The sequence below is a fragment of the Bacteroidota bacterium genome (assembly GCA_016722565.1).
Lineage (GTDB): Bacteria > Bacteroidota > Bacteroidia > 2-12-FULL-35-15 > 2-12-FULL-35-15 > 2-12-FULL-35-15.
Genome location: JADKIU010000001.1, coordinates 461372 through 576714, shown reverse-complemented (window position 1 = coordinate 576714; position 115343 = coordinate 461372). Strand labels below are relative to the sequence as shown.

General features: G+C 37.9%; 81 protein-coding genes, 5 pseudogenes and 1 riboswitch (2 of these 87 running past the window's edge). Of the genes and pseudogenes, 35 read left to right on the top strand and 51 right to left on the bottom strand.

The window, feature by feature from the left end; all coding sequences use genetic code 11:
• On the top strand, positions 1-1154 hold the 3' portion of the coding sequence (locus IPP64_02245; protein MBL0328252.1) for a hypothetical protein. It extends 529 nt beyond the left edge of the window; 1154 of the gene's 1683 nt are visible here — the last part of the coding sequence; the start codon falls outside the window, past its left edge; it ends in the stop codon at positions 1152-1154.
• Between the two features lie 225 nt (positions 1155-1379).
• Positions 1380-3584 (top strand): S8 family peptidase, encoded by a 2205-nt coding sequence (locus IPP64_02240; GenBank protein ID MBL0328251.1) that lies wholly within the window; start codon positions 1380-1382, stop codon positions 3582-3584.
• 375 nt (positions 3585-3959) lie between these two features.
• On the opposite strand, the gene IPP64_02235 is transcribed toward IPP64_02240, so the two are convergent.
• Positions 3960-4199 (bottom strand): helix-turn-helix transcriptional regulator, encoded by a 240-nt coding sequence (locus tag IPP64_02235; protein ID MBL0328250.1) that lies wholly within the window; start codon positions 4197-4199, stop codon positions 3960-3962.
• 124 nt (positions 4200-4323) lie between these two features.
• Between IPP64_02235 and IPP64_02230 the strand changes: the two genes are divergently transcribed.
• The 9 genes from IPP64_02230 to IPP64_02190 all read left to right on the top strand — a co-directional run bounded on the left by IPP64_02230 (position 4324) and on the right by IPP64_02190 (position 18141).
• Positions 4324-4596, top strand: coding sequence for a hypothetical protein (locus IPP64_02230; GenBank protein ID MBL0328249.1), 273 nt, complete (start codon positions 4324-4326; stop codon positions 4594-4596).
• A gap of 108 nt (positions 4597-4704) precedes the next feature.
• Complete coding sequence (locus IPP64_02225; protein MBL0328248.1) at positions 4705-5205, top strand: hypothetical protein; 501 nt, start codon at positions 4705-4707, stop codon at positions 5203-5205.
• Complete coding sequence (locus IPP64_02220; GenBank protein ID MBL0328247.1) at positions 5202-7526, top strand: T9SS type A sorting domain-containing protein; 2325 nt, start codon at positions 5202-5204, stop codon at positions 7524-7526. Before IPP64_02225 ends, IPP64_02220 begins: the two co-directional genes overlap by 4 nt.
• Positions 7527-7760: 234 nt before the next feature.
• Positions 7761-8513, top strand: a complete 753-nt coding sequence (locus IPP64_02215; protein MBL0328246.1) for a hypothetical protein — start codon at positions 7761-7763, stop codon at positions 8511-8513.
• Between the two features lie 134 nt (positions 8514-8647).
• Positions 8648-8980 carry a DUF3291 domain-containing protein gene (locus tag IPP64_02210; protein ID MBL0328245.1) on the top strand — a complete coding sequence of 111 codons (333 nt, stop codon included), beginning with the start codon at positions 8648-8650 and terminating at the stop codon, positions 8978-8980.
• A gap of 126 nt (positions 8981-9106) precedes the next feature.
• Positions 9107-12520, top strand: coding sequence for a T9SS type A sorting domain-containing protein (locus tag IPP64_02205; GenBank protein ID MBL0328244.1), 3414 nt, complete (start codon positions 9107-9109; stop codon positions 12518-12520).
• Between the two features lie 263 nt (positions 12521-12783).
• A complete protein-coding gene (locus tag IPP64_02200) occupies positions 12784-16206 on the top strand; it encodes a T9SS type A sorting domain-containing protein (protein MBL0328243.1) in 3423 nt (1140 codons plus the stop codon).
• A 669-nt stretch (positions 16207-16875) separates the two neighbouring features.
• Positions 16876-17361 carry a hypothetical protein gene (locus IPP64_02195; GenBank protein ID MBL0328242.1) on the top strand — a complete coding sequence of 162 codons (486 nt, stop codon included), beginning with the start codon at positions 16876-16878 and terminating at the stop codon, positions 17359-17361.
• A 297-nt stretch (positions 17362-17658) separates the two neighbouring features.
• On the top strand, positions 17659-18141 hold the full coding sequence (locus tag IPP64_02190) for a DUF1905 domain-containing protein (protein MBL0328241.1): 483 nt from the start codon (positions 17659-17661) through the stop codon (positions 18139-18141).
• Position 18142: 1 nt separating this feature from the next.
• Here the strand turns inward: IPP64_02190 and IPP64_02185 are convergent, their stop codons facing one another.
• Positions 18143-18523, bottom strand: a complete 381-nt coding sequence (locus tag IPP64_02185; GenBank protein ID MBL0328240.1) for a helix-turn-helix transcriptional regulator — start codon at positions 18521-18523, stop codon at positions 18143-18145.
• 148 nt (positions 18524-18671) lie between these two features.
• Between IPP64_02185 and IPP64_02180 the strand changes: the two genes are divergently transcribed.
• On the top strand, positions 18672-19025 hold the full coding sequence (locus IPP64_02180; GenBank protein MBL0328239.1) for a DoxX family protein: 354 nt from the start codon (positions 18672-18674) through the stop codon (positions 19023-19025).
• Positions 19026-19286: 261 nt separating this feature from the next.
• Here the strand turns inward: IPP64_02180 and IPP64_02175 are convergent, their stop codons facing one another.
• From IPP64_02175 to IPP64_02135, 9 genes and pseudogenes are all read right to left on the bottom strand, one after another.
• Positions 19287-19922: a hypothetical protein gene (locus IPP64_02175; protein ID MBL0328238.1), complete on the bottom strand. Its 636-nt coding sequence runs from the start codon at positions 19920-19922 to the stop codon at positions 19287-19289.
• Position 19923: 1 nt separating this feature from the next.
• A complete protein-coding gene (locus IPP64_02170; GenBank protein MBL0328237.1) occupies positions 19924-21060 on the bottom strand; it encodes an efflux RND transporter periplasmic adaptor subunit in 1137 nt (378 codons plus the stop codon).
• Between the two features lie 8 nt (positions 21061-21068).
• Positions 21069-25418: a CusA/CzcA family heavy metal efflux RND transporter gene (locus tag IPP64_02165; protein ID MBL0328236.1), complete on the bottom strand. Its 4350-nt coding sequence runs from the start codon at positions 25416-25418 to the stop codon at positions 21069-21071.
• Between the two features lie 92 nt (positions 25419-25510).
• On the bottom strand, positions 25511-25897 hold the full coding sequence (locus IPP64_02160) for a hypothetical protein (GenBank protein MBL0328235.1): 387 nt from the start codon (positions 25895-25897) through the stop codon (positions 25511-25513).
• Between the two features lie 106 nt (positions 25898-26003).
• Positions 26004-27401, bottom strand: a complete 1398-nt coding sequence (locus IPP64_02155; GenBank protein ID MBL0328234.1) for a tetratricopeptide repeat protein — start codon at positions 27399-27401, stop codon at positions 26004-26006.
• Complete coding sequence (locus tag IPP64_02150; protein MBL0328233.1) at positions 27398-27586, bottom strand: hypothetical protein; 189 nt, start codon at positions 27584-27586, stop codon at positions 27398-27400. The genes IPP64_02155 and IPP64_02150 overlap by 4 nt, the downstream gene beginning before the upstream one ends.
• A 22-nt stretch (positions 27587-27608) precedes the next feature.
• Positions 27609-29959, bottom strand: a pseudogene (locus IPP64_02145) (MMPL family transporter).
• Between the two features lie 13 nt (positions 29960-29972).
• Positions 29973-30943 (bottom strand): annotated as a pseudogene (locus tag IPP64_02140) (YitT family protein).
• Positions 30944-31179: 236 nt separating this feature from the next.
• Positions 31180-31560: a hypothetical protein gene (locus IPP64_02135; protein MBL0328232.1), complete on the bottom strand. Its 381-nt coding sequence runs from the start codon at positions 31558-31560 to the stop codon at positions 31180-31182.
• 107 nt (positions 31561-31667) lie between these two features.
• On the opposite strand from IPP64_02135, the pseudogene IPP64_02130 reads away from it, so the two are divergent.
• The 6 genes and pseudogenes from IPP64_02130 to IPP64_02105 all read left to right on the top strand — a co-directional run bounded on the left by IPP64_02130 (position 31668) and on the right by IPP64_02105 (position 40589).
• A pseudogene (locus IPP64_02130) lies at positions 31668-33010 on the top strand (sigma-54-dependent Fis family transcriptional regulator).
• 210 nt (positions 33011-33220) lie between these two features.
• The gene (locus IPP64_02125) at positions 33221-34582 is read left to right on the top strand and encodes a porin (GenBank protein MBL0328231.1); all 1362 of its coding nucleotides are present in this window, start codon (positions 33221-33223) and stop codon (positions 34580-34582) included.
• Between the two features lie 11 nt (positions 34583-34593).
• On the top strand, positions 34594-35820 hold the full coding sequence (locus IPP64_02120) for a hypothetical protein (GenBank protein MBL0328230.1): 1227 nt from the start codon (positions 34594-34596) through the stop codon (positions 35818-35820).
• A gap of 3 nt (positions 35821-35823) precedes the next feature.
• Positions 35824-37761, top strand: coding sequence for a KUP/HAK/KT family potassium transporter (locus IPP64_02115; GenBank protein MBL0328229.1), 1938 nt, complete (start codon positions 35824-35826; stop codon positions 37759-37761).
• 137 nt (positions 37762-37898) lie between these two features.
• Positions 37899-38876: a two-component sensor histidine kinase gene (locus IPP64_02110; protein MBL0328228.1), complete on the top strand. Its 978-nt coding sequence runs from the start codon at positions 37899-37901 to the stop codon at positions 38874-38876.
• A 198-nt stretch (positions 38877-39074) separates the two neighbouring features.
• The gene (locus IPP64_02105) at positions 39075-40589 is read left to right on the top strand and encodes a 2,3-bisphosphoglycerate-independent phosphoglycerate mutase (protein ID MBL0328227.1); all 1515 of its coding nucleotides are present in this window, start codon (positions 39075-39077) and stop codon (positions 40587-40589) included.
• A 35-nt stretch (positions 40590-40624) separates the two neighbouring features.
• On the opposite strand, the gene IPP64_02100 is transcribed toward IPP64_02105, so the two are convergent.
• The 5 genes from IPP64_02100 to IPP64_02080 form a co-directional block, all read right to left on the bottom strand.
• Positions 40625-41917, bottom strand: a complete 1293-nt coding sequence (locus tag IPP64_02100) for a PKD domain-containing protein (GenBank protein MBL0328226.1) — start codon at positions 41915-41917, stop codon at positions 40625-40627.
• A 41-nt stretch (positions 41918-41958) separates the two neighbouring features.
• Positions 41959-42792: a hypothetical protein gene (locus tag IPP64_02095; protein ID MBL0328225.1), complete on the bottom strand. Its 834-nt coding sequence runs from the start codon at positions 42790-42792 to the stop codon at positions 41959-41961.
• A gap of 88 nt (positions 42793-42880) precedes the next feature.
• Positions 42881-45007, bottom strand: a complete 2127-nt coding sequence (locus IPP64_02090; GenBank protein MBL0328224.1) for a PKD domain-containing protein — start codon at positions 45005-45007, stop codon at positions 42881-42883.
• 75 nt (positions 45008-45082) lie between these two features.
• Positions 45083-47089, bottom strand: a complete 2007-nt coding sequence (locus IPP64_02085) for a choice-of-anchor L domain-containing protein (protein ID MBL0328223.1) — start codon at positions 47087-47089, stop codon at positions 45083-45085.
• An 18-nt stretch (positions 47090-47107) separates the two neighbouring features.
• Entirely contained in the window at positions 47108-49276 is a 2169-nt protein-coding gene (locus tag IPP64_02080; GenBank protein MBL0328222.1) for a choice-of-anchor L domain-containing protein, read from the bottom strand.
• 503 nt (positions 49277-49779) lie between these two features.
• Here IPP64_02080 and IPP64_02075 point away from each other — a divergent pair.
• Together IPP64_02075 and IPP64_02070 are read left to right on the top strand one after the other, a co-directional pair.
• On the top strand, positions 49780-51159 hold the full coding sequence (locus tag IPP64_02075) for a dipeptidase (protein ID MBL0328221.1): 1380 nt from the start codon (positions 49780-49782) through the stop codon (positions 51157-51159).
• 121 nt (positions 51160-51280) lie between these two features.
• Positions 51281-51748, top strand: coding sequence for an LEA type 2 family protein (locus IPP64_02070; GenBank protein MBL0328220.1), 468 nt, complete (start codon positions 51281-51283; stop codon positions 51746-51748).
• On the opposite strand, the gene IPP64_02065 is transcribed toward IPP64_02070, so the two are convergent.
• Complete coding sequence (locus IPP64_02065) at positions 51741-53039, bottom strand: zinc-dependent peptidase (protein MBL0328219.1); 1299 nt, start codon at positions 53037-53039, stop codon at positions 51741-51743. The genes IPP64_02070 and IPP64_02065 overlap by 8 nt on opposite strands.
• 66 nt (positions 53040-53105) lie before the next feature.
• Between IPP64_02065 and IPP64_02060 the strand changes: the two genes are divergently transcribed.
• Complete coding sequence (locus tag IPP64_02060; GenBank protein ID MBL0328218.1) at positions 53106-55124, top strand: thioredoxin domain-containing protein; 2019 nt, start codon at positions 53106-53108, stop codon at positions 55122-55124.
• The gene (locus IPP64_02055; GenBank protein MBL0328217.1) at positions 55121-56101 is read left to right on the top strand and encodes a hypothetical protein; all 981 of its coding nucleotides are present in this window, start codon (positions 55121-55123) and stop codon (positions 56099-56101) included. Before IPP64_02060 ends, IPP64_02055 begins: the two co-directional genes overlap by 4 nt.
• 74 nt (positions 56102-56175) lie before the next feature.
• Here IPP64_02055 and IPP64_02050 read toward each other — a convergent pair whose 3' ends face one another.
• From IPP64_02050 to IPP64_02025, 6 genes and pseudogenes are all read right to left on the bottom strand, one after another.
• Positions 56176-57642 carry a T9SS type A sorting domain-containing protein gene (locus tag IPP64_02050; protein MBL0328216.1) on the bottom strand — a complete coding sequence of 489 codons (1467 nt, stop codon included), beginning with the start codon at positions 57640-57642 and terminating at the stop codon, positions 56176-56178.
• A gap of 117 nt (positions 57643-57759) precedes the next feature.
• On the bottom strand, positions 57760-58452 hold the full coding sequence (gene tsaB, locus IPP64_02045; GenBank protein MBL0328215.1) for a tRNA (adenosine(37)-N6)-threonylcarbamoyltransferase complex dimerization subunit type 1 TsaB: 693 nt from the start codon (positions 58450-58452) through the stop codon (positions 57760-57762).
• A gap of 2 nt (positions 58453-58454) precedes the next feature.
• Positions 58455-59825, bottom strand: a complete 1371-nt coding sequence (locus tag IPP64_02040) for an efflux RND transporter periplasmic adaptor subunit (protein MBL0328214.1) — start codon at positions 59823-59825, stop codon at positions 58455-58457.
• 56 nt (positions 59826-59881) lie between these two features.
• Positions 59882-61330, bottom strand: a complete 1449-nt coding sequence (locus tag IPP64_02035) for a TolC family protein (protein MBL0328213.1) — start codon at positions 61328-61330, stop codon at positions 59882-59884.
• 101 nt (positions 61331-61431) lie between these two features.
• Positions 61432-63389: pseudogene (locus IPP64_02030) on the bottom strand (AAA family ATPase).
• Positions 63390-63392: 3 nt separating this feature from the next.
• Positions 63393-63830 (bottom strand): WG repeat-containing protein, encoded by a 438-nt coding sequence (locus tag IPP64_02025; GenBank protein MBL0328212.1) that lies wholly within the window; start codon positions 63828-63830, stop codon positions 63393-63395.
• A gap of 298 nt (positions 63831-64128) precedes the next feature.
• Between IPP64_02025 and IPP64_02020 the strand changes: the two genes are divergently transcribed.
• Complete coding sequence (locus IPP64_02020; protein ID MBL0328211.1) at positions 64129-64467, top strand: PadR family transcriptional regulator; 339 nt, start codon at positions 64129-64131, stop codon at positions 64465-64467.
• Positions 64467-65642: a hypothetical protein gene (locus IPP64_02015; protein ID MBL0328210.1), complete on the top strand. Its 1176-nt coding sequence runs from the start codon at positions 64467-64469 to the stop codon at positions 65640-65642. The genes IPP64_02020 and IPP64_02015 overlap by 1 nt, the downstream gene beginning before the upstream one ends.
• A gap of 98 nt (positions 65643-65740) precedes the next feature.
• On the opposite strand, the gene metH is transcribed toward IPP64_02015, so the two are convergent.
• Together metH and IPP64_02005 are read right to left on the bottom strand one after the other, a co-directional pair.
• Complete coding sequence (gene metH / locus IPP64_02010) at positions 65741-69907, bottom strand: methionine synthase (GenBank protein ID MBL0328209.1); 4167 nt, start codon at positions 69905-69907, stop codon at positions 65741-65743.
• Between the two features lie 98 nt (positions 69908-70005).
• On the bottom strand, positions 70006-70785 hold the full coding sequence (locus tag IPP64_02005) for a methyltransferase domain-containing protein (protein ID MBL0328208.1): 780 nt from the start codon (positions 70783-70785) through the stop codon (positions 70006-70008).
• Between the two features lie 173 nt (positions 70786-70958).
• Positions 70959-71064: riboswitch (SAM riboswitch) on the bottom strand.
• A 558-nt stretch (positions 71065-71622) separates the two neighbouring features.
• Here IPP64_02005 and IPP64_02000 point away from each other — a divergent pair.
• From IPP64_02000 to IPP64_01990, 3 genes are all read left to right on the top strand, one after another.
• Complete coding sequence (locus IPP64_02000; GenBank protein MBL0328207.1) at positions 71623-72012, top strand: hypothetical protein; 390 nt, start codon at positions 71623-71625, stop codon at positions 72010-72012.
• A gap of 61 nt (positions 72013-72073) precedes the next feature.
• On the top strand, positions 72074-72709 hold the full coding sequence (locus IPP64_01995) for a hypothetical protein (protein MBL0328206.1): 636 nt from the start codon (positions 72074-72076) through the stop codon (positions 72707-72709).
• A 5-nt stretch (positions 72710-72714) separates the two neighbouring features.
• Positions 72715-73617 carry a DUF3078 domain-containing protein gene (locus IPP64_01990; protein MBL0328205.1) on the top strand — a complete coding sequence of 301 codons (903 nt, stop codon included), beginning with the start codon at positions 72715-72717 and terminating at the stop codon, positions 73615-73617.
• Positions 73618-73783: 166 nt separating this feature from the next.
• On the opposite strand, the gene IPP64_01985 is transcribed toward IPP64_01990, so the two are convergent.
• The gene (locus IPP64_01985) at positions 73784-74203 is read right to left on the bottom strand and encodes a hypothetical protein (GenBank protein ID MBL0328204.1); all 420 of its coding nucleotides are present in this window, start codon (positions 74201-74203) and stop codon (positions 73784-73786) included.
• 45 nt (positions 74204-74248) lie between these two features.
• Complete coding sequence (locus IPP64_01980; GenBank protein ID MBL0328203.1) at positions 74249-75154, bottom strand: hypothetical protein; 906 nt, start codon at positions 75152-75154, stop codon at positions 74249-74251.
• 127 nt (positions 75155-75281) lie between these two features.
• Here IPP64_01980 and IPP64_01975 point away from each other — a divergent pair, with 127 nt between their 5' ends.
• From IPP64_01975 to IPP64_01960, 4 genes are all read left to right on the top strand, one after another.
• Positions 75282-76601: a tetratricopeptide repeat protein gene (locus tag IPP64_01975; GenBank protein MBL0328202.1), complete on the top strand. Its 1320-nt coding sequence runs from the start codon at positions 75282-75284 to the stop codon at positions 76599-76601.
• Between the two features lie 31 nt (positions 76602-76632).
• Positions 76633-77301 (top strand): tetratricopeptide repeat protein, encoded by a 669-nt coding sequence (locus IPP64_01970; GenBank protein ID MBL0328201.1) that lies wholly within the window; start codon positions 76633-76635, stop codon positions 77299-77301.
• A gap of 7 nt (positions 77302-77308) precedes the next feature.
• The gene (locus IPP64_01965; GenBank protein MBL0328200.1) at positions 77309-78733 is read left to right on the top strand and encodes a tetratricopeptide repeat protein; all 1425 of its coding nucleotides are present in this window, start codon (positions 77309-77311) and stop codon (positions 78731-78733) included.
• Between the two features lie 135 nt (positions 78734-78868).
• Positions 78869-80245, top strand: a complete 1377-nt coding sequence (locus IPP64_01960) for a T9SS type A sorting domain-containing protein (protein MBL0328199.1) — start codon at positions 78869-78871, stop codon at positions 80243-80245.
• A 4-nt stretch (positions 80246-80249) separates the two neighbouring features.
• On the opposite strand, the gene IPP64_01955 is transcribed toward IPP64_01960, so the two are convergent.
• The 16 genes from IPP64_01955 to deoC form a co-directional block, all read right to left on the bottom strand.
• Positions 80250-80531: a hypothetical protein gene (locus IPP64_01955; protein ID MBL0328198.1), complete on the bottom strand. Its 282-nt coding sequence runs from the start codon at positions 80529-80531 to the stop codon at positions 80250-80252.
• 18 nt (positions 80532-80549) lie between these two features.
• Positions 80550-81101 (bottom strand): DUF420 domain-containing protein, encoded by a 552-nt coding sequence (locus tag IPP64_01950; protein ID MBL0328197.1) that lies wholly within the window; start codon positions 81099-81101, stop codon positions 80550-80552.
• The gene (locus IPP64_01945; protein ID MBL0328196.1) at positions 81094-81831 is read right to left on the bottom strand and encodes an SCO family protein; all 738 of its coding nucleotides are present in this window, start codon (positions 81829-81831) and stop codon (positions 81094-81096) included. The genes IPP64_01950 and IPP64_01945 overlap by 8 nt, the downstream gene beginning before the upstream one ends.
• A 75-nt stretch (positions 81832-81906) precedes the next feature.
• Complete coding sequence (locus IPP64_01940; GenBank protein MBL0328195.1) at positions 81907-82083, bottom strand: hypothetical protein; 177 nt, start codon at positions 82081-82083, stop codon at positions 81907-81909.
• Complete coding sequence (locus IPP64_01935) at positions 82080-82448, bottom strand: cytochrome C oxidase subunit IV family protein (GenBank protein ID MBL0328194.1); 369 nt, start codon at positions 82446-82448, stop codon at positions 82080-82082. The genes IPP64_01940 and IPP64_01935 overlap by 4 nt, the downstream gene beginning before the upstream one ends.
• 83 nt (positions 82449-82531) lie before the next feature.
• The gene (locus IPP64_01930) at positions 82532-83260 is read right to left on the bottom strand and encodes a cytochrome c oxidase subunit 3 (GenBank protein MBL0328193.1); all 729 of its coding nucleotides are present in this window, start codon (positions 83258-83260) and stop codon (positions 82532-82534) included.
• A gap of 85 nt (positions 83261-83345) precedes the next feature.
• Complete coding sequence (locus IPP64_01925; GenBank protein ID MBL0328192.1) at positions 83346-83951, bottom strand: cytochrome c oxidase subunit 3; 606 nt, start codon at positions 83949-83951, stop codon at positions 83346-83348.
• On the bottom strand, positions 83944-84774 hold the full coding sequence (gene cyoE, locus IPP64_01920) for a protoheme IX farnesyltransferase (protein ID MBL0328191.1): 831 nt from the start codon (positions 84772-84774) through the stop codon (positions 83944-83946). The genes IPP64_01925 and cyoE overlap by 8 nt, the downstream gene beginning before the upstream one ends.
• Before the next feature lie 231 nt (positions 84775-85005).
• Positions 85006-86031, bottom strand: a complete 1026-nt coding sequence (locus IPP64_01915) for a T9SS type A sorting domain-containing protein (GenBank protein ID MBL0328190.1) — start codon at positions 86029-86031, stop codon at positions 85006-85008.
• Positions 86032-86074: 43 nt separating this feature from the next.
• Positions 86075-87694 (bottom strand): hypothetical protein, encoded by a 1620-nt coding sequence (locus IPP64_01910; GenBank protein MBL0328189.1) that lies wholly within the window; start codon positions 87692-87694, stop codon positions 86075-86077.
• Complete coding sequence (locus IPP64_01905; GenBank protein MBL0328188.1) at positions 87687-88787, bottom strand: undecaprenyl/decaprenyl-phosphate alpha-N-acetylglucosaminyl 1-phosphate transferase; 1101 nt, start codon at positions 88785-88787, stop codon at positions 87687-87689. The genes IPP64_01910 and IPP64_01905 overlap by 8 nt, the downstream gene beginning before the upstream one ends.
• A 3-nt stretch (positions 88788-88790) precedes the next feature.
• Positions 88791-90515: a hypothetical protein gene (locus tag IPP64_01900; GenBank protein ID MBL0328187.1), complete on the bottom strand. Its 1725-nt coding sequence runs from the start codon at positions 90513-90515 to the stop codon at positions 88791-88793.
• 48 nt (positions 90516-90563) lie between these two features.
• A complete protein-coding gene (locus IPP64_01895; GenBank protein ID MBL0328186.1) occupies positions 90564-91490 on the bottom strand; it encodes a GDP-L-fucose synthase in 927 nt (308 codons plus the stop codon).
• A 93-nt stretch (positions 91491-91583) separates the two neighbouring features.
• On the bottom strand, positions 91584-92672 hold the full coding sequence (gmd, locus tag IPP64_01890; protein ID MBL0328185.1) for a GDP-mannose 4,6-dehydratase: 1089 nt from the start codon (positions 92670-92672) through the stop codon (positions 91584-91586).
• A gap of 89 nt (positions 92673-92761) precedes the next feature.
• Positions 92762-93562, bottom strand: coding sequence for a 3'(2'),5'-bisphosphate nucleotidase CysQ (gene cysQ, locus IPP64_01885; GenBank protein MBL0328184.1), 801 nt, complete (start codon positions 93560-93562; stop codon positions 92762-92764).
• On the bottom strand, positions 93552-94403 hold the full coding sequence (gene deoC / locus IPP64_01880) for a deoxyribose-phosphate aldolase (protein ID MBL0328183.1): 852 nt from the start codon (positions 94401-94403) through the stop codon (positions 93552-93554). Before deoC ends, cysQ begins: the two co-directional genes overlap by 11 nt.
• Before the next feature lie 251 nt (positions 94404-94654).
• Here deoC and cysC point away from each other — a divergent pair, with 251 nt between their 5' ends.
• The 3 genes from cysC (at position 94655) to cysN (ending at position 97495) form a co-directional block, all read left to right on the top strand.
• Positions 94655-95230, top strand: a complete 576-nt coding sequence (cysC, locus tag IPP64_01875; GenBank protein ID MBL0328182.1) for an adenylyl-sulfate kinase — start codon at positions 94655-94657, stop codon at positions 95228-95230.
• Positions 95227-96132 carry a sulfate adenylyltransferase subunit CysD gene (gene cysD / locus IPP64_01870; GenBank protein ID MBL0328181.1) on the top strand — a complete coding sequence of 302 codons (906 nt, stop codon included), beginning with the start codon at positions 95227-95229 and terminating at the stop codon, positions 96130-96132. The genes cysC and cysD overlap by 4 nt, the downstream gene beginning before the upstream one ends.
• Positions 96133-96220: 88 nt before the next feature.
• Positions 96221-97495: a sulfate adenylyltransferase subunit CysN gene (cysN, locus tag IPP64_01865; protein ID MBL0328180.1), complete on the top strand. Its 1275-nt coding sequence runs from the start codon at positions 96221-96223 to the stop codon at positions 97493-97495.
• A 51-nt stretch (positions 97496-97546) separates the two neighbouring features.
• Here the strand turns inward: cysN and IPP64_01860 are convergent, their stop codons facing one another.
• The 7 genes and pseudogenes from IPP64_01860 to IPP64_01830 all read right to left on the bottom strand — a co-directional run bounded on the left by IPP64_01860 (position 97547) and on the right by IPP64_01830 (position 113953).
• On the bottom strand, positions 97547-102196 hold the full coding sequence (locus IPP64_01860; GenBank protein ID MBL0328179.1) for a T9SS type A sorting domain-containing protein: 4650 nt from the start codon (positions 102194-102196) through the stop codon (positions 97547-97549).
• A gap of 98 nt (positions 102197-102294) precedes the next feature.
• Positions 102295-102753, bottom strand: a complete 459-nt coding sequence (locus IPP64_01855) for a GNAT family N-acetyltransferase (protein MBL0328178.1) — start codon at positions 102751-102753, stop codon at positions 102295-102297.
• On the bottom strand, positions 102750-103145 hold the full coding sequence (gene vanZ, locus IPP64_01850) for a VanZ family protein (protein ID MBL0328177.1): 396 nt from the start codon (positions 103143-103145) through the stop codon (positions 102750-102752). Before vanZ ends, IPP64_01855 begins: the two co-directional genes overlap by 4 nt.
• Positions 103146-103178: 33 nt before the next feature.
• Entirely contained in the window at positions 103179-103559 is a 381-nt protein-coding gene (gcvH, locus tag IPP64_01845) for a glycine cleavage system protein GcvH (protein MBL0328176.1), read from the bottom strand.
• 117 nt (positions 103560-103676) lie between these two features.
• Entirely contained in the window at positions 103677-111020 is a 7344-nt protein-coding gene (sprA, locus tag IPP64_01840) for a cell surface protein SprA (protein MBL0328175.1), read from the bottom strand.
• 15 nt (positions 111021-111035) lie between these two features.
• Positions 111036-111623: a Holliday junction branch migration protein RuvA gene (gene ruvA, locus IPP64_01835; protein ID MBL0328174.1), complete on the bottom strand. Its 588-nt coding sequence runs from the start codon at positions 111621-111623 to the stop codon at positions 111036-111038.
• 60 nt (positions 111624-111683) lie between these two features.
• Positions 111684-113953 (bottom strand): annotated as a pseudogene (locus IPP64_01830) (NADP-dependent malic enzyme).
• A 222-nt stretch (positions 113954-114175) separates the two neighbouring features.
• On the opposite strand from IPP64_01830, the gene IPP64_01825 reads away from it, so the two are divergent.
• A complete protein-coding gene (locus IPP64_01825; GenBank protein MBL0328173.1) occupies positions 114176-114862 on the top strand; it encodes an NAD-dependent deacylase in 687 nt (228 codons plus the stop codon).
• A gap of 5 nt (positions 114863-114867) precedes the next feature.
• Here IPP64_01825 and IPP64_01820 read toward each other — a convergent pair whose 3' ends face one another.
• Positions 114868-115343: the 3' portion of a T9SS type A sorting domain-containing protein gene (locus IPP64_01820; protein MBL0328172.1), read on the bottom strand. Its footprint extends 265 nt past the window's final position; 476 of the gene's 741 nt are visible here — the last part of the coding sequence; its start codon lies off the right edge, out of view — the gene reads right to left on this strand; the stop codon is at positions 114868-114870.

Below are 115343 nucleotides of genomic sequence, written 5' to 3'. Positions count from 1 at the left end.
GTATTTCACCGGACCTGTATTTTACAGCAGAACCATTACCTGCAACTGACGTAACTATAAAAGAAAAGTCATTAGAAAATTTAGAACTCGATTTAGACTTTTATAAAAACAAAATAAATAAGTTTTTAATTGAAAATGAATTAAATCTTATAATTATAATAGATCGCTTAGACGAATTTGTAAGCAAATCTGCCGCTGATGTTCAGTTAGAAACACTTGAAGCGCTCGTAGTTGTGGAAAGAGAATTTAGCAGATACAGCAATATTGAACTGAAAATATTTTTACGCGATGACCTATTTAAACAGCTTTCATTCGAGGGTATTGGTTATGACAAAGTCATCTCAAAAAAGGTTGAACTAATTTGGACCCCTGAAAAAATTCGTGAATTTATTGCCAAAAGGATTTATTCAAACTATAAAAGGGTTATGAATATCACTTCTATAATAGCTAATATAGATAAAGAAACTTTGGAAATTGACACATCAATAGATACAGACAATTATATCAGACCAAACTTTTTGACACGGTCTTACAGATGGATAGTCAAAAAATTAAATCCGGAACATTATGCTCAGAAATTTCCAAGGAAAGTAAATCTTAGTGATGATTTAAATAAACAAATCATTTTGAGTATTTTTCCAAGGTATGTTGATTTCAAAAACGAAGATGGAAAAATTATTGAAATGGACATATTCGACTACTTTTCAAATAATTTTAATTTAGGTACGGGAAATTCAATTCCTCGACTCATTTTAATTTTTCTGGAAAAATGTTTGACAATATCTGTGAATTATTACAATGACAATCCGGATCAACTTCCTATTATGCAAAATAAACATAAATGCTATGAATTAATTAAAAAAGGTTTTTTTGAAAAAGCATATGAGGAATTTAAAAAAGAAATTTATTTAAACTTTGCTAAATTAAATCCCGAATTTGAATCTAAAATAATGTTGTTAAGAGAGAAAATTGGCAATCGATTCACTTTTAGAGCGAGAGAACTGAAAGGATTATTAGAGATTAAAGAAGACGAAGAATTAAATTATTTCTGTGGATATTTGTTACACATTGGTTTTTTAAGATTGACAAATGCAACTAGCAACATTGAAGATATGAAATTTGAATTACCTGTTATGTTTAGGAACACAAAATGAGTAGAAAAAAGCTAATGCAAAACGACCACGTAACAGAATCTTTTAAAATGCGGAGTTCCTGTTAGTTGCAAGCACATTTTCAAAGGTGCGCTCCGCGAAATATTTTAGCATTTGCCTTTAAGTTCAGTTCTTTAAATAAAGTTTTTCGGTTAAGACAATTTTGTGCAAGTAAATTCCGCACTTCTTTTAGCCACAAATCGTTATTTGTAATACAAAAATATAATTATGGACGACAATAAATTTCACTTCAAAATACCCTCAAAAAATGTTCGTATTGAGAAATACGACAAGTCTGGATTCTCACAAACCGTCCCAAGAATAAGCCATAAAGAACATGGTGAAAAACTTAAATTGGAAGTTTTGAAATTGAAAGAAATTGAATTCAAAAAAAGAGACTCAAAATTTACAGAGGATTTTTTTCTTCAAATAGAAACACCTGAAAAAATATCAATTAAAAGCCAAAAACTCAAAATCGAACAACTAGGTTTTGATTTTATTTCATATTCTCCAAACAATATATCACTTGCAACAGCAAAAATTGAAAAGAGTAAGTATATAGAACTTGAAAGTAAATTGGATGTTTACATTAATTCAGCAGATGCAACTGGCAAAACGTATTTTGCTCCAATTGAAAGTCTTTCTAGCATATCACCAGAAAGCAAAGTAGATGAAAATATAAATTTCGAAAACGATGAAGAAGTGGATATACTTATTAATTTATTCAATGCTCTTTCACCTAAAGAAACACTTGCGGTTAGTGGAGTAATAATTGATGAATTAAAAAAACATAGCAACTTTATACGACAAAAATATTTTCAAAATGGAGTAAATACAATTCATTGCAAAATTCGTTCAAAATTAATTCCATTAATTGTTTCTGAGTTTTCAACAATCAAAGAAATTAAACTTTCGCAATTCTTTTTTGTACCACAGTCAACGCCAGTGCAAGCATTACCTAGCGATATCAAAATCAACCCTCCAGTTTCTAAATCAGTAATATGCGTGATCGATTCAGGAGTTAATAATACAAATGGAATAATGAATGCTGTTGTTAGTGCTGTGTATAAGCATTTGCCGATTAATGCTATTTCAAGTTGCGAGGAACATGGAACATTCGTTGCAAGTCGTTGTGTATTTGGTGATGAGATTGACCAAGGTATAATAGCAAAAGAACTTACTCCATATTGTTCAATAGCTGATTTAGCAGTTTTTGGTAGGGATGCTGCTGGCAAATTTATTGGCCCAAGCGAGTTTGATCTGAAAGCTGCAATTGAAGATGTTGTATCTGCAAATCACACTTCAATAAAAGTATATAATTTATCTCTTGGAGCAGCAATTCCAATCAAAGATTTTGTTGTATCCGACATTTCAAAGCTGCTTGATTTTCTTTCAAAAAAATACAAAGTGTTGTTCGTAATCTCAGCTGGCAATATTAATTCATTGCTTGGGAGTTTCCCTGCGGACCATTTCGCTTGTCCGCAATCTAGAATTTGCTCACCAGCTGAATCATTACTTGGATTAACAGTCGGATCTATTTCTAAACATGCAAACGCTAATTCTTTATCTCAGGTAAATTATGTTTCAGCTTTTTCCAGAAAAGGACCAGGAGTTGATTTAGGTATTAAGCCTGAAGTTGTCACACATGGAGGAAATATTTTATCACCTTATAACTTCTCGACTAGAATAGCAACATATGGAATTAGCAAAGATGGAAAAAGTCTATGTTGTGATGTCGGTACAAGTCATTCAGCACCGTTAGTTTCTCAATATGCTCAAAGATTGTTTGATACTTATCCTAATGCTAATCCCAATTTAGTAAAAGCACTGCTCTGTCATTTCAGTGATGAGAGATTTATACACGATGAAATAAGTGACGCCCCTGAAAATTATATTGGATTTGGTGAGCCTATAATTAATTATGCCTTAGCTTCGCATACCAATAATGCTGCTTTCATACATGAAGGACAATTAGACCAAGAAAACTATCAATATATTAGTTTTCATATTCCTTCCTCTTTGGCCAGTGATAATCCAGACACAAAATTGAAAATAAAGATAACAATCACTTACGACCCACCAGTTAATCCAGATAATGACTTAGAGTATTCTGAATCTAGAATTACAGCTGCACTATACAAACCAACTCATGACAGAATGTCTACGATAAATATTTCGTCAGACGATAAATACCTTGTTCCATGGAATCCAATTCTTCAGTTTGAGAAAAGTTTTCTGAGATCCTATTTGCATGGTCAATGGGAATTAAGACTAAGACTTTATACTAGAGGTAAAACAATACCAACTTATTTACAAGACTTCGCGGTTGTAATAGAAATTATTGATGAAAATAATAAAACAGATGTTTATAACGACATACTTAGAGAATTTTCTGATATTTACAAGCGTATAGAAATACGAATCGCAGCATAATTGCACAACGCCTAACAACATCTAAAAAAAATGCCGAGTTAGTGCAAGTTGCAAGCGCATTTTTAGCTGTAAAAAGTGTTGGCACTTGCCATTCACATCGGGACACTTTATATCTTTAGTACGGTAAGACAGTGATGTGCTTTTAATTCCACACTTTTTTAGCCGCAAGCCGTTAGTGCTCATAAAATCGCAAAAAATTATTCTCAAGAAAATCCTATATTTTTTTACTTTAACATTTACCTATCTTCTTACAATCGCTATCTTTAAGAAATAATTCTCCATTCATGTCCGACTTCTTCGAAAGCTACAACAAGCTTAATAACTAAGAATTTTAAATAACAACAAATAATACAGTCTAATATCTATTCAAAACTACTACTTCAGCCCCTTTAAAAACTCATCCAACTCCATTTCAAGTCCGGAGCATATCTTTTTAATAATGTATAAGGAAGGGTTTGAGCGACCAGCTTCAAGGCGGGCAATGTTGGAGCGCTCCATATCACATCTTCTGGAAAGTTCGGCTGCAGTAATTCCTGCCGCTTCTCTCATTTTTATGAGATGCTCTCCAAATCGTTTCTGAAGTTTTAAGCGTTCTTTCCGTTCGCGTTCGTCCATGGTCACTAAAATATTTACTCAAAGAGCGTGATTTTGTAGAAAAAAAGTGCTATCTAATTGGATAACATACTGAAATTTGTTTTATTTTTGTTCAAATTTTAGTTTTATCCCAAAACCCTCATCCATGAACAAAAAAATAGCAAACGACTTAGCAGATGTTTTTGCGGTAGCTCCCCCCGCTACCTTGCGCAAAAGCCTTAACCAAGTGTTTTTTGCCTATGTGATGAATACAGAAGTGCTTCCTCCCAACTTTAAGGAAATAAGTAGTGATATCTATTTTTTAAATCATTTTCTGGAAAAAGCAGATGAACAGTTAACCAAACAAACTACAAAGAAAACGGTCCTCCCAAAAGCTAGAAATCAACAGCATTTGTCTAAAACGGTAAAGAAAAGGTAACCGAATTTTCATCCAAAACCCTTAAAACAAAGGAAAAAAGCCTTAACGGTACAAGAAACATCTTTCTCGGTACAAGAAGCGTCTTTCTCGGTACAAGATGAATTGAACTTGGTACAAGAAACATCTTTATTGGTACAAGATGAATCGTTTTCGGTACAAGATGAATCTTCGTTGGTACAAAATACATCTTTGTTGGTACAAGAAGAATCTTTCTCGGTACAAGATGAATTGTTTTCGGTACAAGAAACATCTTTGTTGGTACAAAATGAATTCATCTCGGTACAAAATTCATCTTCGTTGGTACAAGAAGAATTCATTTCGGTACAAAATGAATCTTTCTCGGTACAAGAAGAATTCAACTCGGTACAAAATGAATCGTACACGGCACAAACAACATCTTTCTCGGTACAAGATGAATCGCTGTTGGTACAAGAAGCATCTTCTTCGGTACAACCTACATCTATCTTCTACCAACAAGCTGTTTTGACGAAAATTGGAAGTAGAAATCCTCCAATTGAAGCTATAAATCCCTCCAACAAACAATTCCGGTTGTTTGGAAGAATGTTCGCCTATTTTGGATTACCTTTATCGCAGATACAAAACACATGAAAAACCTCCTCACCTCTATCTTTATCATTAGTACATTCACCTCGTTTGGTCAATGGACACAAATGAACGACTCTTTACTAATAGGAGGAGCGTTTGCAACCAATCAAAATGTATTTCACAACGATTCGGTTACCATTATTGGAACTCCAAATGGAACGTATAATAGTTTTGATTTAGGAAACACCTGGAACTTTTCAAACGATGGCCTCTCCACCAAAACACTTGGCGTAAATGCCATTACCAACTTTAACAACATTCCTTTTTTAACACAATACCCCAACCGTATTTTAAGTTCAGCCGACAATGGCCGAAGTTTTTTCGAAATTACAACTACCGGCATTCCGGCAAATTATAATGCAACCAGCATTTATCATTTAGATAGCATTTTGTTTATCAACGGATTTTATAATGGTGGTGGCGTTGCTTCCTACTATAGCAACAACGGAATGAATTGGAACTTGGTACCTACCTTAACACATTCGGAATACCTTTCCAACAAACTTTCGTGGGGAGTGGTAACCGGTACCCGCTATTTCATGCGCTCCGACAGAACCATCTTTAACAACCCTGCAATTGATAGCTTAGGCCTGGCCAGCACCACCCGCGGTGATAAAGATGGCAATACCGTTTTTATGACAACCGGTGATAACCGATTATTCAAAATGGATATGGCTTTGGCTTCGCCATATTGGGTAGAAATTACTTTACCGGAAACGGGTGCTTCTACTATCAATATTTTTCCTGCAACAAATGCACTCTTGTTAACACTCATAAAAACATCTGCAACCGGAAAATTTTCTACCAAACTGTATCGCTCCACCAACTTGGGTGGCAGCTGGACAGAATTGGTATCAAGTGGAATTTACCTCAACACCATTTCTTATTTTAATGAAATGGATACCGATACCTTGCTGGTGAATGATGCCGGTGGAAACATTCTTCTTTCAACGGATGCAGGCTTAACATGGAATCAAAAAAACACCGGTTTTTTTGATTATTATTTTTCCAACATGCTGGTGATGGACAATAGTTTATTGTTACGCGTAATTAAAAACAATGGTGTTGCCGATGGTATTTTAAAATCGATTGATAATGGTGCGCATTGGGATATTTCTTCTTCCGGCTTACCAAGCGTGACCGGTAATAGTTATGATTCAACAGTTACTGTTCGCTACTATGATTATTTATTCAAGCAAGGCAATATTGCATTTTCTGGAAATCAACAAACCTTGTATCGCTCATTTGATGAAGCTACCACCTGGGATTCGATTAGTATCCCTTCGGGCGTTGGTTATTTCATTGGTGCATTTGGTGGTGACGAAGATTCATTTTTTATTGGTATGATGCAAGACACTGGTGTGGTACCTACCACCATTATCAGATATTACAGAACGAACGACAATGGAAATACCTGGCAACATGTTCCATCCATAGCGGCATTAAATTTTAATACGAGTACTGTTGCTCCTTTAACCATTGTCGGTAAAAGTGATACGATGACGCTTGTTCACAGAGAATTTATTACGGGCTTGGAACAGTTTTATGTTTACACATCCGTTAACAATGGTGATACCTGGACAGATATTTCGGGAACTACCTTTCCGCATCCGTATCAAACACTCGACTTTGCAAACCTCGTAGGTGTAGGACAAATTCCAATTTTACAGTATGGGAATACTGCTTCAAAATGGATGACGGTTATTTCAACACACGATTCAACAGATTATTTTACCACCATGCACGATACGTTGTATGCGTATAGTCAGGCAACAGGATGGAGTCAGTTAGCAGGAATAGGATTGCCGGCAGGCATCGACATTCAATCCATCGCTTACCATGATACCACTTGGACGATTGGTTCCAACTTCGGTGTTTTCTCAAGCACAGATGATGGAATAAATTGGGCCACGGGCTCCATGTTACTCTCCACCGATAGAACACCCACTGCAGATGGTTTATATATAGGCATGAATATTCAAACACTTGATTTTAAATTGAACGATGGTTTTATTGGAACAACCGGAAATGGTTGCTGGACCACCGCTGCTTTAATACTGGGTGTTAACGATGAAAAAGAAATTGACAATGATGTTGCAATTTATCCCAATCCAAACTCTGGTTTATTTACCCTGGAACTGCTGAACAAAAAAGCAGGAAGCGATGTGGAGATTTACAACCTGTTGGGAAAACTTATTTACCGCAACAAACTAGTAAACGAAAAAAATGTAATTGACATTTCCAATGAAGCAGCAGGCATGTATTTTTACAAAATACTGCTGGATGGAAAAACCATTTCAGATGGAAAGTTGATTGTGAAGTAGTGATTGAAGTAGATTTTTTTTAATTAGCTACGTCAATACTTGTTAGAACGTTCTCTGAGTTAGCACCGTCATTGCAATCCCGAGTATTCGGGAGAAGCAACCTCTTTTCGTTCTAAACTAGATTGCTTCGTACCACGCACCCGATCCAAAAGAAGAAGAAGTAAACAATCCTCACAAAACCGCATTGTGAAATTCATAAAAAGGTAGTAGTTTTATACAAATTAGGCCACACAAATGACCCTTCAAGAAAAAATAGTCCTTCGTCTTTTTCTTTTTTGTATTCTACTTACACCCTTTGTAATCGGCATCCATTACGCAATATTTCCCGAAGAAACCAAATGCATTTTGGTAGACTGGACAAACTTGGAGAACAAGGATCGAATCTATTATTCAGAAATCAGTTCCGAAAAAGAAATAGATTCCTTACAAGTATTGATCGACTCCGCTGCATTGCGTGTGGCAAAGTTCTGGGGTGAAAAAACTTGCAACCCAAAATATATTTATTTGAAAGACAAAACAGATTATGCCGGTTATTGTCCTTCCGGTGCGCCAGCAGCAACTTACCTTAAATTGGGTTCATACATTGTATTAAGCAGCGATGCTGTGAACATCGACATTATAACACATGAAATTTCGCATGCCGAATTTTTTGAGCGCATTGGTTTCTCCAGATGGACCTACGACATTCCATCCTGGTTCAAACATGGTTTGGCCATGCAAAATGATTATCGGGAAGGCTATTCCGAGGAGCAATTGAAAGTGGTCACAAAGGACATGCAAGACATTCCCGAAATAAAAGATTTCATCTATGACCTTGCATTCTATTCCGGAACAGAAGAGGAAGTTGCATTGCATTATATGCTTGCCAAGCAGGAAGTAAAAAAATGGTATAGCCCACAAAAATTAAAACAACTGATTGCTGATTTAAATGCCAGTAAAAAGTTCAAAGATGCATTCGGATACGATGCAGGTATTATTCAGAAGTAACGCAATGTCATTCGTTAACAGTACTGCACTCAGACGATACTAAAGGTAAAGGAATCGAAACCAAGAAGAGAGGCGCTAGGCTTTCTTATCAAGGAAAAAAAAGAGACTAACATATTTTTGAAAAAATAAAAATCATGAAAGCAACCATCACCTCCATCGAATTAAAAGGACCGCTTAAATTTTTCGCCTTATCGGCCTCGGCATTAAAAATCATCAAACAACTCAAAACCACCAAGTGTTTGGAATTTAAAAAACGTGGATTATGGACTACCCACTATACCATGACGCTTTGGAACAGCGAACAAGAGTTACTAGATTTCGCAAGAAGTGGCGCACATCTGGAAGCCATGAAGATCAGCAAAAACATCGCCAAAGAAATCCGCACCCTCACCTATGATACTACTTCCCTCCCCGACTGGAAAACCGCTATTGCAATGCTGGAGAATGGGAAAGTAATAAAGTATTAATTGTTTGATAAAACCGGAGCTCCCCCTCTCCTTTATCAAGGAGAGGGGGCAGGGGGTGAGGTCCTTTAAAAAAAATTCACTACATTTAATACACTCAAACACGAAACACTTATACTACTTTTTACAATGAATAAAAAACTACTCCTCCCGATTGTTTTTTTATTGTTGGCGTTCTCAACAGCATCTGCTCAAAAATGGGTACAAATGATGGAAGATCCAACCGTAAATTTTTATGACGTACAAAAAGAATTTTACTCTTATTACGTAGGACAAACAAAAGTACATGAGTCGGAACCGAACATGGATGGTCCTTACAGTCGTTTCAAACGTTGGGAACATTATATGGAACCGCGCGTTTATCCAACAGGAATTCGTCCGGACCCAAAACATTTATATGCAGAGTGGTTAAAACAAAAAGCACTTATACCAACAAATAAGGCAACAGCCAATTGGACATTTATTGGTCCATCACAACTTCCAATAAATGGTGGTGGTGCTGGAATATCGTTTGACATAGCTATTGATCCAACCAACTCACAAAACTTGTGGCTAGCAACAGGGGGTGGTTTGTGGAAATCAACAGATGGTGGAAACACGTGGAGCACCAATACAGATTTTCAACTTCCGGCACTGGGCGTAATGGATGTAACAATCGATCCAACGAATACGAACAACATGTATATTGGTATATTAATGCATGGCGTTTTTAAATCTACCGATGGAGGAAACACCTGGAGCAATACAGGATTAAATCAATATTGCTATCGGGTAGCGATGGACCCTTCCAACTCAAATGTGTTGTTAGCAGGATGTACCAATGGCGTTTACAGAAGTGCTGACGCTGGTGCAACGTGGTCATTAGTAATTCCAACTTCGGGTTTTACAAATGTCATTACCGAAGTAGAATTTAATCCCGCTACACCCAATATTGTTTATGCAGCAGGCTATTCAGTAATGTATCGTTCGGCTGACAATGGAATAACGTGGACGGTGTTAACAGCAGGGTTACCGCCTAGTCCATTCGGAATAAAATTAGCAGTGAGTCCTGCAAATCCAAACTACGTGTATGCATTAATGTGCAGCTATGTATTTCCGGCAAGCAATGGATTTTATGGTTTGTACCGTTCAACAGATGCAGGATTAACGTGGACAGCGATGTCGACCACACCCAACATTATGGGTTATGATATTTCAGGTGTAGCCAGTGGCGGTCAAGGTTCTTATTGTATGGCTTTGGCTGTATCCCCTTTAAATGCAGATGAAGTATATGCAGGCGGAATTCATGTTTGGAAATCCGTTAATGGTGGTTCAACGTGGACCATCAAAACAAATTGGGGTGGCCCGGGAACAGCGGTCCATGTGGATCAACAAGGATTACAATTTCAGCCCGGCAGTGGCAACATTATCTATTCTTGCAACGATGGTGGATTAAATGTTTCCACCGATGCAGGAGATACCTGGACGAACTTGAGTAATGGATTAGAAATTTTACAAATACATAAACTCGGAAATTCTGCAACCAATCCAAATATTATTGCAGTAGGAACACAAGATAACGGCAGCAACAAAAGCAGTTCGGGAGTTGTAACAAACATTGGTGGCGGTGATGGGTTTGAGTGCATCATTGATTATACCGATTCAAATACAATCTATACCTCTTATCAAAACGGAGCCATTTTTCGTTCACTTGATGGTGGAACAACAAATGTTTCCATCACTCCAGCAAGCAGTTCAAATTTTTACACCTACTATTCAATGAATCCATTAAATAGTAAAACACTGTATGCTCCATTTGCAGAATTGTATCGCTCCCATAATAAAGGAACAACTTGGACGGCTATCACATCAGGTGTGTTTCCTGCAGTAAGCGGTGCCTTCCATACACCAGTAGCTGTAGCTCCATCCGACACAAATACGATTTATGTAGCGCGCATGACAGAAGTTTATAAAACTACAAATGGTGGAGTAAGCTGGACAAGTCTTTCAACAGGATTGCCACCGGCAGCTTATGTTACAAGCATGACGGTGCATCCAACCGATGCAAATACTTTATGGTTAACATTTTCGGGATATGGAAGTTATTCAACAACCAGCAACGACAAAGTTTTTAAAACAACCGATGGTGGTTTAACATGGACAAACATTACAGGAACAGGCTTGCCATTAGTGGCAGTAAATTGTGTGGTTTACCAAAATGGTTCACCGGATGCATTGTATGCAGCAACCGATATAGGCGTTTATTACATTGACAATACGATGGCGAATTGGATTCCTTACAACACCGGTTTACCAAACGCAAGAATTACAGAAATTGAAATTCAATATGGGGCAGGAAAATTACGTGCAGCAACGTATGGTCGCGGATTATGGGAAACAGATTTAAATGTAGCGGTGGTGAATGTGAATGATGCAGGAATTTCAACCGTTATTTCTCCAACGGCAACCATTTGTACAAACATAATTACACCTGTTGTGAAATTAAATAATTTCGGCTCCGCAACATTAACATCAGCCACCATCGAATATCAAGTAGATGGCGGAACGGTAAATACGTTTGCTTGGACAGGTTCGATTGCCTCTTTCGGCTCGTTGAACGTTACATTGCCGGCAATAACTGTAACACCAGGCGCACATATTTTTCATTCGAATACCATTTTACCAAACACAGTTGCAGATATAAACAACACCAACGATTCTACCAACTTTGCTTTTAATTATCTAACAGGCTTACCACTTCCTTTCAGCGAAGGATTTGAAAGCACCACCTTTCCACCAACAGGTTTTACAAGAAACAATTTTGATGGAGGAATCACATGGCAACGAACAACACTTGCAGCAAAAACTGGAACAGCATCTGCGTTTATGGATGACATGAATTATGCTAACGATGCGATGATTGATGAATTGATATTACCGAATATTGATCTAACAAGCACCGCTTCACCTGCTTTAACTTTTGAAATGGCGTATCAATTAAGAGCAAATCCATTGCCATCCAATTCCTATTCCGATACGTTAAAAGTGCAAGTATCAACCGACTGCGGAGTTACATGGACACAAGTTTTCAAAAAATTTGATATTCCCCTGGTAACCACTACACCTATTTACAACACGTCTGTAACCTATGTTCCAGCAACGTCCACTACAGCAGATTGGAGATTAGAATCAATTGATTTGAGTCCTTTCAATTTCAGTAATGGTGTATTGATTAAAATTATAAATGTAAACGGAAGAGGAAATAATTTATACATCGATGATATTAATATAGTAGATATTCCACTGAGCACATTGGAAAACACCAAACCAACAATTGAAATTTTTCCAAATCCAAACAGCGGTACATTCACTGTATCGATGGCAAATGGAAAACTTGGAAGTGATTTAGAAATTTACAATGTATTAGGGAAATTAATTTACAGTCAGAAATTAGTAAATGGAACCAACGACATTACTATTTCAGAACAAGCTGCAGGGATGTATTTTTACAAAGTACGTTATGAAGGCAAAGATGTTGCGAATGGGAAGTTGATGGTGAGGTAGAAATGGAACGCAGATGACGCGGAAAAAAGGGATGTTCGCAGATTTTTATTTGTTGAGTAGCTATCAAAAACGGAGCGTCATTGCGAGGTACGAAGCAATCTCGCTTCGTCCTAAACTAGATTGCTTCGTCATTCTTCCTCGCTCCCGATAGCCATCGGGAGACGTGCTAAAGAAAACTCTCTCAGATATACCCCTCTTTGCCTTTAAAAATTTTTCACTACATTTAATACACTCAAACACGAAACACTTATACTACTTTTACAATGAATAAAAAACTACTCCTCCCGTTTGTTTTTTTATTATTCGTTACGTCAACAGCCTCTGCTCAAAAATGGGTAGAGATGATGGAAGACCCCAACGTAAATTTTTACGATGTACAAAAAGAATTCTACGCTTATTATGTTGGAAAAACAAAATTAGAAGAAACCGAGCCGCGCATGGATGGTCCCTACTCACGCTTTAAAAGCTGGGAACGTTACATGGAACCAAGAGTATATCCAACAGGAATTCGCCCAGATCCAAAAATGATTTATTCTGAATGGCTCAAACAAAAAGCATTAGCACCTACCAATAAGCTTGTAGCAAACTGGAGTTTGATTGGACCTTCCGTTATTCCTTCCAATGGAGGTGGTGCAGGAAAAGTAAATTGTGTTGCCATCGATCCTATTAATACACAAAACATTTGGATAGGAACCAGTGGTGGCGGAGTATGGAACTCAACAAATGGTGGAGCAACTTGGAGCTGTACTACTGATCAACAACTTCCTTCATTGGTAATTAGTGATATCGCCATCCATCCAACAAGTCCAAATATCCTATACGTTAGTTTACGACAAGGTGTTTTTAAATCAACCGATGCGGGAGTAACCTGGTTTGATACCGGATTAAACAAAACATGTTATCGTATTGAAATTGATCCCGCCAACCCCAATACCATCATCAGCTCTTGTGTGGACGGACTCTATCGAACAACGGATGCAGGTGTAACGTGGACGCAAGTAACAACAATTACTAATGCAATTAATAATGTGGATGATATTGAATTTAATCCCGGAAATTCTAACATCGTTTATGCTTGTGAATTTTCTGCAATCAAACGATCTGCGGATAATGGATTAACATGGACAACCATCACAGCAGGATTACCAACTACTCCTACGCCTTATGGAATAAAATTGGCTGTTTCTCCTGCGAGTCCAAATCATGTCTACGCATTACTAACGAGTTACTCACCTCCTGTGAGTTCCGGATTTTACGGTTTATATCGTTCAACCGATGCAGGATTGACGTGGACCAACATGTCGTCTTCCCCTAATATTTTAGGATACGACATCACTGGAGCTGCTACCGGTGGACAAGGAGCCTATTGCATGTCGCTTGCCGTTTCTCCTCTAAATGCAAATGAAGTTTATGTTGGAGGAATTAATTTATGGAAATCAACAAATGGTGGAGTATCTTGGACCAACAAATCAGATTGGGGAGGAACGGGAACAACGTATGTGCATGCCGATCAGCAAGACTTAAAATTTCAACCGGGGAGTGGAACGATTTTGTACTCCGCAAATGATGGAGGGGTAAATGTTTCTGCCAACGCAGGAAACACGTGGACCGACCTAAGCAATGGGCTCGCAATTATGGAGATTTATAATTTAAGTAGTTCTGCAACAAATCCAAATGTGATTGTTGTAGGTGCACAAGACAATGGAACAAACAAAAAAAGTTCAACAGGATTTTCAAGAATAAATTATGGTGATGGCTTAGATTGTATTATTGACTATACCGATTCAAATACGATATACTCCTCGTATCAAAATGGAGCCATCTTCCGATCTATAGATGGTGGCGCAACAAACGTATACATTAGCCCATCTACCTCCTATAATTTTCAAAACAATTATTCAATGAATCCATTGAAACCTAAAACATTATATGCTGCATTTAATAATATATACCGTTCTTATAATCGCGGAGCAACATGGACTGCAATTACATCCGGCTTATATCCCACTTCAACCGGAGGCGGATTTTTAATTCCGGTTATTGCAGCACCTTCGGATACAAATACAATTTACGTTGCTCGCTTTACAGAATTATATAAAACCACCAATGGCGGAATTTCTTGGACAACACTCACATCGGCAGGCGTATTGCCTGATGCCTATATTACAGGAATGGCTGTAGATCCAACAGATGCAAACAAGGTTTGGATCACCTACACCAGTTACTTATCCCATTTTTATACAACTAGCAATCAACGCGTTTTCAAAACAACAGATGGTGGATTAACTTGGACCAACATTACCTATACAGGATTACCATTTGGTTCAAACAATTGTATTCTTCATCACGATGGTCCGGCAGACGCACTTTATGTTGGAACAGATTTAGGAGTGTATTATCTGGATAATACCATGTCGAGCTGGGTTCCTTACACAAATGGAATTCCCAATGTGCGTGTGACTGACTTAGACATTCAACAATCGGTTGGAAAAATAAGAGCTGCAACTTATGGAAGAGGAATATGGGAATCGGATTTAAATGTGCCTGTTATCAACACGAATGATGCCGGCACGCTCACAGTAGTCAGTCCAGCTGGAACAATTTGCACGAATACGTTTGCTCCGGTAGTTAAATTAAAAAATTTCGGTTCAGCCACATTAACTTCAGCAACAATCAAATATCAAGTAGATGCAGGAGCTGTAAATACATTTTTGTGGACAGGGTCATTGTCCTCTTTCTCCTCCACCAATGTTACACTTCCATCTCTTTTGGTTTCAGCAGGGAATCATGTTTTAAAAACGTATACTATTCTCCCCAATGGAGTAACAGATACAAATGCACCTAACGATTCCGCTACGAGCTCATTTTATTTTCCTGTTGGCTTAACGCTTCCTTATAGTGAAGGTTTTGAAAGCACCACCTTTCCTCCACCGGGCGTTACAATCAATAATGCTGACAGTTGGATTACCTGGCAGCGAACTACTGCAGCTTCCTACGCAGGAAGCGCTTCCGCATTTATGGACAATATGAATTACTTTAATGATGGAATGATTGATGAAGTAGTTTTACCTTATTTTGATTTTCCTCCCGGCTGGACCTATTTAAATTTTGAATATGCTTACCAACTTCGAGACGACCCTATTCCAATTGCTTATTATTCCGACACATTAGAAGTTGAAGTTTCTACGGATTGCGGAAACAGCTGGACGGTGGTATATAAGAAATTTGATTTGCCTTTAGTTACAACAGTGCCAAGCTTTAATCAAACGGTTCTGTTTGTACCAACATCCACTTCTCAGTGGGCATCCGAAACCATTGATCTAAATGCATTTAATGGCAATGATAAAGTATTGATTAAATTTCAAAATGTTAATGGAAGAGGAAACAGTTTATATTTAGACAACATAAACATTACCAACACGCCATTAGGTTTTGAAACAAACGTGATTTCAAAAATTGAAGTTTATCCAAATCCAAACAATGGAATATTTACCTTGTCGATGCAAAATGGAAAAGGCGGAAGTGATTTAGAAATTTACAATGTATTAGGGAAATTAATTTCCAGTCAGAAATTATCAAACGGAACAAATGTGATTGATATTTCAAAACAAGCTGCAGGAATGTATTTTTACAAAGTACGTTATGAAGGGAAAGATGTTGCGAATGGGAAGTTGCTGGTGAAGTAGAGATGTGCTTCACAGAGAAATTTTTTCTTACAAACATTTTCGTTAACCAAGGCGGTAATAGCTCTGTATAATTCTTCGTTCTTTCTTTTGATTCTCCAAAAGAAAGAACCAAAGAAAAAGCGACCACGAAAACCAACCCCAAGCTTTTGTTTTACCCGCAAGAATCCACGCTTGGATTCCACAAAACTTGTGGTTCACACCTTTAGTTCATAGCATAATATTTCTCTAAGGTATTCATGAATGCCAAAGGCATTTCGTGGACGTCCCCGCGCTACTCCGAAATGAAATTATCAATAACTAACAATCCTTTCGAAGCCGCGCGCAAGGATTGGCCGGGCGCGATGCCGACAAGGGGTGAACCATATTTTTCCAAAAAATCTTAGCAAAAGCTTTAGTCCTTTTGCTTTAGATTTTTAGAAAAATATGGAGAGGAGCGCAAGCAATCGCCCGGTCTTGATTTTTTTCTTTCTTTTTTCATCAAGGAAAAAAGAAAAAGCTAAAACGAAATCCTAAAATGTAGTAGTGGGTAAATAATCTTTTTAAGTAGCAACAATCCAAAGTTACGCGGCAATCTCCCCATCCTAAGCAAAATCAAACAATTTAACCCAAACGCTATGAAATTCCTCATAGCAATCCGCTTTAATTCTTATCAACTTTGATAAAAAAATCATGAGCCAAACACATCTTCATTTATTAATCACTCATCTGCCGATATTCGGTTCAGTTTTGGGTGGACTCGTCTTAGCACATGGATTGTGGACAAGAAGTAGTCAAACAAAAATTGCAGCATATAATCTGTTGATTCTTTCAGCAATTGGTGCTGTAATTGCTTACATGACCGGAGAGGCGGCAGAAGAAACAATTGAAAACATTCAAGGTGTTGCAACCAACATGATTGAAGAACACGAAGAATCAGCTTTGGTTGCATTGGTGTCGTTAATTGCTTTGGGAGTTGCTGCACTAGGCGGACTCTTTTTAACTTTAAAGAAATCGGCCATCACACGCACAGCAGCCATTGTTATTTTTTGTTTAGCACTGGTTAGTTTTGGTTTAGTTGCCCGCACAGGATACTTAGGTGGACAAATCCGACATACAGAAATTGGTGCTGGAGGAAATGCAATTCATGGGAATGAAGCTGAAGAAGACGAAGATTAATTTTGGGCAGTATTAAAGCATTCAAAGTGTCTTCACAAAAAACACCCCTCAACCTGACCAACATCATAGGAAACAAATCCCATCTTTTTCACCTTTGTGTCGGTAAGTTTTATTAGAACATAAACACAGCTACTCCGCATGTAGGGGAAAGAACGGGAGGAAGATTGAAACGGGTTTTTTAGAGAGAGCATTTTTTCAACTTCCTCCTGCTTTCTATGTCTACTCATTTCGAAAGTGAGGTTTCTCCCATACCATCTATTCCCTTTTTCCAAAAAATACTTTATATTTATTGCTTCAATGAAACCCATTGTCGACAAACAATATATTCTCGAAAAGTTCCCCGGCAAGGGCGGCTGGACCTTTGCACGCATTCCCGAAATAAAACAAAATAAAAAAACACCATTCGGTTGGCGAAAAGTAAAAGGAACAATTGATGGTGTTGAAATTTCAAAATATCATTTGATGCCTATGGGCAACGGAAATTTATTCCTTCCGGTAAAAGCAGAAATCAGAAAAAAAATAAAAAAGACAGTCGGAGATTTTGTGCATGTTATTCTTTTCCCTGATAACGATCCACTGGAAGTACCCGAAGAGATGTTGCTGTGTTTGGAAGATGAACCGGAAGCGTTGCAGTTTTTTAATTCCTTAACTGAAAGCGAAAAAAAGTATTATGTTCAATGGGTATACTCCGCTAAAAAGGAAGAAACAAAAGTAGATCGGTTAGCCAAAACGATTAACCGATTGGTGAAAGGATTAAAGTTATATGATCAGGAGAAGTAAATTATTTACCGCCAATAATTCGTTTTCGGTGTTTCGTTCCCCATTTATGCAACTCACCAATCAGTGGTTTAAGTGTTTTGCCATAGGCCGTTAGTTCATACTCGACAGTAACAGGAGAGGTATCATACACATGTCTATCCGCCAAACCATTTACCTCCAATTCTTTTAATTCCTTCGACAACATTTTAGGTGTTAGTCCGGGTATCTCCCGTTGAATTTGTTTGAATCGTTTTTTACCGAAAGTGAGTGATAAAATAATTTGCAACTTCCACTTACCGCTTAAAATATCCAATGCATCCTTTACAGGCAAGAGCATTTTGGTGCATTCGGTGGTATTTAAATGTGAAGGACATTTTCGTTTATCGTGTTCGAGAGTTTCCATCTTTTTGAATTAGATAACAAAGATAAGCACTGGACGCTTTCTTTTATATACTGCTTTCCTAAAGTATACCGCTTTCCTTTGGGAAAGCAGTACCATTTAGATACTTAATCTCCCTACGTTTGTCGCATAAATCAAAAAACAAAAAATCATGTCGACAAAAACAAAAAAAATTATTTCAATTGTATTGATGGCACTTCCATCATTGATGTTAGTAATGAGTGCTGCGATGAAGCTTATGGCTGCCCCGGAGATCGTAGCTGGATTAACCAAAGGAGGACTAGGAAATTTTATTCAACTATTCGGAATTGTTGAATTGATTGCAGTGGTATTGTTATGGATTCCGAAAACGTATAAAATCGGATTTTTATTATTGTGCTGTTATTTAGGAGGAGCCTTGTCTATTGAATTAGCAAGTGCACAACCACCGGCTGCGGCAATCTTTTTAACATTACTATGGATAGGGATGTTCTTAAAAGACAAAGCTGTTTTTATAAAGGAATAGTTAATAATTGCCTGACGAACCTATAAACAACCTTTCGAAGCCGCGGGCGAGGATTGGCCGGGCGCGATGCCGACAAGGGGTGAACGATATTTTTCTAAAAAATCTTAGCAAAAGCTTTAGTTCTTTTGCTTTAGATTTTTAGAAAAATATGGAGAGGAGCGCAAGCAATCGCCCGGTCTTGATTCTTTTGTTTCTTTTCTGATCAAGCAGAAAAGAAAGAAGTTAACTAAAAACCCTATGTTTTTATAGGTATAACCTCTCTTAATTATTCGGATACCCCGCATTCACCCATCTTTCAATGGCATCAATATCACATTGCGAAATTTTTCCGGCATTCTTCGGCATTGGTGAAAAACCGGCTGTATGATTTAAACTCCCAACCAAACGATTTCCTGTTACGGCTGCTGCCACTCCGGTATACGTTGTTAAATCCAATCCCCCTCCGGCACTGGCTCCTGTATGACAACCCACACACCACGTATCCATTGTTTTTTTAACACGTGTGTTGTAGGTAAAATCAACCGTATCACATAAACGACAATTCGAACTGTTGGGCGCTCCCATCTTGATCCAAATTTTTATGGTATTCAAATCTTTCTTACTTAATTTAGGATACGGACTTTCAGGCATCGAAGGATTGGCGCCACTGATCTCTCTGTAAATTTCACTTTGCTGCGGATGCTTTGGAGTGATTCCTTTCATAATCCCTTCATACGTAGTAAGATCGTAATCTTCTTCATGACTCGCTGCATCGTGGCAACCACTAAAGGCACAATTGGAAACAAAAATCGGCAACACGTCTTCTGTGAAACACGCATCCGGTGAATACACATCGGAGGTGCAGGTGGTGAGTGAACATACACCACCTACAGCCAGTATCAAAACTAATTTTTTCATCTTATTCAGCATTTGTATTTTTAAGTTGCATCAACAATGCATACGCTCCCTTTGTAACAAACGGTTGCGCACCATATTCCTTTCCCCCTTCAAACGTAATTTCAGCAAAAGTAGTGTTACCACTTCCTTTTTTAACTTCTATCATCTCAAACTCGTTCTTACCTTTTGCAAGAAAAACGTAGTCCTTTCCCTCAAAGGTAACAATTGCATCCTGATGTATCGAAATAACATTGTTATTTTGTATTTCCACATCGGCATTCATGTACATCCCGGGCATTAGTTTTTTATCATACGTTTCAAAGTGGCAATGCACTTCCGCGCTTCTATCACTCGATAAATCTTGAGAGATTAATATAATTTCGCAGGCATACTTTTTATCCGGCTCATTATTATTGTACGCCATCATTTTTTGTCCGATGTATAGTTTACCCATATCCTTTTCAAACACTTCCAGGTTCAGGTGAATGTCAACCGGATTAATCAACTCAAACAAAACATCCGAAGGATTAACATATTTGCCGATGTTCACATTTACTTTCGACACATAACCTTCGATGGACGAATATAAATTGATGCTTCGGGAAAGATTTGCTTCCGAAAGCGTTTCAGGGTTTACATTTATCAATCGTAATTTTTCCGCCAATGCGCTCATAGTAATTTTCTGCGTTCTATACTCCATTTCGGTTTGTTGAAATACTTTATCGCTACTCGCTTTACTTTGATTTAATTCTTTCTGACGGTTGTATTCATTTTCAGAAAAAGTCAATTTCGATTTTGCGGTGAGGTATTCTTGTTGCAACTGGATATATTGTTGATCTTCCATTGTTGCAATCACTTCGCCTTTTTTAACATACATACCGGGCAAGAGTTTGGTTGATTTTAAAAATCCACCCAAAGGCATACTCACCGAAACCATGTTTTGCGGTGGCACATCAATTTTTCCGTTAAGTTTTAATGAAGAGGAAATGCTCCGCTTTTCGAGCTTTCCGGTTTCCACACCGGCACTTTTAAGTTGTACATCGGTGAGTGAAACAAAATTTTCGGCAACGGCAACTGCTGTTGTTTCATCCTGATTTTTTTGTCCGCCACAAGCCGACAATAAACTAATTCCGATGAAGAGAAGGATTGTATTTTTCATTGTTATGGTTATTTAGAAAGTAAGTAGTTCAGTTGAATAATTGTTTCGTTCAGATTTTTTACGGCATCCAAATACTCCGCTTGAATAGAAATGGCTTGATTGGTGAGCATCACCCATTCCAGATAATTAATCGCTCCATTCGCAAATTGTTTGTTGGAGGTATCAAAAATTAAATCAGCATTTTTTAAAGCAACCGTCTCAAAGTAGTTCACTGTCGCTTCTTGATTTTTAAAATACGCCAACATGGATTTGTATTCCATTTGCAGACTGCTTTTTTCGGAGCGGTAACGATTTTCGGTAATGCTACGATTCATTTTTGCAGCATTGATTTTGGATTTTTGTGCTCCAAAAAACAAAGGAATACCCACACCCACCTGCACCGATTGAAAGCGCGAACCGGCACCATACAATACATCGTCTGCACCCATGCCTTTCATGGTTACACTATAATAACCCACATTCAACTCCGGAAAAAGTTTTGCGCGTTCTACCTTTTGCTGAATGGCAGTTACTTTTTGTTGTTGCTCCAACACCTTTAACAAAGGATGCTGTGTCACCAAGCCGGTATCCAAACTAAAATCAAGACTTTGTTTCAACGGTGTAGCAGCAGGAACAAAAGCGGTATTCGCATTTAATACCAATCGAAATTGTAACAGCACCACTTCCAATTCTTGTTGGATTTGTTTGAGTTGAATGCGCAAGCTTCCGCGTTGGGTTTCAGCCGTTGTTTTTTCAAGCACATTGCTCTCCCCTTTTGAAAAACGCAAATTCGCTTTTTCTAAAAACACAGCATACATACTATCGTTCTTTTGGAGCAAGCTTTCTTTTTCTTTTAACACAAGAAAAGAATAGAAAAGTTGACGCACCATTTTTTTAGTATCCGCTTCTTTTAACGCCACATTCAACACAGCCGTTTTCCATTCTTCTCGTAGGTAGCTCTTTTGTTGAACATATAAAGTAGGGAAGCTAAACGATTGCGAAACACCAAACCCATTGTCGGGATAGGCACTGTTGATTTGCCCAAATTCTCCGTTCACCGAAGTTTGTGGCAAATTCACCCCTGACTGAATCAATTTCTTTTGATAGTCGGAAACCAGCTGTTCGTTTTTAATGTTGAGATTATTTTTTAATGCAGAGTCGATTGCGGCTTGCAACGCAATAGGTGTTTGCGCGAAACCATTCTGAGCAGAAAAAGCAATCAACAAAAGTATAGCCGGAGCAATTACAGGTTTCACTTTCATTTTCCCTCCTTTTTCAAAAATGATATATAAAATAGGTAATACAAAAAGTGTGAGGAATGTAGCAATCATTAATCCGCCAATAACAACGGTAGCAAGTGGTCGTTGCACTTCAGCTCCTGCACCACTGCTAATCGCCATGGGCAAGAAACCCAATGAAGCAACGAATGCTGTCATCAATACCGGTCGTAATTTAATTTTTGTCCCCATCAACACAATTCTACGTGTATCGTTCCACCCTTCTTCTTTCAGTCGATTAAATTCTGCAATGAGCACAATCCCATTGAGTACCGCAACGCCAAACAAGGCAATAAATCCGACACCGGCTGAAATACTGAATGGCATGTCTCTCCAGGCCAGCGCAAAAATTCCACCGACAGCAGAAAGTGGGATAGCTGAATAAATCAATAATCCTTGTTTGATGGAGTTGAACGAAAAATACAACAACAAGAAAATAAGTAATAGAGAAATCGGAACAGCAATTCCTAATCGTGCTTTGGCAGCATTTAAGTTTTCGAACGCACCACCATAGGTGACATAGTATCCGGCAGGAAATTTAATTTCTTTATCTACCTTCTTTTGCAACTCCTGAACGATGGATTGCACATCACGGCCACGCACATTGAATCCAACAACAATTCTGCGCTTTGTATCTTCGCGTTGAATCTGATTCGGACCATCTTTCAATTCGACCTTCGCTAATTGTTGCAACGGAATTTGTGAACCTGATGGAGTAGGAATTAATAGGTTGCGAACATCTTCAATGTTTTTTCGCTGTTCACCATCAAGCCGCACCACCATATCAAACCGTTTCTCCCCTTCAAATACTAACCCTGCAGATTGTCCGGCCAATCCGGTATTCACCACCCGATTGATGGTAGAAATGTTTAATCCATACTGGGCAATGGTAGCGCGATTGTATTCAATAATAATTTGCGGCATGCCCGTAACCGGTTCAACATATAAATTTTGTGTTCCATCAACGGTTGAAGAAAGCTTTCCTAACTTTTCGGCATAGCGTGCAAGCGTATCCATGTTTTCTCCAAAAATTTTACAGACGACATCTTGTTTTGCACCGGTCATCAATTCGTTGAAACGCATTTGAACGGGAAACTGAAAACTCACGGTGATACCCGGCACTTGTGCAACGGCTTTACTCATTTTTTCAGAAAGTTCAGGAAATGTTTCTGCAGAAGTCCATTCACTTTTATCTTTCAAGATCACCATCATGTCGGCCGCCTCCATTGGCATTGGGTCGGTAGGAATTTCACCACTACCAATTTTTGTCACCACTTGTTGCACTTCAGGGAACTGCGCTTTTAAAATACCAGCTGCTTTTTGAGTACTCTCAATGGTGGTTGTTAAATTACTTCCGATGAGCACACGTGTTTCAACAGCGAAGTCGCCCTCTTCCAAGGCAGGAATAAATTCACCACCCATACCCGACAAAACAAAAATAGAAAGGACAAACAAGGTGAGTGCAGTGGCGATGGTTGTTTTCGGAAAATTCAACACTTTGTTCAAAGCGTTTTGATAATGGCGTTCAAAAAATGCCATCATCTTATCCGAAAATGTTTTTTTATGCGAAAGTTTCTTACTCATGATCAATGCACTCATCATAGGAACATAAGTAATAGAAAGAATGAATGCACCCAACAATGCAAACGCAACCGTTTGTGCCATTGGGATAAACATTTTCCCTTCGATGCCTTGCAAGGCGAAAGTCGGCAAGTACACAATCAAAATAATTATTTGTCCGAACACCACACTCCGCGCCATTTTACGAGAAGCACCGGAAACTTCGTCATCCATTTGTTGTTGTGTTAGCTGATTCACATTTGCAAAATGTTTGCTATGCGAAAGTTGATGCAATACCGCTTCAACAATAAACACAGCGCCATCCACAATCAATCCGAAATCGAGTGCACCCAAACTCATTAAGTTACCAATCACACCAAATGCATTCATGAGGATAACCGCAAACAGCATGGCTAAGGGAATAACGGAAGCGACTAAAAAGCCGGCACGCATATTTCCCAAAAACAAAATCAATACAAACAATACAATCAATGCCCCTTCAATCAAGTTGGTTTCAACGGTACCAATGGCATTGTTCACCATTTTAGTACGATCCAAAAACGGTTCGAGTATCACACCTTCGGGCAGTGTTTTTTGAATTTGCAAAATACGTTCTTTGATATTTTTAATGACATCGCTGCTGTTCTCTCCTTTCAACATCATCACCACAGCACCGGCCACTTCACCTTTGTCGTTGTAACACATGGCTCCGTAACGGGTAGCATTGCCATAGCGCACATCAGCTACATCTTTAATTAACAAAGGCGTTCCGTTGGTAGTGTTTTTAATAAAGATGGATTGAATGTCTTCGATGCTTCCTACCAATCCTTCGCTGCGGATGTATAAAACAGTAGGGCCTTTTTCGATGTAGGCACCACCCGTATTTTGATTGTTGCTTTCAAGTGCGGCAAACACATCCGACATGGTTATGTTAAACGATTGTAATTTGTTGGAATTCACAGCAATTTCATATTGCTTGAGTTTACCACCGAAACTACTTACATCGGCTACACCTTTCACTCCGAGCAATTGTCTGCGTACCACCCAATCCTGAATGGTGCGCAAAGCAGTTGCATCGTATTTATTTTCAAAGCCTTCTTTGGCGCGAACGGAGTATTGATAAATTTCACCCAAGCCGGTAGTAACCGGACCCATGGAAACATTTCCGACACCTTCTGGCAATTCAGCTTGCACTTGTTGCAAACGTTCGGCTACTTGCTGACGTGCCCAATACACATCTACATTATCTTCAAACACAATGGTTACGAGGGATAATCCGAAGCGAGAAAAACTTCTGATTTCCTTTAAGCCTGAAATATTATTGTTGGCTTGCTCGATGGGGAAAGTGATCAATCGTTCGATATCCGTTGCACCAAACGAAGGAGCAACAGTAATCACCTGGACCTGATTATTGGTAATATCGGGAACAGCATCAATAGGTAGTTTCGTAGTTTGATACGAACCATAACCGATAAGGGCAATTACAAAAAGCCCGATGATGAGTTTGTTCCGAATGGAAAACTCTATAATTTTAGTTAACATAATTTCTTGTTTAAATTATTTTTGATACACATACATACAGACCACACAATCACCTTGGGTAATTGCAATGTTCTAAAAAATCAAAAAGGGAATTAACAAGATTTTGGCGGTTGCCAAATAGAAGCTAAATAAGCGGAAGATAAATGATTGTCTGAAAAAAGAGTATACTGCTTTCTATCAGAAGGAATCGGTTTTAAAAGTAAACTATTGGAGCCGAAGAGTACTGGAGCAATTTCAAGACTACTTAATAAGGTATTTGGAGTTTTGAAAGGCAATTTCATATCCTTATCGTAATCGGCATCTTTCACATTCTTTTGTGCATAATGTAGATATAAGAATCCCAACACAGAAAGATTTTTGTTTTCTTCTTTATGTTCAAGATAGTGTTCCACCAACATGGGCAACTTTATCAGTTGACTTAATTCCGTAAGCGAAAGCAAGTAAATGGACAACAAAAATATGGGAATATACTTTTTCACTGGCACAAAGATACGAAATTTTTAAGGGCAAAGCAATACAAGCTCTAGCCAAGTCGATAAGGAAAACATGATTTTTGTCAGGAATAACAACAAGACATTTGAAAAACTACCCTTTCTTCTTCAACTTACTCATCACCCGATCAATGTACTTTTCTGTTGGCAGTAAACTACGCTGGATTCTTTTGGCATAGTGAATGGAATCAATAATTTCTCGTTGCTTTTCTTCAACCAATTCTTTTTGTTTCTCTACAATTTCTTTTTGCTGTTCGATAATCGTTTTTTGTTTTCGAATAATTCTAAAACGATTGAAGAGTATAAATGTGAAAAATAAAACCAATATCAATCCGGCAAACAAAGCATAGCGTTGAATCTTTTCTTGTTTTAATTCTGCTGCAGCCAATTGCTTATCCACAGCTACTTGCAAACTATCGGCAGTAGTTTTTTTATCAAACTCATATTGCATCTGGAGCTGCAACGTTTTTTTTGCACTCTCCACATTGTAGATACTATCACGAATTTGAATGAACTTTTTATAATGCAGCAATTCGTTCGGCACATCCTTCATCTTTTGATACAACACACTTAATGCCTGCTCCACCTCCGAATTCATATCAAGATAGCCGTTGGACAAGGAGACATCCGCTGCAAGGAGTAAATATTTTTCAGCTTCCTTGTACATCTTCAAATCAGTATAGTCGGTACCAACATTGGCATTGCTTTCCGCAATTCCTTTTTGATCTCCAATCTCTTCACGTATTTTCAGGGCTTGTTGATCATACAACAAGGATTTTTGAATGTCTTCCGCCAATCTATAACTGGTAGCAATGTTATTGAGTGCATAGGCAATAAAATATTTATCCCCCGACTCTTTAATCATATCATAGGATTTGAAACTATATTCCAATGATTTGTCGACATCCTGCAGCATGTTGTAAACCATCCCGATGTTTCCAAGATGTCGGGAAATTTCTCTTTTATTTCCTAACTCTTCTTCAATCTTGAGGGCTTTTAAATAAAACTCTTTTGCCTTTTCATATTCTCTCAATTCAAAATAAACACCACCAATGTTTGCTGTGTGTCGAGCAACGCCTGTTTTATCTCCTAATGCTTCGTCTTTTTGCAATGCCCTTAAATAATATTGAATGGCTTTCGGAAATTCACCTTTATAATAATAGGACATTCCGATATTACCCAAATGTTTGGCTTGGCCCATTTCATTCTTTATTTCTTCATCCATCTTTAATGCCGCCACATGTTGCAACAATGCTGCATCGTAGTCACCCTGAGCACCATATATCAAACCAAGGTTTCCGGTTGATGTTGCAACACCTTTTTTATCTCCTGCCTCCTTCGAATAGTTGATGGATGTTTCATAACTTTTAATCGCTTGTGGATATAGACCATTATCGTCATAATAAAAACCATACAAGCGAAATACATTTGCAAGTTCTTTTTTGTTGTTCTTTTTTTCTGCAAAGGATTTATACGCTTTCAAGTATTTCACCACCATTGAAGAATCCGCAAATTCATTTTGAAAAACAGTTTGATGTAGGTATCGTATTTGATGGAATCGGAGGTGGCGGTATTCAAAACACGAATCAGCGAATCAGAAGGATGCGGAATCGCATACACCTGATTGCTTAGTGTAAACAAGAAAGAAAAAAGCAGGAGTAAGAATACTTTTTTCATGAGATACATTTTTAAATAGTAATTACACTTCCTCTCCCAGTTCAATCAACGATTTCGCTTTTGCTTCTTTTTTACTTTGACGTTTGTCGATCGACAAAAGAATTGCCGGAAGTAAAACCAGATTGGTTACCATGGCTACTAATAACGTAATGGAAATAAGAACTCCCATCGCTACTGTTCCACCAAAACCGGAAGCAGCAAAGATGGCGAAACCACAAAACAATATCACCGCAGTATACACCATACTCAATCCCGTTTCTTTAATCGCGATAGAAATAGATCCTGCTACCGTGGCATTCATCTTTTTTAATTCTTGTCGGTACTTCGTTAAAAAATAAATGGTTCCATCGGAGGAAATTCCAAACGCGATACTAAAGATTAAAATAGTAGATGGTTTGAAACGAATTCCTAAATACCCCATGATTCCCGCAGTAATAATCAACGGTATCAAACATGGGATTTTTGAAAGCACAATGATTCTTACAGAGCGGAACAAGGCAATACCAACAATGGCAATCAACAAAATCTCAATCAACAAACTTTCAAACAGGTTGTACAACAAATAAGCATTGCCTTTTAAGAACATCAAACTTTGCCCGGTTAACGTTACATTGTATTCGTTCGAATCAAAAATAGAATCCACACGAGGTTCCAATTCTGCAATCAGTTTTTTCATTTTCTCTGAACCGATATCGGCCATCTGAAAACTCACACGCGTAATTTGTTTGCTCGAATCGATAAACGTTGCTAATTTATTTTCTTGTCCTTTTACCGTTGACGTATATTGTGTCAACTCTTTTAAGTCCATAATCCCCGGAAGGATATAATATTTCTTTTCTCCATCCTTATATGCCTGATACGAAAACTTTACGCCTTCTACCACAGATAGTGGTCGCGAGAACTCATCGTACTCCGCAAACACTTTTTGTAATTTTTTAATTTTATAAAGCGTTGCGCCATTGTCGGCAAACACACCATTTTCTTTTTTTGTGTCAATGGAAATTTCAAAAGGCAATACCCCATGAAAATTTGTTTGGAAAAATTGTAAATCGGTATTCACAGGATCGTTTTTAGGAAGATCATCCACCACAAATCCGTTCACATTAATTTTGCTCGCTCCATAAGCAGACACCAACGTAACAATGGTAATGATCCAATACAATTGTTTGCGTTTGTTGTGTACAATAAAATCTACCCAAGCCAACAACTTATTAATTTTTACACCTTCCAAATGTTTGGTTTGTTTTTTTGTAGGTGCCGGCAGATACGTTAATATAATTGGAATGAGGAACAATGTGATAAAATACGTCACCATCACATTGATAGCTGCCACTACCCCAAACTCCACCAACATGGAACTGTTTGTAAAATACAATACACCAAAACCAATGGCTGTGGTTACGTTTGCTAAAAACAACAATACACCAATGGTTTCAATCATCACCGACAAGGCCTTTACTTTGTTGCCATGTTTGATGTATTCACTTTGGTATTTATTGATGAGGAACACACAATTGGGAATACCGATCACCATGATGAGCGGTGCAATCAATCCGGAGAGCATGGTAATTTTATAATCGAGCAAGGAAATAGTTCCAAGCGCCCAGGTTACACCAATGGCAACTACAAATACTGAAAAGAAAACCGAAGAAAACGAACGGAAGAACAACCATAAAATAATCACCATCACCAACGCTGCCAAGCCCATAAACAAACCCATCTCTGCGGATACCTTTTCCATCAGCGCAGTACGAACATACGGTAAACCGGAATAGTGAATTTGCAAATTGTGTTTTTGGCGAACGCATCACCAAGTGTTTTTATCTGATGTACAATTTCAATTCGGCTTTTCGAATTCAAATCTTTTTTGGTGAAGGTAATCGCCATTAAATTGGCACCGGTTTCTTTGTTGTATACCAAGCCATCATAAAATGGAAGTGATTCAATCACATCTTTCAAGCTATCCAACTCGGTTTGTGATTTCGGAGCAGAGTTAATAATCGGAAGGAAATCAAACTTGCTTAAACTGTCGTTGCGTTTGATGTTATAGAGCTTTGCTACCGACAACAATTCCTTAATCCCTGCAATGTTTTTTATTTCTGTACTGAGTTCATACCAGTCGTTAAACTTCTTCAGTTCAAATAAATTTTTATCCTCAATACCGATTACCATTACACTGCCATCTTCACCAAACAGCTTTCTGAAGTTTTCATACTCGATATAGGTTGGATCATCTGCAGGCAAAATCTGCGGATAGGTATAGGTCAATTCAATTTTTGTTGCCTCATAACCCATAAATGCGGTGATGGCCATGATCACAGCAATAAATGCAATTTTATTTCTTAAAATCTTATTTGCTAAAAATCTCCACATAGTATTAACGTTATTAGTGCAAAGGTCGCTTTTTTATCATTCCGCCCTTCGTATCTTTTACAGTATTCATTACAATAAATGCATTCGGGTCAATTTTTCAACTTCCGTTTGCAGTTTCCCAATTTCCAAGCGGGTAATCACGGTATACACAATATCCATGTCGCCCCGGTTTTCACCCCGTTTTCCAAAACCCCGCTTACCGGTATAGATGGTGACACCACGCCCCATCTTTTCGGTAATCATCAACCTTACTTCTTCACAATGTGCTGAAACAATGGTGACTCCCGTATATTCCTCCACTCCTTCAATTACAAAATCAACCGTTTTGGATGCTGCCAGATACGCCAAAATGGAGTATAAAGCCGTTTCAATCGACAAGACATAAGCAGCAACAGAAAAAATGAAGATGTTAAACACTAAAATAACATCGCCCAATGTAAGCCCTGTGCGCTTACTCAAGTAAATCGCCAATATTTCCGTACCATCCAAAACCCCACCACCTCTGATAGCAAAACCAATTCCTGCACCCAGAAAAAATCCTCCGAATACCGAAATTAATAATTTATCTGATGTGATTACCGGGTAGCGAATAAACGTAATTGCCAACGCTAAACCGATAATCGCAATCACACTTTTAATGGCAAATTGCTTCCCGATTTGGTGATAACCCAAAATAATAAAGGGAATATTAATGACAATAATCAAAATCGGTAAGGGATACTTTGTGACTTCGGCAGTTAACAAGGAAATACCTGTTACACCGCCATCAATAAAGGAGTTGGGCAATAAAAACCCTTCCAAGCCAAACCCTGCAGCCAAAATTCCGACCAAAATTAAAAATGCATCCTTTATAAAATGGATTGCGGTTACTTTGAGTTTGTAAAACTCCTTTGCGATATCGTAAGTACTAACTTCCTTCCGTTGACCAGCTTTGTTCGATTGTTTCGCCCGATTGATTATGATTTGTTGAAGAAGTGGATTCATATCTTTCCTTTTTATAAACCAAATAAGGCTTTAATTCCTACTAATAACACAATGGTTACAACAATAATCAGAAGGATAAATCCTCCTCCTTGCATGAATCGCGACTTTCCGCTGGATTCGTTTTCTTGATTTTCCATATATACATTTTTTAATAATTGATACTCGACCGGAATGGCCATAATAAAACAATCACACCACTTCGATGAAGTCGTGTGTAAATTCCGAGAACGAAAAAATCATATTATTAAACGATGGTAGGCAATGTAAAAAGGAGAACTGTTAAAGCTGTTGGTTAAGCTTTGACAATAAACGGGGTAAAATACACTTAAACTTTGAGAAGAAACACGTGCTAAATTGGTGGTTAAATGCTTTTTGAACGAATGCTGATTCTGAAAACCAAAGTTACGGCCTTCATTGCCTTTAATGATACATCCGCTTAACTCCTTAATGGCTGTAAGCGACTGTTCCTGTTCTGAAGCAGGATCCACATCCAAGGATGCCATTGGCTGATTTACTTCTGCAACAGCGAAAGACTGGGGTGTAATCTTCGTTCCGGTTGATGTAAAAAACACCAACAAGGCACAAACGATAACAGCTATAGTCCTAATACTTCTCATTCTGGTAAAGGTACGAAAAAAACTGCAATTTCACTAAGAAATACGACTATACATCCATCAAAATGCCTCACTTGCATTGCAGCTTTTTCTATACCTTTGTGTAATACATGACAACCAAAGGGCATATACTCATTATTGATGACGAAGAAAAACTTCGTGCCTTACTTTCCCGTATCATCGAACTGGAAGACTATAAAGTATACCAATCCTCTACTGCAAAACATGGATTGGAATTGTTGGAACATGAAAAAAACATTGACCTCATCATCACCGATGTAAAATTACCCGATGATAATGGCATTGATTTACTCTCCAAAATAAAAAACAAATACCCTTTTTGTGAAGTGATTGTGATGACCGCTTTCGGAACGATTCACGATGGTGTAAAAGCAATGAAACTGGGGGCCTTTGATTATTTCACGAAGGGAGACGATAACGAACAAATTATTCCGGCCATCAATCGCGCTATTGAAAAAGTAAAATTACAAAAGCGCATTTTTGAACTCGAAAATAAATTAGAAACAAAATTCAGTTTCGATATTATTTTAGGATCCTCCAAAAGTATTGCCGACACCATTAAGATGGCGCAAAAGGTAGCTCCTACCGATTCAACCGTTTTGCTGGAAGGTGAAACCGGAGTTGGGAAAGAATTGTTTGCGCAAGCCATTCACAATGCCAGCAACAGAAAATCAAAAGCATTTGTTGCCGTTAATTGCAGTGCCTTTCCGAAAGATTTATTAGAAAGTGAATTGTTCGGTCATAAAAAAGGGGCTTTCACCGGTGCAACAAACGATAAAAAAGGATTGTTTGAAGAAGCACACGAAGGAACGCTGTTTTTAGATGAGATGGGTGAAATGAACCTCGACTTACAAGCAAAATTATTGCGGGTTTTGGAAACACAATCATTTATTAAAGTTGGCGACTCCAAACCAACCAAAGTAAATGTGCGCATTATAGCTGCCACTAACAGAGATTTAAAAAAAGAAAGTGAGCAAGAACATTTCCGCTCCGATTTATATTACCGCTTATCTACCTTCAAAATCAATATCCCCTCCTTGCGTTCACGCAAAGAAGATATTGAAGAACTGGCCAACTATTTTTTAACGGTGTATTCCGGAAAAATAAAAAAACGCATCACCTCCATGGACAAAGCGTTTTTACAACATTTAAAAAATTACGAATGGCGCGGAAATATCCGTGAATTAAAAAACATGATTGAACGCGCCATCATCCTCAGCGAAACAGAAACGCTTACTGCCGATTTACTTCCTCCGAAATCATGTCGAGCGACCTTTGCCTTTCGGATACTTCTCTTGAAAGTTTGGAAAAAATTCATATCCATAAAATACTGCAACAGTGCAAAGGAAATAAAACCAAGGCAGCAGAACTTTTAGGGATTGGACTCACCACGCTTTACAGAAAGATGGACGAATACCACATCGAAAAATAGAAAACCCTTCCATTTTGAAAAAACCCTTCCATTTTGAAAGGGTTCTAATTCCTGTGATACTTATCATTGTGTTTATAATCAAGCGATTCCATATTTGGATTAAGTTTTGGCATGTACTCTAAGACGATGCATTGTTCAGAACGTCATTGTGACTTCTGCACTTTTGAAGAAACTTGAAGCAATGAAGGTGATAAACAAAATTTAAAAACAATGAAACACCATTTTATAATTACTTCACTCCTCTTTTTAACAACCATAACTGTTGCTCAAAAAGATTCCATCAAATCGCAAATTCCTTTTGAAGGACAAGATCAAACATGGCAAAATGGAAGCGACAGAAGAGATTCGGCTGTTTTGCAAACCAAGTATTTTACAGGGAGTGTATTGCTGGATGCCAACTACACTTACTCATTTGCGAACCCAATTGACCATACCGTTGTTGGTTCTACCGCCTTGGCTAGAAACAACGAAATGCAAGTATCGAGTTTAAATATCGGTGGAGACTTTTATTATAATGGTGCCCGCGGAAGAATCATGACACAGTTCGGAACACGCTCCACCGTTATCCCTCGCAACGATTACAGCGCTTTCCGTGGACAATACGAATTGGCAAACGTGTATCGCTATTTAAGTGAAGCCTATGCCGGTTATCACTTTAATAAAATGCATGGCATCAATGTCGATTTCGGAATGTTTATGTCGTACATCGGACTCAACTCCTATTATCAGGTAGAGAACTGGGAATACCAAGCGTCCTTCACCTCCGACAATACTCCTTGGTTTTTTAATGGTATGCGTGTGCAACTCTTTCCATCTAAAACATTAAAGATGGAATTATGGGCCATCAACGGCTGGCAGAGCTATGGAATGTTTAATGAGATGCCCGGCCTGGGAGGAAATATCACCTGGTGCCCCAACGAAAACATAAAACTTTTAACCAATGATTACTATGGAAGTGATGCAGCTGGACTACCGGGTAGAAAACGTTTTCATTCCGACAACAGTCTATTGGTTCGCTACTTCAACAGAAAAACTTCCAAAGGAATCAGTCGAATGGCATTTTCATTAACGGGGGATGTTGGTTTTGAAAAAGGTGCTGGAGTAAACGGATTTAAAGATGGCGATTCGCTACAAGGACCTGCACAATTTTTTGCCAGTGGAATGTTTTACAACCGTATTTGGTTTTATAAAAATAAATTTGCGTGGACCTTCGGAGGTGGAATCATGACCAATCCAGGAAGATATCTTGTATTGTATCCCACCGGTGATGCAAGTCCGCTGCCCAGTACTACCAACCCGACTGTCACAGCCGGAACACATCCCTACAGTGCTGCTCCCGGTGATCAGTTTAATGGATGGGACTGCTCAACCAATATCGAATGGATGCCCAACCAAAGCATCGCTTTCCGATTTGAATATGTTCATAGAGAATCAAGTGTTCCGTATTTTGCAGGACAAGGTGGAGTAACTTCGCCCAGCGGATATACCACCACTCCTTTAACACCAAGTTGGATTCCCGATTTAGTAAAAACAGAAAACAGAATTATTTTTGCAGTTCTATTTAGAATCTAAAAACAGTACTCATGAATGTAAAACGTAAAATAGAAGCCGGATTACTTTTCCTATTCACCTTATCCATAGTGATTACAGGAATATCGGCTTATAGCACAAAAAAATTGGCAGACGACTCCAATGCGATTTTGACCAATAACTACAACAGTATTGTATACGCAAAAGACATGCTGAAGGAACTTTCGACCATTAGCACCGATACTGGAAAAATAAGTACTGCCGAATTTGAAACAATCCTAAATCGTCAACACACCAACATAACAGAACAAGGAGAAAAAACACTCACCGACTCTCTTTCTTTTTTTATTACTAAAATTAAAAACAAACAAGACATTCAGGAAAGTATTGTTTCTACTAACCACCTGTTGCATCAAATTATGGATTTGAATATGGATGCTGTTGAAAAACGAAATGCATTGGCGCAGGAAACCGCTCACAATGCATTTGTATATCTCCTCATCAGCGGTGCTTTGTTTTTAATTTTAGCACTTTTATTTATTGCAAAGTTCCCATCCTACATTGCTTTGCCCATTTTAAAACGCGATAGAGATAAAACAAATTTTATTGCAACCGTTTCGCATGAGATAAAAACACCCATCGCTTCCATTAAATTAAGTACCAAACTACTGGAAGATTCCCGAATTGGAAGTTTGAACGAGGAGCAAAAACAACTTGTACAAAACATCAAAGAAGACACATTGCGTGTGATAAAAATCACAACCGAAGTTTTGAACATGGCACAAATGGAATCCGGGAAAATTCAATTGAATGTACATCCTTCGGAGCCTCGACAAATTGTTGATTATGCTATTGAAGCAACACATGTACAAGCCGAACACAAAGAGATTGCACTCGAACTCAACTGTGATGAACAATTGCCATTGGTGGATGCCGACCTTGAAAAAACAACTTGGGTGATGGTAAATTTACTTTCAAATGCTATCCGTTATTCGCCCGAAAAAAATAAAATCAGTATTCGGATTGCAACACATGAACATACCGTTGAATTTTCAGTTCAGGATTTCGGAAATGGAATTGAACATCAATACCTAAATAAAATTTTTGACCGCTACTTTCAAGTTCCGGGAAGCAAGCCGGGGACCGGACTCGGGCTCGCCATCAGCAAACAGTTTATTGAAGCGCAAGGTGGAAAAATTTGGGCGGAGAGTACCGTTGGAAAAGGTAGCACCTTCACCTTTACTTTGAATAGAAACTTTTTAAACGAAATACCACTATAGATTATGTCAACTCTCAATTTAAAAAAACTTTCTGCTGCAGGCGCATTAATCACCCTTGGAATTATTTTCGGTGATATCGGGACTTCTCCACTTTACGTTTTAAAAGCAATTGTTGGTGAAGGCAACGTTATTCATGCTGACACCATTCTGGGTGGATTGTCCTGCATTTTCTGGACGCTTACATTACAAACAACTGTAAAATATGTGATTTTAACGTTGCGTGCCGACAACAATGGTGAAGGTGGAATTTTTGCATTGTATGCACTCGTTAAAAAAGCGAAAATAAAATGGTTGATGTTTCCTGCAATCATCGGTGGAAGCACCTTGCTTGCGGATGGAATTATTACCCCACCAATTTCTGTTGCATCTGCCATCGAAGGTTTGCGAACATTGGATCCGGAGATTAATACGATTCCAATCATCCTCATCATCCTTATCATCTTGTTTTCAATTCAACAATTCGGAACAAAATTTATCGGTCGATTTTTCGGACCTGCAATGCTCATTTGGTTTTCGATGTTAACCGTATTAGGAATTGCACAGGTTACAACGAACATGAGCGTATTAAGCGCAGTAAATCCCTACTACGCCTATAAATTATTATTTCAACACCCAGAAGGATTCTTAGTGTTAGGCGCTGTTTTCCTATGTACAACAGGTGCCGAAGCACTTTATTCCGATTTGGGACATTGCGGTAAAAAGAACATTCGTGCAGCATGGATCTTTGTAAAAATCGCCTTGCTGTTAAATTATTTCGGACAAGGTGCATGGTTAATTTCACAAGAAGGTCATAAATTGGAAAGCAATCCATTTTATAGCATCATGCCGGAATGGTTTGTTCCAGTAGGAATTGCAATTTCAACCGTGGCAACGATTGTAGCAAGTCAGGCATTAATCAGTGGCTCATTCACCTTAATCAATGAAGCCATTCGTTTAAATTTTTGGCCGAAAGTTCGGATCAAATATCCGACTGATTTAAAAGGACAACTTTACATTCCATCGCTCAACTGGTTATTGTTAGCAGGTTGTATCGGCATTGTTTTATACTTCAAAGAATCATCCGGAATGGAAGCTGCGTATGGTTTAGCTATTGTATTAACAATGATTATGACCACCACGTTGTTGACTTACTACTTAATCATCAAACGTTACAATAAAATTTTCATTGGGGTTTTATTAGCGGTTTACTTAACCATTGAAAGTGCTTTCTTAATTGCAAACTTAAACAAGTTTACACATGGTGGATGGATCACCTTGTTAATTGCCGGTGGATTAATTCTAGTGATGATGGCCTGGTTTTATGCTCGCAAAATCAGAAACCGCTATACAGAATTTGTGAAACTTTCAGAATATCTTCCAGTGTTGGAAGATTTAAGCAGAGACTTAAGTGTTCCGAAATATGCAACACATCTGGTGTATTTAACCAGCGCCAACAGCAGAGAAGAAATTGAATCCAAAATTATGTATTCCATTATGCAGAAGCAACCAAAGCGTGCGGATATCTATTGGTTTGTACATGTAGATGTGGTAGATGAACCGTATTGCATGGAATACAAAGTGTGTGAATTTATTCACGATGATGTGATTCGTATTGATTTCCGATTAGGATTCAGAGTTGCACCACGCATCAATTTAATGTTCAGAAAAGTGGTAGAAGATATGGTGAAAAACAATGAAGTTGATATTACGAGCCGTTACAAATCCTTAAACAAAAACAACATCATTGGCGACTTTAGATTTATTGTTATTGAAAAATTTATTTCTTACGAAAACGAATTACCAATTCATGAAAAAATCATTCTCGATATCCACTCCGTTTTAAAACGATTGAGTTTATCAGAAGGCAGAGCATTCGGATTGGATACCAGCTCCGTAACAGTTGAAACCGTTCCTTTGATCATTACTCCATCTAAGGAAATTAACTTGAAGCGAATTGAGTGAACCTAAGTAGAGTTCTACCGTTATAGATTATGCTTTCTGAGCATCATTGAGCAGAGATTGCTTCGTTCCTCGCAATGACGTACCAATGTGCAGTGGAATGGTATCGACTTTTAGCACTTTTTTCTTACCTTTGCAGTATGAATTCGTCACCTAAAAAATCAAAACCCTTGTTTTGGTTTTACATCTTGTTAGTTTATGTATTTCTGCAATTTTCGTGGTGGACCTATTCCATGTTTCAACTCAACACCGAAAACATTCGTTTAAAAACAGAAGTAAACCTCCTGAAAGGTGAAACACTGGAAGAAGTCATTCAAAAGGGAAATGAGCTCAACGAAAAATTACATAAACGCTGGTTGATGATTTCTAGCGAAGGGGCGGTTTTTGTTTTTCTATTATTACTCGGTGGATATCAAATTAGAAAAACATTAAAGAAAGAAACGGCATTAGCACAACAGCAAAAGAATTTTTTATTATCCGTTACTCACGAATTAAAATCGCCCATTGCCTCTACCAAACTGCAATTGCAAACGCTTCAAAAACACGAATTGGATAGAACCAAACAAAAAGAAATTCTTGCGAATGCCATCAGTGATACCGAACGATTAAACAACTTGGTAGAAAATATTTTAGTTGCTGCCAAAATTGAGAACAGTGTTTTTGCTATCAACAAAGAAGAATACAATATTTCGGAATACATTACAGAAGGGATGAATCAAACGATTAATCTCTTTAACTACTCACAAAAAGTAGTCTTAAACATTGAGCCGAATATTAAAATGAAGATTGACCGAACGAGTTTTCCTTCAATCATTTTAAATTTGTTTGAAAATGCGGTGAAATATTCTCCAGCAAATTCAACGATTACAATAGGTTTAAAATCTTCCAATGGAAAAATCATTTTGAGTGTAGCAGATGAAGGGGAAGGAATTTCCAATGCCGAGAAAGAACGTATTTTCCAAAAATTTTATCGTGTCGGAAATGAAGAAGTAAGAAAAACAAAAGGAACAGGATTGGGATTATTTATCGTAAAGTATTTGGTAGAGGAACATAATGGAGTTATTGCAGTAAAAGACAATGCTCCGAAAGGAAGTGTATTTGAGGTGACATTTGGTTAGGTGCAGGACGATAAGCTTTCTTAAGGAGCGTCATTGCGAGGCACGAAGCAATCTCTCACGAAGGGCTGACCAGTCAATATCAAACAGAGATTGCTTCGTACCTCGCAATGACGTTCTAACTAGCAAATAAGTATAATAACAAACATACAGATTCGTAATTCGTATATTTCGTAAAAAGTTAGTAATTCGTTGGAGTAAATGAAAAAAGTAGCACTTATAATTTTAGATGGTTGGGGAATTGGTGATGGATCAAAATCTGATGCCATTGCAAATGCAAACACCCCTTTTGTAGACAGTCTTTACAAAAAATATCCGCACAGTACCTTGCGTACGTCCGGTGAAAACGTTGGTTTGCCCGATGGACAAATGGGGAATTCTGAAGTAGGACATTTAAACATAGGTGCCGGGAGAATTGTATACCAAGACTTCGCCCTCATCAACAAAGCCGTTCGCGAAAAAACAATCGATACAAATGTAGAGTTGGTAAAAGCATTTGACTATGCTAAAAAAGAAAACAAAGCCATTCATTTTATCGGTTTAGTTTCAGAAGGTGGTGTACATTCCTCTCAAGGACATTTACATCATTTATGCGACTTAGCAAAAGCCAAAGGATTAAGCAACGTATTCATTCATGCATTTACAGACGGAAGAGATACAGATCCGAAAAGTGGGTTAGGTTATTTGACTAATCTGGAAAATCATTTAAAATCTTCCGCAGGCAAAATTGCAAGTATTGTAGGAAGATATTATGCTATGGATAGAGATAAAAGATGGGAGCGTGTAAAACTGGCTTATGATTTATTAGTAAAAGGCGAAGGAACTAAAACACAAAATGCAATTCAAGCAATCGAAGCATCGTATGCAGAAAATGTAACCGATGAATTTATTAAACCTATTGTTTGTACCGATGCTTCCGGAAATCCAATTGGGAACATCAAAGAAAATGACGTAGTAATTTGTTTTAATTTCCGAACCGACCGTTGCAGAGAAATTACACATGTGCTTACACAACAAGACATGCCGGAGCAAGGAATGAAAACCCTCCCACTCTATTATGTTACAATGACCAATTACGATGCGACATTTAAAAATGTACACATCCTATATGATAAAGACAATTTGGTAAACACCTTGGGTGAAGTATTGGAAAGCGCAGGAAAGAAACAAATACGCATTGCAGAAACAGAAAAATACCCGCATGTTACATTTTTCTTTTCAGGTGGGAGAGAAAAAGAATTTATTGGTGAAAAAAGAATTATGGCGCCTTCACCAAAAGTAGCTACCTATGACTTACAACCGGAGATGAGTGCTGTTGAACTAACCAATGCCATCTTACCAGAAATTAAAAAAGGCGAAACCGATTTTATTTGTTTAAACTACGCCAATGCAGATATGGTTGGTCACACAGGAGATTACAAAGCAGTAGTAAAAGCTGTTGAAACGGTAGATGCTTGCACAAAACGAATTGTAGAAGCAGGAATTGAATCCGGATATTCGTTCATCATCATTGCCGACCACGGCAACTCTGATTACATGATTAATCCGGATGGTTCACCTAACACGGCTCATACAACCAATCCTGTTCCTTGCATTTTAATTGATAACGATTACAAAAACATCCAGGAAGGAAAGTTGGCAGACATTGCTCCTACTATCTTAAAAATATTAGGAGTAGGCATTCCGAAAGAGATGGATGGAGATGTGTTGATTTGAAAAATTGGAAATAAGTCAATTTGATTTTCGAAACTCTATCTTACTAACGTTACCTTACCAATGTATTGATGTTCGAGGTGTTCCACCTCATCGAAGAAACGTATTTTGTAAACATAGACATCTTGTTCACACAATTTGGATTTATAAAAACCATTCCAACCCACTTGTAAGTCGTCTGTTTCAAATATTTTTTCTCCCCATCGATCAAAGATTAAAAACTCATAATCGTATACTCCAAATAATTTTGGCATAAACACATCGTTCATTCCATCGCCATTCGGAGTAAATGCATTTGGAAGCCAGAATAAAAAACCAGGATAAATAAATACTTCTGAATAGGCTGTGTCGGTGCATCCATAATCATTCTGTACCACTTGCATTAAACTGTATAAATTTACAGCAGGATACGTATGCATCGTATCACAAGGCGTTGAGGACGTTCCATCCCCCCAATACATGGTACAACTGGTAGCACCAAAACTTGTATCCACTGTTGTTACAAACGGATGTGTGATGGACGTATCGTGCGGAGAAACCGTAAACCCTGCAACAGGAGAAGGAAAAACCTGAACGATATCCGACAAGTAAAACGTATCACTGCAACCAAATGCATTGGTAACAATCAAATTTGTTAAGTAAACACCCACCGATGGATACAAATGATACGGGTTTTCTGAGGTAGATGTTTGTCCATCACCAAAATCCCATTGATAGGTTAATGGAGAAACAGTAGAGGTATTTAAAAAATGTACTGGCTGCAAATCGCAAGCAATTGTCGACTCCAAATAATAGCCGGCATTGGGCTCCTGAAAGATGGAAACATAATTTGTATCGGTTACCGTACATCCATTTTCACTCACTGTAAATGAAATGGGCACCAAACCTGTCGCACTAAAAACAATGTTGGTTGGATTCAAACTTGCACTGCTCGTTGGTGTTCCATACGGTCCGAAGTTCCATAAAAATGTTGCACTACTAGAATATGTTCCACTTCCACTAAAATCAAAACTGTTTACACTAAAACATTCACCTGGAGGAGGAGAAAACGTAGCATCAATTACTGGATAAATTTGAAAAACAGAAGTTGCGGTATCTGCACAACCGGAGGATGAACTCACTATTAATGTAACAACATAAGTTCCCGTATCAGCGTAGGTCCAAGTAGGAGCAACCAAACTTGAAGTATCGGATAAGGTAGACTGATCACCAAAATCCCATTGATAGTTTACTGCATTCACACTTGTTTGTGTAAACGTTACTGTTGTTCCAAAACAAAAAGTGGTTTGATTAGGAATGGAAGCAACTGCCAAGGTAGAACAATCGACCACGTTAAATTGAAAATCTCTTTTATTCGTTGCAATTAAAACACCTAGCGAAATTCACTCACACAAACACCAACTACCCATTGACCAATCATATCCGGTGTTCCGGTTAACAAACCGGTTGTTGGATCAATCCAGATTGGTGTGGACGCACTCATTGGATACGTTCCACTGTAAGGTGATTGCCAAGGAATAAATGCATACGGTGGTGGAGAAGAAATCCCCGGACATCCCGGAGGAGCAATCACTCCGATGCTAGGACAAAGCACATCTAAACCTGAAAACGGATCACACAATTCATAATACAAAGAATCACCATCAGGATCAACAGCTGAATGATCAAAAAACAATGGGATGTCGGTACAAACAAAAAGCGGAGGAAAATAATTGTAACGCGGACTGCTATTACCCGGAGCGGTGGTATTGTCGGGAATATGCACCACGTAGGATGACCCGACAGAATTTGGAGAGATTACATTTAATATAGTTGCATTCCTGCAACAACGTTGATATACTAAATCATAGCCACCCGGAATACTGGGAAGATTAACAATGCCTTGATACACGGCTTCTTCCACACATACATTGGTTGGAGGACTAAAACATGGACTATTAATAATCGGAGGAAGTTGTATCGAGCCTGGAAAAACAATATTGATGCTATCTATAAATGTGCCTGCACTGTTAAAAACAAAAATGGTAGCAGCACTATCATAAGGCGCTCCGGCAGAAAAACAATCGCGGTATAATTTTAAAGTAATTCGGTAGTTGTTGGCACCCAGGTTATCGTAATATATTTCGCCTCCTACAATGTGATCGGCAACACTCACATTGGAACAACAAACAAAAAAGAAAACGATTAGAATAAATTTAAATCTCATACCCAATACAATAAACGATGCTGTATTATAAATACAATATTACAACATAAATAAGTTACGGGGATGTGAACTATCTTTTTGTACGTGATTACCTCACCAAAGTTACTCTGCCAATATACTGATGATCTAGGTTTTCTACATCATCTTGGAAGTTAATTTTATAAACAAATACATCGTTGGTGCATAATCTGCCTTTAAAATAACCATTCCAGCCTTCTTCCTCATTGCTTGTTTCAAATATTTTTTCTCCCCAACGATCGAAAATTAAAAATGAATAATTGTGTACTCCCAGCAATTTGGGTTTGAACACATCGTTCAATCCATTTCCATTTGGCGTAAAGGCATTTGGAATATAAAATAAAAATTCAGGACGAATAATCACTTCAATGTATGCGGTATCCTTACAGCCGGATGCATTTACAACGACTTGCATAATCGTATATGTTCCCGGTTTAGTATATGTATGCATCGTATCGCAGTTGGTACTAAATGTTCCATCCCCCCAATAAATATCGCAATCGCTTGCACCGCTGCTTAAATCAAACACCTGCACATCCGGATAAAAAATGGATGTATCCGTTGGTGTTGCATCAACTCCAGCCTGCGGTGAAGGGAATACAGAAACCGGTGAAGGCAATGCAAAGGTATCTTTACAACCATGAGAAGTAGAAACAATTAAACTGGTGGGATACACTCCAACAGCAGGATAGATATGATATGGATTTTGTACGCTACTTGTTCCACCATCACCAAACTCCCAATAATAACTTAAAGGAGTATCACCAACAGAAGCATCCATAAACAGAACAGGTTGCAATTCACAAGCGAGAGCTGTTACTAATGAATAATCAGCGACTGGCTTTGGATAGACATTCACATTGTTTGTATATGTTTCGGTACAACCATTTTCTGTGACAGTAAAAGTGACGGGAAAAGTACCAACAGAATTGTATATAATATTTGTAGGGTTTAGAGCATTGCTTGTTGTGGGACTTGCATTTGCACCAAAATTCCATGTAAAGGTTCCGTTCCCCATGTATGCTCCTCCGGCAGTAAAATCAAAACTGTTTTCGTAAATACATTCACCAGCCGGTGGCGAAAAAACAGGATCCAACAACGGATAAATATAAAACGTAGTGGATTGCGTATCGGCACACATTGTTCCCGGATTAATAATCAACATCACTTGATACGTTCCTGAATCAGCGTAAGTCCAAGTAGGATTTAAAAGATTAGAAGTATCCAATGTTGTGGTAGGATCACCAAAATCCCAATGATAGGTGAATGCATTTAAACTTGCTTGAGTAAAATTCACATTGTATCCAAAACAAAATGTGGTTTGCAAAGGAATGGATGCAACCGGTAAACCCGGACAAACAACCACATTGAATTGAAAATCGCGTTTGTTGACATCAACCAAAATTCCATTTCGGTATTCACTCACACAAACTCCTACCACCCATTGTCCAACCATATTCGGAGTTCCTGTCATTAATCCAGTATTCGGATCAATGGCCAAAGCAGGCGAAGCACTCATCGGATACGTTGCATTGTAGGGTGCTTGCCAAGGAACAAACGCATAAGGTGGAGGCGATGCAATTCCCGGACAACCCGCTGCAACACCGACAGCACCCAACGAAGGACAAACTGGATCTAAACCAGTATACGGGTCACACAATTCGTAATACAACGAATCGCCATCAGGATCGGTTGCGGAGTGATCAAAAAACAAAGGCACGCCTGCACATAAAAAGATGGGAGGAAAATTGGTATACCGCGGACTACTGTTTGTTGGAGCAATACTATTATCCGGAATGTGCGCCATATACGTAGAACCAACATCACCGGGCAATACCAAATTTAAAATGGTCCCGTTTCTGCAACAGCGCTGATAAGATAAGTTATAGCCACCGGGAATATTGGGGAGATTAACCACTCCTTGATAAATGCCTTCCTCCACACAAATATTGGTAGGTGGTGTAAAACAAGGATTATTGATGGTAGTAGGTAATATTACGGTTGGAGGTCGAGGAATTTCAATGCTATCAATAAATACACCGGCACTGTTAAAAATAAAAATACATGCAGGATCATCTAAAAGCGGAACACCATTGTAACAGTCGCGATATACTTTTAGCGTAATCCGATAATTGTCTCCTCCGAGGTAATCATAGTAAATTTCGCCACCCACAATGTGGGTAGAAAAATTTTTCAATGATAACATCATGAAAAAAAAGAGTATCAAAAAACGTTTCAATCTCATGATTACAATTCACAAAAAAGAGTGTATTTATTTCATGCGTGTAATGTGAAAATACCCTGCAAATACTTTACTTTCGTCAGAGCTGGTTGTTTTAAATGAAGAGCTTGGATTTGCATTCGCCAATATTGTTCCAGCTGCAGGCACTGTTAACACATAATAATAAACACCATCCACTGATTTTGATCCGTTCCAATCATTTTTATAATCAGCACTTTCAAAAACTTTATTTCCCCAGCGGTTATAAATTGCCAAGGAGCTTCCCGGAAATTTTTCAAGATTTTCTACAAAGAACAATTCATTCAGTGCAGGACCCGTTCCATCAGGAGTAATCACGTTTGGAATATTTAATACACAAGAACTTTCTACACCAACTGCAACTTGATCGGTTTGAACATTGCCGCAGATATCGGTAATTGTAATTTGATAAATTCCATTTCCGTTTGCAATAATATTTGTAAGTGGAGTATTTGTAGAAGTAACCGTATCAGTACCTGTGATGGTTGTCCAGCTATACGTATATGGAGAACCTCCTCCGGTAATGGTTGCATTGATTGCGATTAAATCACCGGGACAAACCAACATATCCGGACCGGCACTTACCACCATTGGTGCAAATGTTGCAACGGTAACTACGGCTGAATCCAAAACAGAAGGAGTTGGATCGGGCACACCATTGCAGGCATCATTTACACTAACAGTATACGTTGTTGTAGTTGTAACCGTAACCGTGTTGCTTGGAGTAGATGCTAATCCACCGCTCCACGAATAGGTATAAGGTTCAACACCACCAGTAACATTTGCATTGAGTGTAAGCGTTCCTCCCAAATTACAGAAGGTTGTATCTGACAATCCCGTTAAACTTAAAGGCGTGTATTCATTTAGATAAACTGTAGCATAAGTGGTTGTTCCACCGCAAGCACCGGATAAAATAATCGACAATTGAATGGTATCCAATCCTTCTAATACAGCATCTGAAACTGCGTTGATACAATAAGAAATAGAATCTTGTCCGGCTGCAAAAATCAATTGATTCGGCAATGGCACACCAACAACACCGGTATTGTAATCCACACCATTGATTGCAGAACCACCTATCGTTAAGTTTACAGTATCTGCATTTGCAAGATTTGAAGTTCTAACAAAATAGATGCAAGCCAAACCACAACCTTCATATAAGGTAGAATCATTTGTTCCGCCATAACTGATTTCAGGAATGATGGTAACACCTTGACTGCTGAAACTACCCGCTTCTAAGAATACACCTGAATCCAAAATATCATCACCACCGTCACCAATCGCCAATTTAATATGATATGTTTCTCCACATTGCACTGGAGAAATAGCGGTAAGTGGAACAGTGAATCCATCGTACTGCACGGTTGCACCATCCGGTGCTGTTCCCGTTCCAAAACCATCACCATTGTCAACATAATACATTCCATAAGATGTCAAGTTTAAGTTAAACATTGTAACTGGCAAAGCTGTGCCTGGAATAAGCGCAATGTTTTGGGCTCCACCACTAAACGGACCAGAGATACCCGGACCACTGATAAAAAATCCAAAACCATCGTTGATTCCACCTGGGATTGTACTTACATACTCCATGTATTCTTCGGAAGCAAAAACATAATTAAATTTTACTGTATCTGAAGTCGGAATGAAATCAAACTCTAAAATCGTTGCATCAAAACTCAATGTAGGAGCCATGATAATATTTAAATCAGGGTCACCGGGAAGTCCATTTCCAACAGAAGCGCCCGACATATTATTTGGACCAATTGCATTTGTTAAATTACCGCAGGTCAATAAAACGCCTGATGAAAAACCAATGTTAGACAATGCTCCGTTAAATGTTCCTCTACTGATGGTTGCACCGGTATATGTAATACCACTGGCAGTAACACCCGTTCCTAACAATGTATCTACCAATTGTGCAGGAGTAAATCCTCCGTTAACAGTTAACTGTGCAACAGAAGTGTTTAAAATAAATACACTTGCTACTGCGGTTGCAATTTTCTTAATCATTGATTTCATCTTTTCTATTTTATATAATTAACGGACGAGTGTTACACTACCTATTCTTCTTACAATCTGGTAACGGTATCCTTCTAAATCAAATATTACTGCATACACAGCGGATGGTGCCTTTTGCCCTTTGTATGTTCCATCCCAACCGGTATTCAAATCATTGGTTTCAAAAAGTAATTCACCCCAACGATCATAAATTTTCATGTTGTATTTTTTTATTCCTGCGCCATAGCCCATAAACAAATCGTTGTTACCATTTGCATTGGGAGTAAAGGCATTCGGGAAATAAAAATAAAAATCCGGAAGCACTACAATGGTTTGATATACTGTATCCGCGCAACCTTCTACATTCGTTGCAATCAGCATCACCGTATAGGTTCCATCGTTGATATAATCGTGTGAAGGATTTACATCAGTAGAAACAGAATCTTCGGAGCCATCACCAAAATTCCAAAAATAGGAAATCGCTCCACTGGATTGATTGTTAAATTGTAAACTTTGATTGGTAACCAAAGTGAAATCAAAATCTGCATGAATTGGAAATACGGTAACTGCAATGGTATCTGTTATTGTTAATCCGCAATCATCTGTAACAGTTACTGTATAGGTTGTACTGGCAGCAGGGGTAACAGTTACAGAATCGATGATGGTAACACTAGGCGACCAAGAATAAATATAATCAGGTAATCCGAAAGAAGGATTTGCATCCAACAACACACTATTGCCGCCACAAATGGTGGTATCATTACTTACGGTTAATTGCAAAGGTGTGTAAGGAATAATAGTAACTGTGACACTATCACTGGCTGCATTTCCACAACTGTCCGTTACAGTCACAACATAGGTTGTTGTTATTGTTGGATTGACGACCGCAGCAGAAGTTGTACTCGTGGTATTTGTCCAGCTATATGTATAACTTCCAACTGCTACTCCTCCGCTGGCGACAGCCGTGAGTGGCAGATTAGAGAACGGACAAGACAAAGTGGTATCGTTATTCAAACTGACACTTATCGGGGGAGAATCAATAATTAACAAGGTTAAAGTTGCTGTATCGTTACCACAAGGTGTACTTGCATAAACAGTAAGGATAACGGTTTCTGTTCCTTCAATCAATCCATCGGGCAATGAGTTGATGGTGACATACGCAGAATCTTGTCCGACTGCAAAATAAATGCTATCGCTAACACTTGTATAATCTAAACCATTGGTAGCGGTACCTGACAAAGTGAAATAAAATGTATCGGCAACGGCTAAGTTGTTTGTTCCTCTGTCGAACAAAACGGATGCAAATCCACAACCTTCGTAAATAGTGGTATCGTTACCACTTACTAAACCACCAAAGCTGGTGGAAGACGACATGAATACATTTCCGGTACTTACAAAGCTTCCCTCTTCAATAAAAACGCCTGAATCTAAAATATCATCTCCCCCATCGGCAATCGCCATTTTGATGTGATACGTTTGTCCGCATTGCACCGCAGCAACAGCTTCTAACGGAACGGTAAACCCATCGTATTGAATAGTTAGTCCATCCGGAGCAGTGCCGGTTCCAAAGCCATCACCATTATCAAAATAATAAGCTGCATTTGTATACAAGTTCAAATTAAACATGGTTACTGGCAGAGAGGTTCCGGGAATGATGGCAATGTTTTGTGCTCCACCACTGAAAGGACCTGAAATTCCGGGACCACTGATAAAAAACCCGAATCCATCATTGATACCACCGGGAGTGGTGCTCACAAATTCCATGTATTCTTCGGAGCCAAACACGTAATTAAATTTGATGGTATCGGAAGTGGCAACAAAATCAAATTCCAAAATGGTGGCATCGTAACTCAAGGTTGGCGACATGATAATATTCAAATCAGGGTCACCGGGAAGTAAATTTCCTAAAGAGGCGCCAGACATATTGTTCGGACCAATTGCATTGGTAAGGTTCCCACTGGTTAAAAGAATTCCGGAATTAAAGCCAATGTTAGAAGCGCTACCATTAAAGGTTCCTCTGGCATTTGGGCTTCCCGTATAGGTGATACCGGTGGCAGTTAATCCACCACCACTCATCAATACGTTTTGAACCATAAACGTAGGCGTTACACCACTGTTAACGGTTAATTGCCCATAACAGAAGCTATTTACAAAAGCAATAACAACGCTTACAAGAAAAAAGGATTTACGTAAAAATGAAAAATTCATTGTTGTTCTTATTGTCATCTGAATATCAAGCAAATATACCAAAAAAGTCGTTACTTTTTATCGATTTAACTGCATTTTTTATGAGTTCATCGAAGAAAAATTGGGAGTAAAAAACTCAATCTACTTCCTTGCAACTCATTATCAGACGCGGATTTTAGTTCAGAAGTTGCAAGGCAAAATTAAATTTCCACCTCAATTACGCACTTTTTACAGTCTAAAAAAAACCTGTTTTCACTAATTCTTACATTTTGAACGATTTTAATCCTCTGGAATGGGGAGAAATACTTCACCGAAAAGCCAGAGAATGCATACAATACAACGATTTCAAGAACCAACAATTCGGAAATCAACTTAGTTTTCAAGCTGACAAAAAGCAGAATAATTTTTTCAATAAAAAAGGGTCGAATCGATAATAAATTGCCAAATTTGTGCTTCTGAAATGTTGGTTGTTGGAAGACACCTGACGGAAGTAAAATCTAAAATAAAAAAACAATTATACAATCATGGTAAATCCAAACATTAACTCGTATATCGAAAAAAACAAAGACCGTTTTTTAAATGAACTTTTTGAATTATTGCGCATTCCTTCTGTTAGTGCCGACCCAAAATATAAAGACGATGTAGTAAAAACTGCGGCTGTGATTAAAGAAAAATTAGTAGCTGCCGGTGCAGAAAAAGTTGAAATTTGTGAAACTGCAGGGTATCCAATTGTATACGGAGAAAAAATTATTGATAAAAATTTACCGACCATTTTAGTATATGGTCATTACGATGTTCAACCCGCAGACCCTATTGAATTGTGGACATCCGGACCATTTGAGCCGGTGATTAAAGATGGAAAAATTTACGCCCGCGGTGCATGTGATGATAAAGGACAAATGTACATGCATGTAAAAGCATTCGAATTGATGATGCAAACCAATTCTCTTCCTTGTAATATCAAATTTATGATTGAAGGAGAAGAAGAAGTGGGTTCCAGCAATTTGGCAACATTTGTAAAACAAAACAAAGAAAAATTAAAAGCAGATGTGATTGTAATTTCCGATACCGGAATTATTGCGAACGACATCCCTTCTATCACTGTTGGATTGCGTGGTTTGAGTTATGTGGAAGTGGAAGTAACAGGTCCGAACAGAGATTTACATTCCGGACTATACGGTGGAGCGGTTGCAAATCCAATCAACATTTTATGTGAGATGATTGCAAAAATGAAGGATGATAAAAATCACATTACCATTCCCGGATTTTATGATGATGTTGAAATATTAACTGCTGAAGAGCGCGCTGAAATGGCTAAAGCACCTTTCAGTTTAGATGCTTACAAAAAAGCATTAGACCTTTCTGATATTCATGGAGAAGATGGATTCAGCACCAACGAACGCAATTCTATTCGTCCGACTTTAGACGTAAATGGTATCTGGGGTGGTTATCAAGGTGAAGGAGCAAAAACAGTTATTGCTTCTAAAGCCTATGCAAAAATTTCGATGCGTTTGGTGCCTCACCAAAACAGCGATAAGATTATGACCCTTTTCAAAAACTATTTTGAAAGCATCGCACCAAAATCAGTAAAAGTAAAAGTGACTCCACACCATGGCGGAGAACCTGTTGTAACGCCAAGCACATCTGTTGCCTATAAAGCAGCGAGTATGGCCATGGAAACAACATTCGGAAAAAAACCGGTACCGGTTCGCAGTGGTGGAAGTATTCCTATTGTTGCCATGTTCAAATCCGAATTGGGATTGGATTCAGTATTAATGGGATTTGGTTTGGATTCTGATGCGATTCACTCACCAAATGAACATTATGGTGTATTCAATTATTTCAAAGGGATTGAAACCATTCCATATTTCTTTAAAAACTTTGCTGATTTAAGTAAGAAGTAATTACAAAATAAACTGTTCTTAAATTCGTTTTATCAATAGAACGTCATTGCGGGTCCTGCGCTTTAGCAGAACTCGCAATGACGTTTCGGGGAGAAATTTGTTTAAATACATTATCAATACAATGAAAAAATACGTTTTATATATTTTATGTTTCCTTACACTTACTTCCTGTGGCGATTTTCAAGACGTTACATTTTTGGGGATTGATAGTGTGAAAGTGAATAAACTTTCGCAACAAGGATTAGACATTGATGTAACAGCAAAAATTAAAAATCCGAACAATGTTGCTTTTATAATTTACAAATCGGATTTGGATGCCACTTTTAGTGGAATGAATGTTGGAAAAGCCAGCATCACGAAAAATGTAAAAATAAAAGCCAACTCCGAACAAGGATATACTTTTAATGTGAAATCCAACTTTTCAAAACTAAGCGCAGGAGAACTTCCAAACCTTTTGTCTATTGCGATGAGCAGAAGTATTAAAGTAGGATTAAAAGGAAATTTGAAAGTGGGAAAAATGTTGGTAAAGAAAGAATATCCGGTAGACATGACAAAAAACATCCCCCTAAATCTAAGCGGATTTAATTAATAATCTGACAGGATTCTACTCTATCCATTCCTAATAAGCCGGTCGTTTTGTTTACCACCACGCGTCTTGCATCTTCATATCTATCAAAATGTTCAATCATGTAGTTTATTACATTTCGCTCCAAAGCAGTGCTGTTTCCTTCACCAGATAAAGTAACTTCCAATCCATGACTACCATTTTGAAACGCAACCACCTCATAGGTAACTGTTGTATGTTTTACAGGAATAAACGTATTCAAACAAAATAAAAAATTAATCAAACACATTCCGAACCCTGAAAAAGCATACATCGAAAACTGATGGTATTCCATATCCAAATATGGTTTTACATATTTCCATTGAATCAAACCCAAAGCACCACAGAAAAACAATAAAATAAAAACTGCGCCAATGCTGATAACGGTAGTAGACCAAAACCAAATGAGCAAAGGGATACCAACGAACAAACCAATAAAAGTAGAAATCATGGCAATGTATATTCCATTCCGTTGAATAGTGGTTTGAAATAATGTATACCGTTCTTCAATGTTCGAATTATTTAATATTTGTTGGTTTAATTCTTCATGATCGGCTTCTTTAACTGTTTCCATGTGCATCACAGCACGCTCGGCATATACTCTCACTTGATAATCACCTTTCACGTTATCCGGATCCTGATTCAACATCAACATTAAATAATTATACAAGTGTGGAAGCTGTTTTTTAAATTCTTTGGGTGCTTCAAAAAAATGTTCAACACATACGGCAAAAAACTCGTGCATATTTGTTCCACCATATTCGCGTAGAAAGTCCACCTTTTTTTCTTTCAGCTCCAAGTAATCTTTCATGGCAATATCTTCCCATCGTTCGAAATAGGCAGAAAAATGTTCGTCATAGTTTCCTTCCTCATCCAAGTCGATGTATAAAGCATGCGCCAATTCGTGCAATCCTAAATTCACTTTATCATCTTCCACGGCATACCCTTCTTTAAAGTCGTTCCACGACAGAGACAGCACACCACTTTGTGTATTTAGTCCTTTGAGATTAACATTTAAATATTTGGAAAAAAACACACGTGGGAAAACATTGATAGCATACAAATGTGAAATCATAAAATCTTTCAATCCAAAGGTCAATTGAATGGCAGCAGCGGATATCAATACTTTAATTTCGTCTGTAACTACCAATCCTTCTCTGCCAATAAATTTTTTGTCCTCCATGAACTTAAACAGTCGGTTGACAAAAATTTCCTGCGCATCGGGCGAAAGATTTCTGAAATAGGTATTCTTTTGTTTTAAAATAGCGTAAGGCACATATGAAATTAAAAATTAAACTTGATAAATAAAAATTATCGTGATTATACTTTGTATTTTTATAAAATGAAAGCATCCGAACACAAACATACCAATGCATTGATTCATGAAACAAGCCCGTATTTACTGCAACACGCGCACAATCCGGTAAACTGGTATCCCTGGAATGATGCAACATTAGAAAAAGCCAAAGCCGAAAACAAATTGATCTTAATCAGTGTCGGATACTCGGCTTGCCACTGGTGCCATGTGATGGAACACGAAAGCTTTGAAGATGAGCAGGTGGCCCAACTCATGAACGATTATTTTATTTGTATAAAAGTAGACCGTGAAGAACGACCGGACATTGATCAAATTTACATGATGGCGGTGCAATTGATGACCGGGCAAGGAGGTTGGCCACTCAACTGTTTTACATTACCCGATGGAAGACCCATTTATGGCGGCACCTATTTTCCGAAACAAAGTTGGATGAACATTTTATTGAACCTTGCTGATGTTTACAAACATGAACCGGAGAAAGCAATTGAATACGCCATCCAATTAACAGAAGGTGTAAAACTTGCCGAACTTGTAAAAATCAATCCCGAAGAAACAGCATTTACCATTGATACGTTACATAAAAGTATCAATAATTGGATTCCTCGTTTCGACACAATAGAAGGCGGTCCTAACAAAGCGCCCAAATTTCCCTTACCGAATAATTACCAGTTTTTACTACGTTATGCGCACCATACGAATAACTCTGAAATTTTAAATCACATTGAGCTCACCTTGAAAAAGATGGCGTATGGTGGCATCTATGATCAAATCGGTGGAGGATTTTCGCGCTACTCGGTGGATCATTATTGGAAAGTACCACATTTTGAAAAGATGCTGTACGACAATGCGCAACTAGTTACTTTGTATTGCGAAGCCTATCAGAAAACAAAAAATTCCTTGTATAAAGATGTTGTATATGAAACCTTAACGTTTATTGAACGCGAGCTCACATCTCCAAATGGTGGATTTTATGCTGCATTGGATGCGGATTCGGAAGGAGAAGAAGGAAAGTATTATGTGTGGACAAAAAACGAATTACAAGAGATTTTAAAAGAAAAATGGACTGTGTTTGCAGACTATTACAATGTAAATGAAAAAGGTTTTTGGGAACACTCCAATTATATTTTGCTCAGAAATGAGGAGGAAGCAACTATTGCAGCGCACAATAAGGTTTCAGTAGCCGACTTACAAGAAACCATCCAAACCTGCAAAGAACAATTGCTTGCTGTAAGAGAAAAGCGTATTCACCCGGGATTAGACAACAAAATTATCACCTCTTGGAATGCCTTGATGATAAAGGCGTATGCGGATGCAGCAATCGTCTTTGATGAAAATCATTTTAAAGATGTTGCTCTGAAAAACTTGGAGTTTCTACTGGAGAAATGTTTATACGATGGAAGCCGGTTGTCTCATTTGCCCAACAATTCAATAAATGGATTTTTGGAAGATTATGCCTTCACCATCGAAGCGCTCATTTCCTGTTATGAAATTTCATACCAAGAAAACTACCTCTACAAAGCAAAAGAGTTAATGGGATATGTGATTGAACATTTTCAGGATAGCAAATCCGGGATGTTTTATTTTACTTCCGATACCGACAAAGCATTAATCAGCAGAAAAATGGAACTGTCGGACAATGTGATTCCGGCATCCAACTCGAGCATTGCCAAGTCCTTGTTTGTTTTGGGGCATCATTTCGGGGATAACGCATACATTGACCAGAGTCGCAAAATGCTCAACAATGTATTGGACGAAATAGAAAATTACGGAGCAGGGTACAGCAATTGGGCCATGTTGCTGCTGTATTTCACAACCCCTTTTCACGAATTGGCAATTGTTGGTAAATCTGTTGATGAAAAAAAGAAAACCCTGAATAAACATTACTATCCAAATAGGATATTTGCAGGAAGTGCTTCTGAAAGCTCCTTACCATTATTGTTAAACAGGTATAAAAAAGAGGAAACCCTCATCTATGTGTGTAAAAACCATACCTGTTCTGCTCCGGTAACGACAATAGAAGAAGCTATAAAACAGATTGAATGAGAATATTACTAACTCTACTCCTCCTTATATTTCATCTGAGCGGCATGGCTCAGCTGATCAGCACTGCTCCTGTTGAGATTGGAATTGGTCCAGCGAATTTTAATCCTAAAATCATCAAGAAAAATAAAATCAAAAAAATTGATGTGGTATTGGTCGACAAACCCGATGGAGAAGTGATTGTGGATAAAGGTGCAAGCCAAGGTTACGAATTTGACAGCCTCGGAAGAATTACCCGTTATTATTATACCATTTTAAATTTTGCAGAAAATGAAGTGGTAGATGTGCCTGAAATCAGAAGAAAAGGAAAAATTATTCAAGCCGCTACAGTACGCAGAATCACGAAGTACCACAACGATACCATTTTTGCGAACATCTATTACGACACACAAAACAGAATCATTACCAAAAGAGTTCAGATGGGTGCGTATTACAATGCCTATTATTATGAATACAATGAGAAAGGGCAGATTATAAAAGAAATGCACTTTAGAGAAACGAATGTGAGTGAAGATAAAAATGAATTTAAGATGGGCGTTCAAAATGTTTTATCCAGCGAAACATTTGAATATGTGCAAATGACTCCGACACAAGTAAAAAAGCGTTGTTTGAATGATGAGGGGCGGGAGTTTAAAAAGGCAATCATCAATTACGATGAAAAGGGAAACAAGCTTTCTGAAAATTATGAGTTTATTGTAAGTTGGATGAAACAAGAAAACAGCTATCAATACGATGCAAACGGACACCTGGTTGAAAAAACGTATACCAGCAATGAAAGTGGAGATGTAAAAGAATACACCGTTTATAAATACGATGGCAATGGCGTGTTACTGGAAGAAAAGAAATTTAAGAATGATGCATTGCTCTTCGAAATAAGTTATCTCTATGATGAGACCAACAACTTATTAAAATCAAAAATTAACCGCGACCACAAAAATAGCTCGATTGGAATTGTGAAGTTCGGGTATAGTTTTTATTAAGGACGTACTATTAAACCGCAGAGAACACGGAGAATTTTTCGCGGAGAGCCGCTGAGTTTTTTACTCAACTCTTCCTACTGCTTTATAAACTTAACCGAGCTGAAAGCTTCTCCGTTTTTCAATTGCAGAAGATAAAATCCATTGGGAAGACTAGTAATGTCTATATCTTGTTTTTGTTTTCCAGATGAAAGTACTTTCTGAATTATCGATTGACCTAAAACATTTTTTATTTTTAACTCTATATCATCATTGCTTTCCGTTTCGAACTGGATAGTAATATTAGCTGAAGCGGGATTAGGGTAAACTACAATATCAAATTGATGCACTGTGTGACTTTCAAATCCTGTGGAATAATCTATTTTTGCTGTAAACATATCGAATAAACCATCGCTAAAAAGAACATTTGAACCAAAATTTGAAGTGCCATAAAAAGTACCTGTTACAAAAACATTTCCTAAATCATCAGCTGCTATTCCATAAACAAATTCATTCCATGCTGCTTCACCTGCATCTAATGCAGAAATAAAAGTTCCTGCATTATCATATTTAGCTACGAATGCATCGTAATTTCCCCAACCAGACAAAAGAAAACCATCGAAATTTGCAGTTGGAACATAAGAACCACCAATTAAAATATTTCCAAGATTATCAATAGCAATACAGCGTCCTTCTTCATCTGCTCCACCATATGCATGTTTAACCCAAAGGGCATTCCCTCCTGAATTATATTTCGCTAAAAAAATATCGTTGCCACCACCTACGCCAGAAATAATAATGGAATCAAAATCTGCTGTACCAATTAATGCCCCTGTAAAATAAATATTACCAATTGGGTCAACTACGATTCCATATCCACAATCCTTCGAATGCCCTGCAAACACGTGATTTCCCCCTGCACGTTTTGCCCACAAGCATGTTCCAGAGGAATCATACTTTGCCAAAAATATATCTTCCGTTCCAGATGCAATAAGTGTGTCTGTTCCAAAAATAGCTGTCCCAGAAAAATTTCCTGTAATACATAAATTTCCAAAAGGATCTAAAGCAATTGAATTTGCAACTGCATTTACATAACGTCCCCAGATTAAATTTCCAGAGGTGTCATACTTTGTTATTAGATCATCAGAACCTGATAAATAAATAAATCCAGCATTATCAAATACAATTCCTGTATTGGAGCCCAAAGTATCACTTACCTTCCATATTAAATTTCCACTTGTATCTACCTTTACAATTTTAACTTGATTACTAGAATCTCCAGAAACATATAGATGTCCATTATTATCAGAAGTAATACTTTTGGCACCCCCCCCCAATACCCACGCTTCAAAATCCCAAACAAGACTTCCTGAAGAATTATATTTGAAAATTTTTGCATAGTTTGTAACACCTCCAACTGCATAACAATTTCCTATGTTATCCACACAAATGGCATTACCATTATCCGGATTAAAACCTCCTTGTTGATCAGCCCATTGCCAAGTTTGTGAATATGAGGAATGAAATAAAAAGCAAAGAAGCGAAAAAAGAAGTAATTGTTTCATTTTAAGAGTTTAGCCCAGCAGTAAACGAAAAAACTCTGACAATATTGTTATATAGCTTATTCCCAATTTTCGGTGAAAATCTGCGGAATCTGTGTTAAATTTTTTGACAGTTAATACTTACTCCCCTTTCTTCTTCCCTGCCACAAAGTCTTTCAAGTAGTAGGGTTCAAAATAGGCAACATCTTCGAATTGTTTTTCGGAAAAAGCTTTTTCAGAAAGGGCAATCATGTCTTTTGCGGAAGGAACGATGTCTGCAAGAAACATTGCATTGGAAGTATACGATAAAACAGATTTACATTTTAAAGCACCATCACCAAAAAAGACAACCGGATGTTCCTTCAACAGAGAATGAAATGAATTCTCATCAATAATCTCCGCCTGCGTTTCTCTAATCCGTTTGCCTCCGGCACTGAATATTGCAGAATAAACTTCCATTCTGCGCGCATCAAGCATGGGAACATAAAATGCTTCCGGTGTTTCGATATTAAACCGATTGATTACAGCCATCGCCATATACTGTAATGTATCCACTGCAATCAATGGTTTGTCCAAGGAATAACACAAACCCTTTGCAGTGCTCACACCAATGCGTAATCCGGTGTAGGAACCCGGACCTTTGCTAACAGCAATTGCATCAATTTCAGAAATAGTTGTTTTTGCTTGTTGAAGAACATCCTCGATAAACACCGTAAGATTTTCAGCATGTGAATAATCTCCGTTTTGTTCTTTTAAGGAAAGCAGCACTCCATCTTTCGACAGCGCAACACTGCAAACAGTAGTGGCTGTTTCTATATGAAGGATGAGTGCCATTTTTATTTTTTGGTCACCGAAAACAATTCCGCCTTATCTACCTTATTCACCACATCACCATCTTTTAACTCTTTGGCAATAGCACTGTATGGAGCTGAAACAATCTCATCTCCTTCTTTTATTCCACTCAATATTTCGATGTAATTATTATCCTGAATACCTGTTTTTACGGGCACCATTTTCACTTTCCCTTCTGCAGCATTGTAAACAAAAACACATTCCTGAATTTTAATCAAATCATCGTTGTTTTGTTTTTTCTCGCTGTCGCTGGTCACCACCACATCACCCTCTTTTTCTTTTTCTTTTCCTTTGTTTTGCAAGTTGTATTCCGTGCTATCGTTTCGTGTTGTCACCGATTGAATAGGCACTGCAATCACGTTGTTCACTTTCTTGGTTTGCACATCTACCGTTGCACTCATTCCCGGACGGAAAGGAGCAATGTTGTTGTTAGCAGTTAACAAATCCATATACGACTCCTGTAAGATTCTGATTTTAACAACGAAGTTCGTTACCTGTTCTGCAGTAACACCGGTTGTATTCGCAGAGTTTGCAATTTCAGTCACCACCCCTTTGAATTTTCTTCCTAAGTAAGCATCCACTTCAATGGAAGAAGTATCACCATTGTGAACACGCACAATATCATTCTCATTTACCTCTACACTCACTTCCATCTCGTTTAGGTTTGCCAAACGCATAATCTCTGTACCTTCCATTTGCGCTGTTCCAACAACACGTTCACCTTTTTCTTTGTTCAGTTTTGAAACGGTTCCGTTTACAGGAGAAAAGATATTTGTTTTTGCTAGGTTATCATTCGCTTCTTTCAAAGATGCTTCAGTACTTTTTACATTAAACGCAGATGCGTCTACATTGTCTTCTGCTCCTTTAACATCCGCTTTTGCACCTTCATACGCTGCTTTTGCAGCATCAAAATCAGATTGAGAAATGGCACCTTGGTCGAATAATTTTTTGTTACGGTTAAACGATGCTTCGGCATTTACAAATGCTGCTTTGATTTGTTCTAAGCGGGCTTTTGAATTCGACAAGTTCGCTTTTGCTCCATTGAGTGTTGCTACCATTCGGCTGGAGTTGGATTCATAAATCAACGGATTGATGCGGCAAAGCAAATCACCTTTTTTTACCTGGTCGCCTTCTTTTACAAACAGCTCCACAATTTCTCCGGAAACATCCGAACTAATTTTCACTTCAACCTCGGGCTGAATTTTACCATTTGCAGAAACGGTTTCCACAACATTTCGCTTGGTCGCTTTTTCAACCGCTATTTTGGTTGACTTATTACTCGAACAGTTTTTTAACATCATAATGGATATTAAGAAAACTAATCCTGCAACGATGATCCAAATTATCTTTTTCATATGTGTTTTATTACTTCATCCCTGCCCTCATCTTGGAAAAGGAGGGTGAGATTAAATTAAAATTTCAATGGTTTGCCTTGATAGAAATCAAGCACTTTTGTTTTAAAAACGTATTCGTATTTTGCTTGCAACAAATCACTTTGTGCTTTTATCAATTTATTTTTTGCATCGTTGTAATCGTTGGTATTTAACATTCCAACATTAAATTTCTGCTCGGTATATTTAAATGATTCTTGCATCGCTTCAATCGCTTTTAAAGAAGCATTGTATTTTTTTAATCCTGCATTGGCATCAGCATAGGCTTGCTGCACATTTTTTTGAATGGTCAACTTTGTTGATTCTACCGTTAAATCGGCATTCATTTTTTGGATACGTGCTCTGTCGATGGCCGTTTTTGTTTGCCAACGGTTAAAGATGGGAACGGTTAAAAAGAATCCAAACGATTTGTTTACGTTGTCTTTGTACTGATCTGCAAAAGGTGTTTTCTCAAACGTTCCGGTAGAAAAGGAGGGTGAATAAACTGTATCACCGGAAGAAGTAATATCTCCATTTGGGCTATATCCTTGAAACGTTGGTAAGGTAGAAAAACGCTGACTCAATCCGGAGTAACCAGTACCGTAGGAAGCGCTGAACGATAAACGCGGACTCAAACCACCCCAAGCAACATCTACTGATTTCTCAGCACTTTTTACGTTGTATTCTGCACTTTTAATTTCGGGTAAATTGCTCACAGCAGAATTATAAATTTGAGAAGGAGTAGCCGTTAGCAAGGCATCACCACCCACATTTAATTCAGGTTTCACAATCGCCAATCCTTCAGCAGAAGCCATGTTCAACAGCTGCGCTAAATTCAAATACGAAATGTCCAATTGATTTTGTGCATTGGTATAGTTCAGTTCTTCGGATGCTAATTGTGATTGAATGTCCAACAATGTTCCTTTCGCAGCAGAACCGGCATCCACCAATATTTTGGTGCGTTCCACTTGTGCTGCCGTTATGCCCATTTGATTTTTTGCATTGTCAACCGCTTCCATGCTGTACAATACTTGTAAGTAAGCAGTAGCGATGTTTAACGACACATCGTTTTTCATTTTCTCGATGTCGTATTTCCCTGCCAGGTAAGCAAATTTATTTTGTTGAATGGTATTGATGCTTTGAAAACCGCTAAACAAATTTATATCGCTGCTGATCCCAAAGTTTTGAGAAAGCACTTGTGCATCCGCAAACTGATTCGTAAAACGATCGATGGTTCTACCAATATTATATGAGTGGGATGCATTCGCATTTAGCGAGGGCAATAAATTGGCTTTACTTTGTGTAAGGGTGATTTGCGACAACTCGGTATTGAGTTCGGTTTGTTTAATCTGGATATTGTTTTTTAATGCATACTCGATGCATTGTTCCAGGGTCATGGTTTGATTTGTTGCAGCAGGTGTTTGTGCATTTGAAAACGATGCAACAAACAGCGTACAAATAAAACTTAAAAAAAGTGATTTTCCCTTCATTGTCATAGCCGGTGAATGAGGTACAAATTTAAAAATAGAATTTGATATTTGGGGGATAAATCGGGAAATAAGATAGAATGGCAAAAATGGGCCAAAACCCCTTATGAAATGAACTCCCAAGCCGATTTATAGGCTCCGATGGATTCGGTATAATCCAGAAAATCTTTATAAAAAGGATGATTTCCGATGGTGGCACTATCGCCAATCACCACCAACTTTTTCTTTGCGCGGGTCAGCGCCACATTCATCCTGCGGGTATCGCTCAAAAATCCAATCTCCCGCTGGTCGTTGCTCCGCACCATACTGATGTAGATAATGTCCCGCTCCTGCCCCTGAAAGCCATCGACCGTTTTTACGGCAATGGCCGATTTATATTGTTCCAGCTCCTCATCGGCACCAATTTGCGCGGTGATGTATTGCACCTGCTCTTTGTAAGGAGAAATGATTCCGATACTCAATCGTTTCAACGACCCTTTTGATGGAAGCACCTCGTTTAAATCCGCTCTGGCAGATAGGGCATGTTGCGTAAGCACCATTTTTAAATGTTTAATCAGCAACTGCGCTTCTTCCGGATTGGCAATACTTAAGCTTTCGGGATTTATGATTTCGGTATACCCGCAACCTGCGGTATCGATAAAATCGACTGCTGTACTTAACAAATAATCCTGCGTATCTAGAACGGTTTCTTTCACCGAAATATCCGCTTTTAAATTTCCTTCATAAAATTTTCGGTTCGAAAAATTCATGATGTTTTCATGCATCCGGTATTGTGTGTTCAGCATCACCGAAACGTTTTCAATTTTTACACACCGCTCAAACAACGTTTCTTTCAACCCTTGCGCTTCCGCTGCTTTTGATTTAACTGTTGGAGGTAATTGAAAATGATCTCCTGCAAAAATCACACGATTGCTTCTGGAAATCGGAATCCAACACATGGGCTCTAAGGCTTGTGCGGCTTCATCAATAAAGACTGTTGTAAATTGTTTGTCGCGCATCATTCGGCTTGACGACACCACCGGTGTGCACGCAATCACCTGCGATTTATCAAATTGTTCGCTGATGATATAATCTTCTAGCTGACGAGCATCGTGTAATATTTTTCGTGCTTCCTGGTAAAATAATTGTCGCTGCTCCCGCTCTTCTTTTCCAAAGGTGCGTTTGTATTTTCCTGCCATCCGAAAATATTCATCGGCTGTTTTTCGGTAACTTTTTAAATCTTTATACGATTCATGTGCCGCCACTTTTGCATCCAAGGTATTCATCAATACCTCTTCCGAAATACGGGCAGGATTTCCCAACCGCAAAACAGTAATGCCTTCGCGGTGTAATTTTTCGGTAAGTAAATCTACAGCGGTGTTACTCGGACTGCAGACCAATACTTGCTTTTCAGTAAACAATGTTTGCCGGATGGCTTGAACCAAGGTTGTTGTTTTTCCTGTTCCGGGAGGACCATGAATAATGGCAATATCTTTTGCAGCCAGAATTTTTTGCACAGCTGAATTTTGTGATTGATTTAAACCGGTGATGTGAAGCGATTCATCCACCTTATCAAATACGGGTGGTTTGATTTCATACATCACATCACGCAAATGTGCTAACCGGTTGCGCGAAGCAGAAATTACTTTTTCCAAAGCAATGTCCATTTCTTTATAGCTGGTTTCATCAAACAATAAATTGATGCCGAGCTTTCCATCATCGCACCAATCGGGAAGTTCGTCAACATTGAGGGAAAGGCGAAGTTTGTTCGGGCCTAATACTTTAATGGTTCCGTTTAATGTTCCCGATTCATCGGTATTGTTCGAAAAAAGAGAAGCTACTTTTCCTCCGGAAAATTGATGTGGTTCGTTGTGATTGGTGGTCCGTTCAATATCAATGGCAATGTATTCGCCCAGTCCTATTTCGGTATTGGTAATGACGATGGGATACCATACACACCGTTTTGTTTCCGGTGATTGATGTGGTTACGAGAAAAGTGTTGTTTGTATTGCGCAAAATCTTCATCGTGCTCAATCTTCAGGAGTTTCCGTAATTGGTGTAATCTATCAAAATTCGGCTCCATCAATTAATAATCTCCTTGCACCACGTGCTTGCCGTTTTTATCACAACGCATTCCTTCTTTATTCATATAATATTCTTCGCCTTCCAACAATACTTTTGCCACTCCATTCACAAATTCTCCAATTGCATCGAAGGTAGGTTTACGCAGAACAGTTCCTTTGTTATCGATTAATCCCCATTTTGTTCCCACTCTTACTTTAGCAACTCCACCATCAAAATTAGTTACTTCATTGTATTTCAAAGGCACTACAACGTTTCCGGTAGTATCCACAAATCCCCATTTTAGTTTTGTTTTCACTCTGGCCAGGCCTTCGTAATACGGACCTTGATAATCGTATCCGGATTTAGGTTTGGGTTTCGATTTTCCTTTTTGTGCGAAAACAGTTGTCGCAGAAAACAAAAGAATAAATAAAAAGAAAATGTATTTCGTTTTAGATCTCATGATACAAATTTACGAAAAAACCAGAGGCATTAATTGGCTAAATTTGGATCAATACACTATCAAAATCATTCCAATATTTTCAGATAAAACATAAAAAAAGTATTGTCGATAGGATTCTAAAATAGCAGTACTTATAAGAAAAAATTTACTAAACTAAACGCTTAAATTTTCCCGAAAGCTATTATTCTATTCTAATATTGAATTTTAAATAAAATTAAAATAACTGATTATCAATAATATACAATTATTTTTAATGCATAGCTTGTAGATACATAATATTCTTATGTATCTTTGTGTTATGTATTCATCAGAACTAATAAAAGGGACTTTAAAAACGATAGTTTTAAAGTTATTATCCGAAACAGAAAAAATGTACGGATATGAAATCACTCAAAAGGTGAAAGAATTAACAGGCGACAAAATTCAGATTACTGAAGGAGCGCTTTATCCTACACTTCATTCTTTGGAAAAAGACGGAGTAGTAACTACCGAGGTAGTGAACATAGGAAAACGTATAAGAAAATATTATACACTAACTCCAAAAGGTAAATTAAATGCTACCGAAAAAGTAAATGAATTTGCAGATTACATGAATACCATGAGATTTTTACTTGACATAAAACCACAAGTAAGATAATGTACGCATTGAGTGAAAAACAAATTGATTTTATTCTCAACGATATCAAAATTCGCGGTGTTGAGATGGAGGACCTGCAGCTAAACCTCCTGGATCATATTTGTTGTGTAATTGAATGTGAACTTGATCACGATGGTGATTTCGACAGTTTTTATCAAAAAACAATTCCTAAATTTTTTAAAAAAGAATTGAAAGAGATTGAAGAAGAAACCATTCTATTACTAACCTTTAAAAACTATTACGCCATGAAAAAAGCAATGATAAGAACGGGATTCTTTTCCGTTACAACAATAATATTGGGTTCTCTTTTTAAATTAATGCACTGGCCTGGTGCAGGCGCGATGCTCGTTCTTGGGATTGGGAGCCTTGCATTAATTTTCATTCCATTAATGTTCATTTTAAAAACAAAAGATGAAAGCAGCAAGCGCGATAAATTAATTCTGGGACTCGGCTCACTAATCGGAATTTGTTTGTGCTTGGCTACTCTCTTTACTGTCATGCACTGGCCCACTCCAACAAATGGCTTCTTTTGGCTTGCAGCAACATGCATCTCAGCTTTCATTTTTATTCCTGTTTATTTTATAACGGGCATAAGAAATCCAGACACAAAGCTTAACACCATTGTTACTACAGTTATCCTAATTGGTGCTACCGGATTGCAATTTACGATGATTAACTTGAAACCGGCCTTAAAGCTAACACAGATAAAGATGTATAACTACATTCAAAGTGAAGAATTGCTAAAAAAAATTCAACACAATTCAAAAAATTTAGACACTAGCTCAAATAAATTGGCAAACGAAATAAATTCTAAATCAGAGCTGATAAAAAGTATGATTCTGGAAAATTCTATTGGTGAAAAAACAATTCCTAAAGATTTTGAAAGTAGAAATATAGAAATGCTGGAAGGTAGCTTAGGAGTTGGATTTCACGACAATGGAAATGGAATATCTGAGAATGGAATTCTGATTCTGAAAGACCTGAAAACAGCAATAGAAAAATACAACTCATTAGAAATGATAAATGAAAAAAATAAAATTCCACTAGCTCATTCTATTTTTGATATTGAATTTGACAAAATCGAACGATATAGTAACTATTCCGTATTAAACAGCATCACACAAATTCAAATGTATCTGGCAACTGCTGAAAATAAAATAACAGCATGTAAATAAATTTGACGAACTAGAAATTTTAGAATGCTCTCGTGCAAAAAAAGCATCTGAAATTAAAAATCCCCGTTTCGTAGCATGGCGGGGATTTTTTATTTTTGTTAATACGCCAAATTCGGGCCTAACCAACGTTCTGCTTTATCCAAACTCATTCCTTTGCGGGTGGCATACTCTTCCACTTGGTCTTTTGAAATTTTTCCGATTCCGAAATAATGTGAATTCGGATTGGCGAAATACAATCCACTCACCGCAGCGGTTGGAACCATAGCCATGCTTTCCGTTAAAATCATTCCGGTATTTTTTTCAACATCCAACAACTTCCAAATGGTTGGTTTTTCGGTATGGTCGGGTTGTGCGGGATACCCGGGAGCCGGACGAATACCTGCATATTCTTCTTTGATGAGATCTTCGTTTTGCAAGTTTTCATTTTTTGCATATCCCCATAATTCTTTACGCACTTTCTTATGCATCAACTCAGCAAAGGCTTCCGCCAAACGATCCGCCAAGGCTTTTAGCATGATGGCAGAATAATCATCGTGGTCTTTTTCGAAACGTGCTACGTGTTCGTCAATGCCAAGGCCTGTGGTTAGGGCGAAGGCTCCTATGTAGTCAGACCCCTCTCCAACTCTCCCCTCAGGGGAGAGGGCAGATACTACTTCACATGATTCTTTAATTTTTCTAATTACAGAATCGATATCCGAAATAACCTCTTCATTGGTAAAACGAATAACTCTAAAACCTAAAGATTCGAGAACTGAAGTTCTTAAATCATCTTGTTCTTTAATTTGTTCATGATATTTCCCATCAATTTCAACAACCAACATTTTATCAAGGCAAACAAAATCAACAATATACTTATCAATCAGATGCTGTCTTCTGAATTTATAATTCGTCTGTTTTGCTCTTAAATGTTCCCACACAATTTTTTCAGCCTCCGTTTGATTAGAACGATGCTCTTTTGCATTTTCAATATTTAAATGCCAATCTAGTTTATTTGTCGTATTTAAATCAGAACTTTTAAAATCACCACTGTGGGAAGAATTAGGAAACGGTTTTATAAAGTCGGACAAAGCGACATTATATTGTCCAGCTGGCTTCTTCGTTTGTTGGCGTAATGTATGAAACACCACACCCCCCTCTCCTGTGGAGAGGGATGGGGAGAGGTAAATGTCATCCCCTTTACTATTCGCAGGATAAATTCCTACTACCGCATTTGCACGCAACCATTTTTCGTCAATGATTTTTTTCAACATGGTTTGAGCATCGTCAAATAATTTACGTGCTTCTTCACCGCGTGTTGGATCTTTTAAAATTTTCGGATACGATCCTTTCATTTCCCAAGAGATGAAGAAGGGTGTCCAATCGATGTATTCCGCTATTTCGGCAATAGAATAATCTGTAAAAACTTTATTTCCTATAAAAGTCGGCTTTGCAATTTCTTGTTTGGTCCAGTCGATTGGAAATTTATTTTCACGTGCTTCTGCAATGGAAATAAATTTATTTTGGGACTGAGCATTTTTATTCTGTTCACGCACACGATCATAATCTTTGGTAACTTCCACCATAAACGCATCGCGCAATTCATCCGAAATTAAACTGCTGGCAACTGGAACAGATTTACTTGCATCATTCACATGAATAACCGGACCGGAATAATTCTGCGCAATTTTTACTGCAGTATGTACTTTAGAAGTTGTTGCACCACCAATCATTAAGGGCATCGTAAAACCTAAACGTTCCATCTCTTTTGCTACGTGCACCATTTCATCTAAAGATGGAGTAATCAATCCGCTTAAGCCGATAATATCCACTTCATTCTTTTTTGCTTCTTCCAGAATTTTATCTGCAGAAACCATTACTCCCAAATCGATAATCTCATAGTTGTTGCAGGCCAATACTACACCCACAATATTTTTTCCGATGTCGTGAACATCACCTTTCACCGTTGCCATCAATATTTTTCCGGCATTCGTTCTTCCATCGCCCACAATTCCTGCTAATTTATTTGCATCTTTTTCAGCTTGCAAATATGGTTCTAAGTAGGCCACCGCCTTTTTCATTACGCGTGCACTCTTTACTACTTGCGGTAAAAACATTTTTCCGCTACCAAATAAATCACCCACTACATTCATTCCATCCATAAGCGGACCTTCAATTACATGCAATGGTCGACCAAGTTTCAAACGCGCTTCTTCGGTATCCACATCAATGTATTCCACCAATCCTTTTACCAAGGCGTAGCTCAAACGTTCTTCTACTGTTCCTTTTCTCCAGGCTTCATCCTTTTCTGTTTTTTCTCGTGTAACCCCTTTTAACGATTCGGCATGTTCTACCAATCGCTCGGTTGCATCATCCCGTCTGTTTAATAAAACATCTTCTACTAATTCCAATAATGTTTTATCAATATCATCATACACCACTAACTGTGCTGGGTTTACAATTCCCATGTCCATTCCGTTTTTTACGGCATGGTACAAAAAGGCAGAGTGAATGGCTTCACGCACATGGTCGTTTCCGCGGAACGAAAACGAAACATTACTTACTCCACCACTTACTTTTGCATGCGGTAAATTTTCTTTGATCCATTTTGTTGCGTTAAAAAAGTCGAGTGCATTCAAGCGATGCTCTTCCATTCCTGTTGCAACCGGAAAAATATTCGGATCGAAAATAATATCCTGAGGAGGAAAATGCACTTTATTTACAAGCACATCATAAGCGCGTTTACAAATGTCTATCCTGCGTTGTAAGGTATCCGCTTGTCCTACTTCATCAAACGCCATAACAATAACAGCAGCACCGTATTGTTTTATTTTGTTGGCATGTTCAATAAATTTCTCTTCTCCTTCTTTTAAGGAAATGGAATTTACAATTGCTTTTCCTTGCACACATTTTAATCCCGCTTCAATCACACTCCATTTCGAAGAGTCGATCATGATGGGCACTTTGGAGATATCCGGTTCCGATGCAATGAGATTTAAAAATTTGGTCATGGCTGCTTCACTGTCCAACATCCCTTCATCCATGTTTACGTCAATCACTTGTGCACCGCCATCTACTTGGTCTTTGGCAATGGACAACGCCTCTTCGTAATTTCCTTCGTTGATTAAACGCAAGAATTTTTTAGAGCCGGTAACATTGGTACGTTCACCCACATTTAAGAAATTACTTTCCGGTCGGAGTGTTAAAGGTTCCAATCCACTTAAATGCATTAAGCTATCGGCAACCGGTTTTTTACGCGGCTTCGATTCCTTTGCTAATTCAGCAATGCGTTTGATATGAGCTGGCGTTGTTCCGCAGCAGCCACCCACAATATTTAAAAATCCGGCACGTAAAAAATCCTCGATTTGGTGTCCCATTTCATGCGCATCCTGATCGTATTCACCAAACTGATTTGGTAAACCGGCATTCGGATAAGCACTCACAAAGAAGGGCGCTTTATCAGAAAGTTCTTCCAAATACGGACGCATGTCTTTTGCACCCAAGGCACAATTTAAACCAACACTTAATAAATCAACATGCGAAATGGAATTTAAAAATGCTTCGGTGGTTTGTCCGGAAAGGGTTCTTCCACTTGCATCGGTAATGGTGCCCGATACCATCACGGGCATCTTGATATTTTTTTCTTTGCACACATTTTGAATGGCAAACAAAGCAGCTTTTGCATTGAGGGTATCAAAAATAGTTTCTACCAATAATAAATCAGCACCCCCTTCAATTAATCCACGTGCTTGTTCGGAATAAGCAATGACCAATTCATCGAATGTAGTTGCACGAAATCCGGGATCGTTTACATTGGGAGATAAAGATAACGTTCTGTTAGTCGGACCAAATGCACCAGCCACAAAACGCGGAGTTTGCCCTTCGACTCCGCTCAGGGTGACATTTTCAGCGAGAAATTCGGCAACGGCTTCCTTTGCAATTTTAGCCGACTCGTAATTTAACTCGTAGGCAAGTTCTTGCATGTCGTAATCGGCCATTGCAATGGTGGTTGCGCTAAAGGTGTTTGTTTCAATAATATCGGCACCCGCTTTTAAATATTCTTTGTGAATGGCTTTAATGATTTGCGGCTGAGTAATCGATAGTAAATCGTTATTCCCTTTCAAATCTTTTGGCCAATCGGCAAAGCGTTTGCTTCTGAAATCTTTTTCTTCCAGTTTGTATTGTTGAATCATGGTGCCCATTGCACCATCAATTACCAGGATTCTTTTTTCTAATTCTTTTTTTATGTCAGTCATAATTGAAGCAGTAGTCTTGTATCGTTTCGTCATTGTAAAATCGTTTCCGCTTGTAAAACAATCTCAGTTAATTTAATGTATGAGATTGCTTCGCTATCGCTCGCAATGAGGTTTAGAACATTCTTTTAAGGTTAATTTAATTTTCCGTAATAAATTTTTGTATCGTATTCAATTGTTACTTTTCCGTCTTCGGCAAAGCGCGTAAATATTTTTTTCAAAACGCTCATCATAAAATTAAAATCTGTATGTCCGGGTTCGGGCATATAAGAGGAAGAAAGAATTCTTCCTTTTAATCCTTCCAGATCAAAGTATTGATAATTTAAAAATGATTCCATTTGGTAAGCACTCTGCATGTTCGGCAAGCCGGCTTGAGCAAAAAAGTTGTTAAATATTTTTTCATCGATGTTCTTATGGTTTACTTGTAAATAATCGGTTGCAAACATTTTAATAAAATCTTCATACGCTTCTAAAAACTGTGTGGTGTCTGTTCTTCTATCGTTCCACATCAATACCACAACACCTTCTTTTTTTAATATTCTTTTAAATTCTTCCTTGCATTTCTCTTTATCAAACCAGTGAAATGCCTGTCCGGCTATAATCAAATCCAGGCTTCCAGTTTCCAAACCGGTATTTTCAGCGGTACCATTCACGCTGCTAAAATTTTTGTAGCCTTCCAATAATCGTTCACCCGCTTCGCGCATTTCTTTGTTGGGTTCTACACCAATCACGGAAAAGCCTTGTTTCAAAAACAATTCAGCCGATATACCGGTACCGGAGCCGATGTCGGCAATTACACTTCCTTCTTTTAAAAAACCTTTGTGTTTTAAAAAAGAAACTACCTCAGCCGGATAATCCGGGCGGTATTTAATGTAGTTGTCTACTCGGTTTGAAAAACGACTTAGTGTATTCATGACCTCACCCCCAGCCCCTCTCCTTGTATAAGGAGAGGGGAGCTTGATTCTAGTTCATTTAAATATCTTAGCCTCATTGTTTAAACTCAGTCTTATTAAATAAAAAAACTCCTCTCACTTTTCAGTCAGAGGAGTTATATTGTTTTGTTTTATTTATTTCAAAAATATACTCTGACTTATCTGTTCTTGCAATAAAGCAAGACAGGAATTAGCACCGTTTCATTACTGAAGGTTGCTAAGGCATCAAAGGGTCTGTCCCTCCGCCTTTCTTGATAAGTTATAAAGAACTGATACAAAGATAAGAAAAAAAGAGATAGGTGAAACGGGGGATGGATGAGGGGTTGGGGAGCTCGATACAATCCGTTGCATAAAGAAAAACATTTTAAAAAGCAAATATTAAGTACTTAGTTTTCGCGATTAAGTACTTAGTTAACACCATTTTAGTGTTCAAAACTATAACCATTTTATTCGGGACAAAAACTACAATTGTTTCTTCTGTCTTATGTTCAGATAATTAGAAAAGATTATACCTGGTTCGAAACCTTATTTTTCGAGAAATCGTGATTCGGAAAAATTTTGTATCGTCTAAATTTGCACCCGCTTAGTCGAATCAAAATATAGATTAAGAGAATAATTGAGCTAAAATAACGGCTCTTCATTTTTAACAAGTTGGCTTGACACTAACTGATAATGAAAGGAGGTAAACAAAAAAAGTAATTAAACATTAGTTGCCGACCACTCTTCTGAAGAGCCGTTAGCAGAGAAAACTTTGCAGCTTCAATGCAAGGATGAAATTAATCAATATTTATTAAAAACAATTAAATCCTTAAAAAAAGTATGAAAAAATTAATTATTGTAGCATTTATTTTATTAGTAAGCACAGTTACGTATGCTGGGCCGATTATTACACTGTCAATAGAGTTTGGGCATGGCACGGATTGTTCTGGCAGAGGCATTTGTAAAATCACTGTAGGAGGAACTATGAAAAGTTTTTCTGCAAATATAGATGACAATACTGGCAATCTCGAGCTCGTAATTGTAAAAGGTCAAAATACAATAAGTGCGTCTGAAGCACAATTTGTTAATGGTGTATTTGAAGTACCAGCAGCTTATTCATTAAGCGCTGAGGTTTGCAGTAAACTTGGCATTAACCAGTTTACAATAAAATCGGGCAAATATAAAATAGTAGAGACACGTAATCAATATAAAATTGTTTTTCAAAAATAATCTAAAACAAAAAGAGATACTACAATATGATTGTAGTATCTCTTTAATAAAAACAAAAATTATGAAACCACAACTTTTCTTAGTTTTCACATCCTTTATTTTACTATCAGGATGCACAAAAATAATGTTATACCAATTTGGAGTTAGAAATCCAAAAGTTGAAAACAAAAAACAAATAGAACACTATCTAAAATCTAACCAATTAATTGACACGAATTGCTACGCCCTAAAGGACACATCAATGTTAAATAAATTTAATAATGGCAATATCGGGATTCCTGAAATTCGATTTTACGACAAAAACGGGTACTTAATGTTATATCGGGATAACAAAAAATGTAATGCTCAAAACGATAGCTTAATAAGCTTTTTGAATCCCTCTAATGTAATTAAAATTGACTCTTCAAATAATCTTAAAATACACTTGAAGGAATTAAAAACTCTAGACGGCCAAGATCTAAAACAAGATGAATTTAACTCTTATGATTATTATCTGATAATGTATTGGGCTAAATGGACTGGAAAAGTGAATAGCAATAAAATGAAAAGTTGGGAGAGTAGTCTAGAAGAAAAAAATGATTTGAAAATTAAAACAATAAAAGTGACAACCGACTACATGAACTTTTGGGAACTGGATAAAAAAGACATGGCGAAGGTTTATTCAAGAAAAACAAAAGTAAAAAACAAAAATAAATAATTCGAATGCAGAATAAATTTCGAAATTATAAAATTGAAATTTGCTACATTCTGATTTTATTTACGATTAAAACCTTCGGATTTAATGCTAAGGACTCTTCAAGGAAGTCCCTAAATTTTCCCAACACAATAACCTATTCGAATAATTTCTCAGCATCCTATGTACATTACAAAAACTGGAAATACAATGGGAACAATAATTATTCTTTTTTAGTGCGTTCTGCAATTAATTATGATAGTATCGGAAATTTTTTAGAAACCCATATCCGTTTCAATGGTGAATTGGGTTATATGAAGTTTGTAGATAGTGTTTGGTATAAGAATTCAGATTGCATCGACTTTAGTACAGAGATTATAAAAAAAACAAATAAACAGTTTGAAAATATTTTTACTTTCTATTTCAATTCGCAATTTTTATCAACCTATGAAAACCAATATCACGATAGCGGATATTATTACAACCGTTGGGTTTCGGGCTTCGGAAATCCAATGAATATTGATTTAGGCTACGGAACAACATTTCGATTCTGGAAAACCAGTAGAATAAATTTAACATTTGTTACCCTAAGGACTTCAACCAGCCCTATTCTCGATTTCGAACCGAACAAACAACAAAATGATATTATCTATAACAAAACACTCATCACCTCCGAATATGGGATTGGATTACAAACTTATATTCGAAAAAGTTTCGGATCAAAAGTGCGCTGGGAAAATTATTCTCGCTGTTTTGCCAATGCAATCAACCGTTCTAAATTCGACATTGATTTTAGAAACAGAATAATCGTTAAAATCTTTAAATACTTAGATCTCATTTTTGACAATAGAATCCGGTATATGCCTTATCCTCCATATAAATTCCAATTCAGAAACGAAATCATGTTATCGTTCACCTTTGAAAAAATATAACACGGGTCGCTCCTATGGAGCTCTGTTTTTAACTCGAATCCTGTTTTAACTATAGAACGCTCCTACGGAGCTGCCAAAAATAAAAAACCCTTCTCCATTTTAAAGAGAAGGGTTTAAAAAATTACAATTCAAACTCCCTCTCCTTCGGAGAGGGCTGGGGTGAGGTCTACTTAAACCCAATCACAATTGCAACACAACCGCTTTTATCTTCAGTTGATCCTGCTGTTGCTTCGGGAGTTACTACTTCCAATGTTAAATCTTGTGACGACTCCACATTAAAATCCCACATAATGGTTCCGTATGCTTTGGTTGAATATACAATTACACCTTGTGCATCTTTTACATTCAACTGAATTTTTCCAAGCTTATCGTCTGCCGTGATTAACAAACGATATTCGTCACCATAATAAAAGGTAGACGAGAGTTGTGTTTTATCTCCGTTTAACAAAACCGTGCTAAACACTTGTTGGGTGTTTAAATAGGGTTTTAATTTGGATATACTCTTTTTTGCAAAACCATTGCATTGCGCAAAACTTGCTGTATTTACTATTAATACTATAAACAGTATTCTTAAAATCGTTGCCATATTGTTGGTGTTAAATAGTTAGTTTATGTTGTGGGGTGTTACCAATTATGGTTTAATAATTTTTGCTCTGATGGTTGCTACCAATTCTGTAATTTTTTCAATCTGCTCTTTTGATAATGTATAATTGGATTTTCCACCAATGGTCATTACCTTTTTAGTAGTATCCACGGTTGTGGTTGGTTTTTCTTCGGTTACAGCACTTTCGTCATAAATGGCTTTGATGCTTTTTAAATCGGCCAACACATCGTATCCGGATGAACCGTTTACGGTGCTTACCAACATAATTAAATTGCTGAGTGAGCCTCTGAATTCGCCAATGCGGGCATGAATGGCTTTGTTGTCTTTTACCGTTTTAGCAACTTGTGTTCCCACATACATACCTTCAATAAATCCACCTGCCAATACCAATACCGAAATATTGGATTGATCATTTTCTTTTAATGCTTCGTTGGAGTTAAGGAACAATTCGGAGATGATGTATAATAATGAATCGCGGTTACCGGTATTTTTTTCCATGCGCTCCATCACCGATGCCGAAAAGCTGGTGGTGATGCCTAAGTCTTCGGCTAATTTTTTAGAGCTGGTTAAATACGACATCACTTCTTGCGGTTGATTAAACACGGCTGAGTAGCTTAAGTCGGCACCATATACACCCAAATTGAGTGCTTTGCTATCTAATTTCGAATATTTTGCCGCATTGTCGGTCGGGTTTAACACCTTTTTATCATAGGTTGCTCCTGCACGTTGCAACATTTGTCCGAGCTGGATAGGCGAAGGAATAGAATAAAATGCATTTTCGGAAGTATGATGCGGCATGGAATCCAATACAGGAATGGAATCGTTGGCACCGGTTGAACCCTCGCCACCTTCGGAACCACAACCAACCAATACCAAGGCCGACATTAGAATACTTGCTTTTACACTGTTTTTAAAACCTGAATTTATAGCCATAGGAAAGAGTTTTAAACGATTTTTAGAATAACGCTATCAAATATAAAGTATTTTTTTTAAAATGTATTATGATTGTCCGGAATTGTTGATTTAAATGGCAGTATTAGTATATTTGACTATAAATTACATGAAACATTTTTTATCCATACTATTCCTTTCTATAAGTTTACTTGGGAGCGCTCAAGTGAATGTCGACAGCCTAATTAAGATCTGGAAGAATCCGAGTAAACCGGATACTTCACGAATGGAGGCGCTTTCTACTCTTAGCTTTGAAGCTTACATTTATTCCAACACCGATAGTTCATTTTATTATGCACAACAACTGTTTGATTATGCAAAAAAAGTGGGCAATAAAAAATATCAAGGTCAGGCTTTAAATACACAAGGCACCACCTTTTATTTTAAAGGCGATTATGCAAATGCAATCGACTATTTTACAAGAAGCTTAAAAATTAGAGAAGAGATTGGAGATAAAAAAGGGGAGGCATCCTGTATCAACAATATGGGTGCTATTTATACGGATCTGAAGAATTTAGATAAAGCACTTGAATACTATAAAAGGAGTTTAAAAATAAGAGAGGAAGTAGGCGATAAGAATGGCATGGCGGCTTCGTATAATAACCTTGGATCCATCTATTCCTCGAATGGTGAAAACACCCTCGCCATAGAATATTATACACGCAGCTTAAAAATACGCGAAGAGCTGGGAGACAATGTTGGTATTGCTACGGCCTATAATAATATTGGCAGCATTTATTACGATTTGAAAGACATTAAGAAGGCCCGCGACTATTATAACAGAGGATTAAAAATAAGGGAACAAGTTGGAGATATACGAGGGCAAGCCATGTCGTTTTACAATCTAGGAAAAACCTACCATGATGAAGCAGACTACAAAACAGCCATTGAATTATATGAGAAAGGTTTAAAAATTGCCAAAGAATCAGAAGCTGTACTTCATATGAGCCACCTCAGTTTTGCTTTATTTAAATGCTACAAACAAACGGGGCGCTATAAAGAATCACTTGCCATGCATGAGCTGTATACGCAAATGAATGATAGCATGCAAAGTGAGAACAGCCAAAGAGAAGTAATGCAGCAGGAAATGCAGTCGGCTTACGAAAAGCAAAAAGCATTGGACGAAAAAGAACGCGAGAAAGAAATTGCCATTGCTGCAGAACAAAAACAAAAACAAAACATTATTCTCTACAGCACTGCTGGTGGATTGATTCTGGTGATCCTCTTTTCGCTATTTGTAATCAATCGTTTGCGTATTACCAGAAAACAGAAAACCATTATTGAAGAACAAAAGAACATTGTGGATGAAAAGCAAAAAGAAATATTGGATAGCATCCAATATGCCAAACGTATTCAGCAATCATTGTTGCCGAATGAGAACTACATACACAAAAATCTGAAACGGTTGTTAAAGGATAAAAAGACTTAAATATATTTTATATCTTTCAGTATCGGTACACATGAATAAAATAAAAACTACTTTTCTACTACTCTTCTCGATGTTATGCTTGAGCCAAATTTCTTTTGCTCAAAAAACCGACAAACTAATTGATAGCTTGAAAACGGAAATAGCAAAAGCGACTGCCGACACCACTAAAATTAATTTGTTAAATGAAATTGCTCACGAATATGTTTCTAACGATTCAACCTTAGCGCACCAAAATGCTGCCGAAGCACTTGCCCTTGCTAAAAAAATAAAATATAAAAAAGGGGAGATGAATTCCTATAGTGTGCTCGGACTTATCCTCTACTATAGTAGCAACTACGACCAGGCATTGGAATACCACCAAATGGCAAAAAAAATGGCCGAGGAGCTGGGTGATAAATCGAGATTAGCTGTTGCCCTTAATAATATTGGATTAATCTACGATGATAAAGCAGATTATAACAAAGCTTTAAAATATTATATGGAATCGCTGGCCTTGGTGGAAGACACTGAAAAAGGCAAATGGCAGATGGGTAGCACGCTGAACAACATTGCATTGATTTATCAAATACAAAAAAAATACGATGAGGCGTTGGAATTTCACAACCGCTCATTGGCAATTAAAAAAGAAATAAATAATCAAAAAGGCATTGGCAGCTCCTTGCACAACATTGGCTTGGTATACAAACTGAAAGGGAGTTGAAAAAAGTTTGGAATACTATTCCATGGCGCTGAAAGTGAGAAGAGAAAACAATGACGACAATGGAACAGCTCTTACCTTAAATAATATTGGCAGTGTGTATGAGGATCAAAAGCTGTACGACAAGGCATATACTTGTTTTGAAGAATCGCTGGAGATTCGTAAAAAATTAAAAGATCGTTATGGGTTAGCTGTTTCACTTTACAGCATGGGCTCCAACCATTGCTCCCGCAACTTGTTTGCAAAAGGATTTGAATACTATAACCAAGCCTTGCAAATATCAAAGGAGATTGGCTCTAAAGATTTGATGAGTAGAGGCTACGAAATGATGGCCTTTGCATATCAGTCGCAGCACAATTATCAAAAAGCATACGAGTACCAAGGTTTGTTGATGAACATGAAGGATTCCATTTTTAATGCCGAGTCGAGCCGACAAATGAATGAGCTTCAAACAAAATACGAGAGTGAAAAAAAGCAAAAAGAAATTGAACTGCTTACCAAAAATGATGAAATAAAGGAACTGGAATTAAATAAAAACAAACTCTGGATGGTGGTATTAATCATCGCAGTATTGTTGATTTTATTGCTTACCGGCTTTTTATACAACCGCTATCAGTTAAAACAAAAAGCAAACGATTTATTAGAACACCGCAATTCCGAAATCACCTTACAGAAAAAAGAAATTACGGATAGCATTAACTATGCGAAGCGTATTCAAGAATCTATTCTGCCTCCGGTAGATCATTGGAAAAAAATATTACCCGAAAGTTTTATTTTTTATCGCCCGAAAGACATTGTGAGTGGTGATTTTTATTGGATTGAGCAAAAAGGTGATACCATTTGTTTTGCAGCTGTGGATTGCACCGGACACGGAGTGCCGGGCGCTTTAATGAGTGTAGTAGGATTTAACTTGTTGACACAAGCAGTAAACGAAGTGGGATTGTTAAAGCCTTCCGAAATTTTAAAACACCTGGATGCCGGTGTTACAAAAACATTACGTCAATCCGAAACGGGCAAAGGTGTAAAAGATGGAATGGATTTATCCTTGTGTACATTGAATCTAAAAACACTGGAGCTGCAATATGCCGGAGCATTTAATTCGTTATACTATATCACCAATGGTGCATTGAACGAAATAAAAGCAGATAAATTTCCGATTGGTGTAAACCTGGATGGAAGGGTTGACAATTATCAAAACCACACCATTCAATTGAAAAAAGGAGATTGTGTGTATTTGTATAGCGATGGGTATGCCGATCAGTTTGGTGGCCCCAAAGGCAAAAAATTCAAATACAAAAAATTGAAAGAATTATTAACTGAAATTTCTAACGACAAGATTGAGCGTCAGCAGCATATTATTGAAACCACCTTTGATGATTGGAAAGGGCCTTTGGAGCAGGTGGATGATGTTGTGATTATCGGATTAAAAATCTAAGAACGCAATAACATAAGATGCAGAATCGATAAAAATAAATAATTGAAAAGTACCTGAGACAATTTGTCGATATGTTCATCAAGTTTAATTTACAAATCTCGTTTTGAAAATCAAAGTTTGTACAAAAATATAGACATGATAAAATTTACTTCAAAATCGGTACCCATACTACTCTCTTTTCTATTTAATTACCTATCGAGTTCTGCACAAACAATTGCTGCTGGTGGGCTCCAATCTCTTGCTATATGCAACGATAGTATTGCATGGGCATGGGGGCAGAATAGTTATGGTGAACTTGGAAATGGAACAACAATAGGAAGTAATCTTCCTTTACAAGTTAGTTTTCTTTCAGATGTGACAGCTATTGCAGGAGGTTATGACCATTCTATTGCTCTAAAAAGTAACGGCACGGTGTGGACTTGGGGGAGAAATACAGAAGGTCAATTAGGAAATGGTAATAATATAAATAGTAGCATTCCTATTCAAGTAACATCTCTTTCAAATATTATAGCAATAGCTTCGGGACATCATTTTTCTTTAGCGCTTAAAAATGATGGGACTGTTTGGACGTGGGGAGATAATGATAATGGGCAATTAGGAGACTCTACAAATACAAATAGTAATCTTCCTGTACAGGCTTATTTTCTAACAGATATTATTTCCATTTCTTCTCTAGCAGACCACTTTCTAGCACTAAAAAATGATAGCACAGTATGGGCTTGTGGAAGCAACTCTTTTGGTCAGCTAGGCGATGGAACAACCGTTGATAGCAATTTTCCAATTCAAATAACAGCTCTGTCTGGAATCTCAAAAATTGCTTGCGGATACTATCATTCTCTCGCATTAAAAAGCGATAGTACTATTTGGTCCTGGGGTTATAATTTAAATGGACAACTCGGTGACGGCACAAATATAAATAGCAGTATTCCTAATCAAGTTTCATCTCTTTTTCCAGTTAAGGCAATTGCCGGAGGATTTATTCATTCGCTTGCAATAAAAAGTGATGGAACAATTTGGACCTGGGGTGGAAATGGAAATGGTCAACTTGGAAATGGCAGTTTTACATCTAGCAATATTCCTCTGCAAGTAAGTTCTCTCTCTAGTATTACTTCAATCGCTGGAAATGCACACTCCTTAGCATTAAAAAACGATGGAACACTTTGGGCCTTTGGATATAATGCAGCTGGCCAACTTGGTGATGGATCAACAACTACCAGAACCATTCCTATTCAAGTAAATAGTTTATGTCCAGTTATAAATAATATAATTGAGAACAATGAACATCAATATTTTTCAGTTTATCCCAATCCATCAAACGGAAAATTCACAATTGACGATTCATACTTAAAAGACAAAATTAAGGCAATTAAAATCTATACTATTCTTGGAGAAACAGTTTTTAATCAAATTTATGTTAAGGAAGTAAATATTTCAGAACTGCCTAGAGGAGTATATATTGTAGAATTGAGCAATAAAAAAAATACTTATAAGAAAAGAATAATCATTCAGTGAAGCATTAGTTAGCTTGCTTACGCGGAAAATGTTTGTTTTTCCAAGCAATAACTTTTGCATCAATTTGTTTTTTGAAAAAGAAATAACCACCCAACATTAAAATAATGTAAGGGATGGCCATCAAATACAAAATTCCAGTATTTAACTCACGACCGATAGAACCGCCTTCTTCCAGATTACTTTCAACAGAGCTTTTACACATGGCACATTGTGCAAATGTATTGGCATTCACAAAAAGTAAAAGCAGTACAAAAACAATTTTCGAAATGATTTTTTTCAATTTCATTCTTTTATATGTATAAAATTAATGCGTATAAAAAGGAGAAATCATCACATAAACAACAACACCTGTTATTGTTACATACAACCAAATGGGGTAACTCCAGCGGGTTAATTTTCTATGCTTTTTAATGTACTCCACTCCTCCTTCACTCTGTGCTTTTAAACCATAATAAAACGATAACAAAATTAGGGGTAAAACCAATGCAGCCAAAATAATATGACTGATTAATATCATCAAATAAACTGATCTTGCGGGCGCCTCAGCAGGGTAAGCTGTTTCTTGTGCCATCCAATGATAGGTAATATAGGAAACCAAGAAAAGTGACGATAATACAAAAGCAAAGATGTTTAACTTCTTATGGACAACAATGTTTTTTTGTTTAATCATGTATAATGATAAAAGCAACAACAAGGTACAGGTACCATTTATCATCGCATTGAGTTTAGGTAGTTTGTAAACAAAATCAGGAATCACTTCCGGAACAGGCAATATTTTTTTGTTGAGGATCACTACTGCAACAAAAACAAAAATGGAAATGCCCATTACTACTCTAAAAACTGCTTTATCACTCATTTGTTTTATTTTTTTCTGGTTTACCAATTACAACCTTATCCGGTTTTTGATGAATCATGTATTCTGCCATCAGCACTTTAATGTCGTCCATTAAATTACTTACTGCTTTAATATCGGTGCCATCATAAATTCCTCGGATGTGTTTTTCTTTATCAATTAAAATAAATAGTTCACTGTGTACAAAATCATCCGGTCCGCCATCCCCTTCAGTTGCATTCAACAAATAGCTGGTGCGTGCCATGTCGTACAATTCTTTTTTATCACCGGTAACAAAGGTCCACATTTTCGTATCGGCATGCACCATTTCAGAATATGCTTTCAACACAGGTACCGAATCGTTTTCAGGATCTACTGTATGCGAAAGGATTTGAACCAAGCCTTTGGTATATGCAAATTTGTTTTGCACACGCAATAACTCGGAAGTCATTTTCGGACAAATGGTTTTGCAGGTGGTAAAAAAATAATCGACTACATAAATTTTACCGTTATAATCTTTATCGGTAACTGTTTTACCATCTTGATTGATAAAGCTGAATGGAGCAACGGTGTGGTAGATGGTATCCTTTCCGTTCGGAGCGATTTCCTTTTCACCAAAATATTGCAAATGAATAAAGTTGGTTTTTCCTACCGATAAAAAAACATACAATGCTGAAGGGAATGAAAGCAAAAAGAGTAAAATAACAAGTTTCTTTTTGTCTTTATAGAATGGTGTTTTGGGTGCTGTATTCATGCACACAAAAGTACAAACAAAAATGGTCTCACAAAGCTTTGTGAGACCATTATATTATAGGATAAACTGTTAAAATTAGTGGTGTTCGCCTTCTGCAGGTTTTGCTGCTTCGCCATGCGCTTCGTGAGCCGCATCTGTTGCACCATGCTCTTCATGTGTTGCACCAGCCTCGTGTCCATGACCGCTTTTTGCTGCTTCGTTCAATTCAATTTTTTGTTGAATTACAATCGCATCCATTGGGTGCTTATTCACTTTCGCGTAGTTTGCTTCTTCCACACAAATCCAAACCAAATAAAGGATGAATACAGTGTAAGAGCCAATACTGACCATTTCATTACTTTTTTCTCATCACCTAAGTGCATGAAACTAAATACAATGAAAAATGCTTTACCAATTGTTAATCCAATGAAAATCACTTTCAAAATACCATTTGACGTTCTATCTTCATTTAACAAACCCCAGCTGGAAGCTTGAAAACCGATGATAAGTTCAACGATTGTAACACCAAGCATAATCCAGAAAACATTCCAAAGCTTTCTGCGCTTTTTCTTTCCTTCTTCTTCGCTGTGATGAGCCATTAACTCATATTGTGGGTAATCATCGTGAAATTCTGACATACTATATAATTTTTAAATCTTAAATTTTTAATTTTTAAACTTCGTCACTCTGAGTTGTCACCCTGAGCGTAGTCGAAGGGCTGTTACAATAGATAGAAGAAGGTAAATACGAATACCCAAACTAAATCCACAAAGTGCCAGTACAATCCTACTTTTTCAATCATTTCGTAGTGACCGCGTTTTTCGTAAGTGCCTGCAAGTACATTGATGAAAATAACAATATTGATAATTACACCACTGAATACGTGGAATCCGTGGAATCCGGTAATAAAGAAGAAGAAGTTCGCAAATACCGGTAATCCGTATTCATTCACCTTCATATTGGCACCATGGAACGTTTCCGTGACCCAAACACCATCGCTGTTTACGAAGTTACGCATTGCTCCGTGTTCAGTTCCAACGATGAAGTGATACCACTCCCAAGCTTGAGAACCAACGAACATGGCACCACCAATGATGGTAAGCAACATCCAGAATGTTACTTTTTTACGATCGTTTCGATGACCTGCTTCCACCGCTAATACCATGGTTACAGAGGACATAATCAAAATCAAGGTCATTAAACCTACGTATGCCAAAGGAATATGTCCTTCATAAAATGGGAAATGTGTAAACACATCACCCGGATTAGGCCATACTTCCGGATGTTTATGGCGCATAAAGCCATAAGCACATAATAAACCTGAGAATGTTAAAGCATCGGATACAAGGAAAAACCACATAAACATTTTTCCGTAACTAACACCAAACGGGGATTTCCCTCCATTCCAATCTGAGGTTGAATCTGTTTCTGATACTGCGTGACTTGACATACTTTTTACTAGTTATAATCTTGCTGATGCAAGAATGGTTTAAAATTTATTTCGGGTGCTAATATGCAAAATATTCCTTTAATTTTCAACGCAGGAATAACAAAAATAAAAACAAAAATACCCACAATACGTCCAGAAAGTGCCAAAAAATAGCACAAAGCCTTACTCCCAGTAGGTTTTCGGAGTTATAACGCTGTAATCTAGATTTAATCCAAACTACTGCTACTGCCCCAATCCCGAAAATTAAATGGGCCAAATGCAATCCTGTTAGTACATACATGAACGAACCCGCTGCATTGCTGTCTCTGCCTGCAAAAAACACCTTTTGATCCACCAAAACTCCCCACGCTTTAAATTGGAAAAAAACAAAGGCCAATCCTAACAAAAGTGTAATAAAAGAACCCATTTTCATTCCCTTATAATCGTTCTTTCTTGCAGACGCCAACGTCCAATTCATTGTAACACTGCTAATTATGATAATAGCGGTGCTCACATAAAACATTTGTGGAAGTTCAAAATGAACCCAAGCTCCTGCTCCTCTACTTACAATATAGGCACTGGTGCAGGCTCCGAAAAGCATGACCATCGAAATCATTGCGATCCACAACATGGGTATCGCTACTTTTTGTTTGAATTGGCGGTGTTCTTCGCCCGGTGTTAAGGTCGTTTCCATTTGAATAGGATTATCCATATAATACTGCTAATTGAATTGCCGGTAAATAAAAGAAAGAGCCGAACATCAACTTCCGTGCGGCTTCTACTGTACAATCTCTGTACAAAATATAAGCTTGATATAAAAAATAAATACTGCAAAAAGAGATAATCAAGGATGAAATCAGTCCGGAATAGTGGAACATTACCGGCATTAAACTAATCGGATATAAAAATAAGGTATACACCAACACTTGGTAAGCACTGCTTTTATCGCGTCCTCCGGGTGATGGCAACATTTTGAACCCCGCTTTTTTATAGTCGTCATCTAACACCCAAGCAATCGCCCAAAAGTGTGGAAACTGCCAAATAAATTGGCCAGCAAACAAAATCCAACCGATTAATGGAACGGAACCAAAGCCTTCTGTTGCCGCCACACAGCCCAACAAAGGTGGGATTGCACCTGGAAAAGCGCCTACAAATACTGCAAAGGGAGTAATTCTTTTTAGTGGAGTGTACACAACCGTGTAAAGGATTAAAGCCAGCAAACCTAAAATTCCACTCAACGGATTCATAAAAACCCATAAAATAGTAATCCCAATAATTCCGGTAATCGAAGCCAAAATCAATGCTTCAGTGACACTCATTCGCTCTTGAGGAAGCGGACGGTTTTGGGTACGCGTCATTAATTTATCTAAATCGCGTTCAAGGATTTGATTAAAACCATTGGAAGAACCGGTCACCAAAAATCCTCCTAACACCAACCACCCCATTTTTGCCCAATCCAACTCTTTTGAAGCTGCAGCAAAAGCAATGCCCGCAGAGATTACAACAAGTGACGCCAAACGAAACTTCATAAACATTGCGTAGTCACGCAGTTTACTGGTCTGAAGCTCTGATTTTTCGATGATATTTACGTTTTCGGTCTGCAAGGTGCTCGCTTTTTAAAAAGCACTGCAATTTTACCAATTATTAGGGGAATCTGAAAGGGAAAAGTGAGAATTTAGACTATTTCTTAATTGAAGGGGATGAAATTTCATCCCCTTCAGAAACAAACTTGCCAATACATAAAATAAAACGGACCAAATCAAAAACTAATCCTTTATTAATTTTATAAATTGTTGTGATTGATCCGTAGTTAATGTCAAAAAATACATCCCTGATTCAACGGATTCCAAATCAATTTGAATGGTATTTTCACCATTCAATTTCCCTAGGCTTTGTGATTTTACAAGACTTCCGTTAATAGCGTATAATGAGTATGAAACGCTTGATTCCTGCAACAAATTAAAACGAATCGTTGTTGCATTTTTTACAGGATTTGGTGCCACGGTTAATCCCGAAACAAAACTGTTCTCCTGAATACCCACTCCGTTCAAAAGATAGGTAATGCTCTCGTCTAAAAAATCAATTCTGTTCGGCTCCGTATCAATTAATGCAGGATCAAAAAATGTACTCATTACATTACCGCCTAAATCATTTTTATGAAACATACAATCACTTCCCAAAAGCGGATACGTTCCAACACCTCCCATTTCGTACATCGACATTGTACCGGCTAAAGCGGTGCAGCCGTCAACATACCATAATGAAGAAAACACCCATTGAATTGTTGCAGGAAAACTAGCAGGAACACCCGCCATCTTCACTACATTATCTACCCCTAAACTACCATCATTTAAATAGGATTGCGAGTCATACGATTGTAATCCCAACTGGTCGTAGGCGAAATCTCCTGACACAAATGTAGATGGACCACCTGCGTATTGCTGATACATAATGTCCAACCCGATTAACCAGAACGCCTTGCCCGAATTGATATAATTTACCACTTCTGCATTTCCAGTTGCTGATCCACCCCAAATCTCCAAACCAACTCCATCTGTTGAGCAATACCAAATTACCAAATCAAAATTATCCATGTAAGCGGATGTGAGTGTGGTAGTAGAATCCGGGATGCTCCAATAAGTATAGGTCGCGTAGGAAGAACTATTTAAGGAAGTAAGCATTGTTGTTGTATTTGCAGTGATCGCATCATTGTCGTTAACAAACAAAATATTTTGTGCTTGCGTAAATCCTATCGTTAACAAGAAGAAGAGTGGAGTAAAAATTTTTTTCATGTTTTATGGAGCTAAAATTAGTATTCACTAAAATAAAAAAATATCAATAATCGTCATACATATTTCCTAAATCGGTTTTGATACCAATAAATACATATGGGTTTTGTTTACTTACCGATGCTGTTTGAATAATTCTATTCGCAACGCCCAGTTCTATCTTCAAATTCATTCGTGTATCCAATATATATGCCCCACGTAAGGAGGTTGTCATCAAATTTGTTCGAAATCCTTGTGTCGTGTAATGATTGTAATCGCCTGCTCTGTTCACATAGGAAATAAAAATATTTTTGCCGAAATCGCTACCAGGACTGTCATCTCCATATACTGCATACATTAGCTTTGCTTCTATGAATAATCGTTTGAAACGATAATTCAAAAATGTTACCGACTCCATAAAATTAGCTCCCAACGGATGTGCTAATGGCTGATTCATATGACCATAATTTTGCTGTACACTCCCGTGGGAATAGGTAAACGGACGAACATAGTTAAACTCGGTTTGAAAATTCAAATTTTTTATTCGAAACAAATCAAAGCTCTTAAACCCGATCTGAAAAGCTTGTTTGTTTGCCCACCAACCCCATTTAGCTGTGGTGTCCTTCCTAATCGCGTGCTTTAAATCCGCCACTACTTCCTTTAATAAAAATTCATCCAATAAAAGCTGACCATAGAATTGCTGCTTTTTAAATGCTTTGATTTTAAAATCCAATCCTACAAATGCATTGTCGCTGGAGCCTAAAGAATATTCCGTTGGACGGAAAAACATAATCGGATTTAAATAATTTACATCGTACCCGCGATGACGAGTACTGTCAGATCCTTGCCAAACAATTGATTCGAACAATCCAATATTGATTCGCTTGGTTGCATTCCAACTCAAATGATGAAACGTTGCATATTTCGTTAGCCAATCTTTTTTAAATCCGGATGGGTTTGTTGCATCTTTCATGATGGTAAACAAATTCACATAACTCAACTTCCATACATTGGTCGTAATTTTTAAATACGGATAAGGAGCCGCTACATCAGATAAAAACAAGGAACGATAACCATCGCCCCAGAAATGTTTATCACGCCCTGCTTGAAAATTAAAAATTTTGTTGGGTGAATAAGAAATGTATCCTGCAAAATACTGCATTGCATATTGCGGATGTAATGAATCATTTTTTGAAACATAGGCATAGCCCATTCCAGGAATGACTCTGCTTTCGCGAGTAATCGAATCCATAAAAGAAGTATACACTCCCCTGGAACCATAGCCTTGGAAACACAACGCTACTTTATCCTTATAAAATGCTAATAACGTGGCTCCGATTCCAAAATCGCTGGTTGCATGTGAATTGGGAGAAAGGTCGTAGCCTCCTTTTGCAGAAAGTAATGGGTAAACTTCAATTTGTGCATTCGCTTTTTTATCTTTTTCTTCTGCTTTTGTGCCTGCCAATAAACGAGGGAATACTGCTGAAGAATCTTTTATTTTTTTAATCTCTTGCAAGCGGTAAGGCTTAACAAACGTAGACGTATTTTCTTCTTTATTGTTGTAATAATTATCAATCCCCCATAAGAAATCCCGGCTAAGTGAATAGTTCCATTGCTGCGAAAACAAAGAAATAGGTAGCAGCAACAAAAAGCCGATGCAGAAAACAATATGGTTTTTATTAATCATTCTCCTTTGCTGTTCTGTTTTTCTTTTTCTTAATGAAGAAAGGAATCTGTGCAAGAGTAAGAGAAACCGCAGCGACAATAATAAGTGAGTAATTCGCATTGATGCTGGAAAGTGCAAGTGCAACGGTTAAACCAATTACTGCAATGTTAAAAAAATAGATGGTGATAACTGTTCCTTTATGGCTTAAGCCGATATCTAACAAACGATGGTGTAAATGGTTTCTGTCGGCAGAGAAAGGCGACACTCCTCTAACGGCCCGATAAATAAAAATACGCAATGTATCTACTAACGGATATACCAACACGGCCATCGCAAAAATAGGTTTAGAAACATTCAGAATAGCTTTATTTTCGATGGCACTCACATCGTATCCGATTACTTTAATCGCAAGAATACAAATGATTAATCCGATGGTTAATGAACCGGAATCACCCATAAATATTTTAGCTGGGGAAAAATTGAAAAACAAAAACGCAAGCAATGAACCGGACAAAGCAAAGGCCAAACAAGCCATTGCAGGATCGCCTGCCAATGCAAACCATGCTCCGAATGCAGAGGAAGCAATAAACCCAACGCCACCTGCTAATCCGTCTACTCCGTCAATTAAGTTGAATGCATTCACAACAACAATGTAGGTGAACAACGACAAAAACACACTGGTCCACAATGGCAATACATCTATCCCGAACAACCCGTGCATACTTACTATTCGAATATCTGCCATTAACACCAATACCATCCCAACTAAAACATGGGCTACTAATTTTTTTACAGGAGCCGTTCCAATAATATCATCTTTCACCCCTACAAAAAACATCACCAATAAAGTGGCAACAATAAACTTATAATCGTTAATACTTCTAGCCAGCTGCGGATAATTATCCACTTGCTCAGGAAACCAAAGTGAATAAGCAAACAATGTTCCTGCAAAAATAATAATCCCTCCAATGGTTGGAATCATCCGTGTATGAAGCTTTCGTGTATCACCGGGAGCATCAAACAAACGTTTTAGGATTGCCACTTTAATCAACGATGGAGTTGAAAGGAGCACCACAAAAAATGAAGTAATAAAAACCAATATTAAAAATGCCATAGGTTAAAAGTCGTAATAAAAATTAGCAAGCGATGTTCTGATTCCGAAATATACGAATTGCGTAGCAATTGTCGTACTATTTGTCTTTTCTGTTCGATTTGTGAAACCCACTACAATATTAAAATTTGTTGCAGGATTTACCAAATAACCGATGTGAATATCTTGATAAAGGATGGTCGTTTTCAAGCCTTGCGTGGTTTGAATGTTTTCCAACGTTTGAGTGATTGGAAATTGATTATCCGCTTTAAAAATATTCCCACCAAAATTTTTACTCAAGCTATCGTTGCCTTTCACAGCGTAATTTGCTTTTAGCTGAATAAAAAAGTCCTTTAATCGATAATTTATAAATCCAATTGCTTCGTTAAAATTGGCGCCCAAAGGGTGCGCCAATGCCTGATTATAATGCGTATAACTTTGATATGGATTTTTGGTTGCATACGCGTACGGACGCACGGTATTGTATTCCGCTTGAATATGTAAATTCTTTATTGTGAACACATCAAAATATTTAAACCCCGCCTGATATCCGTATTTATTGCCAATTTGATCCTTTGCATTGGTTATATCATCCAACATAAACTGTCCATAAAGTGAAATCGATTTTGTGATTTTCAATTTCAGTGTGGCACCCAGCAACACATTGTTTGTATGATGCAAACCGAATGCTCCTGCACTCACTCCAATAATTGGATTATACGTATGAAAGTTGGTATGTTGGCGATTGCTTGAATCTGCGGCCTCCCAAATCATACCTTGAAACAAGCCCAATTGCAAACGGTGAAAGAAATTTGCACTTAAGAATTGAAAACTTCCGATTTTTTTCTGAAACAAACGCTCAACGTTTGGAGGTGTAGTTACACCACCATTTGTTAAATTCATAAACGAAGTATACAAATTGGTGTATTGAATATTTTTATACGTTGTGGTGATACGCGCATATGGATAATTAAATGCATTATCCGACAACAATAGCGAGCGGTATCCATCGCCCACAAAGTGTTTTCCATGCCCGATTTGAAAATTGAACATTTTTATCGGTGAATAGGAAACATAACCTGAAGCCATCGCATAGTCATATCCATTTTTCTTAAACTTTTTTGCCCGACCTTGTCCGGGTACAACATCATATTGGTAGTTGGCTGCTTGTGGAAACAAATCATTGGTGGTAGCAATATAGTTGTCGATGTATTTCGCATAGGTCGCTTGATTTTCGTAAAACGAAGATTCAAATGCAAATTTTTTCCCGATACTTCCGCGTACTAAAAAACCACGTGTATTCTTGTACAGCTTTTCTCCACTGGTGTCGGCTAAATCTTTTCCAAATTCAAAATTAAAAAGCGGATCGATGGTGAGGTGGAATTTGTCGGAGGAATCTCGAATAATAATTAAATTTTCCGTATTTATTTTTCTCCATACTTTATTCCAAAAAGTGTTTGGCAACACCTTTTCAAACCCGTCTGGCCTACCTTTACGAGTCATTAATATTTCCTGATGAAGTTCTCCGTATTTATTTCTAGTCGAAAGGGATTCAATCAAAGGCTTAAACCCAGTTTGAACATCTTTATATGTTGAATCTCCCAATTCTATTTCATCCTTTATAAAAAGGTCAACATCATTACTTGTGGTTCGGTTCAAAAATACGTTCTTCTGCTGTGCACAAACATCACCCCCAGCCCCTATCCAAAGGAGAGAGATGAGTACTAACAATATTCTTAGTGCTATCTTCAAATTTTCTGAGTGATTGCTAAGTGTTCTTAGTGACTTAGTGGTAGAAATCTATAATTTATCTTTTACCTCTGAATAAACCCCAGCAATTCCTTCTTCTAAATTGATTTTATGCTTCCAACCAAACGAATGTAGTTTACTTACATCCATTAATTTACGCGGAGTTCCATCGGGTTTAGAAGTATCGAATTTTAATTCACCTCCGAAGTCAACAATTTTTTTAACGAGTAATGCTAAGTCTTTGATGGTAATATCTTCACCCACTCCAATGTTTACCAATCCCGCTTCATTGTAGTTTTGCATTAGATAAAAACAAGCATCTGCCAGATCATCGGCATGTAAGAACTCGCGCATTGGTGAACCGGTTCCCCAAATCTCCACACTTGCAGCATTCTCTTTTTTAGCTGTATGAAACTTACGAATCAAAGCAGGTAGTACATGTGAATTTTTTAAATCGTAGTTATCGTTTGGTCCGTAAAGGTTTGTTGGCATCACCGAAATAAAATTGCAGCCGTATTGTGAACGGTAGGCATCACACATTTTTATCCCTGCAATTTTTGCAATCGCATAGGGTTCGTTTGTTTCTTCCAACAATCCGGTAAGTAAATAATCTTCCTTCAAAGGCTGAGGAGCCATTTTGGGGTAGATACAAGAAGAGCCTAAGAACATTAATTTTTTAACGTTATTCAGATAGGCATGATGAATCACATTGCTTTGAATCATCATGTTTTCATAAATGAAATCTGCACGATAGGTATTGTTTGCAACAATTCCACCAACTTTAGCGGCAGCTAAAAAAACGTAATCGGGTTTTTCATTTGCAAAAAAATCAGCAACCGCTTGCTGATTTCTTAAATCTAATTCGCTGGAAACACGCGTTACAATATTTGTAAAACCATCTTTCTTTAATCGTCTGATGATTGCAGAACCAACCATTCCTTTATGCCCTGCAACGTATATTTTATCTTTTACATTCATTAATCTCGATCTGATTTTATTCTTAAGAAAAAATTATACTCCATCCATTTTCACTCCCTTCTCCTCTTGGAGAGGGGACAAAGGGGTGAGGTACTATTCGTGGAAATTCATTACATCGTGTCCACCATCCAATAAATATCGATCTCTTTCGAATAGTTTTACGTCACAAGACACCATTTCACTTACCAATTGCTGTAAGGTATGCTTTGGTTCCCAACCCAATACTTTTCTTGCTTTTGAAGCATCACCGATCAACAAATCCACCTCGGTTGGTCTGAAATATTTCGGATCTACTTCAACAACCAAGGCTCCTGTTTCCGCATTGTATCCCTTTTCATCAACGCCTTTTCCTTCCCATCTAATCTTCACTCCAACTTCGGCAAAAGCCAAATCAACAAATTTACGAACGGTAATTTTCACTCCTGTAGCCAACACAAAATCATCTCCTTCTTTTTGCTGCATCATCATCCACATACCTTCCACATAATCTTTTGCATGTCCCCAGTCGCGCTCTGCATCTAAGTTTCCAAGAAACAATTTCTCTTGCATCTTTAAATGAATTTTTGCAACGGCACGAGTAATTTTACGTGTCACAAATGTTTCTCCACGCAACGGACTTTCATGATTAAACAAGATACCATTGCATGTGTACATTCCATAAGCTTCACGATAGTTTTTCGTAATCCAGAAACCATAAACTTTTGCAACACCGTAAGGTGAACGCGGATAAAAAGGTGTTGTTTCTTTTTGAGGAATTTCTTGAACATAGCCATACATCTCAGATGTAGAGGCTTGATAAAAACGTGTTTTCTTTTCTAACTTTAAAATACGAATTGCTTCCAGAATTCGTAATGTTCCGATAGCATCTGCATTGGCAGTATATTCCGGAGAATCAAACGACACTTTTACGTGCGACTGTGCCGCCAGATTGTAAATTTCATCCGGTTGTGTTTCCTGAATAATGCGAATAAGGTTTGTGGAATCGGTTAAATCACCATAATGCAAAAAGAAGTTCACCTTCTTTTCATGTTGATCTTTATACAAATGGTCGATACGACCGGTATTGAACATTGAACTTCTACGCTTTATGCCGTGAACGGTATAGCCTTTACTTAGCAATAATTCTGCTAAATATGCTCCATCCTGACCTGTAACTCCTGTTATTAAGGCAACTTTACCCATATTGAATCGTTTAAATTACGTGCAATTATACGGATTTTTGCCCGAATAATTGATTAAAAAGGGTGAAAATGGAGGGTAATTCAGATAATCTACTGAACGATAAACCAGTTATTTAACAGATTAGGCTTGTTATAGAGCAGATTTTGATTGGTGGTATAATCCACCACTTTTTTCCCGGCAATTTCACAAATGGCTTGCCCGGCTGCCGTATCCCACTCCATCGTTGGTGCAAAACGAGGATATACATCTGCACTTCCTTCCGCAACCAAACACAATTTAATGGAGCTGCCGGAAGAAATAAAATCAACTTCCTTATGTGCCATCTTTAATCCATCGATAAACATTTCTGTTTCCTCCGAAAGGTGAGAGCGGCTCGCTACTACTGTAAATTTAGTATTGGTAGTTGCTAATGGCAATTTTTGTGATGATTTTATTAGTTCTTCCAAACTAGAAATTTCAGAATTAGGATTTAGGATGAAGGATTTAAAGCAACCAACATTTTCCGCAGCAAAGTACAAGGTTTTTGTAACCGGAACATAAATGACTCCCAATATCGATGTTTGTTTATGAATCAAAGCGATGTTCACAGTAAATTCCCCATTTCGCTTTATAAACTCTTTGGTTCCATCCAATGGATCCACCATCCAGAAATATTCCCACTGACTCCGTTCTGCATATTCAATCGACTTTCCCTCTTCACTTAACAAAGGGATATTGCTATCTTTTAAAACAGCAGCAATCGCATTGTGTGCATTTTTATCGGCCAATGTCAAAGGTGATTTATCATCCTTATGTTCAACCGCAAAATCCGATTCGTAAACTTTTAAGATTTCTTCGCCTGCATTTAATGAAGCGCGAATCGCAGAAAATAGAAGGCTATTAATATCCATTGGATGCTGAATTATTTGTTGATTTTCCGCTTATTTCAGAAATAAGATTGTCCACTAACCTGCTTGCACCAAAACGAAACAATGCTGGATTTAACCATTCTTTACCCACAATCAATTCTGTTAAACGCAAATAATGCGCTGCTGTTTTCCCATCGGAAATGCCTCCGGAAGGCTTGATTCCAACTCTTTTGCCTGTTGATTCAAAATGGGAACGAATGCATTGAAGCATCACACCAATAGCAGGTAATGTTGCATTTATCGACATTTTTCCGGTAGATGTTTTAATAAAATCTGCTCCGGCCTGAATCGCAATTTCACTAGCAATTTTAATATTATCAAGTGTTTCAAGCTCACCTGTTTCCAAAATAACTTTTAAGGTAACGCCACCACAAACCTCTTTAAATGCAACCACTTCATCAAACACAAATTGATAATTGCCTTCCAAAAATTTTCCTCTTGAAATCACCATATCAATTTCATCGGCTCCTTGTGCAATGGCATATTTTGCTTCTTCTAAGCGCAACGACAAAGGCAATTGTCCGGATGGAAACCCACCGGCAACAGACGCTACTTTTTTATCGGAATTTTTTAATTCATTTTTTGCAACAGCAACCAGTGAAGGATAAACACAAACTGCCGCCACGCCAGTTACAATTGCTTTGCGTGAAAGTTCTTTTACCTTCTCATCCGTATCCTTACCTTCCAACGTTGTTAAATCCACTAATGAAAGTGCTAATTGCAACTCATCCTTTGATACAGTATCTACGGCTGATTTTTGAATCAGCACTTCAAGTTCAGCTACGTTTACTTTTATTCCGGAAAGGGTATAGTTTTTTGTCATACAACAAAGGTAATTGAAAAATAATTTTCGTGAATCAAAAAACAATATACATTTGCACCAGAAATGAAAACAAACACTTTCCATAAAGTAATGAACAGCAACAACGCAATGATGTGTTGTATGATGTGCTGCGCTTAATTTTATGGAAAGACGATAATATACATTTAAGCTTATTTTAAAGGTCTTTCCCAACAGGTTAGACCTTTTTTTATTACTATATTTGAAAGAGATTGAACACAAATTAAAAAAACATGAGTACAATTTTTCCTACTGATAAAATTTTGCAACGAGCTGACAAGGAGCGCTTGCTGAACCAAAAAGGAATTGCTATTTGGTTTACAGGGCTGAGCGGATCCGGTAAAACAACAATCGCCATAGCATTAGAAAAGGAGTTATCTGAAAAAGGGTTGCTTACTCAAATTTTAGATGGCGACAATGTTCGAACCGGAATCAATAACAATCTTGGATTTAGTGATGCTGACCGAACAGAAAACATCAGACGAATTGCAGAAGTCACGAAACTGTTTGTGAATTGTGGAGTGATTACCATCTGCTGTTTTGTAAGTCCGACAGAAGAAATCAGAGCTGTTGCAAAAAACATTATCGGCAAAGATGATTTTGTTGAAGTGTTCGTAAATACATCCTTAGAAGTTTGTGAAAAGCGGGATATAAAAGGATTGTACGCCAAAGCAAGAAAAGGAGAAATTAAAGATTTTACCGGCATTTCAGCTCCATTTGAAAAGCCCAAAAATCCGGCAATTGAATTAACCGATGGATTAAGCATTGAAGAAAGTGTAAAAAAAATACTAGCACAGATTAAATTATGAAAAACTACTCACTCACACATTTAAAAGAATTAGAGAGCGAAAGCATTTTTGTGCTACGTGAACTTGCAGCACAATTTGAAAAACCTGCCTTGCTTTTTTCAGGTGGTAAAGATTCAATCGTATGCTTTCACTTAGCCCGAAAAGCCTTTGCGCCAGCCAAAATCCCTTTCCCACTCGTGCATGTAGATACCGGACACAACTTTGAAGAAACCATTGTTTTTCGTGATGAACTTGCAAAAAAATATGGCGCTCAACTTATTGTGGGTTCTGTTCAACAAAGTATTGATGAAGGAAGAGCAGTGGAAGAAAAAGGATTTAATGCCAGCAGAAATGTTTTGCAAACCATCACCTTACTGGAGACGATTGAAAAATATAAGTTTGATGCCTTGGTTGGTGGTGCTCGCAGAGACGAAGAAAAAGCGAGAGCAAAAGAACGCTTCTTCTCACACATGGACGATTTCGGGCAATGGGATCCTAAAAACCAGCGACCGGAATTGTGGAATCTATTTAACGGAAAAAAAGCTGTTGGTGAACATTTCCGTGTTTTTCCTATTAGCAATTGGACAGAGATGGATGTATGGCAATATATTCTTCAAGAAAAAATTGAAATCCCAAGTATTTACTTTACACATGAACGCGAATGCTTCATTCGTGATGGTGTTATTTATGCGCATTCAAATGTCATTCCATTAAAACCAACAGAAAAGGTTGAAAAAATGCAGGTGCGCTTTCGAACAATAGGCGACATCAGTTGTACGGGAGCTGTGCTCTCCAAAGCAAATACGTTGGAAGAAATTGTGGAAGAAGTTGCTTCCACGCGTGTAACAGAAAGAGGCAGTCGAATTGATGACAAGCGCTCTGAAGCAGCAATGGAAGACAGAAAAAAAGCAGGATATTTTTAAAATTATTAATCAGATGTATTATTTCGGCCCGAAAGATATCGGGATGGTTCGAGGAATCAACCTCCAGAAATGATTAAAAATAAATGATATGACAGAATTTTCGACAAACAGTTATTTAACAATGGATCTTTTAAGATTCACAACAGCAGGCTCTGTTGATGATGGCAAGAGTACATTAATTGGAAGATTATTATACGATTCAAAATCTATTTTTGAAGACCAATACGAAGCCATTAAAGCTACCAGCGAAAAACGCGGAGAAGAATATGTAAACCTCGCTTTGCTAACCGATGGTTTGCGTGCAGAACGCGAACAAGGCATCACCATTGATGTTGCCTATCGCTATTTCGCGACTCCAAAACGTAAATTTATTATTGCCGATACTCCCGGACATATTCAATATACACGCAATATGGTTACCGGAGCATCAACAGCAAATGCTGCAATTATTTTGATTGATGCCCGCAAAGGGGTAATTGAACAAACCATGCGTCACACATACATCGCTTCCTTATTGCGAATTCCTCATGTAATTGTGTGTATCAACAAAATGGATTTGGTGGATTTTAAAGAGGATGTTTTCCTTAAAATAAAAAACGATTACACCGCATTCGCATCCAAACTAGACATTACGGATGTTCACTTTTTACCCATCAGTGCATTAAAAGGAGATAATGTTGTGGATCAATCTACCAATATGGATTGGTATAAAGGTGCCACATTGATGTATCTGTTGGAAAATTTACACATCGCGAACGATCAAAATCATGCCGATGCACGATTCCCTGTGCAATATGTTATTCGTCCAATGAGCACCGAGCACCACGATTACAGAGGATATGCAGGAAGAATTGCCGGAGGCATTTTCAAAAAAGGTGATTGCGTTACGGTTTTACCAAGCGGGCATACTTCGAAAATTAAATCCATCGATTTATTGGATGAATCGCTAGAGGAAGCATTTGCACCCATGAGCGTTACATTCACACTTGAGAATGAAATCGACATTTCACGTGGAGATATGATTGTAAAAACCGACAATCAACCAGAAACGACACAAGATATTGACGTGATGATTTGCTGGTTGGCTGACAAGCCTTTGCAAGCTGGTGGCAAATATGCATTAAAACATACCTCAAAAGATGTTCGTTGTATTATTAAAGAGATTCAATACAAAGTTAACATCAATACATTAGAACAAATTGAGTCGGACAAAAACATCGGATTAAACGATATTGCTCGGATAAAAATTAAAACAACTGCACCAATTGCTGTTGATCAATACAGCAAAAATAGAAATACAGGAAGCATCATTTTAATTGATGAAGCCACCAATGTAACAGTGGGCGCAGGAATGATTATATAAAACAAAAGCCGCTTTCATTGAGAGCGGCTTTCGTTTTTCAATCTGTAAAATCTATTTTGCTAAAATGATTCTATTCAGAATCACCTCATCACCAGCTACTATTTTTATGGTATACATTCCATTTTGCAGTGCGTTTAAATCAGCAGTGTTTTGATTTGAAGAGATTTGTTGTGAGAAAACAAACTGACCGATTGCATTGTATATTTCTACACGCGCAGCATTGTTGTTTTCAAGATTAAAATAAATGATTCCAGTGGTTGGATTCGGATAAACCTTTATCGTTTTACTAGTTGCAGAAGCGATTCCGGTCGCGATAACAATAAAACAATCAGAAGTATCAACACAACCTGACTCATCAATCACAACAGCATAATTTCCATCCACAACAGGAGCATACGCTTGATTTATTTCACCAGGAATAATCGCATATGAATTATTACAGTCAACCCATTGATAGGTTGCACTGCTACTAACCGCTGTTAATACATTCCCAAGTTGAGTAACAGTTGTATTTACAGGAGCAGCCACATTGATTGTTTGAGTTGCTGTATTGGTGCAACCTGATGAAGTTCCCGTTACTGTATATGTTGTTGTACTTGCTGGAACAAACGAAACACCATCAGTTACCCCACCACTCCAACTATAAGATGTTGCGCCACCACCGGTTAATGTCACAGCTTGACCCGCACAGATATTCGATGCACTTGCGGATGCCGTTACAGTTGGTAATGAATTTACCGTTATCGTTTGTGTTGCGGTATTGGTACAACCGGATGAAGTTCCGGTTACCGTGTATGTTGCAGTGCTTGCCGGAATAAAAGAAACACCATTCGTAACACCACCAGTCCAAGTATAAGTTGTTGCTCCACCACCGGACAATGTTACTGCTTGACCTTCACAAACACTCGATGCAGTTGTGGAAGCAGTTACTGCTGGCAATGCATTCACCGTTATTGTTTGTGTTGCGGTATTGGTACAACCGGATGAAGTTCCTGTTACTGTATATGTTGCAGTGCTAGCCGGAATAAAGGAAACACCATTTGTAACACCACCAGTCCAACTATAAGTTGTTGCACCGCCACCGGACAATGTTACCGCTTGACCTGAACAAACATTTGAAGCACTTGCGGAAGCTGTAACTGTTGGTAAGCTATTTACTGTAATCGTTTGTGTTGCTGTATTCGTGCAACCGAATGAGGTTCCTGTTACTGTGTATGTAGCTGTGCTAGCCGGAATAAAGGAAACACCATTCGTAACACCACCAGTCCAAGCATAAGTTGTTGCACCACCACCGGATAATGTTACCGTTTGACCTGCACAAATACTTGATGCACTTGCAGATGCTGTTACTGTTGGCAATGCATTAACCGTAATCGTTTGTGTTGCTGTATTGGTGCAACCGGATGAGGTTCCTGTTACTGTATATGTAGCTGTACTTGCCGGAATAAAGGAAACACCATTCGTAACACCACCACTCCAAGAATAAGATGTTGCGCCACCACCGGACAATGTCACAGCCTGACCAGCACAAACACTTGATGCCGTTGCGGATGCCGTTACAGTTGGTAATGCATTAACCGTTATCGTTTGTGTTGCGGTATTGGTACAACCAGATGAGGTTCCGGTTACTGTATATGTAGTTGTACCTGCAGGAATAAAAGAAACACCATTCGTAACACCACCAGTCCAACTATAAGTTGTTGCACCACCACCGGCTAAGGTTACAGCTTGACCTGCACAAATATTAGATGCACTAGTGGATGCTGTTACTGTTGGCAAGGCATTAACCGTAATCGTTTGTGTTGCTGTATTGGTGCAACTTCCGGAAGTACCGGTTACAGTGTATGTCGTTGTAAGAGCAGGAGTAAAAGAAACACCATTAGAAACTCCACCACTCCAAGTATAGGATGTTGCACCACCACCGGATAATGTAACCGCTTGACCTGCACAAACACTCGATGCACTTGCAGATGCCGTAACAGTAATTCCACTCGTTACCGTTATTGTAATGGAAGAAGTATTCACACAACCATAAACATCCGTTCCGGTAACAGTATATGTTGCTGTTCCTGCAGGAATAAATGGAGTTCCATTTATCACGCCACCTGTCCAACTGTAGGTGGTAGCACCACTTGCTATCAACGTAGCTTGTTGTCCGGCACATACACTCAAACTGCTAGGAGTAATTGTAATCGTTGGAGAAGGATGCACATAAATAGTAAATGTATAATTAACAATTGCACCGTATCCATCATTAGCAGTGATCGTCACGTTTACATTTCCGGTTTGTCCTGCAAGTGGTGTGTATACCACTTGATAATTATTACCACTCACATTACTAAGTGTAATGTTGGAAACAGGAAGTAAGGATGAATTATTACTACTCACTGAAAGAACAAGCCCATCATTATCTCCATCTGTTACCGTAAATGGATTTACACCAGAACCGTTCATGCATAAATGTACATCATCTGCATTATTCGTATAAACTGGAATTTGATTAACAGATGCTTCGATTAAATGACCGAGATATGGAAATGCTCCCATAACCGCACCTGTAGTTCCTGAAAAATCTTTTCGTTTGGTATACACATTTGTAGTTGCGTTATATTCAAACAAAACTCCTTTACTGCTCACTCCACCATCACCGGTAATTCCAAAGAGATTTCCGGAACTAAACAATGTTAAACTTCCGGAAGGCAATGCTCCATTTGAAAAATTAAAATCAATTTTCTTTGTGTAGATGTTTGATACAGGATCCCATTCAAAGATGACTCCATAATTATTCAAACCTCCTTCATATGTTAGCCCATAAAAATCAGCACCTTTTAATGTTAATGAACCTTTCGGACTTTCACCCAAGGCATTGCTCATATCAATTTTTTTGGTGTACACATTTGTAGCTGGATCCCATTCAAAAATTACACCTACACCATTTAGTCCTCCGGCACTCGTCATCCCGTAAAATTTAGTTCCAAATAAAGCAAGCGATCCATAAGGATTACTTCCATTGGCGGTGGATAAATCTATTTTTTTTAAGTAGACATTCGTTGCAGGATTCCATTCAAAGATAACACCAGCCCCATTAATTCCTCCTGCGGAGGTCATGCCATAGAATTTAGAGGAATACAATAATAATGAACCGTAAGGAATCGAGCCATTTGTATTCGTAAGGTCTATTTTTTTGGTAAAGATATTTGTGGCTGGATCCCATTCAAAAATTACTCCTTTACCACTTGTTCCGCCATTACTTGTTAATCCATACATTTTTGTGCCGTTCACAACTAAACATCCCTGAGGATTCGCTCCTGATAAGCTGTCAAAGTCTATTTTTTTAGTATACACATTTGTAGTAGGATCCCATTCGAATATCACTCCATAATTATATTGTCCACCACTGCTGGTCATCCCATAAAACTTTCCAGAATAGAAACACAATGAACCACCAGACTCTTTTCCCTTATTCCCGTTGAAATCAACTTTTTTAGTGAACACGGATGTTGTAGGATTAAATTCAAAAAGAACTCCATTATCATTTGTGCCACCCAAGTTGGTCATGCCATACAACGTTCCACCTAAAAGGGACAATGAGCCGAAAGGATTTTTTCCATTTGTATTAAATTCAACCTTTTTTGTATAGGCGTTTGTCACCGGATTCCATTCAAACAGTACACCCAAATCGGGAGTGCCACCACTGCGTGTCATACCATAAAAATTACTTCCTGAAAATGTCAACGAACCGCGAGGATAAGCACCATTTGTTGCACTAAAATCTACCTTTTTTGTGTAAACATTTGTTGTAGGATTCCATTCAAAAATAACACCTCTGCTATTTACACCACCTAGATTGGTCATCCCATAAAAATTGCCTGAACGCAGCACCAAACTACCATAAGGATTCTTTCCATTTGCTGTGGTTAAATCAACTTTCTTAGTGTACACATTTGTGGTAGGATTCCATTCGAAAATAACGCCACCATTGCTTGCGCCTCCGGTATAGGTCATTCCATAAAACAAACCTCCATTTAAGGTTAATGATCCATAGGGATTTGCACCAAGCGTAGCATTACAATCATGTTTTTTTGTATAGACATTTGTAGTTGGATCCCATTCAAAAATAACGCCCTTCAAACCGGCTCCACCTGCCGTTGTTAATCCATATAATTTTACACCGAATGGCACCAGAGAACCTGTAGGAAGACTTCCATTCGCTGTGCTTAAATCAATTTTTTTGGTGTATACTTCCGTTACGGGATTCCATTCAAAAATCACCCCTTTGTTGTTGACACCTCCGAGGTTAGTCATACCATATATTTTCCCACCAAAAAATGTAAGTGAGCCTTTCGGAAAACTTCCATTGGTTGAGCTAAAATCAAATTTTTTGGTATATATACTTGTGGTGGAATCCCATTCAAATAATACTCCGGCAGAATTGATTCCACCATAAGTGGTCATTCCATAATATTTTCCATTCCCAATGCTGATCAAATCGTTCATATCCGGATTTGCACCCGGAGCGATGTTTGGCAAAGAGTAGTCGAGTGAATAAGCATTGCTCGAAGGGGTGTAATGAAACAATGCACCAAAATCATCGCTCCCTCCTTGCGCAGAAATTCCCCACAATTGAGGTGTATGTTGCCCAGAAAGGTTTAATGAATACGAAACGATGAAAATAACAAAAGCAAAAATTTTCCTTTTCATTTTGGAGTAGTGAATGAATTTTTTTGCAAAAGTACTCTTTTTATATCAAAAAATAACAAAGGAATCTAGGATTTTGAGAGAAATAATCCTTTCTTAACTTAGGTGGCAGGGGTATATATCATTTCGATATGAGGGATATTGTCTTCCAAGTATTCATCACCTGAAATTTCGAAACCAAAAGAAGAATAAAATTTAATTAAATAGCATTGAGCGCTAATTCGAACAGGAACATTTCCATAGTAGTGTCGGATAACCTCCATCGATTTTTGCATCAAAGCTTTTCCTGCGCCTAGTCCTCTTGCCGAAGAGGAACTAACCACTCTACCAATAGAAACTTCCGGAAAGGAAATACCTGGAGGAACAATTCGTGAGTAGGCAATCAACTCACCTGATTCATTGAATCCACTTAAATGGGAACATTTTAAATCTTTTCCATCAGCATCTTGATAAGCACAATTTTGTTCAACACAAAAAACGGACAACCGCAATTGGGTGATGCGATACAATTCTACATTAGATAATTCTTCGAACGTTTTTAGTTGCCAATCGATTTTCATTTCATGAATGGAATTAAATTTTTGTTGATTATCCAACGGTACAAAAACAAGCCCAAGAGGCAGCCAAAACTATTGGCAATAAAATCATAAACATCTGCGCTCCGCTCTTCAAAAACTGCTTCCTGCATTAGTTCGAGCATTCCGCCATAAGCGATACACAAAACACATCCGATTGATTTTGCATTTTTTTGCAATGAAGAAAAAGTTGTTTGCAGCTCAAAACCTCTGACAATAAGTACAATCAATACAAAAAATATCCCGGCATGTACAAATTTATCAAAACTCAACAGCTCTAAAAATGAAATATGCGGAATGTCCCTCCCGGGAATTCCGCATAATATCAGAATGAGTAATGCCCATAGCAGTCCCCATTTTATGTGTTTAAAAAACATCGTTTGATTTCAATTGTTCAAAAGAACAATTTACTAATGTCCAATCAATGCTTTGTAATCAGCAGCACTTAATAATCCATTTGCTTCAGAAGCATCTTTCATCTCTACTTTAATCATCCATCCAGCTCCGTAAGGATCTTTGTTCACCGATTCAGGATTCGTATCTAAACCTTTGTTTACTTCCATCACTTTTCCTGAAACGGGCATAAATAAATCAGAAACGGTTTTCACAGCTTCCACTGTTCCAAATATTTCTTCGTGCGCTAAGTCTTCGCCTTCAGTAGTAATATCTACATAAACAATATCACCTAATTCACTTTGCGCAAATTCAGTAATTCCGATAACTGCAACATTACCTTCCACTCGAACCCACTCGTGATCTTTCGTGTATTTTAAATTTTCTGGAAAATTCATTTGTTTCTTGTTTTAATAATTGAAGCACAAATTTATAGTTAATTCGATAAGTTTGATTGTTTTTTTGAAAAACTTTTCGAAAGTTAAAAACTTGAGATGCATTCAATCAGATAACCACTAATTCGCTAAGGTTAACCTTAAGCTTATACCGGCATTGGTGTTTGCAGTTGGGAAGGAATTGGACAATACCGGTTTGTTCATGATTCGATCATAAAACAATCGGATGTTTATCTTTTCGCTGATTACATAATCAGCAGAAACCTTGATGGAAATAATGTTTGTTCCGGCAGTTGACTGACTTACTTCTTCAACAATACGTCTGATGACTGTTTCATTTTTACGGAACGACAAATCCAATTTTAGGTTCAAGTCACTCTTCACAGGCTTTCCTTTGATTTGTGCATTTCCCAATTTTAAATTCGGAATACGGTACCCCAAACCACCAATAATCTCTTGTCCGGCTACCTCCGTAATTGTTTTGCTAGTCAAGCCTAACGATAAGTTTCTGTCTTTTTTAAACTCAAAACTTACCAAAATACTATTCTTTAAGGTCATATCCAGTTTAATCAATGGGCTCCATTGTTCAGAAATAGAAACCGTGCTGATTAAATCTCTCGACAAGAAATTGGCATTTCCGGTAACCGAAGAAACATTTTCTCTCACAAAAGTATAACCATCACCATCCGGATCTAAGAACAATAAATTGGACGTGTAGCCACCTACATTGTAGGATGAGCGATACGAATGGCTTAATGTAAACGATTTAAAATACTTTTTAATCTTTTCCATTTTCGACAATCCATCATATGTGATTCGCCAATTTGGTTTCGGGATTTTAGGGAAATTATCCAGTGTAACATTGTTTGGATTTGTTCCGCCATAAGCAGCCAAGAATGCCGGAATCAATACATCTTGTGAGGTTGCGTTGTATCCTTCAGCAAAACCATTGATGGTGGTGGTTGAATACGGATTTTCACCTCTTCTTGCAGAAATATTTGCACGGGCATCCAAAAACTTTTGGAAGGTTACCTGTCCATCCTTCACAAAAGAAGTTTTATAACTTAAAAATGACATACTGAAATTTCCAGTCTCGGTAGGCAGTTTCCCCACAAAACGATCCACCACCGAACCATCACTTAATGTATCATTTGGTGTCCAACGGAAGAATTCACTGTTGCTTTTCGCTTGCGTTCGTGTGGCCGTTAATTCAATTTTTAAATCCGGCAACGGCTCAAGGTTTGCTCGAATGTTGAGGTTTTTACTTTCTGTTCGTGTATACGGTAAATTGAGCGAGGCCAGTTTTACTAACCAGTCTTTTTCAATGGCTTCTTCACGAATGTCTCGTTGGCTTCCTAAAACAAATCCCGCTGTTGGACCTTGGAAATTTTTATCCATACCGAACATACTGGTCGATTGTCCATACCCAGGAAGAATTGTTCCTTTTGTGGTCGCGTAGGTAACTGTTACCGTTTTTACCGACATAATAATTCGTGCGATGTATTCCAAAATTTCCAATTTCTCTTCTTTGGCTTTCTTCGTTGAATCTGCAATTTGTTCCGGTGTTTTAGGGACACCAGGTTTTGTAATTGCACTGGCTTTTCCGCCTTTATTACCAGAACCATTCTTTTTCTGATTGATTTTCTTGAAGTAAGGAATCTTATTGTACAAGGTAACCATGTTCAATTGTCCGTTCCAGTTCATTGTCTCCGAATTACGGATAATATTCCCTAATGAATCAGCATTGAATGGAGCACGCTCCCATCCATACGTTCCACCATATCGAACCGATGCAGAAGTGAAATCCAACAATGGAATTTTATTAATTGGTATGGTGTAATTCACACCAATTTGTTGATTGAACTGAGTTGTTTTTCCACCTTCAAAGAAATTATTTCTCAAGGTATCTTTCTTTTCTCCGGTATCAATTTGTCCTTGTGGCTCAAGAATTCGGGCATCATTTGTAGCGGTATAATCCACTTTCAACGCTTTGGTGATATCGTATTTCAACTCATAGTTTCGCACCATGGTGAATCGTTTGTTGAACGTTGGAATAATTAACAAATCACCACCGGTTGTGTTTCTATTTTTTGAAGTACTAAAATCTCTGTTCACATCTGCACCGAAACCAATTTTATTTGGCAGTAAGAAAAAGTTTAAATCTTTTATCAGTTGAAGATATTTATGTTGAAATATTTTCGTTTTTGCAAATGGTTTATAATTTTTTGGTGTAGGCGCAAAACTATATACCAATCCACCGCGATAGTTCCGTTGTGTATTGTATTCAATGTTCACATCGCGCTTATACATTTCGTTATAGGAATATGTTCCAGCCCAATTTTCGATATCATAAATGCGACTCTTCTTCGAATTTTTTCCTTTATCCTTTTTAACGTTGGTAAAGTTGATACTTCTTCGTTTTGTATAATCTTGCGTAACATGTTTTAAAGAATCGCGAACATCTTGCGGAATGCTTTCATCCTTTAAAACAGGTGACAATAAAATATCAGGATCCAATGGATTGTATTGCGGTGTAATAAATGTTTCGGAATAGCCTACGTACATTGGGATACGGATGTTGTATTCTTCCGGTAAAAATTTACCCAACTCCAAGCTGGACGACATATCGTATTGTTTTAATGTCGCTCTTTTTCTCTCCTGAATTTTATTTTCGATACTTCCAAATCCGGGAGTATACATATTTCCGGATAAGGATACATTTCCGAAATCAGCTAATTTAGCTGTTACACGTGCCGTTGCAGCCCAGCCGCCTTTTTCATCAAAGTCGCTCAAACGTAACTCGTTCACCCATACTTGACCGCATTTTGGTAATCCATCATCCGAATCCGTTGCACCACCTTTTTTAGGATTACGAATACCAACCATCATTGTTTTAATTGAGCTTAAATTCGGGTTCCCTTTAATGGTAATCATTCTGCTGCCATCCGGCACTTTAAACTCGGTAGTGAGTGTTACCACACCGCCATTAAACATTTTATTATTTCTTTGTTGTTTCGCAGATTGAAGTTTTTCAAATTCCAACACCATCTCGTTGGCTTCTGGCCATACACGGTATTGATCATCCGTATCAGAGCCGTTGTAATAACCGGGAGCGGTTACTTTTAACGGAATAGAATATTCGTAATAGTTGTCTGTATAATCAGTTCCTAAACGCACAAACACTTCCAAATCATCGTTGTTCAAAGGTATAGATGTATTTGCAGAAGCTTCAGCATGTACATACATTTTTAATTTTTTGTACGAACGTACATCCAATTCTGTTGTTTTAAAAGCTGCGCGGGAATTTCCATCTTCCAAATTACAAACTGTTAACGACATTGCTTGCTCATTTAAAGCAACCAAGTTGGCTGATCCGGTGTTGATTTCACGCTCAATGTTTGGAGGCAATACATAGTTCACCGGTTGTTTACTTCCATCTTCTTCGATGTTTACCGCACCAATATCAAATTGTGTGTTGGCATCATCATTCGGCTGAAACAATCCCGGTTGTAATAAATCGAATGCATATTTTCTCCAATCATTACGAACCAATTCTAATCTAGCAAAACGTAGGGTTACCGGTTTGTCGCAACCTTTCAAAAACATACGAATAAAACGAATCGACTGAAAACTTTCGATGGCACCCACACGCAATGCATTTGGATCTTTAATAGGAATTTTAAATTGATACCACGTAATTGGTTTTGTGCTACCGTCTTTAATATTTTGTCCGGTAGTGGTATACACATTCGTAATGTAATTGGTTCCAACACCACCTGCAAAATCGGCAGGTGTGATTCCTACTCTATACTGAAAATAACTTTCAACGGTACTCAAGTTATTATCACGATTGATGTCCTCAATATTTGGCAAGGTAGTTCCTTGAGTCGGATAGTCTTCCGGTGAATCCTCTGTCGTTCTGGAATTATCTTCCAATCCATTGAATTTTTTATACCGTGCAACCGCTTTTAAATCTGGACTTGGTACTTGATCGTAATCACCTCCTCTAAAATGGTGAAAGTCGTCACCGGACGGATCGACAACAAAATCATTTGAATACACACTCGGGCTCACAATACCTTGTACGGCTGCTAAATAAGAAGCAAAATGCAAACCTTCCTGCGTATTGTCCATTCCATCCAAACCAACATCTTGTGCTTGTCGATCGCCTTCATCACTGTTAAATGCATTTACTAATGGTTGAATCAATCCAACAATTCCCCAGGCTGTTGTATCTGTTGGCACGTTGTTTCCATTGTTTTGCGGAGCAGTACTTGGTGCAGGCAATACATTTTCTGCCGCTTTGTAACCATCACGCAAAACATCTTCCGAAACGTTTCCAAGATCAAAATACAATTCACCGGACGACAATTGATCCGCAACTGGTAAATCACTGTTAAACGGATCCATTACCCAGAACTGGATAAATTCAATGTTAGCCGCTTCAAAATCGTTCGTACTGATGGCACGCATAATTCCACCCCAGCGGGATGCTGGATTATTCAAATTTCCATTGGCATCCAAACCGGCCGACCAAGTACTTGTTGCAGCATCGTAGTTGTATGGCCCTCTTTCACTTGGATAATAGGATAAATCCAACGTAGTTAAAATAACTGGTGTACCGGATGTAGATGGTTTATTCGGAAACACTTCAGTTTCCGGAATCTCACGCGCGAAATTGTTCGACATATCGGTCGAGCTAATATTAGGTGGCGTAACACCGGATTGCGGACGCATCAAACCTGGATCAATGTGATACCAATTTAATTTCGCACGGTTGTAGCCATTTGCTACATCATTCGACAAATTTCCTTCCGGAAACATTGGTTGTCCTTGTGGCGTACTTGCCAAGCTCCACGCACTTTGTGAGTGCAATGCAATTTCCGATTGACTGCCTTCAAAGTCATCAATGTAGGAGTTTCCGCTTTTTCCAATGGCTTTACTATGTCCCGGAATCAAGTAGGCGAATTCACCGGCAGCAGTAATGGTACTCATCTCCTTGGTTTCGATGAATGGAATTCTATCGACTAAGCGAGTTAAGAAAGGCGCTTCGGTTCTATAATTCGCATCCAAACCAACAATGGTATTAGAAATTGGTTCATCCCCAATGTTTACTTTTTTAGTAAGTGGTCGTTCTGTTAAATTCAACACGGTACCACCAATGCTAAAATCTTTGTTGATGCGATAATCCAAGTGCGTACCGAACAATGTTTTTTGCTGAATTGCAAAAAGGGCGTTACTCTCTAAGGAAATTTTTATGGGTGTTCCGGAATTTAAAATTCCTTCATCAATAATTTTTACACGACCTAAGGTATAATCCACCGTGTACTGCACATTTTCTTGCAAGACAATACCACCGGCTGTAACCGTTACAGATCCTTGCGGAACGTTTGGTGCGCCCAATGAAATTTCGGAACCACCGGATGATTTATATGTTCCTTTTAATTTAAATCGATTTAAATGTGCGAACACATTTCGTGCGGATGTTAATGTTGAATCGTAAAGTGGATCAAACACATAGGAGTTTGCTTCCAGCGGATTACATGCATCAAACTTACTTCGTAAATGATCACCGAATGGTTCTACCACTGGGAACACAATTCTACCGTTGCTGGCATTAATGGTAACACCATCAATAAAATCGAATACCCCATCAGCTACAACATCGTTTTGTTGATTCAAGCGATCGACATTCACCACTTGGATCAATGGTTTTGCTTTGATCGCCAATTGACATTCCGAAACCGGTAAATAGTTGATGTCTGTTCCGGTAACAGCATTGGTATAAAACACATCCAATTTAAAATCCTGTGGATTTACTTGATAAGCACCAATGGAATAAATATTTTTCATCATCAAATCCCACATCGGATGTTTGGTGTTGATGGCAGAACTCTTTAACATTTTAGTAAACAAGGCATCTGGTGCGCTGATACCATCTGTAGAAAATTCACCAACCGTATAAACATTTCCGTTGTACGTATATTGATAGGCAACGGAAAGAATTTGATCTGGATTTAATTGTTGATTTAAGGAAATGTATCCCAAACGTGCATTGATTGTAAATTCTGAAGGTTGTAATTTACGTGCACTGGTCACTAATTCGTAGTTTGTTTGTTGTTTAATGATTCCGGCAGGAACAGTAAGATTTAAAACTTCATTGGTAGTTAAATTTACTTTTCTCACATTCGGGTTAGCGGAAATACTACCATACAAACTATTCTGACCATTGTAAGGAATAACATCAGCAGGATTATCAAATACAAAAAATTGTTGGTCGGCAGGAATGTGTGGTTTTGTTGCTGGTCCGATGTCTTCACCTAACTCCGAGAACGCAACAACACTGCGCACATCCACAGTTGAACCATTGGTATTTGAAATCCAGGCTTCTACTCTGGTAATGCTTACTTGAGAATTTACATAGGGCAATCCCGCTAAAGCAGAATTAAAGTTGTCGCGAAAAAAATGGCCAAGGAAAAAGTGGCGATTCGCTTCGTATTGATCAACCGGGATATCAAATTTTGTTACTTGCGCACCACCGGTAACTTCCACTTCCGATTTTTTACCTTTTTGTTGCGATAAAACACTCGTTACAGTTAACCGTCCGAATTGTAATTGTGTTTTCACACCAAACAAAGTTTGACTACCGGTAATCAACGAACCGTTTAAAGGCAAACTCACATTCCCTGCTTCAATCTTTTTAATGATTTCATCTTCGTATCCGGTGTATTCCAGTTTCATTTGATTTTCGTAATCAAATGTTGCTTCGGTATTATAACTTGTTGTTAATTTTAATTTATCTCCAATTTTTCCGACAACGTTCAATTGAATTTTTTCATCAAAATCGAAGGTGTTGATTTTTCTGTTTTTTACAGGAATAGCAGGGTTTTCCGTTTTGGTACCATTGTAAGCAAAAATTAATTCGGCAGAACCATTCGGACGAATATCCACGGTGTTACCACCAAAAATACGATCGAAGATTTCACCTCCAACATGCAATTTCGGGATGGCTGTTTTTGTTTGTGCGTTTTCGCTTTCAGCATGAGAGCGGGCATTCCAGTAATCTTTTACTTGTTTGTTGAACATCATCTGCTGATATTCTTCCGCATCCAAATACGTAGGTGGACGATAATCCATACCACCCATTGTTTGATTGACATTGTATTGTCCAGTAGTTGGATCGTATTCCACATTTGTATTAATGTTGGAAGGATTGTTCAGCATCAACCCACCCGAGTTAGGGTAATTGAGCGGATCACCGGTTGATTGATCATTAAAGTTATACGGAAGAATAACGGGAGAATCCGGATCTTCAGGAGTGTCGATGGCAATGTATGCCTTGTTAGCATCCGCAATTTCTGCATGATCCAAGGAGCTGATTTTCGCATCGGAACTTACGATGAGCGAAAGCATTCCGAGCGATGCACCTGTAACAAGTATATATTTTGTTATCGACTTTGTCAAAACGTAATAAAAATATTATAGATTTTTGAGTGCGGATTTAATCAATTGTTCTACTGTTTGTCCTGTTCCTTCTGTTCTAATAATTTTATCCAGCACTTTATCTGCACCTTGTTTATTGAAGCCCAACATCACAAGAGCAGATAACGCTTCTTCTTTTAAAGTATTGTTTGTGTTCGCAAATATTTCTGATGATAAATCACTCTTACCCATTTTGTCTTTTAAGTCGACAATCACCCGCTGCGCTGTTTTTTCACCAATTCCTTTCACACTCTTAATCACTGCCACGTTTGCCGTAGCAATTGCATTCTGAATTTCAGCAGCGCTTAAAGAGGACAACATCAACAATGCACTTGTGCCACCAACTCCGGAAACAGAGACCAGCAAACGAAATAAATTTCGTTCGGCAATATCTGCGAATCCGTAAAAACGGGGCATGTCATCACGCACATAGAGTTGTTCGGTGTACAATTTACATTTTTCGGTTTCACCAATTTTTGAAAAGGTGTTCAACGAAATTTGCATCACATACCCAACACCTCCGGCATCAATCACGGCATAGGTTGGTGTTTTCTCAATTAATTTTCCTTCAATGTGATAAATCATCCATTCAATTTTAAAGACGTATTCAATTCAAAACAGTTGCCTGCCTCACGACATGCAGGCCTATCGTTTTGCTTGTGCATCCACAACGGCAATGGTCACCATGTTTACAATTTCTCTCACCGAGCTGCCCAGTTGTAAAATGTGTACCGGCTTTTCATTCCAATCAATACTGGTCCGATTGCTTCTGCACCACCCATTTCCTGAAGCAGTTTATAAGCGATGTTTCCGGCAGCAAGGTTTGGAAAAATAAGTGTGTTCACTTTTTTATCTACCAAATCTGCAAACGGAAATTGTTCCTTCATCAACTCATCGTTCAATGCAAAATTGGCTTGCATCTCTCCGTCTACAATCATTCCCGGATAATTTTTATGTAAAATTTCTACGGCTTCACGCATTTTGTTTGGCACTTCCCCTTCGGCAGAACCAAAATTGGAGTATGACAACAATGCGATGCGTGGAGTAATGTTAAATTGCTTTACGCTGTTTGCTGTTAACACAGTGATATCTACCAAATCCTGTACGGTTGGGTTCACATTCATGGTCGTATCCGCAAAGAAAAATGGTCCTTGTTTCGTATTCATGATATACATCCCCGCTACACGGTTCACACCTTTTTGAACTCCGATAATTTGTAAAGCCGGACGAATCGGATCGGCATATTTACGGGTAAGTCCGGAAATCATAGCATCTGCAGCACCGGTCTCCACCATCATTGCGCCAAAGTGATTGCGTTCTTTCATCACCTTTTTCGCTTCGTACAAAGTGAATCCTCTGCGCTGACGTTTTTTAAAGAACAAGTCACCAAATGCACTTCTTCTGTCGTCTTCAGCTTTACTGCGTGGATCAATGATTGGAATATCTCCCAAATCCAGATTGTTTTCGGCAATTAATTTTCTAATTTTTTCTGCATCCCCCAAAAGTATTGGTTTAGCAATACCTTCATCGTTTACTTGCTGTGCAGCTTTCAAAATTTTATAATGATCTGCTTCTGCAAACACCACACGTTTCGGATTTTGTTTTGCTTTGTTGGTGATGTTACGGATGAGTTTATTATCCAATCCCAAACGGTTGATTAACTCCTGAACATAAGCATCCCAGTTGGTGATTTTATGTTGTGCGACACCAGATTGAATTGCTGCTTTCGCAACAGCAGGAGCAACAGTATAAATCAAGCGAGGATCAATCGGCTTGGGGATAATATATTCCGGTCCGAATGTAATATTTTTAGAATCATACGCTAAGTTCACGGTTTCAGGAACCACTTCTTTTGCAAGATCTGCGATGGCATAAACAGCAGCCAACTTCATTGCTTCGTTGATTTGTGTTGCACGAACATCCAAAGCGCCACGGAAAATGAAAGGGAAACCCAATACGTTATTCACTTGGTTAGGATGATCCGAACGACCGGTTGCCATGATGATATCCGGACGAGCCGCCATCGCATCAGCATAAGGAATTTCCGGATCCGGATTTGCCAATGCAAAAACAATTGGGCGTTTTGCCATCGACTGAATCATTTTTTGATTCACGACATTTCCTTTTGAAAGCCCAACAAACACATCTGCGTCCTTCATGGCCTCTTCCAAGGTTTTTATTTTTTTATTTGAACTCGCAAAGAATTTTTTCTGTTCATCCAAGTCATCTCTGTCGGTTCGCAACAATCCTTTGCTATCCAACATCAGAATGTTCTCCTTTTTTGCGCCAACAGCAATGTAAAGTTTCGCACAAGAGATGGCAGAAGCGCCCGCACCATTCACAACAATTTTTACTTTTTCAATTTTCTTTTTAGCCACTTCACATGCGTTCAATAAAGCCGCTGCAGAAATGATGGCCGTGCCATGTTGATCATCGTGCATCAATGGAATTTTTAATTCCTCTTTCAATCTGCGTTCGATTTCGAAACATTCAGGAGCTTTAATATCTTCCAGATTAATTCCTCCAAAGGTTGGAGAGATTGCTTTTACGGTATTTACAAACGCATCGATGTCGGTAGCATCTACTTCAATGTCGAACACATCAATGTCGGCAAAAATTTTGAAGAGCAATCCTTTACCTTCCATCACCGGCTTAGAAGCCAATGCGCCAATGTTACCCAAACCGAGTACCGCAGTACCATTTGAAATAACTGCGACTAAATTTCCTTTTGCTGTGTATTTGTAGGCGTCTTCGGGATTTTTTTCAATTTCCAAACACGGTTCTGCCACTCCGGGAGAATATGCTAATGAAAGGTCGCGCTGTGAACTATGCGGTTTTGTTGGGATTACCTCGATTTTTCCGGGTCTTCCTTGTGAGTGATAATCCAACGCATCTTGCTTTCTTAATTTTGCCATTTTTAGGGTATTTTTTTTGAATTGCGAATATAACAATTTCTCAATAAATACGAGTCTTTTCAATCAAATTGAGGAGAGAAAATTGTGTTTTCGGCCTCACCCTAACCCTCTCCAGTAAATTGGAGAGGGGAATGGAGCAATTTTATCTGAAAAACCGGCTGTAATTTGTTTGAATAGTTCATAAAATTGCATTTTCAATTTTATTATTTACATTAGCGATTCATGAAACCAAAATTAGTTGTATTTACTGGTGCTGGAATTAGTGCTGAGAGCGGGATTAAAACCTTTCGGGACAGTGGAGGATTATGGGAAGAATTTGACATTAATGAGGTAGCGACTCCCCAAGCATGGGAAAAAAACAAAGCCTTGGTATTGGATTTTTACAACAAACGCAGAAAGCAGGTGTTGGAAGCAAAACCCAACCTCGCACATTACGCGTTGGTAGAATTAGAGCAAAAATTTGACGTCCAAATAATTACACAGAACATTGATGATTTACATGAGCGTGCGGGCTCCAAAAAGGTATTGCACCTACATGGCGAAATCACCAAAAGCCGCAGCAGTGTTGACCCCACACTCGTTTATAAAATTAGCGGTAATGAAATAAAACTGGGAGATACATGTGAAAAAGGATCACAACTTCGTCCGCACATTGTTTGGTTCGGAGAAATGGTACCACTGATGGATACGGCCAACATGATTGCTGAACGTGCAGATATTTTTATGGTTGTGGGAACATCGATGGCGGTATACCCTGCAGCCGGAATTATTGATTATTCACCTCAAAATATTCCAAAATACTTGATAGATCCTAGTGATATTAAAGTTAATGGGATTGCGAATCTGCAAATTATCAAAGAAAAAGCCAGCATTGGTTTACCCAAGCTGGCTTCTGAACTCTTAAAATAGTGTTCTTATTTTGAGCTGATCACTAACTTTTTCGTTGAAACAGCTTTCCCATCCACTAAGAGTGAATAGAAATAAACTCCAGAATTTAAATCGTCTACATTAATTTTTGCGGTTCCTTTTTTATCGTTCAAGGCAACTGCTTTAACAGATTTTCCTAACATATCATAGAACACGACACTTCCTTTTTGCGAAAACTCTTTCAATTCGTATTTGATTGAAACTGCTGCATTTGCTGGATTTGGGTAAGCATTTGAAATATTGCCTCCAAATTTATCCAATTCATCAACACCTACTGTTGAGTTATATCGGATGGTGATACCAGTTGAATCATTTGCATCTGCAATGTTGTAAAACTGATAGTGAACGGTTCTTGTTGCGGTAGAAAGTTTCGATAAAAATTCAGCATGGAAACCAAAATCAGCAAAATCCATAGTATCACCAGGAGCAACAGCAAGTGATAAACTCGACAAGTTAGTTCCCC

Coding starts and splice junctions, on each gene's coding strand:
- IPP64_02055 (MBL0328217.1), top strand. CDS start 55,121: ATGAGAATATTACTAACTCTACTCCTCCTTATATTTCATCTGAGCGGC.
- ruvA (MBL0328174.1), bottom strand. CDS start 111,623: ATGATTTATCACATTGAAGGAAAATTAATTGAGAAAACACCAACCTAT.
- IPP64_02015 (MBL0328210.1), top strand. CDS start 64,467: ATGTACGCATTGAGTGAAAAACAAATTGATTTTATTCTCAACGATATC.
- IPP64_02190 (MBL0328241.1), top strand. CDS start 17,659: ATGAAACCCATTGTCGACAAACAATATATTCTCGAAAAGTTCCCCGGC.
- IPP64_02075 (MBL0328221.1), top strand. CDS start 49,780: ATGGTAAATCCAAACATTAACTCGTATATCGAAAAAAACAAAGACCGT.
- IPP64_01980 (MBL0328203.1), bottom strand. CDS start 75,154: ATGGCTATAAATTCAGGTTTTAAAAACAGTGTAAAAGCAAGTATTCTA.
- IPP64_01945 (MBL0328196.1), bottom strand. CDS start 81,831: ATGAATACAGCACCCAAAACACCATTCTATAAAGACAAAAAGAAACTT.
- IPP64_02205 (MBL0328244.1), top strand. CDS start 9,107: ATGAATAAAAAACTACTCCTCCCGATTGTTTTTTTATTGTTGGCGTTC.
- IPP64_02120 (MBL0328230.1), top strand. CDS start 34,594: ATGAATGTAAAACGTAAAATAGAAGCCGGATTACTTTTCCTATTCACC.
- IPP64_02165 (MBL0328236.1), bottom strand. CDS start 25,418: ATGTTAACTAAAATTATAGAGTTTTCCATTCGGAACAAACTCATCATC.
- metH (MBL0328209.1), bottom strand. CDS start 69,907: ATGACGAAACGATACAAGACTACTGCTTCAATTATGACTGACATAAAA.
- gcvH (MBL0328176.1), bottom strand. CDS start 103,559: ATGAATTTTCCAGAAAATTTAAAATACACGAAAGATCACGAGTGGGTT.
- IPP64_02215 (MBL0328246.1), top strand. CDS start 7,761: ATGACCCTTCAAGAAAAAATAGTCCTTCGTCTTTTTCTTTTTTGTATT.
- IPP64_01990 (MBL0328205.1), top strand. CDS start 72,715: ATGCAGAATAAATTTCGAAATTATAAAATTGAAATTTGCTACATTCTG.
- tsaB (MBL0328215.1), bottom strand. CDS start 58,452: ATGGCACTCATCCTTCATATAGAAACAGCCACTACTGTTTGCAGTGTT.
- IPP64_01910 (MBL0328189.1), bottom strand. CDS start 87,694: ATGATTAATAAAAACCATATTGTTTTCTGCATCGGCTTTTTGTTGCTG.
- IPP64_02230 (MBL0328249.1), top strand. CDS start 4,324: ATGAACAAAAAAATAGCAAACGACTTAGCAGATGTTTTTGCGGTAGCT.
- IPP64_01975 (MBL0328202.1), top strand. CDS start 75,282: ATGAAACATTTTTTATCCATACTATTCCTTTCTATAAGTTTACTTGGG.
- IPP64_01930 (MBL0328193.1), bottom strand. CDS start 83,260: ATGTCAAGTCACGCAGTATCAGAAACAGATTCAACCTCAGATTGGAAT.
- cysC (MBL0328182.1), top strand. CDS start 94,655: ATGAGTACAATTTTTCCTACTGATAAAATTTTGCAACGAGCTGACAAG.
- IPP64_01895 (MBL0328186.1), bottom strand. CDS start 91,490: ATGAATGTAAAAGATAAAATATACGTTGCAGGGCATAAAGGAATGGTT.
- IPP64_02180 (MBL0328239.1), top strand. CDS start 18,672: ATGTCGACAAAAACAAAAAAAATTATTTCAATTGTATTGATGGCACTT.
- IPP64_02220 (MBL0328247.1), top strand. CDS start 5,202: ATGAAAAACCTCCTCACCTCTATCTTTATCATTAGTACATTCACCTCG.
- IPP64_02040 (MBL0328214.1), bottom strand. CDS start 59,825: ATGAAAAAGATAATTTGGATCATCGTTGCAGGATTAGTTTTCTTAATA.
- IPP64_02110 (MBL0328228.1), top strand. CDS start 37,899: ATGAATTCGTCACCTAAAAAATCAAAACCCTTGTTTTGGTTTTACATC.
- IPP64_02020 (MBL0328211.1), top strand. CDS start 64,129: ATGTATTCATCAGAACTAATAAAAGGGACTTTAAAAACGATAGTTTTA.
- deoC (MBL0328183.1), bottom strand. CDS start 94,403: ATGACAAAAAACTATACCCTTTCCGGAATAAAAGTAAACGTAGCTGAA.
- IPP64_02060 (MBL0328218.1), top strand. CDS start 53,106: ATGAAAGCATCCGAACACAAACATACCAATGCATTGATTCATGAAACA.
- IPP64_01995 (MBL0328206.1), top strand. CDS start 72,074: ATGAAACCACAACTTTTCTTAGTTTTCACATCCTTTATTTTACTATCA.
- IPP64_02115 (MBL0328229.1), top strand. CDS start 35,824: ATGTCAACTCTCAATTTAAAAAAACTTTCTGCTGCAGGCGCATTAATC.
- IPP64_02095 (MBL0328225.1), bottom strand. CDS start 42,792: ATGAGATTTAAATTTATTCTAATCGTTTTCTTTTTTGTTTGTTGTTCC.
- IPP64_02240 (MBL0328251.1), top strand. CDS start 1,380: ATGGACGACAATAAATTTCACTTCAAAATACCCTCAAAAAATGTTCGT.
- IPP64_01855 (MBL0328178.1), bottom strand. CDS start 102,753: ATGAAAATCGATTGGCAACTAAAAACGTTCGAAGAATTATCTAATGTA.
- IPP64_02070 (MBL0328220.1), top strand. CDS start 51,281: ATGAAAAAATACGTTTTATATATTTTATGTTTCCTTACACTTACTTCC.
- IPP64_02210 (MBL0328245.1), top strand. CDS start 8,648: ATGAAAGCAACCATCACCTCCATCGAATTAAAAGGACCGCTTAAATTT.
- IPP64_01960 (MBL0328199.1), top strand. CDS start 78,869: ATGATAAAATTTACTTCAAAATCGGTACCCATACTACTCTCTTTTCTA.
- IPP64_01905 (MBL0328188.1), bottom strand. CDS start 88,787: ATGGCATTTTTAATATTGGTTTTTATTACTTCATTTTTTGTGGTGCTC.
- cyoE (MBL0328191.1), bottom strand. CDS start 84,774: ATGTTTATGAAGTTTCGTTTGGCGTCACTTGTTGTAATCTCTGCGGGC.
- IPP64_02185 (MBL0328240.1), bottom strand. CDS start 18,523: ATGGAAACTCTCGAACACGATAAACGAAAATGTCCTTCACATTTAAAT.
- IPP64_01935 (MBL0328194.1), bottom strand. CDS start 82,448: ATGTCAGAATTTCACGATGATTACCCACAATATGAGTTAATGGCTCAT.
- IPP64_02235 (MBL0328250.1), bottom strand. CDS start 4,199: ATGGACGAACGCGAACGGAAAGAACGCTTAAAACTTCAGAAACGATTT.
- cysQ (MBL0328184.1), bottom strand. CDS start 93,562: ATGGATATTAATAGCCTTCTATTTTCTGCGATTCGCGCTTCATTAAAT.
- cysN (MBL0328180.1), top strand. CDS start 96,221: ATGACAGAATTTTCGACAAACAGTTATTTAACAATGGATCTTTTAAGA.
- IPP64_02105 (MBL0328227.1), top strand. CDS start 39,075: ATGAAAAAAGTAGCACTTATAATTTTAGATGGTTGGGGAATTGGTGAT.
- IPP64_01915 (MBL0328190.1), bottom strand. CDS start 86,031: ATGAAAAAAATTTTTACTCCACTCTTCTTCTTGTTAACGATAGGATTT.
- IPP64_02150 (MBL0328233.1), bottom strand. CDS start 27,586: ATGAAAAAAGTATTCTTACTCCTGCTTTTTTCTTTCTTGTTTACACTA.
- IPP64_02005 (MBL0328208.1), bottom strand. CDS start 70,785: ATGAATACACTAAGTCGTTTTTCAAACCGAGTAGACAACTACATTAAA.
- IPP64_02175 (MBL0328238.1), bottom strand. CDS start 19,922: ATGAAAAAATTAGTTTTGATACTGGCTGTAGGTGGTGTATGTTCACTC.
- IPP64_02170 (MBL0328237.1), bottom strand. CDS start 21,060: ATGAAAAATACAATCCTTCTCTTCATCGGAATTAGTTTATTGTCGGCT.
- IPP64_02025 (MBL0328212.1), bottom strand. CDS start 63,830: ATGAGATCTAAAACGAAATACATTTTCTTTTTATTTATTCTTTTGTTT.
- IPP64_02080 (MBL0328222.1), bottom strand. CDS start 49,276: ATGAATTTTTCATTTTTACGTAAATCCTTTTTTCTTGTAAGCGTTGTT.
- IPP64_02195 (MBL0328242.1), top strand. CDS start 16,876: ATGAGCCAAACACATCTTCATTTATTAATCACTCATCTGCCGATATTC.
- IPP64_01925 (MBL0328192.1), bottom strand. CDS start 83,951: ATGGATAATCCTATTCAAATGGAAACGACCTTAACACCGGGCGAAGAA.
- IPP64_02125 (MBL0328231.1), top strand. CDS start 33,221: ATGAAACACCATTTTATAATTACTTCACTCCTCTTTTTAACAACCATA.
- IPP64_02000 (MBL0328207.1), top strand. CDS start 71,623: ATGAAAAAATTAATTATTGTAGCATTTATTTTATTAGTAAGCACAGTT.
- IPP64_02200 (MBL0328243.1), top strand. CDS start 12,784: ATGAATAAAAAACTACTCCTCCCGTTTGTTTTTTTATTATTCGTTACG.
- IPP64_02085 (MBL0328223.1), bottom strand. CDS start 47,089: ATGAAATCAATGATTAAGAAAATTGCAACCGCAGTAGCAAGTGTATTT.
- gmd (MBL0328185.1), bottom strand. CDS start 92,672: ATGGGTAAAGTTGCCTTAATAACAGGAGTTACAGGTCAGGATGGAGCA.
- IPP64_01970 (MBL0328201.1), top strand. CDS start 76,633: ATGAATAAAATAAAAACTACTTTTCTACTACTCTTCTCGATGTTATGC.
- cysD (MBL0328181.1), top strand. CDS start 95,227: ATGAAAAACTACTCACTCACACATTTAAAAGAATTAGAGAGCGAAAGC.
- IPP64_01955 (MBL0328198.1), bottom strand. CDS start 80,531: ATGAAATTGAAAAAAATCATTTCGAAAATTGTTTTTGTACTGCTTTTA.
- IPP64_02135 (MBL0328232.1), bottom strand. CDS start 31,560: ATGAGAAGTATTAGGACTATAGCTGTTATCGTTTGTGCCTTGTTGGTG.
- IPP64_01860 (MBL0328179.1), bottom strand. CDS start 102,196: ATGAAAAGGAAAATTTTTGCTTTTGTTATTTTCATCGTTTCGTATTCA.
- IPP64_02035 (MBL0328213.1), bottom strand. CDS start 61,330: ATGAAGGGAAAATCACTTTTTTTAAGTTTTATTTGTACGCTGTTTGTT.
- IPP64_01985 (MBL0328204.1), bottom strand. CDS start 74,203: ATGGCAACGATTTTAAGAATACTGTTTATAGTATTAATAGTAAATACA.
- IPP64_02050 (MBL0328216.1), bottom strand. CDS start 57,642: ATGAAACAATTACTTCTTTTTTCGCTTCTTTGCTTTTTATTTCATTCC.
- IPP64_01950 (MBL0328197.1), bottom strand. CDS start 81,101: ATGAGTGATAAAGCAGTTTTTAGAGTAGTAATGGGCATTTCCATTTTT.
- IPP64_01825 (MBL0328173.1), top strand. CDS start 114,176: ATGAAACCAAAATTAGTTGTATTTACTGGTGCTGGAATTAGTGCTGAG.
- vanZ (MBL0328177.1), bottom strand. CDS start 103,145: ATGTTTTTTAAACACATAAAATGGGGACTGCTATGGGCATTACTCATT.